96 protein-coding genes and 3 tRNA genes (1 of these 99 only partly in view) are annotated in these 101,401 nt (G+C 49.5%); 21 read left to right on the top strand and 78 right to left on the bottom strand.

What is annotated here, in order from left to right; translation table 11 throughout:
* Nucleotides 1-50: 50 nt before the first annotated feature.
* From DW819_RS02010 to DW819_RS01935, 16 genes are all read right to left on the bottom strand, one after another.
* A tRNA-Leu gene (locus DW819_RS02010) sits at nucleotides 51-136 on the bottom strand.
* Nucleotides 137-153: 17 nt separating this feature from the next.
* Nucleotides 154-235 (bottom strand) — tRNA-Tyr (locus DW819_RS02005).
* Nucleotides 236-394: 159 nt separating this feature from the next.
* Nucleotides 395-2,467, bottom strand: a complete 2,073-nt coding sequence (locus DW819_RS02000) for a glycoside hydrolase family 13 protein (RefSeq protein ID WP_118731839.1) — start codon at nucleotides 2,465-2,467, stop codon at nucleotides 395-397.
* Between the two features lie 400 nt (nucleotides 2,468-2,867).
* A complete protein-coding gene (gene ftsH, locus DW819_RS01995) occupies nucleotides 2,868-4,676 on the bottom strand; it encodes an ATP-dependent zinc metalloprotease FtsH (protein ID WP_118731838.1) in 1,809 nt (602 codons plus the stop codon).
* 12 nt (nucleotides 4,677-4,688) lie between these two features.
* Complete coding sequence (gene hpt / locus DW819_RS01990; RefSeq protein WP_118534080.1) at nucleotides 4,689-5,219, bottom strand: hypoxanthine phosphoribosyltransferase; 531 nt, start codon at nucleotides 5,217-5,219, stop codon at nucleotides 4,689-4,691.
* Nucleotides 5,209-6,618 carry a tRNA lysidine(34) synthetase TilS gene (tilS, locus tag DW819_RS01985; RefSeq protein ID WP_118731837.1) on the bottom strand — a complete coding sequence of 470 codons (1,410 nt, stop codon included), beginning with the start codon at nucleotides 6,616-6,618 and terminating at the stop codon, nucleotides 5,209-5,211. The genes hpt and tilS overlap by 11 nt, the downstream gene beginning before the upstream one ends.
* 138 nt (nucleotides 6,619-6,756) lie before the next feature.
* Nucleotides 6,757-8,163, bottom strand: a complete 1,407-nt coding sequence (locus DW819_RS01980) for a SpoIIE family protein phosphatase (protein WP_347560149.1) — start codon at nucleotides 8,161-8,163, stop codon at nucleotides 6,757-6,759.
* Between the two features lie 76 nt (nucleotides 8,164-8,239).
* On the bottom strand, nucleotides 8,240-8,566 hold the full coding sequence (locus DW819_RS01975; protein ID WP_118731836.1) for a septum formation initiator family protein: 327 nt from the start codon (nucleotides 8,564-8,566) through the stop codon (nucleotides 8,240-8,242).
* Between the two features lie 48 nt (nucleotides 8,567-8,614).
* The gene (gene yabQ, locus DW819_RS01970) at nucleotides 8,615-8,944 is read right to left on the bottom strand and encodes a spore cortex biosynthesis protein YabQ (RefSeq protein WP_118731835.1); all 330 of its coding nucleotides are present in this window, start codon (nucleotides 8,942-8,944) and stop codon (nucleotides 8,615-8,617) included.
* Nucleotides 8,944-9,228 carry a sporulation protein YabP gene (gene yabP / locus DW819_RS01965; RefSeq protein WP_118731834.1) on the bottom strand — a complete coding sequence of 95 codons (285 nt, stop codon included), beginning with the start codon at nucleotides 9,226-9,228 and terminating at the stop codon, nucleotides 8,944-8,946. Before yabP ends, yabQ begins: the two co-directional genes overlap by 1 nt.
* A 66-nt stretch (nucleotides 9,229-9,294) precedes the next feature.
* Complete coding sequence (locus tag DW819_RS01960) at nucleotides 9,295-10,302, bottom strand: oligopeptide/dipeptide ABC transporter ATP-binding protein (protein ID WP_118731833.1); 1,008 nt, start codon at nucleotides 10,300-10,302, stop codon at nucleotides 9,295-9,297.
* A 1-nt stretch (nucleotide 10,303) separates the two neighbouring features.
* Nucleotides 10,304-11,281 (bottom strand): ABC transporter ATP-binding protein, encoded by a 978-nt coding sequence (locus DW819_RS01955; protein ID WP_118731832.1) that lies wholly within the window; start codon nucleotides 11,279-11,281, stop codon nucleotides 10,304-10,306.
* An 11-nt stretch (nucleotides 11,282-11,292) separates the two neighbouring features.
* Nucleotides 11,293-12,150 (bottom strand): ABC transporter permease, encoded by an 858-nt coding sequence (locus DW819_RS01950; RefSeq protein ID WP_118731831.1) that lies wholly within the window; start codon nucleotides 12,148-12,150, stop codon nucleotides 11,293-11,295.
* Nucleotides 12,151-12,167: 17 nt separating this feature from the next.
* Entirely contained in the window at nucleotides 12,168-13,097 is a 930-nt protein-coding gene (locus DW819_RS01945) for an ABC transporter permease (protein WP_118731830.1), read from the bottom strand.
* A 96-nt stretch (nucleotides 13,098-13,193) separates the two neighbouring features.
* Nucleotides 13,194-14,837: an ABC transporter substrate-binding protein gene (locus DW819_RS01940; RefSeq protein ID WP_118731829.1), complete on the bottom strand. Its 1,644-nt coding sequence runs from the start codon at nucleotides 14,835-14,837 to the stop codon at nucleotides 13,194-13,196.
* Between the two features lie 19 nt (nucleotides 14,838-14,856).
* A complete protein-coding gene (locus DW819_RS01935; protein ID WP_177304723.1) occupies nucleotides 14,857-16,002 on the bottom strand; it encodes a C45 family peptidase in 1,146 nt (381 codons plus the stop codon).
* A 169-nt stretch (nucleotides 16,003-16,171) separates the two neighbouring features.
* On the opposite strand from DW819_RS01935, the gene DW819_RS01930 reads away from it, so the two are divergent.
* Nucleotides 16,172-17,083, top strand: coding sequence for a LysR family transcriptional regulator (locus DW819_RS01930; protein WP_182432544.1), 912 nt, complete (start codon nucleotides 16,172-16,174; stop codon nucleotides 17,081-17,083).
* A gap of 53 nt (nucleotides 17,084-17,136) precedes the next feature.
* On the opposite strand, the gene DW819_RS01925 is transcribed toward DW819_RS01930, so the two are convergent.
* From DW819_RS01925 to murC, 10 genes are all read right to left on the bottom strand, one after another.
* On the bottom strand, nucleotides 17,137-17,376 hold the full coding sequence (locus DW819_RS01925) for an RNA-binding S4 domain-containing protein (RefSeq protein WP_118731826.1): 240 nt from the start codon (nucleotides 17,374-17,376) through the stop codon (nucleotides 17,137-17,139).
* Nucleotides 17,377-17,474: 98 nt separating this feature from the next.
* Nucleotides 17,475-17,750 carry an HU family DNA-binding protein gene (locus tag DW819_RS01920; protein WP_118731825.1) on the bottom strand — a complete coding sequence of 92 codons (276 nt, stop codon included), beginning with the start codon at nucleotides 17,748-17,750 and terminating at the stop codon, nucleotides 17,475-17,477.
* An 83-nt stretch (nucleotides 17,751-17,833) separates the two neighbouring features.
* On the bottom strand, nucleotides 17,834-19,723 hold the full coding sequence (locus DW819_RS01915; RefSeq protein ID WP_118731824.1) for an alpha-amylase: 1,890 nt from the start codon (nucleotides 19,721-19,723) through the stop codon (nucleotides 17,834-17,836).
* Between the two features lie 48 nt (nucleotides 19,724-19,771).
* On the bottom strand, nucleotides 19,772-20,530 hold the full coding sequence (locus DW819_RS01910; protein WP_118731823.1) for an exodeoxyribonuclease III: 759 nt from the start codon (nucleotides 20,528-20,530) through the stop codon (nucleotides 19,772-19,774).
* The gene (locus DW819_RS01905) at nucleotides 20,523-21,446 is read right to left on the bottom strand and encodes a sugar phosphate nucleotidyltransferase (protein WP_118731822.1); all 924 of its coding nucleotides are present in this window, start codon (nucleotides 21,444-21,446) and stop codon (nucleotides 20,523-20,525) included. Before DW819_RS01905 ends, DW819_RS01910 begins: the two co-directional genes overlap by 8 nt.
* Before the next feature lie 172 nt (nucleotides 21,447-21,618).
* Nucleotides 21,619-22,194 carry a signal peptidase I gene (lepB, locus tag DW819_RS01900; protein WP_243025507.1) on the bottom strand — a complete coding sequence of 192 codons (576 nt, stop codon included), beginning with the start codon at nucleotides 22,192-22,194 and terminating at the stop codon, nucleotides 21,619-21,621.
* A gap of 255 nt (nucleotides 22,195-22,449) precedes the next feature.
* Complete coding sequence (locus DW819_RS01895) at nucleotides 22,450-23,622, bottom strand: ribose-phosphate pyrophosphokinase (protein ID WP_118731821.1); 1,173 nt, start codon at nucleotides 23,620-23,622, stop codon at nucleotides 22,450-22,452.
* Between the two features lie 108 nt (nucleotides 23,623-23,730).
* Nucleotides 23,731-24,720, bottom strand: a complete 990-nt coding sequence (locus DW819_RS01890; RefSeq protein ID WP_118731820.1) for an ATP-binding protein — start codon at nucleotides 24,718-24,720, stop codon at nucleotides 23,731-23,733.
* A gap of 12 nt (nucleotides 24,721-24,732) precedes the next feature.
* Complete coding sequence (locus tag DW819_RS01885) at nucleotides 24,733-25,785, bottom strand: DnaD domain protein (protein WP_118731819.1); 1,053 nt, start codon at nucleotides 25,783-25,785, stop codon at nucleotides 24,733-24,735.
* A gap of 266 nt (nucleotides 25,786-26,051) precedes the next feature.
* Nucleotides 26,052-27,431 carry a UDP-N-acetylmuramate--L-alanine ligase gene (gene murC / locus DW819_RS01880; RefSeq protein ID WP_118731908.1) on the bottom strand — a complete coding sequence of 460 codons (1,380 nt, stop codon included), beginning with the start codon at nucleotides 27,429-27,431 and terminating at the stop codon, nucleotides 26,052-26,054.
* Nucleotides 27,432-27,613: 182 nt separating this feature from the next.
* Between murC and DW819_RS01875 the strand changes: the two genes are divergently transcribed.
* Together DW819_RS01875 and DW819_RS01870 are read left to right on the top strand one after the other, a co-directional pair.
* On the top strand, nucleotides 27,614-30,475 hold the full coding sequence (locus DW819_RS01875; protein WP_118731818.1) for a transglycosylase domain-containing protein: 2,862 nt from the start codon (nucleotides 27,614-27,616) through the stop codon (nucleotides 30,473-30,475).
* On the top strand, nucleotides 30,476-30,928 hold the full coding sequence (locus DW819_RS01870; protein WP_118731817.1) for a hypothetical protein: 453 nt from the start codon (nucleotides 30,476-30,478) through the stop codon (nucleotides 30,926-30,928).
* 2 nt (nucleotides 30,929-30,930) lie between these two features.
* On the opposite strand, the gene DW819_RS01865 is transcribed toward DW819_RS01870, so the two are convergent.
* From DW819_RS01865 to DW819_RS01855, 3 genes are all read right to left on the bottom strand, one after another.
* Nucleotides 30,931-31,428, bottom strand: a complete 498-nt coding sequence (locus tag DW819_RS01865; RefSeq protein ID WP_118731816.1) for a QueT transporter family protein — start codon at nucleotides 31,426-31,428, stop codon at nucleotides 30,931-30,933.
* Nucleotides 31,429-31,562: 134 nt separating this feature from the next.
* Nucleotides 31,563-32,279 (bottom strand): MgtC/SapB family protein, encoded by a 717-nt coding sequence (locus DW819_RS01860; protein WP_118731815.1) that lies wholly within the window; start codon nucleotides 32,277-32,279, stop codon nucleotides 31,563-31,565.
* A gap of 1 nt (nucleotide 32,280) precedes the next feature.
* Nucleotides 32,281-33,717, bottom strand: a complete 1,437-nt coding sequence (locus DW819_RS01855; RefSeq protein WP_118731814.1) for a cation:proton antiporter — start codon at nucleotides 33,715-33,717, stop codon at nucleotides 32,281-32,283.
* Between the two features lie 115 nt (nucleotides 33,718-33,832).
* Here DW819_RS01855 and DW819_RS01850 point away from each other — a divergent pair, with 115 nt between their 5' ends.
* The gene (locus DW819_RS01850; RefSeq protein ID WP_118731813.1) at nucleotides 33,833-34,732 is read left to right on the top strand and encodes a LysR family transcriptional regulator; all 900 of its coding nucleotides are present in this window, start codon (nucleotides 33,833-33,835) and stop codon (nucleotides 34,730-34,732) included.
* Between the two features lie 24 nt (nucleotides 34,733-34,756).
* Entirely contained in the window at nucleotides 34,757-35,305 is a 549-nt protein-coding gene (locus tag DW819_RS01845; RefSeq protein ID WP_118731812.1) for a DNA-deoxyinosine glycosylase, read from the top strand.
* Here DW819_RS01845 and DW819_RS01840 read toward each other — a convergent pair.
* The 9 genes from DW819_RS01840 to DW819_RS01800 form a co-directional block, all read right to left on the bottom strand.
* The gene (locus DW819_RS01840; RefSeq protein ID WP_118731811.1) at nucleotides 35,265-35,792 is read right to left on the bottom strand and encodes a shikimate kinase; all 528 of its coding nucleotides are present in this window, start codon (nucleotides 35,790-35,792) and stop codon (nucleotides 35,265-35,267) included. The two genes, DW819_RS01845 and DW819_RS01840, sit on opposite strands and share 41 nt — an antisense overlap.
* Nucleotides 35,789-36,475, bottom strand: a complete 687-nt coding sequence (locus tag DW819_RS01835; RefSeq protein WP_118731810.1) for a flavin reductase family protein — start codon at nucleotides 36,473-36,475, stop codon at nucleotides 35,789-35,791. The genes DW819_RS01840 and DW819_RS01835 overlap by 4 nt, the downstream gene beginning before the upstream one ends.
* Nucleotides 36,476-36,487: 12 nt before the next feature.
* Nucleotides 36,488-38,155, bottom strand: coding sequence for a putative manganese-dependent inorganic diphosphatase (locus tag DW819_RS01830; RefSeq protein ID WP_118731809.1), 1,668 nt, complete (start codon nucleotides 38,153-38,155; stop codon nucleotides 36,488-36,490).
* Nucleotides 38,156-38,493: 338 nt separating this feature from the next.
* Nucleotides 38,494-39,447 carry an ROK family glucokinase gene (locus tag DW819_RS01825; protein WP_118731808.1) on the bottom strand — a complete coding sequence of 318 codons (954 nt, stop codon included), beginning with the start codon at nucleotides 39,445-39,447 and terminating at the stop codon, nucleotides 38,494-38,496.
* Nucleotides 39,448-39,529: 82 nt separating this feature from the next.
* Nucleotides 39,530-41,518: a transketolase gene (gene tkt / locus DW819_RS01820; RefSeq protein WP_118731807.1), complete on the bottom strand. Its 1,989-nt coding sequence runs from the start codon at nucleotides 41,516-41,518 to the stop codon at nucleotides 39,530-39,532.
* 44 nt (nucleotides 41,519-41,562) lie between these two features.
* Entirely contained in the window at nucleotides 41,563-42,831 is a 1,269-nt protein-coding gene (locus DW819_RS01815; protein ID WP_118731806.1) for a DUF5711 family protein, read from the bottom strand.
* Between the two features lie 68 nt (nucleotides 42,832-42,899).
* Nucleotides 42,900-44,129 (bottom strand): LysM domain-containing protein, encoded by a 1,230-nt coding sequence (locus DW819_RS01810; RefSeq protein WP_118731907.1) that lies wholly within the window; start codon nucleotides 44,127-44,129, stop codon nucleotides 42,900-42,902.
* A 123-nt stretch (nucleotides 44,130-44,252) separates the two neighbouring features.
* Nucleotides 44,253-44,852, bottom strand: coding sequence for a spore protease YyaC (gene yyaC / locus DW819_RS01805; protein ID WP_118731805.1), 600 nt, complete (start codon nucleotides 44,850-44,852; stop codon nucleotides 44,253-44,255).
* Nucleotides 44,853-44,936: 84 nt separating this feature from the next.
* Nucleotides 44,937-46,034: a hypothetical protein gene (locus DW819_RS01800; RefSeq protein WP_118731804.1), complete on the bottom strand. Its 1,098-nt coding sequence runs from the start codon at nucleotides 46,032-46,034 to the stop codon at nucleotides 44,937-44,939.
* A 255-nt stretch (nucleotides 46,035-46,289) separates the two neighbouring features.
* Between DW819_RS01800 and DW819_RS01795 the strand changes: the two genes are divergently transcribed.
* On the top strand, nucleotides 46,290-46,556 hold the full coding sequence (locus DW819_RS01795; protein WP_118731803.1) for a hypothetical protein: 267 nt from the start codon (nucleotides 46,290-46,292) through the stop codon (nucleotides 46,554-46,556).
* Between the two features lie 115 nt (nucleotides 46,557-46,671).
* Here the strand turns inward: DW819_RS01795 and DW819_RS01790 are convergent, their stop codons facing one another.
* From DW819_RS01790 to DW819_RS01755, 8 genes are all read right to left on the bottom strand, one after another.
* Nucleotides 46,672-47,577: a hypothetical protein gene (locus tag DW819_RS01790; RefSeq protein ID WP_118731802.1), complete on the bottom strand. Its 906-nt coding sequence runs from the start codon at nucleotides 47,575-47,577 to the stop codon at nucleotides 46,672-46,674.
* Nucleotides 47,578-47,774: 197 nt separating this feature from the next.
* Complete coding sequence (locus DW819_RS01785) at nucleotides 47,775-48,467, bottom strand: 5'-methylthioadenosine/adenosylhomocysteine nucleosidase (protein WP_118731801.1); 693 nt, start codon at nucleotides 48,465-48,467, stop codon at nucleotides 47,775-47,777.
* A 91-nt stretch (nucleotides 48,468-48,558) separates the two neighbouring features.
* Nucleotides 48,559-50,043 carry an FGGY family carbohydrate kinase gene (locus tag DW819_RS01780; RefSeq protein ID WP_182432543.1) on the bottom strand — a complete coding sequence of 495 codons (1,485 nt, stop codon included), beginning with the start codon at nucleotides 50,041-50,043 and terminating at the stop codon, nucleotides 48,559-48,561.
* 5 nt (nucleotides 50,044-50,048) lie between these two features.
* Complete coding sequence (locus DW819_RS01775; RefSeq protein ID WP_118731799.1) at nucleotides 50,049-50,729, bottom strand: hypothetical protein; 681 nt, start codon at nucleotides 50,727-50,729, stop codon at nucleotides 50,049-50,051.
* A gap of 69 nt (nucleotides 50,730-50,798) precedes the next feature.
* Complete coding sequence (locus DW819_RS01770) at nucleotides 50,799-51,125, bottom strand: cupin domain-containing protein (RefSeq protein WP_118731798.1); 327 nt, start codon at nucleotides 51,123-51,125, stop codon at nucleotides 50,799-50,801.
* Nucleotides 51,126-51,146: 21 nt separating this feature from the next.
* Complete coding sequence (locus tag DW819_RS01765) at nucleotides 51,147-52,205, bottom strand: proline racemase family protein (protein ID WP_118731797.1); 1,059 nt, start codon at nucleotides 52,203-52,205, stop codon at nucleotides 51,147-51,149.
* A gap of 30 nt (nucleotides 52,206-52,235) precedes the next feature.
* The gene (locus DW819_RS01760; RefSeq protein ID WP_118731796.1) at nucleotides 52,236-53,735 is read right to left on the bottom strand and encodes an alanine/glycine:cation symporter family protein; all 1,500 of its coding nucleotides are present in this window, start codon (nucleotides 53,733-53,735) and stop codon (nucleotides 52,236-52,238) included.
* Between the two features lie 31 nt (nucleotides 53,736-53,766).
* A complete protein-coding gene (locus DW819_RS01755) occupies nucleotides 53,767-54,675 on the bottom strand; it encodes a dihydrodipicolinate synthase family protein (RefSeq protein WP_118731795.1) in 909 nt (302 codons plus the stop codon).
* Between the two features lie 219 nt (nucleotides 54,676-54,894).
* On the opposite strand from DW819_RS01755, the gene DW819_RS01750 reads away from it, so the two are divergent.
* Both DW819_RS01750 and DW819_RS01745 read left to right on the top strand, forming a co-directional pair.
* Nucleotides 54,895-55,794, top strand: coding sequence for a LysR family transcriptional regulator (locus DW819_RS01750; RefSeq protein WP_118731794.1), 900 nt, complete (start codon nucleotides 54,895-54,897; stop codon nucleotides 55,792-55,794).
* Between the two features lie 104 nt (nucleotides 55,795-55,898).
* The gene (locus DW819_RS01745; protein WP_118731793.1) at nucleotides 55,899-56,981 is read left to right on the top strand and encodes an undecaprenyldiphospho-muramoylpentapeptide beta-N-acetylglucosaminyltransferase; all 1,083 of its coding nucleotides are present in this window, start codon (nucleotides 55,899-55,901) and stop codon (nucleotides 56,979-56,981) included.
* Nucleotides 56,982-57,082: 101 nt separating this feature from the next.
* On the opposite strand, the gene DW819_RS01740 is transcribed toward DW819_RS01745, so the two are convergent.
* The 13 genes from DW819_RS01740 to DW819_RS01680 all read right to left on the bottom strand — a co-directional run bounded on the left by DW819_RS01740 (nucleotide 57,083) and on the right by DW819_RS01680 (nucleotide 68,917).
* A complete protein-coding gene (locus tag DW819_RS01740; protein WP_118731792.1) occupies nucleotides 57,083-57,499 on the bottom strand; it encodes an HIT family protein in 417 nt (138 codons plus the stop codon).
* Nucleotides 57,500-57,576: 77 nt separating this feature from the next.
* Nucleotides 57,577-58,224, bottom strand: a complete 648-nt coding sequence (locus DW819_RS01735) for a rhomboid family intramembrane serine protease (protein WP_243025492.1) — start codon at nucleotides 58,222-58,224, stop codon at nucleotides 57,577-57,579.
* A 107-nt stretch (nucleotides 58,225-58,331) separates the two neighbouring features.
* Entirely contained in the window at nucleotides 58,332-59,654 is a 1,323-nt protein-coding gene (locus tag DW819_RS01730) for a DUF6382 domain-containing protein (protein WP_182432541.1), read from the bottom strand.
* Nucleotides 59,651-59,968, bottom strand: a complete 318-nt coding sequence (locus DW819_RS01725; protein ID WP_177304751.1) for a hypothetical protein — start codon at nucleotides 59,966-59,968, stop codon at nucleotides 59,651-59,653. Before DW819_RS01725 ends, DW819_RS01730 begins: the two co-directional genes overlap by 4 nt.
* Before the next feature lie 8 nt (nucleotides 59,969-59,976).
* Entirely contained in the window at nucleotides 59,977-60,555 is a 579-nt protein-coding gene (locus DW819_RS01720; protein ID WP_118731789.1) for a prepilin peptidase, read from the bottom strand.
* Nucleotides 60,556-60,617: 62 nt separating this feature from the next.
* Nucleotides 60,618-61,412 carry a hypothetical protein gene (locus DW819_RS01715; protein WP_147353154.1) on the bottom strand — a complete coding sequence of 265 codons (795 nt, stop codon included), beginning with the start codon at nucleotides 61,410-61,412 and terminating at the stop codon, nucleotides 60,618-60,620.
* A gap of 251 nt (nucleotides 61,413-61,663) precedes the next feature.
* On the bottom strand, nucleotides 61,664-63,607 hold the full coding sequence (locus DW819_RS01710; RefSeq protein ID WP_118731787.1) for a DUF5702 domain-containing protein: 1,944 nt from the start codon (nucleotides 63,605-63,607) through the stop codon (nucleotides 61,664-61,666).
* 3 nt (nucleotides 63,608-63,610) lie between these two features.
* Nucleotides 63,611-63,841 (bottom strand): Flp1 family type IVb pilin, encoded by a 231-nt coding sequence (locus DW819_RS01705; RefSeq protein ID WP_347560148.1) that lies wholly within the window; start codon nucleotides 63,839-63,841, stop codon nucleotides 63,611-63,613.
* A 68-nt stretch (nucleotides 63,842-63,909) separates the two neighbouring features.
* Nucleotides 63,910-65,184, bottom strand: coding sequence for an immunoglobulin-like domain-containing protein (locus DW819_RS01700; RefSeq protein ID WP_118731786.1), 1,275 nt, complete (start codon nucleotides 65,182-65,184; stop codon nucleotides 63,910-63,912).
* 2 nt (nucleotides 65,185-65,186) lie between these two features.
* Entirely contained in the window at nucleotides 65,187-65,957 is a 771-nt protein-coding gene (locus tag DW819_RS01695) for a type II secretion system F family protein (protein WP_118731785.1), read from the bottom strand.
* Nucleotides 65,935-67,209 carry a CpaF family protein gene (locus DW819_RS01690; RefSeq protein WP_118731784.1) on the bottom strand — a complete coding sequence of 425 codons (1,275 nt, stop codon included), beginning with the start codon at nucleotides 67,207-67,209 and terminating at the stop codon, nucleotides 65,935-65,937. Before DW819_RS01690 ends, DW819_RS01695 begins: the two co-directional genes overlap by 23 nt.
* Nucleotides 67,210-67,280: 71 nt before the next feature.
* Nucleotides 67,281-68,264 carry a hypothetical protein gene (locus tag DW819_RS01685; RefSeq protein ID WP_118731783.1) on the bottom strand — a complete coding sequence of 328 codons (984 nt, stop codon included), beginning with the start codon at nucleotides 68,262-68,264 and terminating at the stop codon, nucleotides 67,281-67,283.
* Nucleotides 68,265-68,323: 59 nt separating this feature from the next.
* Nucleotides 68,324-68,917, bottom strand: coding sequence for an A24 family peptidase (locus DW819_RS01680; protein WP_182432538.1), 594 nt, complete (start codon nucleotides 68,915-68,917; stop codon nucleotides 68,324-68,326).
* A gap of 284 nt (nucleotides 68,918-69,201) precedes the next feature.
* Between DW819_RS01680 and DW819_RS01675 the strand changes: the two genes are divergently transcribed.
* The 8 genes from DW819_RS01675 (at nucleotide 69,202) to DW819_RS01640 (ending at nucleotide 77,645) form a co-directional block, all read left to right on the top strand.
* Nucleotides 69,202-69,459 carry a hypothetical protein gene (locus tag DW819_RS01675; protein ID WP_118731781.1) on the top strand — a complete coding sequence of 86 codons (258 nt, stop codon included), beginning with the start codon at nucleotides 69,202-69,204 and terminating at the stop codon, nucleotides 69,457-69,459.
* A 172-nt stretch (nucleotides 69,460-69,631) separates the two neighbouring features.
* Entirely contained in the window at nucleotides 69,632-69,967 is a 336-nt protein-coding gene (locus DW819_RS01670; RefSeq protein WP_118731780.1) for a metalloregulator ArsR/SmtB family transcription factor, read from the top strand.
* 60 nt (nucleotides 69,968-70,027) lie between these two features.
* Entirely contained in the window at nucleotides 70,028-70,264 is a 237-nt protein-coding gene (locus tag DW819_RS01665) for a DUF2508 family protein (RefSeq protein WP_118731779.1), read from the top strand.
* A 36-nt stretch (nucleotides 70,265-70,300) separates the two neighbouring features.
* Nucleotides 70,301-71,635, top strand: a complete 1,335-nt coding sequence (locus tag DW819_RS01660) for an alpha-amylase family glycosyl hydrolase (RefSeq protein ID WP_118731778.1) — start codon at nucleotides 70,301-70,303, stop codon at nucleotides 71,633-71,635.
* Between the two features lie 4 nt (nucleotides 71,636-71,639).
* Entirely contained in the window at nucleotides 71,640-73,559 is a 1,920-nt protein-coding gene (gene glgB, locus DW819_RS01655; protein WP_118731777.1) for a 1,4-alpha-glucan branching protein GlgB, read from the top strand.
* Nucleotides 73,560-73,742: 183 nt separating this feature from the next.
* The gene (locus DW819_RS01650) at nucleotides 73,743-74,495 is read left to right on the top strand and encodes an aminoglycoside phosphotransferase family protein (protein ID WP_118731776.1); all 753 of its coding nucleotides are present in this window, start codon (nucleotides 73,743-73,745) and stop codon (nucleotides 74,493-74,495) included.
* Between the two features lie 135 nt (nucleotides 74,496-74,630).
* Nucleotides 74,631-75,326 (top strand): response regulator transcription factor, encoded by a 696-nt coding sequence (locus tag DW819_RS01645; RefSeq protein WP_118731775.1) that lies wholly within the window; start codon nucleotides 74,631-74,633, stop codon nucleotides 75,324-75,326.
* Between the two features lie 9 nt (nucleotides 75,327-75,335).
* Complete coding sequence (locus DW819_RS01640) at nucleotides 75,336-77,645, top strand: HAMP domain-containing sensor histidine kinase (protein WP_118731774.1); 2,310 nt, start codon at nucleotides 75,336-75,338, stop codon at nucleotides 77,643-77,645.
* A 78-nt stretch (nucleotides 77,646-77,723) separates the two neighbouring features.
* Here the strand turns inward: DW819_RS01640 and DW819_RS01635 are convergent, their stop codons facing one another.
* The 12 genes from DW819_RS01635 to DW819_RS01580 all read right to left on the bottom strand — a co-directional run bounded on the left by DW819_RS01635 (nucleotide 77,724) and on the right by DW819_RS01580 (nucleotide 91,565).
* On the bottom strand, nucleotides 77,724-79,433 hold the full coding sequence (locus DW819_RS01635; RefSeq protein WP_118731904.1) for a carbon starvation CstA family protein: 1,710 nt from the start codon (nucleotides 79,431-79,433) through the stop codon (nucleotides 77,724-77,726).
* A gap of 472 nt (nucleotides 79,434-79,905) precedes the next feature.
* Nucleotides 79,906-81,567, bottom strand: coding sequence for a peptidoglycan-binding protein (locus tag DW819_RS01630; protein ID WP_243025491.1), 1,662 nt, complete (start codon nucleotides 81,565-81,567; stop codon nucleotides 79,906-79,908).
* Nucleotides 81,568-81,664: 97 nt separating this feature from the next.
* The gene (locus tag DW819_RS01625) at nucleotides 81,665-82,282 is read right to left on the bottom strand and encodes a V-type ATP synthase subunit D (RefSeq protein ID WP_118731773.1); all 618 of its coding nucleotides are present in this window, start codon (nucleotides 82,280-82,282) and stop codon (nucleotides 81,665-81,667) included.
* Between the two features lie 12 nt (nucleotides 82,283-82,294).
* On the bottom strand, nucleotides 82,295-83,707 hold the full coding sequence (locus DW819_RS01620) for a V-type ATP synthase subunit B (RefSeq protein WP_118731772.1): 1,413 nt from the start codon (nucleotides 83,705-83,707) through the stop codon (nucleotides 82,295-82,297).
* A gap of 12 nt (nucleotides 83,708-83,719) precedes the next feature.
* Nucleotides 83,720-85,486: a V-type ATP synthase subunit A gene (locus DW819_RS01615; protein WP_118731771.1), complete on the bottom strand. Its 1,767-nt coding sequence runs from the start codon at nucleotides 85,484-85,486 to the stop codon at nucleotides 83,720-83,722.
* The gene (locus DW819_RS01610) at nucleotides 85,479-86,084 is read right to left on the bottom strand and encodes a V-type ATP synthase subunit E (protein WP_118731770.1); all 606 of its coding nucleotides are present in this window, start codon (nucleotides 86,082-86,084) and stop codon (nucleotides 85,479-85,481) included. The genes DW819_RS01615 and DW819_RS01610 overlap by 8 nt, the downstream gene beginning before the upstream one ends.
* A 15-nt stretch (nucleotides 86,085-86,099) precedes the next feature.
* On the bottom strand, nucleotides 86,100-86,408 hold the full coding sequence (locus DW819_RS01605) for a V-type ATP synthase subunit F (protein ID WP_118731769.1): 309 nt from the start codon (nucleotides 86,406-86,408) through the stop codon (nucleotides 86,100-86,102).
* A gap of 3 nt (nucleotides 86,409-86,411) precedes the next feature.
* Nucleotides 86,412-86,843 (bottom strand): ATP synthase subunit C, encoded by a 432-nt coding sequence (locus DW819_RS01600; RefSeq protein ID WP_118731768.1) that lies wholly within the window; start codon nucleotides 86,841-86,843, stop codon nucleotides 86,412-86,414.
* Nucleotides 86,844-86,888: 45 nt separating this feature from the next.
* Nucleotides 86,889-88,886 carry a V-type ATPase 116kDa subunit family protein gene (locus DW819_RS01595; protein ID WP_118731767.1) on the bottom strand — a complete coding sequence of 666 codons (1,998 nt, stop codon included), beginning with the start codon at nucleotides 88,884-88,886 and terminating at the stop codon, nucleotides 86,889-86,891.
* A gap of 90 nt (nucleotides 88,887-88,976) precedes the next feature.
* Entirely contained in the window at nucleotides 88,977-90,020 is a 1,044-nt protein-coding gene (locus DW819_RS01590) for a V-type ATPase subunit (RefSeq protein WP_118731766.1), read from the bottom strand.
* 4 nt (nucleotides 90,021-90,024) lie between these two features.
* A complete protein-coding gene (locus DW819_RS01585; RefSeq protein ID WP_118731765.1) occupies nucleotides 90,025-90,336 on the bottom strand; it encodes an ATPase in 312 nt (103 codons plus the stop codon).
* 299 nt (nucleotides 90,337-90,635) lie between these two features.
* Nucleotides 90,636-91,565 (bottom strand): SH3 domain-containing protein, encoded by a 930-nt coding sequence (locus DW819_RS01580; RefSeq protein WP_118731764.1) that lies wholly within the window; start codon nucleotides 91,563-91,565, stop codon nucleotides 90,636-90,638.
* 158 nt (nucleotides 91,566-91,723) lie between these two features.
* Between DW819_RS01580 and DW819_RS01575 the strand changes: the two genes are divergently transcribed.
* The gene (locus DW819_RS01575; protein ID WP_118731902.1) at nucleotides 91,724-92,752 is read left to right on the top strand and encodes a 3'-5' exonuclease; all 1,029 of its coding nucleotides are present in this window, start codon (nucleotides 91,724-91,726) and stop codon (nucleotides 92,750-92,752) included.
* Between the two features lie 3 nt (nucleotides 92,753-92,755).
* On the opposite strand, the gene DW819_RS01570 is transcribed toward DW819_RS01575, so the two are convergent.
* The 7 genes from DW819_RS01570 to DW819_RS01545 all read right to left on the bottom strand — a co-directional run bounded on the left by DW819_RS01570 (nucleotide 92,756) and on the right by DW819_RS01545 (nucleotide 97,578).
* Nucleotides 92,756-94,405, bottom strand: coding sequence for a D-alanyl-D-alanine carboxypeptidase family protein (locus DW819_RS01570; RefSeq protein ID WP_118731763.1), 1,650 nt, complete (start codon nucleotides 94,403-94,405; stop codon nucleotides 92,756-92,758).
* Nucleotides 94,402-95,103, bottom strand: a complete 702-nt coding sequence (locus DW819_RS01565) for a TIGR01906 family membrane protein (protein ID WP_118731901.1) — start codon at nucleotides 95,101-95,103, stop codon at nucleotides 94,402-94,404. Before DW819_RS01565 ends, DW819_RS01570 begins: the two co-directional genes overlap by 4 nt.
* A 100-nt stretch (nucleotides 95,104-95,203) precedes the next feature.
* A tRNA-Lys gene (locus DW819_RS01560) sits at nucleotides 95,204-95,276 on the bottom strand.
* Between the two features lie 176 nt (nucleotides 95,277-95,452).
* Nucleotides 95,453-95,758 (bottom strand): thioredoxin, encoded by a 306-nt coding sequence (gene trxA / locus DW819_RS01555; protein ID WP_118731762.1) that lies wholly within the window; start codon nucleotides 95,756-95,758, stop codon nucleotides 95,453-95,455.
* Between the two features lie 14 nt (nucleotides 95,759-95,772).
* Nucleotides 95,773-95,907, bottom strand: coding sequence for a hypothetical protein (locus DW819_RS16045; RefSeq protein ID WP_279220928.1), 135 nt, complete (start codon nucleotides 95,905-95,907; stop codon nucleotides 95,773-95,775).
* 70 nt (nucleotides 95,908-95,977) lie between these two features.
* Nucleotides 95,978-96,613, bottom strand: coding sequence for a tRNA (guanosine(46)-N7)-methyltransferase TrmB (gene trmB / locus DW819_RS01550; RefSeq protein WP_118731761.1), 636 nt, complete (start codon nucleotides 96,611-96,613; stop codon nucleotides 95,978-95,980).
* A gap of 197 nt (nucleotides 96,614-96,810) precedes the next feature.
* Nucleotides 96,811-97,578 carry a 4Fe-4S binding protein gene (locus DW819_RS01545; RefSeq protein WP_118731760.1) on the bottom strand — a complete coding sequence of 256 codons (768 nt, stop codon included), beginning with the start codon at nucleotides 97,576-97,578 and terminating at the stop codon, nucleotides 96,811-96,813.
* Between the two features lie 132 nt (nucleotides 97,579-97,710).
* Between DW819_RS01545 and DW819_RS01540 the strand changes: the two genes are divergently transcribed.
* From DW819_RS01540 to DW819_RS01525, 4 genes are all read left to right on the top strand, one after another.
* Nucleotides 97,711-98,373, top strand: coding sequence for a Crp/Fnr family transcriptional regulator (locus DW819_RS01540; protein WP_118731759.1), 663 nt, complete (start codon nucleotides 97,711-97,713; stop codon nucleotides 98,371-98,373).
* 3 nt (nucleotides 98,374-98,376) lie between these two features.
* Nucleotides 98,377-99,534: an alanine--tRNA ligase-related protein gene (locus DW819_RS01535; protein ID WP_118731758.1), complete on the top strand. Its 1,158-nt coding sequence runs from the start codon at nucleotides 98,377-98,379 to the stop codon at nucleotides 99,532-99,534.
* A gap of 27 nt (nucleotides 99,535-99,561) precedes the next feature.
* Nucleotides 99,562-100,464 (top strand): LysR family transcriptional regulator, encoded by a 903-nt coding sequence (locus DW819_RS01530; protein ID WP_118731757.1) that lies wholly within the window; start codon nucleotides 99,562-99,564, stop codon nucleotides 100,462-100,464.
* 158 nt (nucleotides 100,465-100,622) lie between these two features.
* Nucleotides 100,623-101,401, top strand: the 5' portion of a protein-coding gene (locus DW819_RS01525) for an MATE family efflux transporter (RefSeq protein WP_243025488.1). The gene runs 601 nt beyond the window's last position; the window shows 779 of its 1,380 coding nt (coding positions 1-779); it begins with the start codon at nucleotides 100,623-100,625; the stop codon falls past the right edge of the window.

The raw sequence follows: 101,401 nt of genomic DNA, 5'->3' as shown, positions 1-101,401 counted from the left end.
GAGCTACCAAGGCCCGTCTCATCGTAACTGTGAATACCTGAAACTATGAATGCCGCAGGCCGGAATCGAACCGGCACGGGAGATTAGTCCCGCAGGATTTTAAGTCCTGTGCGTCTGCCAGTTCCGCCACTGCGGCATATCCTTTTCAGGAAATGGATGGAGGTGGATTCGAACCACCGAAAGCACAGCTAACAGATTTACAGTCTGCCCCCTTTGGCCACTCGGGAACCCATCCATACTAGCTTCGACAAGCAAAAATTATATTATCATACCAATAATCAAAATGCAAGAAGTTTTTTTATATTCCTGTAATATTCTTGCAATGTCAGGGCTGCCGCAACGCGTCAAAAGACCGGTTGCGACAGCCCTGATTTTTTATTTTCGTCTATGCCATCTACACCAGTGCCCCGCTCGACAACAGCACGCCGCTGTGGGCCGGCACATCCAGCGTCAGCCAGCCATGATCGGCACGATAATCAATGCGTCCGGCATTATAGCCCTTTTCATCAGACAGCATTACCCGGGTGATGACATCCTCATCGGTGATGCCAAGCTCCCACACCGGCACTCTGACACTTCTGCCATCGCCACGGTTGTTGATGATGACTGCGCACTTGTTTGCCCCGCTCATGCGGCCGTAGGCGATGAGCTGGCGGTCTGCCAGAAGCTGCTTTAAGGAACCGCGGCGCAGGGCCGGAAGCTTCTTATGCAGATCGATGAGGTAACGGTGGTACTCGATCAGCTCAAAATCCTCGAAACCCCACGGATAAGTCCGGCGGTTGTCCGGATCAGTCCATCCGCAGACTCCTGCTTCGTCACCATAATATAGGGTCGGTGCCCCCGGCCAGGTCATCTGTACCATAATGGCTTCGCGGAAGATTCCGTAATTGATGCCAAACTCTGCCATCTTGGCCCCGGCTGTTCCGATTCTGCCCACGATCTGGTTGGTACGGGTCAGGAAACGGCTGTGATCATGGTTGGAAAGCTGATTCATGGCCACCAGGACCGACTGGGTCTGCATGCGGCTCATGTGGTAATACATGGAGCGGAAAAAGCTCACACCGTCACCGTAAAGAGCACCGTTGTACTCATCGCTGTGCTTCTCCATACCAGTCAGAAACCAGGTCAGCGGCTCCATGAAAGCATCATAGTTCATGACCGTATCCCACTGATCACCCGCCAGCCAGCTGCTTGGATCTCCGTAATGCTCAGCCAGGATCATTGCCTCCGGGTTTGCCTCCTTGACATGCTTGCGGAATTCCTGCCAGAACTTGTGATTGTACTCGCTGCTGTGGCCCAGGTCTGCCGCTACATCCAGGCGCCAGCCATCTACTCCATACGGGGCAGACACCCATTTCCCGGCAATCTTCATAATGTACTCAAACAGCTTTGGCGAATCCTCATAGTTTAGCTTCGGCAGCGTGTCATGTCCCCACCAGCCGTCATAGGTTCCGTTATCCGGCCATGCGTCCTCATTGTAAAACTTAAAGAAACTGCGGTACGGGCTTTCCTTACTTTCATAAGCGCCTGGCTCATAGCTTCCCTGGTGGCTGTAAATTTTCTCTCGATCCAGCCATTTATTAAAGGAGCCGCAGTGATTGAACACACCGTCGATGATGACCCGCATGCCGCGCCTGTGAACTTCTTCCATGAAACGGGCAAAAAATGCATCGCTGGCTGCCAAGTTCTGCGGGTCAGCACTGCGCACCTGATATCTGGTCGCATGGTCATTGTTCACCGCGTTTGCTGCCACCGGCTCACCGCCATCTTTGACGATCACGCCATAGTGCGGATCGATGTGGTCATAATCCTGACTGTCGTACTTGTGATTGGACGGCGAGACAAACAGCGGATTGAAATAGATCACTTCAACTCCCAGATACTGCAGATAATCCAGCTTGTCCCACACGCCCTGAAGATCACCGCCGTAGAAGCAGCCCACATCCATGGTAGACGGATTGGTGCTCCAGTCGGTTACCTGATGTACCGGACGCCCAATATAGACATACTCACATTCCGTCACATCGTTGCTCTGGTCACCGTTGCAGAAGCGGTCCACAAAGATCTGGTACATGACCGCGCCCTTTGCCCACTCCGGCGTATGAAATCCTGGCGTAATACGAAATGCGTAGCAGCTCTGAATATCCATGGTTGCGCCCAGACGGTTAAAATAGCAGACTGCGCTGCCCTTCACCACCTGGAAATAATAGCGCTGAGGCTGACTGTCCGCCTCCATGCGATACTCGTAATAGTCAAACAGGCTGTCAGAAGATACCTTCCTCATCTCCGCCTGTACATTCTTATCTTCCTCAATATAAAAAACCCGATCGACATCATTTTTTGCTGTGCGAAACCGGAGAGTTACTGTCTCACCTGCGTCCGGTTCCTCCGGGTATCGGTAATCCTGCGTCTCATCCGAAAACAATGCCTGCCGGTTTATTTCATTTTCCTGATGCTCATCAAACATAATAACCCCTGCTCCTTCCTGCCCAGATCCGTCGGCCCCGTTCGCGTGTTAAGCCAACAGTAACTTTTTCTTATACGCTCAGACGAATCTGATGGAATCATATAAATTTATTTTAAATGATTCTCATGTCGATTACAACATGTTTAAGTAATTCAAGTAGGAATTTTTGAACTGAAAATCCGCTGTTTTGGTATAGTATCTCAAAACAGCAAAAGAGCCAGCGGGGTAGCTGGCTCTTTCAGGAGAAGGTATTTCGTTTCTTATGGGGTGTAGCAAAAACTATATAATGTATTGGGGGGTTTACGCCTATTATAATAGCACGGCCCAGCCGATAAGTGTTAACAAACATGAACAAATTTCAAAACTTTTTTTGTGCAGTTTGTATAGTTTTCAGCCCCATTTACTTCTGGAACAGCGCCTCAAACTCTTCCTGACCGATTTTTTCTTTCTCGATCAGCAGTGCCGTACAGCTTTCCAGCACATCCCGGTGCTCCAGGATGATGGCTTTCGCCTTGTCATAGCACTCGTCAATGATACGCTTTACTTCCTCATCAATGGAAGCCGTCACTTCATCGCTATAGGTACGCACATGACCGAAATCACGGCCGATAAAGACCTCATCATCATCACTGCCATAGTCGATCATGCCAACCTTCTCAGACATGCCGTACTGGGTCACCATAGCACGTGCGATCTTGCTGGCATGCTTGATATCCTGGGAAGCACCGGTCGTCACATCGCCGAAGATGATCTCTTCCGCGATACGGCCGCCAAGAGATACCATGATATCCTGCAGCATCCTGCCCTTGGTATTAAACATCTCGTCATCGCCCGGAAGCGGCATGGTGTAGCCTGCCGCACCGACACCGGTCGGGATGATGGATACGGTATGGACCGGGCCAACATCCGGCAGCACATGGAATAAAATTGCATGGCCGGACTCGTGGTATGCGGTGATCTTCTTTTCTTTTTCTGAAATGACACGGCTCTTTTTCTCTGCACCGATACCAACCTTAACAAAAGAGCGGTCGATATCCGACTGGCGGATAAAGCTGCGGTTCTCCCTTGCTGCAAGGATCGCTGCCTCATTCATAAGATTTTCCAGATCTGCTCCGGTGAAGCCGGAGGTTGTTTTAGCCACGCGGGCCAGATCTACATCCTCACCTAACGGCTTCTCTTTGGAATGTACCTGAAGGATTTCCACACGGCCCTTCACATCCGGACGCCCTACTGCTACCTTACGGTCAAAACGGCCCGGACGCAGAATAGCCGGATCCAGGATATCGACACGGTTGGTCGCAGCCATGACGATGATACCCTCATTCACACCAAAGCCATCCATCTCAACGAGAAGCTGGTTTAAAGTCTGCTCACGCTCATCGTGACCGCCGCCCATGCCGGTGCCTCGTCTGCGGGCTACCGCATCGATCTCATCGATAAAAACAATACACGGCGCTGCCTTCTTGGCATCCTCAAATAAATCGCGGACGCGGGACGCTCCCACACCGACAAACATCTCTACGAAATCAGAACCGGAAATGGAGAAAAACGGTACGCCTGCCTCACCGGCTACTGCCTTGGCAAGCAGAGTCTTACCAGTTCCCGGAGGGCCTACTAAAATAACGCCCTTCGGAATTCTCGCTCCCACACTGGTATATTTCTGCGGATTTCTTAAAAAGTCCACCATCTCCTCCAGATCTTCCTTTTCCTCCTGAAGACCTGCCACATTTTTAAAGGTAACATTGCTGGTGTTGGTCATGCGGGCACGGCTCTTGCCAAAGTTCATCATCTTGGCATTGGTTCCGCCGCCGGCACCGGCTCTCATATTCATGATGATCAGCATCAGAACGACCGCGCCTACGGAAACAGCCACCGGAAGAATGATGCTCATCCAGTAGCTGGTCTGCGGAACATCGTTCATACTGTAGTCAATGTCCATATCCTGAAGCATCTGCTGGGTCTGGTTTACATCGGACACATAGGTTACATAAACCTCTCCCGCGTGATTTGCAAGACGCACCTCACCGGTTGGCGTCTGCTCATTCTGGTAAATGATCAGAGAACCCACATCTCCGCTTTCCAGTACCTGTTTGAACTGCTGATAACTCAGTTCGTTCTGTTTTCTGCCCGGCATAAACACCAGAGCCAGTACGATCAGGAGCAGCGGAAAAAGCAGCCAGCCACCCCGAAAACCATTTTGCTGTTTCACTCATCGGCCTCCTTACTGGTCAACCTCAACCACTCCGATGTACGGAAGATTGCGGTATTTCTGGGCATAGTCCAGACCGTAGCCTACTACAAACTCATCCGGAATGGTGAAACAGGTATAATCTACCTTGACCTGCTTCTTCACACGACGTTCCGGCTTGTCAAGCAGGGTACACAGGTGAATGCTCTTCGGCCCACGCTGCTTTAATACCTCGATCAGGTATGCAAGGGTGCGGCCGGAATCGATGATATCTTCCACGATCAGGACCTCCTTGTCCGCCAGGGATTCATCCAGATCCTTAACGATGCGGACCACTCCGCTGGACTTGGTGTCGTCTCCGTAGCTGGAAACAGACATGAAATCCATGGTGACCGGAACTGTGATGCGTTTTGCCAGCTCACAGGTAAAAAATACTCCACCCTTTAAGATACAGATCAGGTGGATCTGTTTTCCCTCATAATCTTTGCTGATCTGCTCTGCTACTTCACTGATTCGCTTGTTTACGTCTTCTTCCGGCAACAATACTCTGATCTTATCTGCCATAATCTTTTCCTCCGTCGCAGGTTACCTGCAATATGTTTTCTGTATGTTCTTCTATCTTATAGTATTCGCTGATCCGAAAGCCCACTACCCACAACACATGACTGCCTTCTGCCAGAAGCAGAATCTGCTCCCTTTTTTCTTTCGGGATTTTCTCATCGATCATGTAACGGGCAATGGTCTTGCTCCCTCCGGACGGCAGGATCAGGTAATCTCCCGTCCGTCTGGTTCTCACAGACAGCGTACCTTTAATTTTATCATAGTCAAACCATTTCGTATACTGGTTTTTGGGAATTTCTTGATCTTTTTGACGAGAAAAAACCGTCATATGAAGCTCCGGAACTGTCTGGCGGCCGTGGATTTCCCCATCTGCTCCGCTTTCTGTCTTCACGGACACTTCCCGTTCCGTCTTTCGCACGATTTCCAGCGTTTCATATCCGGTCCGCGCCATAAGTCCGCCCGGGAGATCCAGACGACTTCCCACCGGTTTGCCTGCCAGTTCCGCGATTGCCGTGAAATGGCGGCTGCCGATGTCCTTCCAGCCCGGATGCAGCTGGTCCAGCATATGACGGATCAGATAGGTTTTCAGAATTTCCGGCTGTCTTGCAAATGCCGTAAGGGGAATGGCCGCAAGATCTTCCTCTCGCCCACAGACTGCTTCCTGCCATATTTCCTCTGCCTGTTGACGCAGATAAGCATCTGCCTGCCCGATAATCTGCCCTGCCTGGAGAATGTGCTCCTCTGCCTGCTCATTTACCGCTGTTTTTAAAAGCGGAAGCACCTGGCTGCGAATCCGGTTCCTGGTATAATCCGGCGACTGGTTGGTACTGTCCTCACACCAGCTGATATGCCCTGCCTCCAGATATGCCCTTATTTCCTCACGCCCCACGCAGAGCAGCGGGCGAATACGGCGCCCCTGCACCGGCCGGATCCCGGCAAGACCGGTAAGGCCGCTTCCACGCAGAAGATGATGCAGGATTGTTTCGGCATTGTCATCCCGGTGATGAGCCAGGGCAATTTTGACCCGGCTGCCCGCCGGTAATTCCTGTTCCCATTTTCCGGCCTCTTTCTCCAGCACCTGATAACGCAGAATCCTTCCTGCTTCCTCTTCCGAAAGACCATGCTCCGCTGCATAGGCCGGGACATGGCAATAAGCCACACACAGCGGTACAGAAAGGCTTTCACACAGTTTTTGCGCAAAATCCTCATCCCGATCTGCCTCTGCCCCGCGGATGCCGTGATGAACATGGACCGCACGAAGCAAGAATTCCGGCGTTGCCAGCTGTTTTAATACCGTCAGCAGGCACACGGAATCCGCCCCGCCGGAAAGCGCCACGATCACTGCATCCCCCGGAGCGGTCATCTCATGTTCCCGCATATAATCTCTTACTTTCTTTAACATGTTATCCTACCCGTAAAAGCAATTCTGTTTTTTCTGTCACCAATTACACTATACCCGCAATTTTACTCCTGCGCAACCTGTGTTTTTCTCGTTACAGCACTCACAGGGCAAAATCATCCATGACTTTTTCGGTCCTCTCTAACGCTTCCAGATCCCGGCCGTCAGCACGGTCATATCATCCTGCATGCCGCCGTTCTGGCATGCAAACCGCAGGATTCGCTCTGCCATATCCTGAGGTGTTTTCACCGGCATGGACTCCAGGTATTCTTTCAGGCTCTGCTCCTTATCCAGACCCGGGCAGGCATCCAGTACCCCATCCGTTATCATAATGATCTGGTCATTATCCCAGAGCTTGCGTGACAGAAGCGCCGGCTCTGCCTGGGAGAGCACACCTGCCGGCAGATTGCCTGCATCCAGTATCTCTGCCTGCCCGTTGCTGAGCACAAAGGTTGCCACAGCTCCCATCTTCATTGCTTCCAGCACACCGCTGCAAAGATCCACACAGCAAAGATCCAACGTAGCCGGATGCTGTTCAGTCCCGGTCAGCATCAGGATGGTATTTACCATCTTCAGGGCGGAACGGGCAGAAAAGCCAGTCTCCAAAAGCTGCTGCAAAAGCTCGATCACCTTCCGGCTCTCCTGGTCTGCGGCCGCTCCGCTTCCCATGCCATCTGAAAGACTCATGATCACCTGTCCCGGCAGACTCCCCGAATATGTATAATTATCTCCGGATATCCCGGTTCCATTCTTTGACATACGCGCAACCCCGTACATCATCCGGTATGCTCCCGGCTCAAGGAAACGCATCACCCCAGGCTGCTTTGTAATAAGAGCCCTTGTGTCCGGTGGTGCATACCACCCTCTGCCACCCACAGCCTGTCCAAACAGCGCTGCGGCATCCTTTGCCGTCATGCAGCGCCCACCTAATGCATGCATAGTCACATAGGCCTCCCGATAGCTCTTCTCATGTTCTAAAAGCAGCATGTTATCTACCGCGATCTGATGCAGGCGGAACAGACGGCGCACCGCGTCCTCTTTCTGATCCGTAATGTCGGCAGCCCTGCTCATCTGCCCTGCAAACTCCTCCAGCATCACCGCCAGCTCCCGGAACTGTACCATGACCGTATCCCGGCTTTCCAGGAATCGGTTCTTCCATTCCAGATTCATGGTGGCACGTCCGAGATTCCGGTTCAGCTGTGCGAGATACTCTTCCTTGTTCCGGCACGCCTCCAGAAACAGCCGGGGCATGTCCTCATATTCCACTCTGCCCTTCTGCTCAAAGGAACGCAGCAGATAATACAGATAATAGCTGTCCTCCTTCTCTGCATCGCAATACAGATTGCAGCGGCTGCACTGCCCGCAGACGACCGCCGCTGCTGTCTGCATGGCCGCCAGGGCATCCGCCCGGGTCAGCCCGCGTTCTTCTTCCATCCGGTCATTGCACGCCCGGGCCAGCTCACCCAGTGATCTGGCCATCTCATTTAATCTCTCTGCCGTATAAATATTAACATCAGCCATATCCCGGCGACGGTTTCGTTTCCACACAAAAAATCCCCTCCTGAACCACAATATATGCGGCAGGAAAGGATCCTATGTCTGTTACTTCCGGTCTCGTATGATTTTAGTGATCTTTCGGTCTTGGTTTGAGCAGAACCTCATCCGGCTTTACCAATCCCAGCTTCTGCTTGGCCACTTCCTCGATGTACTGCTTGGTCTGAACATAGACCCTGCGTTCTTCCAGCTCTGCGGCCCGTTTCTGTTCATTTTCCACCTGGCGGGTCAGTGATTCTTCCTTGGCCTGGTATTCCATCACCTTTTTCTCCATGGAGTGATTCTTAATGTTGACCACCAGTGCCAGGCTGAGCACCACCACGGTAATGCCAATGATGGCCAGGCGGTTACTCCAGCCTTCCCGGCGCTTTCTGCGCCCTGTTCCCCGCGTCTTCATGTTTCTCACCAGCTTCTTGTTACCCTGACTTTCTAAATAAATCTTATGTTACCTGTGTAATTTCATTCTAATGCATCGAAGCATCATTTTCAAGACCTTTCGCAAATTTCTGCTGATGATACGGTCATAAGCCAGCATGGACAGAAAAATACTTCCGATCATATAAAAACGCAGGGCTCCGTCATTCTCCCGGTACAAAAACAGGAAGGTAAAAAAGCCGGACCAGATCCAGTAACAAAAATCTTCAACTCCTACCGCCAGACTTCCATGGGGGATCAGCATCCGCAGAAAGCGCAGAATGTCGTACACCGCCATCAGAATTGCTCCCACGGCGATTCCATGCAGCAGCAGCCGTGCCTCCCGGCACACCGCCGCCATCAGCCAAAGAGCCGGGCCAGGATGGACTGCCCGGTTTTCCGGTATGCTTCGTTGGAAGAATAGGCCAGACTGTCCACCTGCCCCTCCACCTCCAGTTCTCCCTTTTCCACGGTAAGCCGGCTGACATGGAGGTCTTTTCCCTTGATCGTCAGAAGCCCCATATCCGTATCCATCACCACCTGGTTTTCGTCAAAGGACACCACTTCCCGCACTCCGGTCAGACTCGCAGCATTGCGGTTCTCCAGCCGACAGGCATGGTCCTGGATCCCGGTTCTTTCTTCCACAAAAAAACCTCCCCACCTGAACTCATGGTTCAGTATATGGGAAGGTTTTGCTGTTTATTCTTCCTGTCAGTTAAGTCCCGTTTTTTCTGCGCCAATCATCAATTCTCTGGATTTTTCCGCAAAGTGACATTTCACGCAATGTCCTGGAGATACCTCTTTTAATTCCGGTTCCTGTTCAAAACAGATCGGCTGGCTCATCCAGCACCGGTTTGCAAAACGACACACCGGTTTCGGATTGATCGGGCTTGGAACATCACCCTTTAATACAATACGGCTGACTTTGTTTTCTACATCCACTTTTGGAATTGCAGAAAGCAACGCAATAGAATACGGATGTCTTGTATCCGCAAACAAAGTTTCCTTATCTGCGGTTTCCACAATCTGTCCAAGATACATAACCGCAATCCGATCTGAAATATGTTTTACAACACTCAAATCATGGGAAATAAACAAATATGACAAGTTCATTTCTTTCTGCAAATCCATTAGCAAATTAAGCACCTTTGCCTGTACCGACACGTCCAGAGAGGAAACCGGCTCATCACAGACAATAAACTTCGGATTCATACTGAGTGCTCTGGCAATTCCGACAACCTGACGTTTTCCTCCATCCAGTTCATGCGGGTACTGATCCCACATATCCTTTGAGATTCCTGTTTTCTCTGAAAGCAGCGCCAGAACATCATTTAAATCCTTTTTGGATACAGTATGATGAATCAAATATCCTTCAGACAAAATGCTCCTGATTGTCTTCTTCGGATTCAGGGACGAATATGGATCCTGGAATACAATCTGCATTTCTTTGCAATACTGAAGATTTTCTTTCCTGTTTTTACACTTGAAAATATCCTTTCCCTCAAAAAGCAATTCACCGGAAGTCGGATCCTGCAGGCGCATGATTACGGTACCAACGGTACTTTTTCCACATCCGCTCTCTCCAACAAGCCCCAGTGTCTGTCCTTTTTCCAGGGAAAAGCTGACATCATCCACTGCGTGGAGTGTCTTTCCGCTTCCCACCTGAAAATACTTTTTCAGATTTTTCACTTCAATCAGAGGTTTTTTTTCTTCAGCCATATTATTGTCCTACCTCTCCACAATGAAAACATGATACATAATGAGATTCATTGATCTTTATCATTGGCGGAATTTCCTCCGCGCAATCTGCATTTTTGCATTCACATCTTGGATTAAAACTGCATCCTTTCGGCAAATGGTATGGATTGGCAACCTCACCTGGTATTGCCACAAGCCGCTCTTTCTGGTCATCCAGTGTCGGAATCGCTCCCAACAGCCCCTTTGTATACGGGTGCATCGGATTTGTGAACACTTCTTTCACGCTACCATATTCAATAATTGCACCTGCATACATAACTGCCACATTCCTGCACAGTTCACTGATGATGCCCAGGTTATGTGTGATCATCAGCAGAGAAGTATCGTACTGTTTCTGAAGCTTTTTCATGAGTTCCAGAATCTGAGCCTGAATAGTCACATCCAACGCAGTCGTTGGCTCATCTGCTATCAACAGTTCCGGACTGCAGGCAAGCGCCGCAGCAATACCAATCCTTTGACGCATTCCACCGGAAAATTGGTGAGGATAATCATTAATTCTCTCTTTTGCAATCCCCACAGTTTCCATTAATTTTCCGGCTTCTTCCATTGCCTGCTTATTTCCGATATTTTTATGTTTCCGCAATACCATTGCAATCTGTTCCCCTACGGTAAATACAGGATTTAAAGAAGTCAAAGGATTTTGGAAAATCATGGAAATTTTATCTCCGCGAATTTCTCTGAGCCTACGCTCCGAAAATTTTGCCATATCTTCTCCATGAAATTCAATAATACCGCTTTTTATTTTGGCAGAGTGTTTTGGAAGCAGTCTGAGTACACCAAGTGCAGTTGTTGTCTTGCCTGCACCGGCCTCCCCTACCAGGCCAAGAGATTCTCCTTTATGTATTGTCAGATTTAAATGGTTGATGGCCTGTTTTGTTCCATTTTCGGTTTTGAATTCTACCACATAATCCGTTATTCTAAGTAAAACATCTTTCTCCATACCTGCTCCCCCTATCTGGTCTGTTTTGGATCCAAAACATCTCTGAGTCCATCACCAAGAAAATTGAAGCCCAGTACCGTAATCATAAGTGCTACACCTGGAACAATTACCATCCATGGGTATGCAGCCAGATAGGTACGTCCTCCCGCTATCATATTTCCCCAGGAAGGATTTGGAAGCTGAACACCTAAATACAAGTAGCTGAGTCCTGCTTCGGTCAGAATAATTCCACCAAAAGTTCCTGATAACTGAATCAGAAGAGGAGTTGTCACGTTTGGCATAATCTGAGTCATGATAATATGCCATCCGGAGCCGCCTAGCGCTCTGGATGCCTGAACAAATTCCCGGTTCCGCATAATCATAACCTGGTTTCTTGATATTTTAGCGAAATTTTTCCAGGATGTTATGATCATTACAAGAATCAGGTTAGAGATACTCGGTCCGAAAATTGCCATAATAACAATGCCAAGTGTCATAGACGGAATTGCCATGGTAACTTCTGTTGCACGCATAACAATATCATCTACTACGCCTCCAAAGTACCCAGCAAACACGCCCAGGAGTGTTCCAACCACCGTTACACACACAGTTCCAATAAAAGCAATTCTTAAAGAAATCTGACTTCCGATCAGAACTCTTGAAAGAATGTCTCTCCCAAGTTCATCGCTTCCAAGCACATATCCACCGGTTTTATAAGCATCAATTCCCTGCGGCGGAGTAAATCTTGCCACAATGTGGTTCATATTTTCATCCATAGGTGCCAGCTGCCTTGCAAACACACTGACTATTACAATTCCAAATACTATAAAAAACCCGATCATGAACTGGGGACTTCTTAACATACGGCGAACAAGTATCTTTCCTTTCATCTGCATCCCCCTCCTTATCAGTTTAGTTTCATCCGGCGGTCAATGAAAGCATTTACAATATCTACCACCAGGTTCACAATTGCAAACATCGCGGCCGTTACAACCAGCGTAGACTGGGTTAACGGGTAGTCACGATTGGAAACTGCTTTTACGAGCATGCTTCCAATTCCTGGAATCGTAAATGTTGTCTCAATAATGACCGCTCCGGCTAACATTGCTGCAACATCCATGCCAAACAGAGTAATAACCGGAATGATAGAGTTTTTAAATGCATACTTGCAGTTTACTTCAAACCGACTTAAACCTCGTGCATAGGCACAAGTGATATAATCCTCATTTAAAACATCGATCATTCCGGAACGGCCCATTCGTACCATTCCGGCACACATTTTGTACCCCATCGCAATTGCTGGCATAATTAGATACTTAACATCAAACAGTCCATTATATCCCATACTAGGAAGCCAGTTATGTTTAACAGAACACAGCAAAAGAAGCAATACACAGATCCATACTACGGACATAGACTGACCCAGGAGTGCAAATAATACTGCAAAGAAATCTACCGGTCCGCCTTTATTGACGCCTGCAATGATTCCTAACGGAATACTGATGATCAGTACCAGTGCTGAGCACACGATAGTAACACTCAGAGTTGCCGGAAGCCGCTCCATAATTACATCCAGACATGGTTTTTCATATAATACAGAATTTCCCAGATCCCCTTTCAGAAGATTTCCAAGATACATCAGATACTGAGTAATATAAGGTTTATCAAGACCAAGTTTTGCCCGCATTGCCTCAATCTGCGCCTCCGAAGCATAATCCGGAAGTGCCATGACTGCAGCATCGCCCGGTGCCAGACGCATCATGACAAATGCCAGTACCGAAACAATCCACACGACTAATAGCAGACACAGGATTCTTTTTGTAAAAAATTTAACCATAAACGCCTCCTATATATTGCCACTAGGGAGAATGAGCCGCTGCTAAAAGCATACAGCGACTCGTCTCCATTCAGTTATTTGCTATATGGCTTCGTCTTACTTAAGATAATCCTCCTCAACCGTTACATTAGTAAAGATATAGCCAGACAGCGGATTTTCAATAAGACCGGTAAGACCTTTTCTTATACAGGAGCTTCTCATAACCTGCATCAGCGGAACAATCGGTCCCTGTAACTCATAAAGAATGTTATCAACCTCTTCCAGAGTTTTTACTCGCGTCTCCTTATTCATATCACCAAATGCTTCCATAATTTTTGCATTCAGTTCATCATTCTTATAGCCATTGCTGTGCATATCCTGTACAACACGCGGAACCAGGTTCTGAGTCAGTGCGTTTCCATCCCAGGTTGCCAGATTTACCATAAAGATATCATAATCACCATCGGTTCGTCTGGTATTCATGGTTGCTGTATCAACCATATCTACCCTTGTCTTAATGCCAATCTGATTCAGGTAATCTGCCATTGCAGTCATAATGGAATCTGCATAAGAAATATCACTGCGGCTTAATAATACTAATTCCTCACCGTTATAACTGGACTTTGCCAAATACTCTTTTGCCAGTTCCGGATCATATTTCAACGCTTCTAGGCTGTCCTGATGGCCTTCTGCATGGGTGGTAAAGAAATCGTTCATTACAAGTCCGCCACCCATCAGGGAACAGAATGCATCTCTGTCAATTGCATGCATAATTGCATAACGTAAATTCTGGTCTGTGGTCGGAGCCTTACCATCCATCTTAAACTGCAGATAGTACATAACTTCGGAAATAGAATCTGTGATCTCACACTGATCTGCTACCGGATCCAGCATAGACTTCAGATCCACATTTACATTGTTGATATAATCAATATCACCATTGATAAATGCTGCATTCTGTGCAGTCGGGTCGGAAATGAACCACAGGTATAAGGTATCGATGTTGCTGAAATCTCCGCCCTGCCAGTAATCGGTGTTGCGGCTGAATTTCAGATACTGGCCATCAACCCACTCATCTAATTTCCAGCGGCCGGTGCCGTTAAGCGTATCTACAGAAGAGAACAGGCTGGAACCATACTGTTCAATTTCTTCTGCTTTTGCAATATAGGTATACGCCAGAGAAATATCCAGAGAGAAGAACGGCTCACTTAAATACAGTTTTACGGTGTGATCATCCATCTTCTCTGCTTTTTCCAGATACTTCCAGTTTGTTGCAAACAGTGCCATTTCATCTTTATGCTCTGCAATGTACTGCATTTCCGTATAGACATCATCTGCATCACAGTCAGAACCATCGAAGAATTTTACGCCCTCTGCAATATGTAAGGTTACTTCTTTCTGGTCATCGCTTAGATCATAACCGGTACAGATCAGCGGTTCACAATCGCCGCCATGGTTAGAGCTGTACAGCGCATCAAATACCATCTCGGCAAACATATAGTTCGGTCCGGAAGTATAATTCCAGATATTCAGAGACTGGATACCATCTTCACGCTGTAAATTTACCACAACTTTTCCATCTGCATCCACATATGCTGATGCACCGCCTGAACTTCCAGTTTCGGAGTTTTCACTGCCGGCTGCAGCTGTACTGTCTCCCCCTGCCGGCTGAGTCGAAGCTGTTGATCCGCCGCATCCCACTAATCCAAATGCCACAAGCGCTGCCATCATAAGTGCTGTAAATCGTTTTGTTTTCCTCATAAGCTCCTCCTCTGTGAATTTAGTTATCTTTTAATAAATCGAAAGGCCGGATTGTCAGAAATCCTTCACATGGCCGTTTCGGTGCAAAATGCATTTCCAGTGTTGTCAGATTGCATACAAAAGAAAATACCGTCTCTAACTGTTCGTCCTCCGGTTTTAATTTGTCTGCGTGACGGCAAATACACTGCGGTGAATTTCCATGATCACTGAATACCCGCTTAATGTCATCAATGGAAATTTTCCCTTCGATCATACGCAAAAGTTTATCACTCCGGTTATGTCTTACAAATGAGTTTCCCTTTCCCTTATCCAAATACGGATATCTGGGATGACCAATGGATACATAATGATTCGCATGCGTCAAAATCGAATCTGTTGGATAAAGAATTCCGCAACAGTCCGAATCCATTTCCACATCAGCTGCTTCATTATCTCGCTGTGCTATCATGATGTTGTTCACTGCACCATTTTTACCATCATTGATTGCATCAATTGCTGCACCCAGATTATCGGAATCCAGAACCCCCCGAAGTAAAAACTGAAGCGGAACACCCTCAAAATTTACCGGTGCATTCGTTGTCAGTGTGTTTACTCCATCGCCCAATCCTGCAGAATTCATTCCAGATCTGCAGATGATTCCGGCTTCTCCGCAATATGCAATGGATGGTTTTCCATTTTTCTGCTCAATGATATGGTAAATCAGGCACTCTTCTGACCACGGGTAATTGTCCCAGTTCTGGCCCACGTAAGTAGCACCATCAACGGTTCTCTCCCCGGTGACTGCTATCGATGTACAGGCTTCCGGCTCAAGATCCGGATGAAGGGAAATCAGCTTTCCGCTTCTGTTTTTCCGGTTGCAGCCCAGTTTCTGCAACTCTGTCCGTGAATTCAGAACCATGATGTCTTCCAGCTTTAGCCCGGCACCATCAGCAATTCCCTGTACCTCTTCAATGTAATCCTTATTGTACGCTTCTACATTTTTGATATAACCACCTGCAATCCGGTACACTTCTTCCTTTGAAACATAGCCTGATTTCAAACAGGAAACCAGATTATGTTCAAAACTTTTCCGTACCTTGTCCGGATGAGATTTCCCATGGTTATACCCAATCTCGTAGGGTGTTCCTCTTGACAGCACAATAGGGATTCCGCCTACATCCTTCATTCCATTCCTCCCTTGTTGAATTTTCATACAATTCGCGCAATTTGTATCTTTTACATAAATTTTACCGCTAGTTTGTATTCTCGTCCAATATATAAAAATCATGCAAACTATTGATTTTGTTAATAGTTTCGACTATAATTTTTTTAATACATTTATGGGAGGGATTTTTGTGGATTTTAAGCAGCTTACTTATATTATTACGATTGCAGAAGAACATAATTTAACCAAAGCTGCAGAGCGCCTTTTCGTATCCCAGTCCACGCTCAGTCTGTATCTGAACAAATTGGAACGCGAACTCGGCGTTGCACTTTTTACCCGGAATAAGAACCGGCTGACGATTACGCCAGAAGGCGAAGAATATGTAAAAACAGCTCGAAAGATTCTGGAACTGAGAAACGATCTTTACAAAAAACTGAAAATATCCCAGAATCAGTTTTCCCTCAGCATTGGCATCTCATGTCAGACCTTATTTGAACAGTTTGGCCAGATTTACGCAGATTTTCATGAGATATTTCCCAACATTTCTGTCCGAGTCACCGAAGGCTGGTCGAAAACTATTATTGAAAAACTTTATGATGGAAAACTGGATCTGGCATTTGCCGGATTTTCTGAAATTATCAATAATCCGTTTTTCAATACAGAAGTCATCAAGACCGATGAACTTCTTGTACTATTATCTCCACAGCACGCATATGCCCATCTTGCATCCAGAGACTATGACAATCCTCCATCTGTCGATATGAGACTCTTCAGCCGGGAAAGCTTTATTCTTTCCGGGCATGGAGTCTGCGAATACCTGCTTGCCCAGAATATGTTTCATGATTACGACATTGCTCCGCATACCATCTGCGAGATGAACAATCGCCACAATATTTGCCAGATGGTATTAAACAGCAACAGTATTGCCCTTCTTCCCGCTTATGGGATTCCAAGAAACACCGACATTCTGGTATGCCGCCCGGACAAACACTACTATCGCTATATGCAGCTTTTTACTCCCAAAAAGAAAAATGTTTACTCCGCTGAAATGGGGGCCTTAAAAAACATGCTGATAGAGACGTATCTGCACAGTTATGATTGATTATCCGGAAAACACAAAAAGCCCTGCAGCATTCCTGCTGCAAGGCCTTTTCTTTAAATATATTCAAACATGTCCTTCGCCTCTTCTTTGCGAACGGTTTCTTGGACACTGGTCACTTTTACTTTGACAGATTTATTGCCGAATCCAATTTCTATCACATCTCCGACTTTGACCTCTGCGCTGGCTCTGGCTATCTTGTCATTGAGCATCACGCGTCCGCTATCACATGCTTCATTTGCTACAGTTCTCCTTTTGATGATGCGAGATACCTTCAGATATTTATCCAGGCGCATATTGAGTCTCCTTTTATGGCTAAAATTCCCCCTACAACGCAATTTGCATAATAGGAGGAATTTTTTAGTTATTTGAGTATACGATAACTGCTGTAAAATTAAGCGTTTACAAGATCCTTTAATGCCTTACCAGCTTTGAATTTCGGAGTCTTGGAAGCCTCGATGACCATGGTCTCACCGGTTCTCGGGTTGCGGCCCTCTCTTGCTGCTCTCTCGGATACCTCGAAAGTACCAAAGCCTACTAACTGAATTTTATCTCCTGCCTTCAGAGCCTCTGCAACTACATCGGTAAATGCCTTTACTGCTGCCTCTGCATCTTTTTTGGAAAGGCCTGCCTGCTCAGCTACTGCTGCTACTAATTCTGTCTTGTTCATTATTAATTCCTCCTAAATGCGATAGCGACCGGAAAGGCCACTTTTCAGTATTTCATTTTGCCCTTTCATTTATATCTGTTTTGCTAGGCTTTGTCAAGGTTTTTCGCCTTTTTCTTTCCCTGAAACACGAGAACAGAACGGGACGGCACCATATAATTCTTCTGGTTTAAAATCTGGCGTTCCTGTCCCTCCTCATAATAACCTCCCGCCGCGCTGTCACTGGTGTCAAAAGCAAGCGACCACACCAGGTTTTTCGGAAGATTTGGCAGCGCAAAGCTGTGCGGCTCCCAGTGCATGTTGAAAATCACGAAAAAGAAATCATCGTTTTCGCCATTCGGCTTTTTCGCATAAGCACCGCAGTAGAGAATGCCGATCTGACGTCGGAAATTTTCAAATTCCGGCTGCCAGGCATTGACACCATGGTAAGAAATATCCGGATGTCCGCAGGCCAGATAATCCATGACTCTTGGCTCCTGCTCCATATGAAAGACCGGATGTGCCTTGCGGAACGCGATGACATGCTTTACAAAATCCAGAAGGGCCTGATCCCACTTATTAAGATTCCAGTTCAGCCAGGATATCTCATTATCCTGACAGTAAGCGTTATTGTTGCCATTCTGGGAATTTCCGAATTCATCACCTGCCAGAAGCACCGGTGTTCCCTGACTTAAGAAAAGCAGCAGCATGGCATTGCGAAGCTGCCTTGAACGGAGCTCCTGGATCTTTTTCTTGCGGACATGGCCTTCCGCTCCGCAGTTCCAGGAATAATTGTAATCACTGCCATCCCGGTTATTTTCACCATTGGCCTCATTGTGTTTCTGATCATAAGAAACCATATCCATCATGGTAAAGCCATTGGTACCTGCCATAAAGTTCAGCACGCCGGTCTCCGCCGGATTGCGGCGGTTACGGTAGATCAGGCTGCTCATCTGTTCCTCATCACCCTTTAATGCACGGCGCATATCGATCAGAAAACCGTCATTGTATTCGCCCAGATGCTTTTTCTCTCCGGCAGCCGGTTTCTCCGCCTCCCAGGACAACGCCCAGAGCTTGGTGTCTGCCAGATAAGGGTCCTTAGCCAGCAGGACAGTCGGCGCGTAACCAGTCAGATGAATGCCGTCAACATGGTATTCCCTCACCCAGAAACGCACAGTCTCCAGAACAAACTCCGGTACTTCCTTTCCGGAGAAATAAAGCTCCGGCACCACCTCCAGACCGGCCTTGTGAAGCTCACGAACCATATATTTGAATTCTGTCACCGGATTTGTACCCGGATCCGCATAGGACGCCTTTGGCGCAAACATGCCGGCCTTGGCGTAGCCCCAGTAATTCAGACGGCTCGTAGGTTCACTCGTTCCATAGGGATTGCCCTCTACATTCTCCGGCATCATGACTTCCTGAAATTCCACCGGCGGCAAAAGCTCCAGGGTAGTGATTCCCAGCTCTTTGAAGTAAGGAATCTTGTCCACCACTCCCCGGAAGGTTCCCCGGTGTTCTGTCCCAGAAGACGCATGCTTTGTCAGCCCCCGCACATGAGCCCGGTACACAATACAATCCTCATATGGAATATGAAGCGGCCTGTCCCCCTGCCAGTCAAATTCCGGCTCCGCCACCGGTGACAAAAGAAGCCGTTTCGCATGGCTTAACCTGCCCCAGCGTTCCCGGCCCGCAAAGGAACGGCCATAGGGATCGGAAAACCGTTTACCGTCTGCCTCAAAAGCATAATACAGGTCATCAAACGCTCCGTTTAACGTCATAGACCAGACATGGCCGGTCTTTCCTTCTTCCGGAAACGGAATGTTGCGCACCTCGCGAAACCTTGCTTCCTTTCCATTTTTGTCTTCTTTCACAAATAAAAGCAGGCTGCAAGCCTTCGCTGCAGCCACTGCTGATACATGGATCCCCCCATCTGTCCGTGTGAGGCCCATTGGATACACCCTGCTGTCATTTACATCAATCTGATACTGTTCCAATTCTGCCCACCTTTCCCGTTGCGGCCTGCATCCAGTCCGCAGCGCGTTCTATTCTTTCAGACACAGTTCTACCGGGCAATGGTCCGACCCAAGCACTTCCGTGTGGATTTTTGCCGACTCTAGCCGGTCTTTTAAGCAGTCGGATACACAGAAGTAATCAATACGCCATCCTGCGTTTTTCTCCCGGGCCTTAAACCGGTAAGACCACCAGGAATAAACTCCCGCCTGATCCGGATAGAAATACCTCCAGGTATCGGTAAAACCGGCTGCCAGCAGCTCCGTGAACTTTTCTCTCTCCTGATCCGTGAAACCGGCATTATTGCGGTTTGTCTTCGGATTCTTCAGATCAATTTCCTGATGCGCCACATTGAAATCACCACAGAAAATAACCGGTTTTTCTGCATCCAGTTGCTTTAAATACGCGCGCCATGCGTCCTCCCACTCCATGCGGTAGTCAAGCCGTGCCAGCTCATTCTGGGAATTCGGCGTATAACACGTAATTACATAATATGCCGGAAACTCCGCGGTTATAACTCGTCCTTCATGATCGTGCGTTTCCACACCAATCCCGTACGTTACGGAAAGCGGCTCCTTCTTTGTGAACAATGCCGTTCCGGAGTATCCCTTCTTCTCCGCGTAATTCCAGTACTGATGATATCCCGGCAGCTCCAGGTCGATCTGTCCGGCCTGCAGCTTAGTCTCCTGCAGGCAGAAAACATCCGCGTCTGCCTCATGAAAGAAATCCAGAAAATTCTTTCCCACACAGGCACGCAGTCCGTTCACATTCCAGGAAATCAGCTTAGTCATACAAATTCTCCTTATAGATGCCGTCCTCGATCAGCTTGCGGATAGATGCAACCACCGCATCCTTATCTTCTTTGTAGGTCACGCCAAACCATTTGTCCCGGGTTTCCAGAACCCGTACATGTGCTTTTCCGCTCTTGATCTGCTGGTCAATGACCTTCGGAAGCAGGTACTCTGCCTTCACATCTCCCTCTTTGATGCCATCCAGAAATTCTGGAAAGCCTGCCTCCAGGGCATCCAGGAATTTCGGCGGAAGGCCCCACATGTTCATGGAAACATACTGTCGTGCATCCACAACCACCGGATTGCCCTGCTCATCATTCGCAAAGATGCCGTTGCCCTTACGCTCAATATCATAGGTCTCCGTTACATCCCTTAAGGTGCCATCCGGATTCACCTCGCAGACGCCTCGGGTTACAGTACCATTCTCACTTAATGTATTCTCCAGAATGAATCCGCCCATGCACATGTCATACACGTCACCCTCAGTATCCATCTCATTGATCATATAATCATGGATTTTGAAAAATCCCTCTCTTCCGTAATAATCATCTGCATTGATGACCAGAAACGGCTCATGCACCAGATCCTTCACGGTAAGAACTGCCTGACCGGTTCCCCATGGCTTCTTTCTTCCCTCTGTTACATGGTAGCCCTCCGGAAGCGCATTCAGCTCCTGAAATGCATATTCCACATGGGCAATCTTCTCAATGCGGTTTCCAATGATCTCCCTGAAATCTTTCTCAAGATCCTTGCGGATGATAAAAATAATCTTATTAAATCCGGCTGCCAGCGCGTCATGGATAGAATAATCCATAATGATTTCTCCTCCCGGACCTACCGGTTCGAGCTGCTTGATACCTCCGCCAAACCGGCTTCCGATTCCGGCTGCCATAATAACCAGTGTTGTGTCTCTCATTCCCATTCCCTCTCCAAATTATCAGACGTATCCCGGCGCCATATCCCGGCGTCAGACCATAATGTATCTAAAATATATCACACTCCGCGGCAAATAACAATATTCCGCAAACAGTTCAGGCCTGCGAAATACCGCTTTTAGCAGCTTTCGCAGGCCTGTTTTCAGTCTGTATTTATTTCAGCATTCCCGGTTTCGGGAAGTAGCGGAACAGTACCTTCGCAATGATCTTGTCACGCTTAACATAGGTATTCTCCCAGCGGCGGGCATCCATGGAATAGTTCCGGTTGTCTCCCATCATGAAATAGCAGTTCTCCGGCACTTCAAAGTGCATGGGTTCCTCCGGGATCATAGGCTCGCGGATATACGGCTCATCCAGCGGCTCGCCTGAACCGTTGATGTAAACCTTGCCGTCCACAATGTCCACGGTTTCTCCCGGCAGTCCAATGATACGCTTTACATAATAAATCTTTTCATTGTCCGGGAAACGGAAAATAGCAATATCTCCGCGCTTTGGATCCTCAAAATGATAGGAAAGCCTGGAGCCGATGACGCGGTCACCCGTCATGATGGTATTCTCCATAGAACCGCTCGGCACCTCACTGTTAGCAATGATAAAGGTATTCAGTACGAAAGCAATGAGTGCTGCAGACACAACAATCTTAATCCACTCAAAAAGCTCTTTTCCCCAGCCGCCCGGCTGTTCTTCCTTTTTGCGTGACTTTTTCTTTCTACCCTCTGTCGGCTCCACCTGCGGCACTTCCACCTCTTTTTCCGTGTTGCCGGTTCTGACTGCCTCTCTGTGCAATTCCTGCGCGATCTTTCTCGCTTCTTCCTCAGCAGACTGCACCTTCTCCGCAGAGAATGCCTCCTGCGCCTGGTCCGGCTTTTCCGAATGCCTTAAGCTCTCCGGCTCTCCCTCCCAGTGCTGTCCGGCGCGCATGCCGTCAAGTCCGCCCAGAAGCGGGTCTTTCTTTGTTCTGTCTTCACTCATGAAATAACCACCTTATTTATTGCGGTACTTGTCCAGAAGCTTGTTGATGCGCTTGGTCGGGCTCAGCAGCTCGCTTAAAGAATCATCATGATTTAAGTTGTCGATGATCAGGGCAATGTACTTACTCATATCTACATCAATGTAGTACGGTCTGGATAACAGCTCCGGAGTCTGGTATACCACATTGGTAGTCAGGATCCGGTCGATCAGGCCATTCTCATAATACTCGTCAAATTTAGCCAGTCCGTTGGTGAACAGACCGAAGGTTGCGCAGATAAATACCTTTCTTGCTTTTCTGCGCTTTAACTCCTTTGCAACATCCAGCATGCTCTCGCCGGAGGAGATCATATCATCCACAATGATAACATCCTTGCCTTCTACGCTGGAGCCCAAAAACTCGTGAGCCACGATCGGGTTGCGGCCGTTCACGATCTTGGTATAATCGCGGCGCTTGTAGAACATACCCATATCCAGGCCCAGTACGTTTGCAAAGTAAACAGCACGGCCCATGCCGCCCTCATCCGGGCTGATGACCATCATGTGATCACTGTCGATCTGAAGCTCTGTCTCATTCTTTAACAGATGCTTGATAAACTGGTAAATCGGCTGTACAGTCTCAAAGCCCTTTAACGGGATGGCATTCTGCACACGTGGGTCGTGAGCGTCAAAGGTGATAATATTCTCTACACCCATGTTGGTCAGCTCCTGCAGGGCCAGCGCACAGTCTAAGGACTCACGGCCGGAGCGCTTATGCTGACGGCTTTCATAGAGGAACGGCATAATGACGTTGATACGGCGTGCCTTGCCTGCTGCTGCCGCGATCACACGCTTTAAGTCCTGGAAATGGTCATCCGGGGACATATGATTGGTCATGCCGCACAGAGAGTAGGTCAGATTATAGTTACATACATCTACCATGATGTAAAGATCGTCACCACGAACGGAAGACTCAATGGTTCCCTTGCCTTCACCGGAGCCGAAACGCGGGGTTTTAGCCTCAATAATGTAAGAGTCTCTCTGATAGCCTGCAAACGCGATAGTAGATTTGTGCTCACTCTCGCGTTCCTTTCTCCACTCGACCAGCCAGTCGTTTACCTTCGCACCCAGGGTCGAACAGCTTTTTAACGGAATCAGTCCTAATGGTCCTACCGGAATGGTCTCAATGGTCTTCTCTTCGTAAATCATCTTTTCCTCCATGCAATGTATATTATTTGTTATTCGTAACCGGCGAAGCCTCCCGGATCCCGGGATGCCGCCACATCGCTTCTTTTATATCATTATGCCTCAGTTAAGTCAAGCAAATACCCTCTTTTTCATGCGGATATCCGCACCGTAAAGCGGGATGACACGGTAATTGCTCATGATCCGGGACGTAACACGGTCTGAATAGGTGTCCTTCAGCATGCTCATGGACAGGTTCGTGGAAATGATCGTCCCCTTCTTTCTGCCGATGCGCTCATTGATGCAGTAAAAGAGCTGGGAGGACACAAAGGAGTTATTGAGCTCCGTTCCCAGGTCATCGATGATCAGCATGTCACATTCCAGAATATAGCGGTAACTCTCCTCTGCATCCTCCTCGCTTTCCCTGCCAAACTTGTATTTGGAAAAGATTTCAAACAGCTCATTGGAGGATAAATAAATGACCGAAATGCACCGGTCGATCAGTTCTTTCGCAATGCAGTTGGTGAGAAATGTCTTTCCCACACCTGTGCCGCCGGTAAAGAGGATGCTGTTTCCTTTTGCTGGATACTGCTGCGCAAACTCACGGCACTGCCGCACCACCACATCCATGTAGGCCCTCTCTGTCATGCCCAGCTGAGGAACTTTCTCGGTATCATCGTAAAAATCAAAGCGGAGATGGTCAAAGTTCTCCTCTTTTAAGACTGCCTCAATGTTAGACTGGGCATAAAGAATATTCAGCCGCTGCCGTTCAAAGCAGTGACAGCGTTTTCCATTCACATAGCCCGTATCCTGACAGTCCGGGCAGTCATAGCGAGGCTCCATATAGTCTGCCGGGAACCCGGCTGATTTTAAAAGCGTCAGTTTCTGCTCTTTCAGATCCGCCAGTTCTTCCTTCAGATGTTCCCGGGCTCTTGTGTCTCCGCCCAGCACCCGTCTGGCACAGTCTGCGGCCCTTGTACTGAGCTGGCGGTCCAGCTCCTGAATCTGCGGTATTTTGCTGTATACTTCCCGAACCCGTGCTTCCATGGCCCGGCGCTGAAAGCGCTGCCGTTCTTCATACCCGCGCATCACCGCGTTGTACTGGGAATTACTCAGTGCCATAATCTGTTCTCCTTACTGTTCTCCGATCCAGTCCTTCACCTGATTCAGCACCATAGAGTCATAGTCGGTGTTTCTCTGCTCAAAGTTTAAGAACTGGTTGTTTGTCTGACGGCTGTTCTTCCGGGTCTTCTGGCTCTTCTGGCCTTTGTACTGTTCATCCAGCACCGAAATGTCGTTCAGGCTGTGAACGCCGGCCTTTCGCCAGTCGGAAAGGATTTTGTCCGCATAGCGGAAGCTTGGGTTGTGGGTAGCCTCCATGGTACGGTTGCAGGCCTCCAGCACCACCTCTTTCGTAAAACCATATTCCCCGAACCAGCGCTCGATCATTTCCCGCTCCGTTTCCCCGGGATTTCTTCCGGTCAGTCCAAAGGCCCGCATCACGGAAAATGAGTTTTTGGTAAAGCCGCTGGCATAAGCCTTGGCCTGCTCCACGGTAGCGAAGCCCTTTTCATGCCAGCTGATGGCTACGGTCTCTATATAACGGATGCTGGTGTGCCCGCCCTGCACACAGTGCTCCACCACATATTCCAGCAGCTCTGCTGACATGTGGAGCCCGTCGTAAAGATAGGCAAATACCTCCAGCTCCCGCTGGGTAAAAATCTTATTCAGATAACGCTGGGCAATGTACAAAAGCTCCGAGAACTCTCCGTCTCCCTGCAGGCGGTTCACCTGGTCCTGGCTGTACACCGGCCGTGCGCCCTTTGCCGGTTCCGGGGCTACTGCCTCCATAGCTGCTGCGGTGGTCTGCTGTATAACAGTCTCCTGCTTTGCCGCCGGGCCCTGCTTCGTCTGCCCGGTGCCGGCCCCCATGGCCTGCTGCGCGGCAAAAGCTGTGCCTGTGCTCAGAACGCCCAGCTTCTCCCAATAGACAATGGCCCGGCGGATGTCTGCCTCCGTGTGATTCAGGCCCTCCGCAATACGCTCAAGACTCACCGGTTCCCCTCTGTGGCGGAGCAGATACAGATATACCTTCACATATTCCCCGTTGGCTTCTGCCAGGTAACGGTCAATAAATTCGTTGGAAACCAGGGTTGCGTCCACCTGGAAATGATATGTAAAACTCATAAAAACCTCACCTTTCCTGTCTTGTAACAGTGTACCACATCCCCATTCAAAAAGAAATAGCTGAGTTTATCCACAGAATTTGTTGTGGATAATGTGGATAATGTGGATATAGCTCTTTCCTGTCGACAGCAATCGTGCGCAAAACATGTCAAATGGTAGGTAAAATCGCGGTTTTTTAAATTTTTAGACTTCTTCTTATGTAAATTAAAAAATCCACATAGTCCCTTTACATAAAAAGTGGAAAACTATGTGGATAATGTGGATAACTATTTATTCAGGAGCTTTTCCCCAACTTTTACAATATCTCCGGCACCCATAGTTATCAACAGATCACCGGTGGAACAATTTTTTAAAAGAAATGCTTCAATTTCCTCAAAGGTCGGGAAATAATGGACCTCTGTGCCCAGTTTTTCAATGCGGGAAGCGATATCCGCAGAGCTGATGCCCAGAGTATCTGTCTCTCTTGCCGCGTAAATATCAGCAAGAACTACCGCATCCGCTGCGGAAAGTGCCTCAGCGAACTCATCCAGGAATGCCTTGGTACGGGTATAAGTATGTGGCTGGAAGACACACCAGAGCTTTTTATGTGGATAATTATGTGCTGTCTTTAAGGTCGCCGCGATCTCCTGCGGATGGTGTGCGTAATCATCAATAATCGTAATGCCGTTTAACTCACCCTTTTTCTCAAAACGGCGATCTGTTCCGGTAAAATGAAGAAGCCCCTCAGCAATGGCTGTATCCGGAATGCCCAGGGCTTTCGCGGTGGCAATGGCTGCCAGGGCATTGTATACATTATGTTCACCCGGAACTCCCAGCGTAATGGTCCCGGCCTTCTTTCCCTGCTCCATCAGGTTAAAGGTCGGGCGGGCAAATGCGTCATAGGTAATATCCGCAGCACTGTAATCGCTCTCACTGCTGTGTCCAAAGGTAACCACCCTGCATGGCAGACCGCCGCTGATCTCCTCGTAATTCTTAATATCACGGTTGATGATCAGAAGTCCCTTCTCATCCAGTTTCTCCGCAAACAGGCGGAAGGAATGACGGATATCATCCAGATCCTTGAAGAAATCCAAATGGTCTGCTTCTATATTTAAGATGATCTCCATGGTCGGGAAGAAGGAAAGGAAGCTGTTGGTATACTCACAGGCCTCCGTCACAAACAGCTCCGGTCCGCCCACGCGGATGTTTCCACCGATGGAATGCAGGATTCCGCCTACAGAGATGGTCGGATCTTTCTCCGCTGCCAGAAGAATCTCTGTCACCATGGAGGTAGTCGTAGTCTTTCCATGGGTTCCGGAAATGGCGATGGCCTCACCGTAGTTTTTCATGATCTGGCCTAATAGCTCCGCGCGGCTCATCATTGGGATGCCGCGGCGCACCACCTCTGCGTACTCCGGGTTATCCGCATGAACCGCGGCAGTGTAGACCACAAGGTCGATGTCATCGGTAATGTTGGCTGCAGCCTGACCGTACATCACCTTTGCTCCGGCTGCTGCAAGATGGTCGGTCAGCTCGCTCTCATGGGCGTCAGAGCCGCTCACGCGAAATCCCTCCCGCATCAGGATCTCCGCAAGGCCGCTCATGCTGATGCCGCCGATTCCGATAAAATGGATCGCAATGGGTTTCTTAAAATCTATCTGATACATACTGGTTTCCATCCTTTTCTCATGTTCATGTTCTTCTTAATATAATATACTGCTTCATATTCTTTTCCTTTTTACTTCCTTTTGCATGAAAAGTCAATGTTTTTCTAGTCTTTCCAAAGGATTTGTAATATAATTGGAAGGAAAAATGGAATGAAAGGAGTCTGTTTACAGAGGTATATACTATGAAATCTAATCCTACCCCACATTCGCTTATGCGTGCCCTATCCGGCTTTTTTGTCAGCCTGTTCGGAATCCTCGGATGGCTGTTTCAGTCCATCCTGCATATTCTGACCTGCGGTCTGCTTTTGTGCGGCCTCATTGGCCTGCTCATTTATGCGAAGGTACGTCCGGAGCTGGACCACTGCCGGGAAGTTGCCTACGATAAGCTGGCGCAGATGCAGCGCCAGGACTTCAGTATGCTGTCTGACACAGAAATATACGATAAAAACGATCAGCTGATCGGCCTGATCAATGCCGGACATTACGAATATGTCCCCATCAGCCAGATCAGCATGAATCTGCAGAATGCTTATATTGCCCAGGAAGACCGACGCTTCAAATCCCACACCGGTGTTGACTGGATCGCTACCTTCCGTGCAGGTCTCGCCCTCATCAAAAACCGCGGCGAGATCACCCAGGGCGGAAGCACCATCACACAGCAGGTGGTAAAGAACACCTACCTAACCCAGGAACAGAGCTTCACCCGCAAAATCGTGGAAATCCTGCTGGCGCCGGAGATTGAGAAAAAGTATTCCAAAGCAGATATCATGGAATTTTACTGCAACACCAATTTCTACGGCAACCACTGCTATGGCGTGGAAGCTGCCAGCCGCTACTACTTCGGCAAGGACGCCAGCGACCTGGAATCCTACGAAGCAGCTGTACTGGTCGGCATCAGCAACAGCCCCACCGCCTACAACCCCGTCCGCAACCCGGAGGCCTCTTTAAAGAAGCGCAACGATGTGCTGCAAAGCATGCTGGAAGTCGGTTATCTCACGGAAGATGCCTATAACAGCGCCATCAGCCAGCCATTAAGCATCGTGCAGGAAGAGGGCGAGGGCAGTAACGAGAATTACATGAGCAGCTATGCCATCCACTGCGCTGCCCTGGCGCTCATGAAGCTGGACAACTTTCAATTCCAGTATATCTTCAAAGACAAATCCGATTACGACTCTTATATAGAAAATTACCAGGCCACCTACACCGAGAAGGCCGATGACATCCGTGCAGGCGGCTACCGTATCTACACGACCCTCGACCAGGAGCTTCAGAAGACATTGCAGACTCAGCTTGACGATGTCCTGTCCCCGTACACAGAGCTTCAGGATAACGGAAAATATGCCCTTCAGGGTGCCGGCGTCATCGTAGACAATATGACAAACAGCGTGGTAGCCGTGGTCGGCGGACGCGGCGAAAACGATGTCTACAACCGAGCCTACTTAAGCGCAAGACAGCCGGGAAGTACCATCAAACCCCTGATCGACTACGCGCCTGCCTTCGATACCGGCGAATACTATCCGGCCCGCCTGGTCAACGACCATAAATGGGAGAACGGCCCCTCCAACAGCGGCGGCTCCTACTATGGCAATGTTTCTGTCCGTGAGGCTTTAAACCGCAGCTTAAATACTGTGGCATGGCAGATTCTCACCGACATCGGCGTGGACTATGGCTTAAACTATCTGGGCGAAATGGAATTCCAGAAGCTCACCTACATCGACAACGGCGTACCGTCCTTAAGTATCGGCGGCTTCACCAACGGTGTCCGGGTGGTAGATATGGCAAAGGGCTACAGTACCCTGGCAAACGGCGGTGTATACAATGATCAGACCTGCATCCGCAAAATTGATCATGAACATGACGGAGAACTGACCAAAAACCTAAAGACGCATTCCCAGGTTGTCTACCAGCAGGATTCTGCTTACATGCTGACCGACATTCTAAAGGGAACCCTCAACGAAGCCTACGGAACCGGCTATGGCCTGGCTCTGGAAAATGGCATGCCGGCCGCAGGAAAAACCGGCACCACTAACAGCAGCAAGGATACCTGGTTCTGCGGCTACACCCGCTATTACACCACCGCAGTCTGGGTAGGCTACGACACTCCGCGGGCCATGCCGGGCATTTACGGCAAGACCTATGCCGGAAAAATCTGGAAACAGATCATGGATCAGATCCATGAGGGCAAAGAACCCTTAGACTGGCAGCAGCCCGCCACTGTGGAGGTAACCACCGACTCTAAGAGCGGCATCACAGACCTATTCAGCGCCACCTTAAATGACCGGGCACAGCAGACCCTTCATGACAAAGAACAGCGCAAGCTGGAAGAGGACCTGGAAGCCGCAATAACAGCCTTTGAAGACAAAACCATCGAAACGGTTGAGGACACCTACTGGGTAAAAGAACAGTACCAGAGTATCATCTCCAGGCTGAATCTGATGGACGGCAACGACAAACGTACCGAACTGCTGGAGCGCATGACAAAACGCAATGAGGAATTTGCCCCGATTATCCGTGATATGCAGGATACCATCGCCCTGTATGAGGCCCAAAAGGCCAAGGAAAAAGCAGAAGCCCAGAAAAAGGCAGAAGAAGATGCTGTCACGGCAAGAAAAAATCAGGAAATCCAGACTCGCAAAAATACCTTCCTGAGTGCCCTGCGGGATGTGGAAAATCTGGAATACCAGTCCTCCGAGGCTGAAAGCCTTGTGCAGAATGCTATCAGCAAGCTCTCTCTGGTAGAGACTTATGAAGAAGCCGCTTCCTACAAGGAACGTCTTCAGAAAGCCATCGACCGCATTGCCACCCTGCCGACCGAGAGCGAATGGCAGGCCGCACAGCAGCAGAAAGAAGCAGCCAAAGCCGAAGCCCAGGCTGCGGAGCAGGAGCAGATCGGCATCGAGCAGCAATCTCTGAAAAATTATTTAAATCAGGCCAAACGAAGCTGGAATACCTGGAGCAACCAGCCACCGGCAAATCCGGCGGCCGGTCCCGGTTCTTCTTCACAGTCTGTGATCGCAGCACCAACAACAGGAAGGAATGATTAAATGAAGGATCATCATGCTGAATCAGAACATGTCACTCCGGGAAGCACAACAAAACTGCAGAACCCGGACACACAAGAGATTCCGGTAGATACCGCAAAGCTTCAGGCGGCGCTTGAGAAGCGTGCTGACCAGGAGACCACCGTGCTTCCCTCACTTAGCATGCCGGCAAACAAAAAGCGTCTCACCATCCGCCCCTTAAGTGAGCGCTGGTGGACGCCTTCTGTCCGCTCCTGGTTTTTCACATTCATGTGCATGAACATGCCCATTGTGGGCTGGTTTTATCTTTTTCATAAAGCCCGGTATGAAGAAGACCCGGCACGAAAAGAATTCGCCCGGGCCTACCTCTTTTACAAACTCGTATTTTTCATTGCGGGAGCCGTTGTCCTGCTGATCCTGATCTGGATCGGACTGGGACTTTTAGACCAGCTGCTCGCTTATATGGAAATGTTGTAACTTTACTGTGTAAATACCGCTCTGTGATTCCGCTCCAGTGCCAGAAGCAGAAGATTACCCAGTACTCCGATAGCCAGGATCTCTCCGATTCCTACCGTCAGCATCGCATACGGGATCAGGTCTGTAGAGCCATATGCATAACGCAGTACCCATGGAACGATGATGGTATTGGAAAGGATCGGCGGCAGGCATACCAGCCATTTATTCTTCTTCCCAAGATAATAGGAGCCAACTGCTCCGATCAGGGTTGCAATACTGCCGAACACTACATCAAGCGGTGCTGCTCCGCAGAGCAGATTTGCAAGAAAGCAGCCGACGGTCACACCCGGTACCGCGCTCGGTAAAAAATACGGGAGTACGCAGAGTGCCTCGGAAATCCGGAATTGGACCGGACCAAAAGCAATCGGTGCAACGATCATGGTCAGAGCCACATAGACAGCCGCAATGGCTGCTCCCTGGGTAATGCGGCCAGTTGTTGATTGGTTACGCTGTTTGTTCATATTCAATTCTCCTTTAGTTTTGTTTTACGAGTGGAAGGTCACGAACACTCGAATGCAACGGCTAAGAGTATAACACAGAGAAGACAGGAATGCAAGCCGGCATTCCTGTCTTTCCTTCACAAGATAAAATAATCTTACTTGATTTCTTCTATATAGTAAATGTAATCCAGAAAGCGCAGTGCTTCAATGATATCACTGTGCTTTTTGTCCTTTTTCAGCTCCTGGCTGTCCACAGTCAGGGAAACCGTATACACACTGAGTCCTGAGTTTAAGTATGCCGGATTTGCCTCAATATCGTCAATGCGGATGCCCAGCTTACGGATCGTTGCCACAAAATCCTGAAGTTTGAAGCTGCTCTTTAATTCCAGATGTACCTCAAAATGATTGGAGCGATCTTTCAGATAACGCTCTGCAGACGGGAACAGAGAAATACTGCAAAGAAGCGCCAGGAAAATAACAACTGCAGAAATATACATTCCGGCACCGACCATCAGACCCATGAACCCACAGGCCCACAGCGCTGCAGATGTGGTCAGGCCCTTGATCTGGTTCTTGGAACTGAACAAAATGGAATTGCCGCTTATCATAGCAATTCCCACAACAGCTGCCCCTGAAATAACCGGGATCCCGAAAGCAAATCTTCCTGCCAGATACAAATCCGTTACAACAGCTGCTGTAGCAGATGCACTGACCAGCATAAAGGTCCTCATACCTGCGGAATGACGTTTGCTGGAACGCTCACATCCAACGACCGCCGCCAGCACCAGTGACAGCAGGATCCTTAAAATAACTTCTTCTTTTATTCCTTCCATTGTCCATCCGTTTGTCAGTTCTTCCACAATATATCCCATACTAGTACGTTCTCCTTGCTCTTAAATGATTGCGCAGCGCCCCCACTGCTTCATACTGCTCATTGGCAGCTTCTAAAAATGCCTGTTCTTCCGGCGAAATCATTCCTTCTGTCTCCGGTATTTCCTGCTGGATCTCGTGAATCCGCTGGATCAGCATTTCCAGCCTGGTCACCGGATCCTTTTCCTTTGCTTCCTTTGGCAATTCGATATCCCCATAGGAACCCGACAGATATAAGGATACCTTCGCGCAGGCCGGTCCGACCAGTTCATATAACACGCTTGACGCGAGAATCACCGTCTGCAGATCAATTCCCATCTGTCCGCCCAGGGTTCTTGCTCCCAGAGCTGCCAGACCAATGGCCACACCTGCCTGTGGCACCAGTGCCAGACCCAGATAATTGCGCACCTGCTTTTTCTTATGTACGGTCATGCAGCCTAAGTAAGCACCTGCATATTTACCAATGATACGTGTCAGGAAATACGTCACTCCGATCACTAAAAGAGACGCTCCATCTTCGCCTGCCGACGGATTCAGAAGAGCATCCAACCGGAAGGAAAGCCCGGACCGCACAAAAAACAACAGAAGGATCGGCGGACTAAAATAATTTAACTGTTTAAACAGCTTATCATCATCGGATAAGTTAATGTAAATGGTTCCCATAGACATACATCCAAGAAGAGGAGATACGTCCGCCAGCGAGCATATCCCGCAAAAAGCAAACAGCGCGGCCACCGATATGATCAGGCGATTGTCTTTGTATTTTTTCTTTGGCATCATACATTTTAACAGCCAGCCAAACATACCGCCTAACACCAATACAGCTCCATTGATCATGACAGGTTTTAAGATATTTCCCATCTGGAAGCTGCCTCCGGAAAGAGCTGCCAGTGCAATGGAGATCGCTGCGCTGTATTCCACCAGTCCAACCACATCATCTAACGCTACGACCTGCAAAAGAGTATCTACAAAATCTCCCCTTGCCCCGGTCTGTCGAATCGTCATGATCGTTGATGCAGGCGCTGTAGCGGATGCCAGTGCCGCTAACACGATTGAAAAGGCCAGATTCAGGTGCAGCACACCATAAACCACTGCAAATACGCACACCGATGCCAGCATCGCTTCCATGAGTGTGATCACAATGACCTTCCAGCCGTTTTTCTTTAATACGGAAAATCGGAAAAATTCTCCGGTACTAAATGCTATAAAGGCCAGTGCAATATCAGAAAGAAAATCCATTCCGTCTATGATGTTCCCCGACACCATATCCAGGCAATACGGTCCCAGCAGGATTCCTGCCAGAATGTACCCCGTTACATTTGGCAGCTTAAACTTTCTGGTGATCCGTGTCATAAGATACCCTGCAAACAGCATCAGGGCAATGGTAATAATAACCACCGATGCCTGTGATGTTGCATGACAAAATAAAAATGTTTTCATGTTACAACCCCCTTGTATGTCATGTTTCTATATGATATACTGATTTTCAATAAAATCAAATTATTTTATTTTTATGCGTAATAAATATTTATTATAATGACAGAAGGGAGGCTCTATGTTAGGTTCCAAAATCGAAACACTGCTGGCTGTGGCTGAATTCCAGAATTTCACGAAGGCCGCCGCATCTCTGTCTCTCACGCAGCCAGCCGTAAGCCATCACATCAGCCAGCTGGAAGAAGAGCTGGGAGTGACCCTGTTTGTGCGCGGAAAAGGCAGTTTAATGCTGACTCCCGAAGGAGAAATCGTCTTAAAATACGCCCGAAGGATTAAAGCACTGTACGGAAAAATGGGCGCGGAAATCAATAATTTCAGGAAGCAGCTGACGAAAGTCCGCATTGGCATTACACATACCTCGGAGAGTAATCTGACCACAGAGGTGCTTGCTCGCTGCAGCAATGAGAACAATAATTTTTCAATAACAATTATTACTGATACCATAAATAGTCTTTATGATATGTTGGATAATTACGAGATTGATCTGGCCATCGTGGACGGAACTCCGTCCGGTCATGCACTTTGTTCCCTGATGCTGGCCACCGATTATCTGGTATGTGTCATGTCCAATAGACATCCTCTGGCCCAGCGGGCCATGGTCACTTTAGCCGAATTAAAACAGGAGCGCATGATCCTGCGGCTGCCCACCTCCGATACACGTATCCTGTTCGAGTCCACATTAAGGAGTATTGGAGACTCCATCGACAATTTCAATATTACCCTGGAGGTTGACAACATTGCCACCATCAAGGATCTGGTACGGAAAGGTCTGGGCGTTTCCATTCTGCCGCAAAGTGCCTGCGCCAGAGAACAGAAGAAGGGAAAAATGGCAGTTCTTCCCATAGAAAATCTGAGCATGATGCGTGAGACAAAAATTGTATATAAAAAGGACTTCACCCATATGGATATCCTGCAGGAGATCACAAGGGTGTATCACGAAACAGTACGAAGCTATCAATAACGCATCCGCAGAAAGAAGGCTTTTATGAATCCAAATACGGCTCCGCTTCCGCCAGGCTACACTCATGTCCGGCATACCTTTGAACCGGTCTTTGATGAACGCTCCCGCATTCTGATCCTTGGAAGCTTCCCTTCCGTGAAGTCCCGGGAAAACCAGTTCTACTACGGCCATCCGCAGAACCGCTTCTGGAAGCTGATGGCACTGCTCTTAAACGTGCCGGTTCCGCAATCCACAGACGAAAAAAAGACCATGCTTCTCACACATGGTCTTGCACTCTGGGATGTCCTCGCATCCTGTGATATTAAAGGTTCCAGTGACAGCAGCATCAAAAATGCTGTTCCTGCAGACATCAGTCAGATTTTAAAAGCAGCAGATATCCATACCATCATTGCCAACGGCGGTACGGCTTTCCGGCTCTACAGACGCTGCTGCGAACCGCTCACCGGACGTCCGGCTGTGCTTTGCCCATCCACAAGTCCGGCCAATGCGGCCTTTTCTCTGGAACATCTGGCGGAATGCTGGAGCAAATATATTATCTGGCCAGCTCGCCGTTCTCCATCCGATTTTCCATGATCCTGCGAAGCTCATCCACACAGGCTCCCAGCGTCTTTCCGGTCTCATCGATGGTCACATCCGCGTACTTCTCATAAAGCGGCACGCGCTCATTGTAAAGATCCAGAAGAGTCATGCCATCCTTTAAGGCTACGCCCCGGTCTTTCAGGTCGCCGAGACGCTGTTTTACATCCTCATAACTCAGCTTTAAATACACCACAGTGCTGATCTCGTGCAGATGTTCCATAGCCTTCGGGCCATAGATCACGCTGCCGCCCGGGGCGATCACGGAACGCTCCGTCTCCAGTTCTGCATTCACCGATTCCTCGACCTTTAAGAACCCCTCGGTCCCCCGCTCCGCAATGATCTCTTTTAAGAGCTGGCCGGTTTTCTCCTGTATCACGATATCCACATCTACAAATGAATAACCAAGGCGCTTTGCAAGCAGAACGCCGATGGTGCTTTTGCCGGATGCCGGCATGCCTACCAGGGTAATGTTTGATTTCATTTTGCTTTCCTCCGTGTGTGCTTCGCTGTATCGGAACGTTTGCTGCTATCTTTTCGGTTTTCTCTGCCGCTCTTTTTGTCGCTCACCTTTCCGGCAAATTTCCCGTTGCCAGCCTTTTTCGTGTCTTTCCGCACCGAATACCCGAATGTTCCGATCTTCTCTCCCAGTTCAAAATATGTTCCGTGGGAATAGCTTACCAGCTTCGCATCATTTAAATGAAAAGTTCCCTTCTCATCCATGTAGCGGTCATCCACGGTCACTCCAAGGATCTCTGCAATAAACATGTCATGACTTCCAAGCTCCACTACCTGCTTTACCCGGCACTCCAGGTTCAGCGGGCTTTCCGCAATGCCCGGTGCGCTGATATGCTGAGACGGCAGCGGCGTCAGCTTCATCTCTTTGAATTTATCGGTATCGCGGCCGGATTTTACGCCACAGTAATCAGTGGCAAACACCAGATCCTTCGTCACCAGGTTTACTACAAACTCTCCTGTTTCCTTCAGGATATCATAGGAGTAACGCTCCTTCCGCACGGAAATAGAGAGCATAGCCGGGGCAGAACAGACGGTCCCGGCCCAGGCTACCGTTATGATATTTGGCTTTTCACCGGGCCGTGCGCAGCTCACCATCACGGCCGGTACCGGGTACAGCATGTTGCCGCCCCGCCAGCTCTGTTTTCCCATATTTTTCTCCTCTTAGTTCTCGCAGGCAATCATGATGGACGGAATCAGCTGTTTCTTTCTGGATACCACGCCCGGAAGCTCTACCACATTCGCTTCATCGTCAGCACCGGCTTCTTCCATATGGAATGCAGTGCGGATGAGCGCTTCTGCACCCTCGCCCTCGCAAAGCAGGGAGGTAGACTCGGTCAGGATATTGGTCAGCATGAAGAAGATCATATCCACACCGTGCTCCTCGTGGGGCTTCTTTAAGAACGGAAGCAGACGCTCCTTTAACTCTACCAGCTCATCTGCATTTAAGGAGCTGATCTGGCCTACACCATAACTGTTTTTACCGGAATTGAACAGCTTGAAATCCTGATAGAAGATTTCATCATTGCTCTTGCCGCGCAGGTTGCTTCCTGCTGAGAACATGTCGGCTGCATAGCGGTCCATATCGATCTCGGCAATCCTTGCCAGCTCAGTTGCTGCCATTTTGTCGATCGGGGTGCAGGTCGGAGAACGGAATAACAGGGTATCGGAGATGATAGCACTGCACAGCATGCCTGCGGTTGCCTTATCGATCTCTACATTGTTCTCATGGTACATCTGATAAACGATGGTTGCGGTACATCCCACCGGCTGATTGCGGAAGAATACCGGTGAGATAGTCTCTACGGTACCTAATTTATGGTGGTCAATGATCTCCTGGATGTCTGCATTCTCCAGACCATCTACGGCCTGATTCTTCTCATTGTGATCTACCAGGATGATCTGCTTTCCCTTTGCACCAAGCAAATTTCTGCGGGAGATCATGCCCAGGTACTTACCGTCCTTGTCCAGAACCGGGAAATCACGATGACGCTTGCTTGCCATAACCTCTTTCACATCATCGATGCAGTCGCTGTCCTCAAAGGTGATGAGGTCCTCAGTCTTCATGAAATGACCGATCGGCATACTCTGGTTGATGAGGCGGGCAGCAGTATACGCGTCGTACGGAGTGGTCATGACCGTGCAGCCATGCTCCTGCGCAAGCTTGCGGATGGTCATGGAAACTGCGGCGCCCTCGCAGACGATGATGCAGTCTGCCTCCATCTCGATGGCACACAGCTGGGACTCATAACGGTTGCCCAGGATAACCAGATCATGCTCTGAGATATAATACTCCATCATATCCGGGTTTGCCGCTGCGATCAGTACCTTACCCTGATCGAAATAATCATTCTCGTCGCCCACGACCATGGCGCCTTCCAGAGTTTCCAGAATATTCTTGTACTGCGTATGTGCCTTGGACAGGATACTGCTGTCTAACACGTTCATGTAGGATTTTGTAATATCACCAACTGTGATCAGGCCCTCCAGAACCCCTTTCTCGCTGACTGCCGGCAGAGTCACAACATGGGCATCCTGCATCAGGTTCCATGCCTTCTTTAAGGAAATATTGCGGTCTACGCCTTTGGTCGCGCGGATCTCAATATCCTTAACCTGGGTCTTTACACTCTCAATCAGCTGCGGAGCCTCTACATGAAAGTAGTTGAGTACATACTGGGTCTCCTCATTTACATGACCGGCGCGGCCTGCCACATATTCATTTCCGGTGATCTTAGATTTCAATGCTGCGTAGCAGATTGCGGAACAGATAGAATCGGTATCCGGATTCTTATGTCCGATTACGATCGTCCGTCTTTTTCTCTCTTCTGACATAATGTCCTCCTCTTGTTGGTGCTTGCCGAAATCTCTTTTGCTATTTTCACAAAGAATCATTTCTCCGCGAAATATAATTATGGATTTTGCACTATATTTTACATTTTGTTCATGTGCCGTTCATAATTTATTCACAACTATTTTCTATACTGAAAATGTCTTAAGAAAACGGTTGTAACTTGATGAAACAGTCAAATTGCACATAGATTTTTCATAATTGCCCCGGCTGGACGAAAGTCCACCGGGGTCTCCTCATTTTATCTGATTTTGCGCGGTTTTGCAAGAGTTTACCCGGAGCAATCCTGCTCCGGGCATTTCTTTTTTTAATACATGTATCCTTAACCAAGCACCAGACGGGCTGCTCCATAAATTCCCGCATCATTTCCCAGTTTTGCCAGGCCAATCACGCCCTTATTCTGTGAAATAGGAGAATAGTGCTGATAATATTTGTCGATGATATCAATTAAAAACTGACCTGCCTTTGACACACCGCCTCCAATGACAAACATCTGCGGATCTACCGTCATGGCAATGCCTGCCAGAGCCACGCCCAGATAACGGCCCACCGTCTCCACCACGGAGAGCGCCAGCTCATCCCCGGCCTTTGCTGCATCCAGAACATCCTTCGCTGTTACTGCGTCACCATACTGGCGAAGTACAGAAGGAGTCTCCTCTCCTGCCATGCGGCGTCTCGCCTCTCTGGCGATACCGGTTGCACTGGCAATCTGTTCCACACAGCCTACACCACCGCAGTTGCAGTGCTCCCACTCCTCATCGCGTACATGGATATGACCGATTTCACCGCCCAGTCCATGCTTTCCGGCAATGATCTTCTCATCAATAATAATGCCGCCGCCCACGCCGGTTCCCAAGGTTACCATGACAATATCGGTAAAGCCCATACCGCCGCCGCGCCACATTTCACCCAGGGCTGCCACATTGGCATCATTTCCGCTCCGGACCGGAATTCCATCCAGCATGGCACTGAGTTCCTTCTGGGGATTTACATTCCGCCAGCCCAGATTCACGCAGACCTCCACATAGCCATCCGGCATGACCGGTCCCGGAATACCAAGTCCTGCTCCCAGAATGTCAGAAAGGTGGATTTCCTTTTCCATAAGGACTTCCCGGATGGAAGCTGCCACATCCTCTAAAATATAGCGGCCTCCCTCTTCCTTTCTGGTCGGAACCTCCCACTTAAACAGCAGGGTACCATCTGTCTCAAATAAACCAATCTTAACGGAGGTTCCCCCCACGTCAATGCCAATACATTTCTTTTCGCTTTCGTGCATGCCGTTCTCCTTCCCGATACCCACACCGCCCGGCAGAAAAATCTGCCGGGCGGTACGGGCTGCATGTTTCTTTTATAAGATCTTACAGGCTGCGTGCTACATCAGCAACATGCTCTGCAGTAAATCCAAAGTGTTCAAAAAGCTGTGCTGCCGGACCGCTTGCACCGAAACCGGTCATAGTCACGCATGCGCCGTCCAGACCAACGTACTTGCCCCAGCCAAAGTCGCTCAGTGCCTCTACGGCAACACGTTTGCGGACTTCTTTCGGAAGTACGGACTCCTTATATTCTGCGGACTGCTCCTCAAACAGATCCATACACGGCATGGATACAACACGTACCTTTCTGCCCTCTGCTGCCAGGATCTCTTTTGCCTTTACAGAAAGCTCTACCTCGGATCCTGACGCGATCAGGATCAGATCCGGGGTTCCCTCACAGTCATCGATCACATAGCCGCCCTTTAAGGCATCCTTGCAGCTTCCCGGCATCGGAGCCAGGTTCTGTCTGGACAGTACCAGTGCGGTCGGGGTGGTCTTGGAGGTAACTGCGCTGTACCAGGCTGCTGCCGTCTCAGTTGCGTCACACGGACGGAATACATGGAAATTCGGCATTGCGCGGAACATAGCCAGCTGCTCGATCGGCTCGTGGGTCGGTCCATCCTCGCCTACACCAATGCTGTCGTGAGTGAAGACGAAGGTTAACGGCATCTTCATCAGGGCAGACAGACGTGCCATCGGCTTGGTGTAATCGCTGAATACAAAGAAGGTGGATACATAGGTCCGCAGGCCGCCATGCAGCATCATACCGTTTCCGATTGCCGTCATAGCCAGCTCACGAACACCAAAGTGCATATTTCTGCCAGCGTAATCTGCCTTGGAGAAATCTCCTGCATCGCTCATGTTGGTCTTGTTGGACGGAGCCAGGTCAGCAGAGCCGCCGATCAGGTTCGGCATGCGGTCTTTTAACTTGTTGATGATCTTACCGGACAGGTTACGGGTTGCCTCAGCCTTCTCGCTGTTTGCCCAGAAGGAATCGTCCTCCATAAGTGCCTTTGCAAGCTCGTCCGTGTCTCCGTAATACTGGTTCCAGAGTGCTTCCATCTCCGGGTACTCCTGGCAATATGCAGCAAACATCACATTCCATGCAGCCTCAGTCTCAGCCTTTTCCTCTGCTGCCTTTGCATAGTGGTCATACACCTCCTGCGGCACATAGAACGGCTCTTTGGACGGCCATCCCAGGAAATCCTTCATAGCTTCGATATTCTCTTCGCCTAAAGGCTCGCCATGCGCACTTGCCTTGCCCTGTTTTGCCGGGCAGCCATAACCGATCTGGGTATGGATGGTGATGAAGGACGGGCGGGTGGTATCCGCTTTTGCCTCTTCGATGGCTTTGCCGATCTCCTCCAGGTTGTTGCCGTCTGCAACGTCCAGAGTCTGGAAACCAAATGCAGCCATGCGCTCCTGTACATTCTCGGTAAATGCGATATCGGTGCTTCCCTCGATGGAGATGCGGTTGGAATCATATAATACGATAAGCTTGGAAAGGCCCAGGGTTCCTGCCAGGGAGAATGCCTCGGAGGAAATGCCTTCCATCATACAGCCGTCGCCGCCCAGAACATAAGTGTAATGGTCAACGACCGGATAATTCTCTTTGTTGAAGATAGCTGCCAGATGTGCTTCTGCTGCTGCCATACCGACTGCCATACCCATGCCGGCACCTAATGGTCCGGTCGTTGCTTCAACACCAACGGTGTGTCCATACTCCGGATGACCTGCTGTCTTGGAGCCTAACTGACGGAAATTCATCAGATCTTCCTTAGACAGATCACCGTATCCAAATAAATGGAGCAGGGAATATAACAGCATGGAGCCATGACCGCCGGATAAAATAAAGCGGTCGCGGTTTGCCCACTGCGGATCTGCCGGATTGTGGTTCATGTGGTTCATCCAGAGTTCATATGCTGCCGGAGCACTGCCTAACGGAAGACCCGGATGACCGGATTTTGCTTTCTGGATCGCATCTGCGGATAATACGCGGATTGCGTTCACAGACATGGTATCGATAGTGTTCATTGGTGAGACCTCCTGGTATTGTATAATTTTGTATTGCATACTTGCTAACGCAGCTTCAGCTCCTGCATCTGCTGCGGACCGGTTACCACCAGTGTTCCCGGGAACCGTCCTTTTCTGATCTTCGAAACAGGAAAATCAAACGTTGCATCAAATTTTTCTGTTCCGCTCATATTATAAATCCTGCAGGAATCTTCATTGTACAGGATGATCAGATCTCCGTCAAAATCTGCATGGGTATATTCGAAATTGAATTCCTTGCTCAGCACATGGGTACCGTCCTTTTTGTAAACCTCCAGGCGGCTTCCGTATTCTCCGTTGGTATTGCGGACAATGGCTGCCGCATACTCATCGGAGTAGAATACACTGTCGATCCGCTCCTCAATGTTCCTCTGCTCCACCAGCTCCGGTGACGCCAGGTTTCTGGAAGAAAAAAAGGTTAAGGCCTTGCCGGAAAACGCACAGGAATATGGATTTCCCATATAGGTTACCCTTGGTACCATATCCCCCTGGAATTCGTCATCAAAGCCGCCCACCAGACGGTTCGGCACATTCTTTCCGATCTCGGAAAAGTCGTAAAATACCACACGGTTTTTCAGTTCACTGCCCTGCAGATAAACAAAGGAGCTCATCAGCTGGGTGCCGTCATCTGACAATGCGATATCAAGCGGATAGCCGTCTCCCGACATGTTGGTCTTAACGGTGATATCCAGGGAAGTGCCGTCTTTCTGAAAAAATGTGATATAGCTGGAAGCAGAATCTTCCAGCACAGCAGCCGTAACACCGGTCCCGGATACTGCCACCTTACTGATGGGAAGCACCGTTGTTGCCTGCCCCAGTGTTCCGTCTGTATTGCATATGTAAATGCTGTTGCCCTGCATATCCGCAATGGCTGCGTAATCTCCCTTTACGGAAATGATGGGAGATTTCATCTCATAGCTCTCTGTCCAGACTGTGCGTCCCCGGTTGTCCAGGTAAGAAGCACCGTCCTTCGTGTATTTTAAAACATTCGTTCCAAAGCTCTCGTAGCCCACAAGGCTTCCCTCGTTTAAATCCACCTGCCATGCTGTTTCATAACCGGAATAGCGGTAATTGCGCTGATAAAAGAACCAGGCAGCCGCGCCTGCGGCAATCAACAGCAGTACCAGTAATACGAGGATCCACCGGTGACGCAGTACCCGGTTATGAGCCCTGCGCACCACCGCTTCACTGTCTTCTTCCGGTTCAGCGTTCCATGCGGGCTGCTGCGGACTGACGATCTGTCTGCGCAGCTTATCTTTCTTACTTTCTCTGCTCATGGAGCTGAAATCACTCATCTCTTTTGTCTCCTAACATAGCCTTTCCGTTGCCTCCAACAGTGAAGGATATATAAATTCAGTATACATCATTTCGCCGGAAGATACAACTCCTGCCCTACGGAAATGTGATTCTCGTCTGCCAGTCCGTTCCACGCGCAGATCTGTGAAATCTGTGCCATACTATGATACCGTTCCATACAGATGCTGTACAATGTTTCCCCATCCCGGACCACATACTTTACGGCATCGGACGGGATCTGTACTGTTGCTGCCGCAGGCGCTGCATCCGCCGCATCTGCCGAGGCGCCCGCGTTTCCGCCTTGAAATGTGCCGTTTTTCTCTGCACTGCTCCCAGCTGCTTCACCTGCTGCATCCGCACTTTCCTGTGCTTCACTCTCGGCCGCACTGCTGTCTGCCGCTCCGCTCTCACCATTTCCGCCGGCCGGATCGATCACAATGTCTGCCAGTGTCGGATACACCTCACCCGGCACGGACTCCACCTCAAGTTCTCCGCTGTTTTTCTGCCCTGTGTAGGAATACGGCAGAGCAGAAGCGATCACACTCTCCATATCTCTCATTTTCCGGTAATTTCCAAATATGATCATGCCGCCGGCCAGCACCAGAACCGCCAGTACACTGCAGGTACCTCCCAGAAGTCCAATGGTTGAACGGGCATGTCCCACGCTCTGTTTGCGCTCCTCCATCCGGTCACGAAAATCCTGGATCACCACATCCCGCGTCCCGCTTTCCACACGCCGCGCATCCTTCCTAGAAACCATGTAATCCTGCATCATCTGGTTTCTCTCATAATAGATGCTATAGCCCCTCAGCTTATAAAATCCGTCCTCCGAGGCCGTGTAGATTGCCTCATCCCCTTCCAGACCGGAATTTAAATACATCAGCTGATTCCTCCCGGAAAAATACTGGCCGTGCTGCTTCCAGTAATCCAGGGGACTCAACGCACAGCCAGGCGCACCGCACAGAAACCATCCCTGCACACTGCGGTGCGGAAACATCTGCTCCATAACCTGATAGGCTTTCTTCCAGGCCTCCTCGGTAAATTCCACCTTCTCCCCGTCCCGGGTCACCTGCTCCATCTCCATGGCTCCGTCGATAAACAGAAACGGTATCCCGTCCTCTGTCCGGATTTCGCCCAGCAGCAATCCGACCCGCAGATCCTGTCCGCCGGCCGGATACAATCGTTTCAGATATGTATTGACATAATCTTCGATATAAAGCTTAACCACTTGATCCCGTTCCCCGATCTGCCGGATATTCTTTGGCAGTTTCGGATACGGATTGTAAAGTTCACCCATAATTTCACCCCGCTGCATGATGTTTGTAACCGCTTGTTCAGGCAGTTTCCCGCCTGTCCACGGCCATTTGCTGCATCATAACACGGGGGTACCCATATAATTTGTCATTTTCGGTCACTCAGCTCAAAAAACTCTTCGACAAAAAGTATGGAATTCCGGCAACAATGCCTGGCGGATGCTCTCGCAGATGGAATCTGCCATCTGCATCACCACAGAAAGCCGTACGCTCTGCAGCATCAGCGGATCATAATTTCCATATCCTCCCACAATGCCGGTAATAAAGATATCTCCCACTTCCTGTAGTTCCTTGCATACGCCAAGCCCCGGCCGGAGCGCTCCCTTCCCCAGGGTAATGCAGCCCACATGCTCTGTCTGACCGACCGATGCATCCACCGCCACGATCACATGATCCGGATAACAGTGCTGTACCATAAAAATTGCCTGTTCCAGATTCATGGCATGAACCGGGCTGTCCAATGTCCCCACTACTGTTATCCGGCGGTCTTTCAGTCCCGCCCTTTTCAGTTTATGCCCGATCAGTGGTCCCAGACTGTCTCCTGTGGAGCGATCTGTACCAATGCAAAAGAGCAGGACACCTTTCCGATTCTCCCTCCGCATGATCTCCGCGATCATCTGGCGGAGCATGCCGGCACACAGCGCGGTATCTTCCTGCTCACCGGAATCGAAATAATAAATGTCCTGCTCTCTGATCTGTTTTTTCATAATGTCATCCCGCCTGCACCGTTTTGTTATTGCTATTATAGGCAAACGGGACAACTTTTATTCGCGGCATGATCCCGCAAGAAATCAATGTTTCCGCGCATCCTCCTGGTAAACACTGATTGCCTCGCTAATGTTGGCCGCCCTCCCCTGCTGAAGGATATTACTCAGATCCTGCAGCTTAAACGGATCCAGGAACTCTTTTCCAAGATGGCTTCCATACTGGTCTGTCAGAGTCAAACGGCGTGCCTTCACCTCAGCTGAGGTTAGCTGAAGCTGGCGTTTTACATCCTCATACTGATGATCCAGATCCGCGATTTTTTCCCGGTATCCATGCTCAATTTCATCCTGTAAAATGTTTTTCGTCACATTTTCAAAGGTGCCCAGCGCTTCTTTCTTCTTGGCAGCCACCTCGTTGAGTTCCTGAGTCAGCCGCGCAATTTCGTCGTCATACTTTTCCAGATCGTAAAGTGACTCATTGCGGTCCTTGCGGATGGTACCGGTGATCACTTTGATCTTCTTGTCATTGGCATGCATCTGATCCAGGATCTGACGGCCTTTCCTTAAGCACTCTGCGTACTGGAGCTTGGTGTGATTACCGATCCACATATAAATTCCGCCAACGATCAGAATATCTGCCACATAAACAAGAGCCAGATGCCAGGTTTTATGTTGAGGCAGAAGCATGTAAAGCCCAAACGGAAGCGCCGCAAAAAACAGTGCAATAAAGATCAGGAGACCGAAAAACTCCCCAGCCCAGCGCGGCATATAAAGGCTGTAGTAAAGACGGCTTCTGCACCAGGATGGCACATGGTTTTCCCTAAACTTTGCCTTCATATGGGCGAGCAGCTCCTTGTTATACTCATGAAGTTCCGAAGTTTCCTCCGCAATACGCTCCTTCATGCCCTGATTCTTTGCCTTTTCCCGCTTGGCCCGGGCTTTCTTTAACTGATCCTGTGCTTTATTGATCTCCGCGTCATAGCTGGAATTGATATCGTCTCTTCGTTTTTTTACCGTAGAACCAACGGCATCTGTCATCTGCTTCTTCTCTGTGTCCAAAGCCTTTTTCAAACGGCTTTCGTCCTGTTTCAGCTGCTCTTCCCGGTCTGCAGCTAATGACAGTTCCTCGACAGATTCCCTTGCTGCTGCCAGATAGTCCAGGCATTCCTGAATAGTCTGCGCCATATCTGTTTCCTCCTTCGCAAGCTTTTCCCTGGCATAAACGAAATCCCCCTCCGGGCATTTGTTTTTTGCGAAAGCTTTTTTTCGAAATATACTATTTACAGTTTACTACATTCTGATTCGAACTACAAGCAAATGTGTTGGGATCTGTTTTGAACGGCTTTACAGAAAAACAAAAATCACTTATACTTGTAAACTACAACCAACTGTTCCGTATGTTTACGACGTCCAAATGCAATCCGAAAGGAGAGAAGATATATGTTCCGTATGTGGGGAAAAATCTGGAAAGACAACCATCTGATCAGGGATACTGTGATCTGCCAGACCGATTACAGCATGTCCCGCACCAACATGGTCTTCCAGTCACTGGATGATATCTGTTATGAATTTGATCTTGGAAAACCAATCTGGCTCTCCTCCAATATCAATGACTTTAAGCGCCATGCCAAAACACGCTTTACAAAAGATAGCTTTATTGAACAAATTGATTTTGATTATTTGGAAATTGAAGTGATTGAAGAATAATTTAGGAAAAGGGAGGCCTTTCCGTTATCTGGAAACGCTTCCCTTTGTTGTCAGATGGATTTTTTGCTGCTATTCGCACTTTACACAGACAGCAGCCGGATGTTCTCCATGCTTTTCAGGCCAGATACTGCTTTAAAATGTCTCCGATCAGTTCTACCTCTTCCGGCTTCAGGTCCCGGATCCAGTTTTCATCACCGCCTCTGTTTTTCTCACGACTGGCTGCCATCTGCTCCAGTCCCCGCTTAATAAACTCTGCGTCCCGGATACTTTCCTTTGCCGGTGTCTCCGGTTCCGGAGGAGCAGTTTTCGCCGCTGCAGAACTGATGTTATTGTTCCTGCGGCTTTCCCGGCGCCCACCCGAAACCGGCTGCGTTGTCCGGGTAACCGGTTTCTCCGTCTCTTCCGGTTCCACACGGCCCATACGGCCGGCCCGATCCACAAGGCGGCTCACATTGCGCAGCGCTCCGCGGTCTCCCATGCCTTCAGTGCGCCCATTCTCCACAGCCATATTCCGTGCCATCTTTGGCCCCACGACATTGTCGATCTGATCCTGGAGGCTGATCAGAAGCTGTTCCCGCAAATCTCCGGCTATCCCGCCATCAAACAGCATCGTCAGCATGGCCATCAGTACTGCGCCGCCGCCATACAGGACTATATAATAGGTATCCAGGCGGTACCAGTAAGAGAAAAATGCTGCCGCTCCGCCAAGCAGCAGGCAAAGCCACGTCCAGCGAGCCCCCATGCCGCTCCAGCCGGAAAGGCGAATCCCCATCGTATGAAACTCATACAGCTGATGCTCCAGCCAGGCACCGCTATCCACCAGGCCCTGGTTGATGCGGTATGTATTCTCCGCTCTCTGCCGGAGTTCTTTTAAGCTTTTGTTCTTGGTCAGTGAAAGGTCTTTGCTTTCCTTCAGCAATCTTTTGTAGGCATGACGGGTAACCAGACGTGTCAGGATTCCCAGTACACAAAATGCTGCCAGCGCATAGAGCACGCGGCCAGTTTCCAGTAATTGCAGCATAAAAACAGCTCCCCTTTCTTTTCCTTTTTCCAACCATACGCCTGCGTCGTTTCAGGATCCATTCCGCCGCAGGTGTGCAGTTGTCATGGTGTCTCGACAGGTATCATTATAACTGTCCGGCCACCATTTGAAAAGTTCAGGGAGCTCAGAATCGTTCGTCAAATTCTGCTAAAAAACGCACGTTACCTTAAGATAGATTAATATGCCAGGATCAGGGCGCGGGTCAGATTCGTACTGTGGATAATGGCCTGACGTTCAAATTCCGGATAATCCATGGAAGCACTGTCATCTGCCTTATCCGAGATAGCGCGCACGATCAGAAATGGAATCTTGTTTAAATAAGCTGCCTGGGCAATCGCTGCACCCTCCATCTCGGTGCAGGAGCCGTTAAACGTCTTGCTCAACCACTCTTTCTTGTTCTTGTCGCAAATGAACTGGTCACCAGTCAGAATCCTGCCCTCGTAAACGCTGATATCCGGATTTACCTCCTCACAGCACTTCTTTGCAAGACTACGCAGGCGCTCATCTGCTTCAAAGGTCAGCGTCCCAAGCTGTGGGATCTCACCTAACGGGTAGCCAAAATTGGTAGCGTCCACATCATGCTGAATGGCATCAGTAGAAAGCACCAGATCACCAATATTGATTTCTGCCTTTAAAGAACCCGCAATACCGGTGTTAACCACGCCATCCACGCCAAAACGGTCTGCCAGAATCTGCACGCACAGGGCTGCGCTGACTTTGCCGATTCCGGACTGAACCACAACCACCTCTTTTTCTCCGATGGTTCCCCTGTAAAACTCCATACCGGCCACGGTTACAACCTCAGGCTGATTCATTTCCTGCTTTAACTGCGCTACTTCTGCCTTCATGGCACCGATAATTCCTAACATATATGATTTCCTCTGCTTTCTGTTGTCATAACTGTTTATTGTAACAGTCTAACAAGCAGCAGCAAGGAAGTCAAGAGAGCCTGCTGTCTTCTTACAAATTCCTGTCAAACAACGGTTGACAGCCCTTCTGCAGTTCCAGGTATTTCCCATATGCCTCATCATAAGCTGCTTTCTTTGCAGGATCCGGAAGATATAGCTTTCCTTTTTCCAGATATCCGGCAACCGCCTCCTCTGGTGTGGAGAAAACTCCCTCCGCCGCACCGGCAATCACTCCGGCACCGATACCAGTCGCATTTTCAGTCTTCATAACCTGAAATGGAATACCAAGGCAGTCCGCTTTCATCTGATTGCAGAATTCCGACCGTGTTCCCCCGCCAGTTCCAATGATTTCTTCCGGTGTTCCTGTTTCCGCTGCAATTACATCCACACAATCCCGGACAGTAAACACATTGGCCTCATAAACGGCTCTTGACATATGTCCTACCGTATGATTCATAGTCAGACCCCAGAATACGCCTCTGGCACTGCTGTTTGGCCTCGGCGTGATCTGCCCCTGAAGAAATGGCAAAAAGGTAAGTCCGTCTGCACCAATCGGCACACATTCCGCACCATAATCAATTCCAGAATAACCACAGCGAGCAATCATGTCCTTATACCATCTTAAATTGCCGCCCGTGATCAAAGATGCATTTTCCAGTGTCCAGTATCGTCCATCTACAGATAAATGCGTCTGCATGGTTCCTGTCATCTGTTTTACCGGTATCGTTGTATAAGCAGCAATGGATGTGGATGTTCCGCTGATATCCATTACCTGCCCCGGCCGTTCCATACCGGAGCCAAGCATGGCCAGCTGATGATCGCTATCTCCTACTACAACCCTAGTATGCTCACTCAGGCCAAACTCTTCCGCGCGTTTTTTTCTTACAGTTCCCTGCACATCGTATCCGCTCCGGACTTCAAACATTTTCTCTATATCCAACCCGGCCGCATCAAACATTTCCCTGGACCACGTTTTTTCTCGGACATCATAAAGCTGGGTATACGCCGCGCCGCAGTAACCATTTGCCGGTATCCCAGTCAAATAACCGACGAAAAACGAAGTCACTTCGCAAAAATATCTTGCTGACTTATAAATTTCCGGCCTTTCCTCTTTCCACCACATCAGTTTTGTTGCGTCCTGGAACGGCGTGATCGGCGAACCAGAAATTTCAACTGCTCTTTCTTCAGAAATTTTTTGTTGCAGACGTTCGGCCTGCACTCCGGTTCTGGAATCCATCCATATCATACAGTCGTCTAATGGTTCCATATCTGCATTCACAGGAACAACCGATGCATCAATACAGGCAAATGCAATCGTGCCGATCTCATCTGATGTAATTCCCGCTTTTTGCTTAACCTGTGCGATTGTCTGTTTCAGTGCTGCAAGCCATAATCTGGCATCACACTGTGCCCAGCCTGGCTTTGGATAAACAGGAAGATACTCGCAGGATGCATCTGACACAATTTTTCCTTCCGGATCAAACAAATAGGCCCGCATGCTCTGTGTTCCCATATCAATTCCAATAAAATGTTTCATACGCATTACCTGTGTTCATTCAAATATGTAATTACCCACTCCAGATTCTCGCGGAACGTACCACCTTTTACAAATTTTTTCTGAAAAAGAGCACTTCCCATGGTAAATGCACGACAACCCAGGACTGCTACTTCATCTATCCGTTCTTTGCTGCCGACACTACCCGCAATCGTAACCTTATCCAGACCAATTTCCCTACCAACTGCCTTTAACAGTTCCAGCGGATCCCCTTCGGTATAACGATAAGCTGTCAGATCAATTCCATTTGCCCCTGCTTCCATCAGACGCACGCAATCCTTTGCGATTTCCTCAACACTTCCCGTCAGGGCAACCGGACTTCCAGCAACCGTTCCTGCAAACGGATAATATTTCAGATGATATTTATCTAGGATTGCACGCACAGACGGATAATATACAGTTCCTGTCAGATAATCAAATCCACACTGTCCTGCCAGTTCCGCACCTTCCAGACATCCTTCTTCCGTATAAGTAACCACTTCCAAATAGGTAGTCTTGCCTGCTGCCTTCATCTTCTGATTCAGGTCAATCATTGCTTCCTTATCAAGGCCAACATCTTTAAAGCCCCATTTCTGCACCGGCAGGTCCTTGCAGCTCTCAAATACTTCTACTGCATCGATGACAGTTTTATCATTATTGGTAAGCATAACAATCAGTTCTGGTGTCATAATCTAATCCTCCTTATTTCAAGACTGCCCGTACCGGCGATTTGTCAGTACGGGCTTCATGGTTTTTTGTTATTCTCCTGGTGCCAGACTCCAGCTCACAATACATTTGCAGTCACCAATGTTGGTAAGCTGATGCGGCATTGTCGGCGGTATGATCTGGGCCATTCCTTCCTTCAATTCATATAAGCGGTCTCCACAGCGAAGCAGCACGGTTCCCCGCACAACATAAAAAACTTCATGGGATATGGCATGTCCGGGATCAACGGCACCAGTCTGGCCAGGCATAAGTTCTGAAGTTCCAAATACCAGCTTGTCCGTATGGAAATATTCACGGTCTACTTCCTGACCTTCCATAAAAATCCGGGTTTCTTCCGGTTTTACTACTTTTGTTTCCATTCTGTTCCCATCCTTTCTATATTACTGAAATCCCCAGATATCAGTTACACGATAGCCCTCTGGAAACGGATCCGTGTCATCCAGCACAACAGTGTTAAATCCTGTGATCCATGCCTGCCCCGCAACAGTCGGAACCACTGCTTCAATATCATGAATCTTCGTTTTTTCCACCAGTTCCCCAGTATAAACAATTCCAAGTACATTCTCATGCCGAAACGGTTCATTCAATTTCAGCTTGCCTTTTGCGTAAAGAGATGCCATCTTTGCACAGGTGCCGGTTCCGCACGGGCATCGGTCAAGCGCTGTTTTCCAGGTTGCCGGATTGTTCAGATCCACCTCTACGTTCGGCATTCCGACAGTATTTTTCCAGTCTGCATTCGGATTATCCGTCGGACCGGAAATCTGGCCTGCTGTGATTTTAATGTCCGGGAAATCCGGATGGGTAACCTTTAACTGTTCGTTGCCTGCACCGATCAGGAGTGCCGCAATTCTGGAAAGTTCATTTCCCATTTCCGGTTTAATCTCCAATCCCGGGAACTGGCGTACATCTGCAATGATATCAAACATACCACCCCAGGCTACATCTACTGTAACTTTTCCGACGGTAGGCACATCAATTACCGCATCCTCAATCAGAGAAAATGCAGGCATATTCTTAAAACGGACAGAAATACATTTTCCATTGCGGCATTCTGCATGAATACCGATCAGACCGCCTGCCGTCTCCAGGTTAAAATCGGTATACGGCTCTTTCATTTTAATCATTCCTGTTTCCAGAAGCACGGTTGCCACCGCAATGGTATTTCCGCCTGACATCATCGGATATTCCGTATGTTCCAGAATAATATAGCCATACTCTGCCAGTGGATTATTGGATGGCACAACAATGTTAATGCACATCGGCGGATAACCTCGCGGTTCATTCAGCATCAGATGACGAAGCTCATCGTCATTCTGCTTTAAATAAAGCATTTTTTCATATACCGTGTTTCCTCTTAACTGGGCTACACCGCCTACAATAACTGGCATTGGCTCTCCGGAATGACAGTTCACCACCTGAATCACTCTCTTAAATGCCATAGTTTCCTCCTTTTCTTTCTCTGTTATGATTTAATGTGACATTTTTTCTTCTACTTCCCGGAATTTATCTTTATTATGTTCCATCCAGAATCCGGCACCTTTGATACCTAGTTTTTCCGGATTGAATACCGGTGTTTCAATTCCATGCTTCAGCTGATCCTGGTAATCCTTGTAAAGAGTGATGATAGTTCTGCTGAATGTTAACAGTACGATAACGTTAATCCATACAAGTACACCGCACGCCAGATCCTGAAGTGCCCACATATCGCTGGAATCAGAAATTGCCCAGGTGAAATAGCAAACTACCATAACAATTCTCAATCCCCATACTGCAGCACTTCTCACTTTAACATCACAGTTTCTGAACAGATACCGTAAGTTAATCTCCCCCTGATAGTAATGGTTCATGTTGGTTGTAAATGAGAAGAATACCAGGCAAAGTGCAATAATAATAGAGCCAATCGGCAGCAGGGTATTGATAGATGCCTGTACCCAGGAAATATCTGCCTGCGTTGCCGTTGCAAAAAATTCCGCTCCAGTACCAATATGAATCATCTGTCCATCAGTCCCCACTACATTAAAGCAGTCAGTTGCCATAATCAGAAGACCAGTACAAATACAAATTGCAACATCAATAAAAACAGTCATAGAAGAAACCAGTCCGGTTTCTCCAGGATGATCAACCTCTGCTGCAGATGTAGGACCAACAGACTCTGCCATACCTGCGCCGGAGGAACTTACGCTTCGTTTTACGCCCATCATAATAGCACTTCCAATCAAGGCGCCATAAACTGCATTTGCACCAAATGCACTGGTAATCATATCAGAAAACATCTGTGGAAGATGTGGTGCATTTATAACAAGAATTACCACAGTCAAACCCAGATACAACAGCGTCATAAACGGTACAATCATTTCTGCTACTTTTGCAATACGCTTAATACCACCGGAAATAACCAGAAAAAGCAGGCAGCCGATTACTGCGCCACACACCCATCTCGGAATCCCAAGGGACTGGTTGAATGCGATTGCCACGTTGTTTGCATGCGGTGCCGGAGCCAATAACGGTACTGTAGCTGCGGTTAAGAATGCAAACACTGCCGGAAGGATCTTCCACCCTCTTCCCTTATTCATATAATAAGGAGCACCGCCGGTATAAACACCATCCTGTGATTCCTTATAAACCTGTCCAAGAGAGTTCTCTGCATAGGAAAGTGCTGCGTTTAATACAGATGTAATGGCCATCCAGATTACAGATCCGGGACCACCTAAGAATACTGCCGTTGCAACCCCAGCCATGTTGGAAACGCCTACGCGGTATGCAACTGTGTTGCAGAATGCCTGGAACGGAGTAATTCCCGTATCCGAACTGGTTGTCTTTGTCAGAAGCTTTATCTGGCGTTTCATATTCCGGACCTGCACAAAATGCAGGCTTACCGTAAACCAGATCGATGATCCCAAAAGAAGAATGATGATCGGTGTTGCCCATACAATGCCAGATGCTTTTACAAGCAATTGAATAATACTCATATAGTTCTTCCTCCAATACCTTTTAATCCCCTTACGCTTTTGCTAACTCCTCAATATGGCTTGTCTCTAATATGATCCGCTTTTCTTCCTCATTCAGGCCGCAGCGCGGCAGCAGACAAACACCCTCTTCAAACCCGTACACTTTCTCCAGAATGTACTTTACAGCCTGAGTCGGCTTATTGAAGCGCTCTGTCATGTTAACAACCGGATACAGCTTTTTGTAGATTTCCAGTCCCTTCTGATAATCCTTCTCAACGATCATTGCTCTATGGAATTCCGCTGATAATCTCGGAAGAATGTTCGCGGTCATACTGATCCAGCCAATCGCCCCCGTTGCATATGCTGGATACAGCAGATAATCACAGCCGCATAATACCCCAACATCATGCTCTGCTTTTTCTGCATCCAGAATGAAATCTGTCATAATATCAATTTCCATGGAAGCATCTTTTACAATTTTCACATGATCCAGTGTATACAGCTTACGCATAGTCTCTGCACTGATTCCACTTGTCACATTCGGATTATTGTAAACCATAATATCAAGACCGGAATGATCATTGATGTACTGGTAATGTGCAAGAATTTCGTTCTGATCCGGATGATAATAGAATGACGGCAGAACCATTGCTGCATCTGCGCCTGCCAATCTGGCATTCTCCATCAGTTCCACAACATCTGCTACCCGTTCTCTGGAACATCCTACAATAACAGATGCACCAAGTGACTTAATATATGGAATCATCTCATTGCAGTATGCTTTGTGCTGTTCCAACGTAATACTCTGATATTCCCCGGCTGCCATCAGCACGCCAATTCCACCAATTCCCTGGTCAATCATCCATTTTGCATGCTTTTTAGCCACATCATAACGAAAACTGCCGTCTTCTCCAATCGGTGTTACCATTGCTGGAAAAACGTGTGCAAACTTGTCAACCATTTTTATTCTCCTTTCAGCAATACATCATTACTTTATGTGATACTGTAATATTGTGATTCATTTTCTTTTTGTTGATATTGTACGACCGGTCTTTCATATTTCAAAAATCATTGATCACTTTGTAAGCACATTATAGCTTTTTCCCCTATATATCGCCAATTCTTTAAAAATATGATAAAATAAGAAAAACTGATAGTATGACCAAAAAGGAGTTTTCATATGAACACAAACCAGCTGACTTATTTCATTGCTGTGGCTGAAAACCAGAACTTTACAAAAGCTGCCGCACAGTGCTATCTGACCCAGACTGCCATCACCCAGCAAATTCAGATTCTGGAAAAACAGATGGATGTTGTTTTAATCGACCGGACATCCCGCCCCATCAAACTGACCCAGGCAGGGCATATCTTCTATCATGAAGCAAAGGACATCCTAGCCCGGATCAACCTCGCCATCCAGAACACAAAAAATGCCCACAATGCAGCTTCTGGCTTACTTCGGATTGGCTATGCTAAAACATTCGAAAGCAGTAATCTGCCAAATTTAATTGTTTCCTTTCACCGGGAATACGAAAATATCAATCTTCAAATTTTCAGAAATGATGTTGATAACCTTGTTTTTGGTTTGCTAAACAACGAGTACGATATTATTTTCACCTGGGACAGTACCAATATTTTTATCCAGAATGCCGTAAATACTCTCCCCGTTGAAAAAATCACTTCCGTAGTGCTGATGTATGACTCGCATCCGCTCGCCCACAGCGCCTCTCTTTCCAGAGCTGACCTGAAAAATGAAAAGCTTTACTATCTCACTCCGTCCAATACCGGTCATTCTTTTGCCGACATCCACTATATGAACCTTTATCAGGAAGCTGGATATCAGCCTAATATCCTTATGATAAATACGGAATTGGCCAGTATCCTGACCCTTGTTTCCACTGAACAAGGTATTGCGCTTATCCCCTCTTTCTGCGTGTCAAACTGGAAACACTATGACAACCTAATCGGCGTACCCATGACAGACAACGATGAATACATGATCGGCGGCTGGCTCAAAGACAGCAACAATGCCTCCCTTGACCTCTTTATCCAGTATCTGAAAGAGCACACGAAATTATAAAAAAGAGCTACTGATTCAGGGTTGACATTTTGCCCCTGACAGTTACTATAGTAATACAGATGTTTTTACAAGCATGACTTTCATCCAATCGGAGGTGTTTTTATATGAAAAAAATCGTTTTAACCGGCGGCGGCACTGCCGGACACGTCACACCAAACCTGGCTTTGCTTCCATCTTTACAGGAGCGTGGCTACGAGATCCACTACATCGGGTCCTACAACGGCATCGAAAAAAAGCTCATCGAGAACGCCGGAATTCCTTATGACGGCATTTCATCCGGCAAACTGCGCCGCTACTTTGATATCAAAAACTTTTCAGATCCGTTCCGTGTCATCAAAGGCTATGCCGAGGCACGCGCACTCTTAAAGAAATACCGCCCGGATGTGGTCTTCTCAAAGGGCGGTTTTGTATCCGTTCCGGTGGTTCTGGCGGCAAAGCATTTCAAGATCCCGACCATCATCCATGAGTCTGACATGACCCCTGGCCTGGCTAACAAAATCTGCATTCCATCCGCTGCCAAAGTCTGCTGCAACTTCCCGGAGACTTTACAATATCTGCCGGAGGACAAAGCTGTTCTCACCGGATCTCCGATCCGCCGCGAGCTGCTGCAGGGTGACCGTCTGACCGGACTCAACTATACCGGACTTTCCGCAGCCAAGCCCATCATTATGGTCATCGGCGGAAGCCTGGGTGCTGTTGCCGTCAACAACGCCGTCCGCGCACTGCTTCCGAAACTTCTGACGAAATATCAGGTAATACATATCTGCGGAAAAGGCCATCTGGATGACAGTCTCATCGGCCGCCCCGGATATGTACAGTACGAATATGTAGACGCGCCGCTGCGACATCTGTTTGCAGCAGCCGACATCGTCCTGTCCCGCGCAGGCGCAAATTCCATCTGTGAGATTCTGGCACTCAGAAAGCCGAATGTCCTGATCCCGCTCTCCGCAGCAGCCAGCCGCGGAGACCAGATCTTAAACGCACGCTCCTTTGAGAAACAGGGCTTCTCCACCGTTCTGGAAGAAGAACAGGTTACCAGCGATACCCTGTATGATGCCATCGAAAACACCTACGAAAATCGCCGGAAATTTATCGATGCCATGGATAAAAGTGATCTGTCCGATGCAGTAAGCATTGTTATGGAGCTGATCGCATCCTATGCCGAAAAAGAAGACACAAACAAATAGCTCTGACAAAAACGGGCGGTGAAAATGGTTTCCATTTTTCACCGCCCGTTTTATGTTATGTTTTCGTAACTGTTTAGTATCCTCACAGTCACATGTTTTCTCTACAGCCCTGCCTTCAGAGCGTCTGCTGTCTGTGCCAGTTCATCCTGTTCCGGCTTGCCCGGTACCCAGTTTACCATATCCGGTCCGCCCTCATAACGCGGGATCACATGCACATGCAGGTGAAATACCGTCTGCCCTGCACTGGTTCCGTTGTTCTGAACTACATTGAAGCCGCTTGCGCCAAGCTGGCTTTTCATGGATTTCCCCAGCTTTGCAGCCAGCGGCAAAATCTTTGCCATGACCGTCTCATCTGCCTCACACAGGTCTTTATAATGATTCTTTGGCAGGATCAGGGTATGGCCGTTTGATGCCGGTCCCAAATCCAGGATCGCGCGAAAATCATCATTCTCATATACGGTTGCAGATGGAATCTCGCCGTTTGCGATCTTGCAGAAAATACAGTTGTCGTCTCTCATTGTCGTTTCCTCCATTCGGTTTCTTGCAGTGCCAGTTCAAAAACAAATGAAAAGCACTGCTCCTTGCTTATCGCACATTATAACTCCCAAATGTCCGCTCTGCAAGTACGCTTTGGTTTGCGGTACAGGATGGCTGCCAGGATCATTCCGATCACCAGACCGGCTACATGTGCGGTGTTATCTACTCCGGTACTGGTAAAACCAAGATACAGGGAAAACACTGCCATTACCACCAGCTGTCTTGTGCTCAGATCCTCCAGGCGTCCCTTATTTACAGCTACCACATAGATCAGCCCGCCGACCACACCGAAAATCGCACCGGAAGCTCCGGCTCCCACTGACCAGTCACCCACCGGCATCTCAAACAGCAGGGAAACCACATTGGCCAAAACGCCGCAGCTCAGGTAAAAAATCAGATACTTCACTTTTCCCAGCGCCCGTTCCAAATTATCCCCAAGCACAAACAAAACCAGCATGTTATTCACAATATGATCGATGCCAAAGTGCATAAAAATGGAGGTCAGCAGCCGGTAATACTCATGATTCTCCAGAATAAACGGCCCGTACATAGCGCCGTGATCCAGCATAAAGTACGCGTCTTCCGTGGAACCTGTCAGCTCCAGATACAAAAAGTAAAGGATATTTAAGACGATCAGGGTGCCGTTCATCCAGGCACGGGGGCGGCGCTGCGGCACCATATAATAAGGATTCTGATACTGGTCCATGTAAACTCCGTTCTTTATATAACATTTTCATAACGTATCTCATCCATTATCTTACCGTATCTTCCCTGAAAAATCCATGTACAAAATCGATTGATTGTACAGCCCGGCTACCGGAACTGATACCTGATTCCTGCTATGCTCAGATCTGTTCCTTCCCGGATTTCGATCGTCTCGTTATTTTCCAGCATACGGCCATCCACCATGGTTCCGTTTGTAGAATTCAGATCCTGAACATAATAATGCCCGTCTTTCTGGTCAATACGAAGATGCAGGCGGCTGACGGTTTCACGATTCAGCACATGATCTACCAAATTTTCCTGTTTGCCGATGATAAACGGATAATATGCTATCCTGATGTCCGGTTCGCCGACATCCAGTGCCCGGAGAAGCCGAAGCCCGATTTCACTTTCATCCTTTCCCGGATTTAAAAGTACAGTACCGCTGCCCTGCTGCAAAAATGGCACCGATGATGTGCTGCCGCCTGAAAACGGTGTCATTCCACCGGTTCTGTCGTCTTCATCCAGATGCCCGGCAGACGCTCCATATCCTGACTGTGTCTCACCCACAAACATCAGATCCCACGGCATCTGCATTTCCCGCTCCTGTTCGCGCTGTTTTTCCTCTTTGCGTGCTTTCCTGCGCTGCTTCCATCTGCCAAACAGCCCAAAGGATTCCTTCACGGTATCTGTCTGGATCTGCCTCGCACGCACCATTCCCGGTTTCCATTCTGTCTCTGCACGGTCTGCATGGATATCCCGGCCGGTCTGCCGCTGTTCTGGCTTCTTCCTGTTTTCAGCCATTCCGGTATTTCTCCGGTCCGCCTCGCCCTGACGTATTTCAAAATCCTGAAGCGGCTCTGCATCCCTTTCACAGTCCGTGTAGTTAATATCCAGTTTCTGCTGCGCAAGCCGGAGAATATCTTCCATTCCATAATTTTCTTTTCTGGTTTCCTGATATAGTCCATAAGCCAGCACAACCGATTCTTTATCCTTGTGATCCACCTTGCCCAGCAGATACTCGAGCAGGCGGCTGTAATCCTCCGGGAAATCACGCTCCAGCCCCGGGACCAGACACAACCAGACTTTCAGGCTTTCCGGCTCGACATATAAATACTCCGGAGTAAGCAGTACACAGTTTTCACTCAGCAGATACTGCTCCATATGCTCCAGCGCATACGCAATTCCCCTCACCAGCGTCCGGATCTGCCCGGCCTGTACCGACTGTCCTTCCAAAAGACGGAAAAGCGGCTGTTTTGATGTGATCTCATAAAAAAAGCGGATATCCGTATCTTTTTTCCGCACCTGAAAATGAAGAACTCCATCAATCTGGTTCTGTTCCAGCATATTCTGCTCAAATGGAATCTCATCCCGTTTTTCTGTCTCCACGATCAGATAATTTCGTTTCATTTCTCTCTGATAACTGATATTCATTCTGTTATATCCTCCACCAACCCCCACATTCTCAATGCTGTTTCCGGACGGAATACAGGTGCTGAAATTTCCAGATTCCATTCGTTTCCTTCTGCCTGCCGTTTTATCCTTCTTTCCTCTGCATGTTCAATCTGGTGTCGCTCCCGCTCTACCGTCTCATGCAGAGCAAACATCCCGCCTGCCCGGGCACTCCAGCTCATAGCCTGTCCCATCAGCACCATGATCGTAAACAGTACAACTGCCATGACTCCCGCTGCCTCTACAGTAATGCTGGCACACAGGCTTTTTTCTCTTCCGGCAGTAAATGTATGCAAAAATACGTTCATAGGCAAAAACGGCGTAGCATTGCTGTCATCCGGATGATATCTCTGAGGCGGACAGCCGCAATCCATATCCCCGGTACTGCTGCAAACGGCAAAAACGGCCACTGCATCTTTCTCCGCATCCGGCCCGTCTGGCTTCCCTGTATGCATCCGCTCACATAATATCCAAGTCCGGCAAGTCCGCATATCAGCACTGCTCCTCCAAGAACAAAGATCGTATCCCATAATCCCAAATACCAGCCACATATCAGAAAAAACCAGCAGTCTCCTTTACCAATTTCTTCTCCGTATTTGAAAAAAAGAAACAGCGCCAGCCCTGGCAGCTGCCCTAACAGAAACGATTGAAATACATTCTCCCAGAGCTCCGGCAGCAGCCTTTGGCTCTGCGCCGATGCCAGTACATCTGCTGCCGTTTCCACTCCCGATAAACAGCAAAAGCCCAGACCTGCCGCGCCAAATATCAAAAAAAGTCTCACATGTATCTCTTTTGTTTTGAAATCCTGCCAGGCTGCCATAAGCAGAAAAAGCATAAATATACCAAGCCGCACTGCCTGCACTGCAAAATTTAAAATTCCCATATCAGATCACATACCCTCTTTCCTGTATTTCGCATTCCAGGCCAACGTGCTCCTCGTTTTGTTCACCCACCGCAGTATGAACACGCACCCAGATGCTTTACATCCTTTCGTCTTACCGCCCGCACATACGCCGTGATCGACTTACAGTCCTGTCTGCTGTGATAACGGCTGCCGCTCGACATGATATAAACCGTACTGCCCTTTGCGGCCTCCTTCCCACAGGAAACGCACGGATAATATTTTCCTCCATTTATATTACGCTTCTCTGCCATATGCTCCCACGACACAGCTGTCAGACGATTTGAAAGATAATGGCAGTTCCGGTCCGGGTGATACCGCGTACTGTTCTTTCCGATATAGACAATCTGCTCATCTTCTCCGCCGTCCGAATCACGCTCCCCATATCGGCCCTCACGCCCGGTCCAGCATCTGCGCCTGCAGCGTATCGTACGGTGCAGGGAGGAAAGGCCCAACACCGGAAATGGCATGGATATCTCATAGTCCATCACCAGATCCAGAATCTCATCCTCCTTCCGCACTGAAGATTTCCGCATACTGATATGTGATATCCGTTCTGTATCGCAGTAAGACATCACTTTTGCACGGGCATAAAGCGGAGCTGCTGCCTGCTCCGCATTGAGACAGAAGGTCTTATCTGATTCTCCGGCACCTGAACTATTTTCCTGTTTTTCTTCGTTCAGGCTATCCAGAAGATAGGCAAACTGACTGAGTTCTTCTCCGGCGCTCTCCAGTCCCGCCTGCATTTTCCGCTCAGTTATCATGATTTTTGCAGGAAGCATCAGGCTGACGGACGCAAAAATCAGAAGCGACAGGGTAAACGCCGCTTCCAGTGTCATGGAAGCCTTCATTTTCCTCTGATTTTCAGATTTTCTCTGTTTCCGGGAGATGAAAGGGAATGCTCTGCTGACCGGACCACATTCTGCCTTACGGAGCATACTTCGTTTTCTTACATAAAAGGGGCTTCGTACTTGGAGAGGTACATTTGTTTTATTATTTTGCTCTGTCTGCTCCTCACTGCTGTGTTTCTTCCAGCAAAGCATTCCTTTTCACCTCCCTTCCCAAAAGAATTTATCACAGCAAATTTCTATCAGTACCGGCGTTCGGCCTTTACTGTCATCATCATACTGTAATCACGATTTCCGGTCAGGTTTCCCACAAAAGCCGGAGAGAAAAAAAGATGCTTCCCACAGACATTCCCCGACATCTGAACCTGATATACCGCATTGCGCATGCAAAAGCCGCTTTTCCCCTGTGCCAGATTCAACTCGATCACATCCATGATCCGGTAATCCTGACGGACCATCGGTGTTACGAACAGCAGGATTTTCAGCCAGGAAAGATATGAAAGACCGCTGTCACCGCCGCCCGCATCCAGGTTTCTGTTTTTTGCCATGCTTATGAGGTTTTCTATCGTAAGCGTCCAGTCATCCTTTTTCTTGACCAGTTTCACTTTTTTCCCTGCCAGCAGTCCCTTCACATCCATCAGTGCTTCCCCAAGAGACCATACCGACATGACAAAAAAGGTTGTTACCAGAACCAGCGGAGTTATGGCTGCTGCTCCCGTAATCACAGTTGCCAGCGTTCTTGCCTGTTTCCTCATTCCTTTATCCCGAAGAATATGAATCAGGTTCAGACCAGCCCTCACAGCCAGAAGCCGGTGCACCACACCACTCAGATTGTCCGAATCATTTGGGTTTCCACAGATCAGATACTCCAGCTCATAATCAAGTGCATGTCCGGATGCGGTTTCTTCTGTACAAAACTGTCTGAAAAATTTTCCACAGTATTCATTCACCAGGATGTGTTCCGCCATGCTGCCGCTTCCGCTTTCTTCATCGTAGCTTTCTGCCTCAGATGGCAGCAGCGAAGTCTCAACAGTTTTTTTCGAGACTGTCTGCCCTTCCGGCACCAGAAGTTCCAGTAGTCCTTCCTGATAAAGCTGCTCTACCTGTTTTAACAAATTTTCGGTTTCTTTATCCTTGACTCCATGCGCAAATGACAGCGCAGGGATTTTGATACTCTGCAAACCATTTCGCACCGGCCTCCACAGGCTTTCATAATCCGGTTCACTGTCACTATCCTCATCGTCATCATCGTCCTCCCACTCCTCGATCTCGCGTTCCACCTCATAAGACTCTTCAATCAGATTCTCCAGTCTCCGGATCGTTTCTGCCGACCATGGATCAAGATCGCGCACCTCCTGACGGCGCTTGCCATCCTCCGCGACATATGCTTCATACTCACTGATTTCCTCATCCAGGGCATCTGCCGTTTCCGCGCTCAGCCGATCCTCCCGTTCCTCCTGGTTCTGCCGGTCAGCTGCAAGCGTTTCTGCCAGCTTATCTGCTTCTTTTTCATATTTTTTCACCAGTCCCGGCATCTTTTTTAACTCCCGGATCATCTGGTTTGCTTCATGCCGGAATCCGTCTCCATCATAAGAAGAAAGTGCTCTTAAGCCCTCATTCTGGCTGATTCGCTCACTCTCCAGATTTTCACTGATGGATTCCAGGATCTTTTCCAGCTTCCACATGTCCTTAGTCCGCTTCCGATAAGTCTCTGCCATCTCGGTCACAGCTTCCGCCTCCTGGTCCTGGTCCCATAGCTGCTCTGCTTCATCTCCCCTGAAATCCGGATTCCAGATGCCGTACTTCATATAATCCAGAATCTCTTTTTCCAGATATTTTCCATGTCCGTCCGTAACCCGCACAATCTCCTCGGCCTGCGTCTCTTGCAATGCCATGGGATACCAGTTATCCGTTTCCAGATAAGGAGTCAGAAAACCGGCAAAATCTGCTTCGATTTCCTCCCCGCTCTCGTATTCCGCAAACAGCAGACAGTAGTTATCCCAAAGCCCTCTGTGATACTGGCTGAATACCGAATCCATTGCAGAAGATGCCGCCATCTGCAGATACCATCTTGCGCCGGCTGTGCGCGCTGATTCCAGGAGCACGCACAGAAACGCAAAGAGGATCATCATGATCATGCTGACAAACACGGTAACCTGCCCGCCCAGCTCCCGCTTCCCGGTCATACGCTAATACACTTCTTTTGACTGAGTTTCAATCTGTTTGAAAATGGTCTCCAGCAATTTCCGGATCTGGGTCTTGAAAATAATCACAAGACCAATGAGCACAACCAGGATCAGGACCACCTCGATCACACCGACTCCATCCTCGTCTGCCCAGAAGGCCCTAAACTCATCAGCAAGACCATTGGCAAATTTCTCTGTTGCTTCATGTTCTTTCCGGTTTTTCATCTGTTCCATATACTTTCCTCCCTTGTCTTTCGCCGTCATTTGCCGGCAATCTCATTGTTTCTGCATCTGTTTTGTACTTACCCCATTGTCATCATAGCCGGAACCATAATAAAGATCATGACGATCAATAAAAGCAGAAACAGCGGCAGCAGAAGCTTCGTCCCGGCTTCCTCCCCCATTCTCCTGGCAAGATTTTTCCGCATTTCAAAAGCATCCTCCACCTCTGTACGCAAAAGCTCCCGCAGGTTTTTCGTTCCTGTTTTCCGGTTTTGTTCCAGAATACTGCTCAGCTTTAAATAAGGCTGCAGACGGCATCTTCGGCCAAATTCCCGGTATGCCGCACCCTCTGATGTTCCGTTTTCCATCTGGTAATAGGTCTGCCGCATTTCTTCATAGACCGGACGTTCCTTTCTGAAATCTGTGTTCTCATAATCATGTACCATACGGCCCCATGCATTGCGCACCGTCATGCCGGCACCTACAAGCACCTGCAGCTTGGAAACCATCTCTGCATAATCCAGAAGCAGCAGCTGTTCCCGCTTTTTCTCCCGTTCCTTCCGCTCTGAATCTTCGCGCAGAACGAAAAGCGCGGCCATCAGGATTCCCAGAAACGGAATCACTCCATAATTTTGTTTTTCCGCCGGCCGGTAAGAAAGCGTTTTTCCCTGATATTCCACAGGGAGTTTCAGGTATGCTTCGTTTTTCTGCTGTTCATCCAGCCGGACAAGCTCTTCAGAAAATGTCCGCAGCAACCGTTCTTCCTGGCTCCGGGATTTAGGCAGCAATGTGACCGGTATTTCAAAATCCGCCTGAAAATCACCGGTACGAAGCTCTGCCTGCAGCAAAACCTCCTGACGTTTCAGCACCTCGCCTTCAATTATACCTGAGGAAGATAATAGTTCCGGCTCCGAAGAATGCCAGCGGATCTGCACACCGCTTTCTCTCAGATAGGAAGGGAGTACCAGATTTTCTGTCACTGCGTCGAGACTTTCATTCTCTCCCAGTATCTGTTCCCCAAGCTGTTCCATAGCTCCATAAAAGACATCGTCCGCCTCTTCTTTTGTATACACTCGCGGGCTTATTTTTACGGTTACGGTCTGCTCTTCTTCTCCAAGACCGCTCACAATCAGCTCCTGCTCCTTCTGTGTTCCTCCGTAACCCTCCCGCTCCACCAGGCCACCTGCCAGCTGCATGTCCTGCCCCGGCCCAAACCACCTCAGATATCCCCACAGGATCAGACTTACTCCCACGCATGCTGCAGCCGACAGCCGACTTTTTTTCTGTGATCCTCCCGCTTCAGATGATACTCTCTTCTTGTCCATTTCAGAATTTACATGTTTTCTCAATTTCATGCTCACACCTCTATATCCAGAATCCGCTCTGAGAGCCAGAACGCAGTCAGATACAAAATCAGGCACATCGTCATCAGCACCCGTCCCATTCCCGTGCAATACATCTGATCAAAAAATCCCGGTGAGCTTCCTTCCACATAAACAATGATAAAAAACGGAATCATATTCATGATCTTCTGCTCAAACTGACGTGACGTGGTCAGCGTGATGATTTCTTCCTTTACCTGCATCTTATCCCGGATCACTTCTGCCGTATGGCGCATGATACTTCCCAGATCACCTCCTGTCCGCTTTCCAATGCCGAGGACTTCAGCCAGGTTCTGCACATCTTCCAGGCCACTGCGCCCGGCAAACTCCGCAAGCACCTGCTCTACATTCCGGTTTGTGCGGATCTGCTGCACCATGCCGGAAAACTCCCGGACGATCAGTCCCTGCTCCCCATAGAGGAGCCGCAATTCCTCCAGGCTTACCGCCATGGCATTTTCCACGGCATAGCCTGCACTTAAAGAAGCCGCCAGAATGACCATTGCTTCCTTAAACTGCTGTGCCAGCATGCGTTTGCGCCGTTTTAAACGCTGTCTGCGTTCCCGCCATATGAGGATTCCGCAGCACAGCGGAAGCATAAATCCGAATGCCAGCATGCTTCGATAGAAAATATAGGCAAACAATGCACTCACTGCCGCGCCTTTTCCCAATGCCAGCAGTACTTCCTGAAATGATAAATGATAGGTACCATAGTCAATTTGCTGCTTACAGGCTGTAACCGGCTGCATGAAGCTTTTCCTGCCTTGCAAGCGTTCCGACTGCTGTGAGGCTGCCGCGGACGCCCTGCTTTGCGCCGCCCGGGCTCCTGTCCTCATCCTCATCTCCCCTTTCCTCAAACCGGTAAAGCGGATTTAACTGAATCTCGCCCTCCGCGTATCCGGTTACTTCCGTAATTTCCAGCACCCGCCGGCTTCTGTCCCTCAGCCTGCCGAGATGCACCAGAATATCGATTGCAGAGGCAATCTGCCCCCGCACCGCAGTCAGAGGAATATCTGCTGCCATGAGCGTCATGGTTTCCAGGCGCGACAGCATATCCCTAGCACTGTTTCCATGTCCGGTGGACAGGCCAAAATGTCCGGTATTCAGTGCCTGCAGCATATCCAGGCATTCCTTTCCGCGCACCTCCCCGACAATCAGATAATTAGGTCTCATACGAAGTGATGCACGGATCAGGTCACTGATCTCTACAGCGCCTTCTCCCTCTGCATTGGCTCTGCGGGTCTCCAGACGAACCAGATTGGGAATCTGGGTAATCTGCAATTCTGCGGAATCCTCTATGGTAATAACCCGCTCAGTTTCCGGAATATAGGCAGATAAGGCATTCAAAAATGTAGTCTTGCCGGATCCGGTCCCACCGCTGATAAAAATGTTATACCCGGACCGGACCAGCTTTTCCAGAAAATCAGCGGCTTCACGGGTCAGGGATCCATAACGGATCAGCCGGTCTATGGTAATTGGCTCCGGAAATTTTCGAATCGTCACAACCGGTCCATCCAAGGCAATTGGCGGAAGCACAATGTGCACACGCGAACCATCCTCCACCAGACGTGCATCCGCGATCGGCCTGCTCACATTTACAACACGGTTAATTTTGCTGACGATCTGCTGGATCATATCCTCCAGCTGCTCCACCTGTTCAAAGCTGCGATCCCAGCGTTCCAGCCTGCCGCTCCGTTCCACGAAAATATGATCCTTTCCGTTTACCATAATCTCCGTCACCTCCGGATCATCCACCAGTTCCTGCAGGATATCCAGTCGCCGGAAGCTGTCAAAAAGCCTGTTTTTCAAATCAATCCTCTGTCCCAGGGGCAGATACTGCCGCTCTGCCACTCCGGCAACGGCCTGTTCAATGCAGTCATACAGTTCGTCATCCCCAATCTGCTCAAAACCGCTCAGCGCCTCCCGCACCTCGCTGCGCAGCTCGTCCAGCAGTTTCTTTGCATGGACCGTTTCCTCCGTATTCTCCACCAGCTTCACCATCCCCTTCTTCCCATTTTTCGCTGCTGCACCTGTTTTGCAGCGCAGGCTTCGTTTTGGCCCAGGTACCGGCGCTATCTTAATTCCCGGACAAAATCTCCCAGATCACTCCATAAAAGCTGTTCCAGATAGCTTTCCCTGGCTGGAAGCGGCCCCGGTTCCGGGAGCTTTAAAAACCGCAGCTTTTCCCAGACTGCACTGCGTCCTGACCGGTTCAGATATGTTTTCCATTCTTCCAGCTTTGCCGTAGATACTACATCATCTTTTACCGGTACATAGACCACATCACAAATGCCAAGAAGTTCTTCTGAACCTCCGCAAAATCCTCCCACATCCAGGATCAGCTCTTCGTAAGTTCCATCCGCTGCGATCCGCTGCACTAGTCCGGAAAACACCTCCTGGCGGATTCCATTCTTATCCTCTGCATAAGTCACCGGAGGAATATAGTCCAGCTCCCCCCAGTTGTAGGTAACACTTCCCAGGCGTACTGAACTGTACTCGCGCTGGGTATAATAATAAAGCAGATCGGAAAGACCGCCTGTATACACGGTCCCTGTCAATGCAGAAAGACCGGAAAATTCTTCCAGTGTGATATAAAGCACCTTTTCCTCCCGGGCCAGTACCTGCCCCAGCGTCAGCGCAAAACTGGTTTTTCCGCACCGTCCGATTGGTGAATATACTCCTGTGATCCTGCTGCGTCTGCCTGCGGCTGTCATGAGTACCGGAATCTCCTGTGGCCGATACCAGGACATTACTTCCCTCAGAAGATCGTCCGATGCCTGATATTTATAAACCACGGCCTCGCCCTCTTCAGCCACCCCATTCTCACTAAGCCACACAACCTGCGCTGCCGGGATCCCGTCAAGCTGCTCCTTCTCTACTCCGCTGCCAGCCAGCAGCAGATCAATTTTCTCGCGCGCTGCAAACTCTTTTAGTTTTTCCAGACTGGTAAAAGCGACCACCTGGAACGGAACCTGACTTCTCTGATTCACGAACTCTGCCAGACGGTCTGCATACCGGGAGTCTGCATCGTAGACTGCCATAATCTTTTTCATCATCTTCCCCCTTTTCATCATTCCCATGTGTTCTCACGGTCAGCGCAAACAAGTGCGCAGACCTACTGAACAGTTACCCCAAAACCACACCAGGAAAGGAACAAATACCCCAGCACACCGGCCGCCAGGCAAACTGCAAACGGGATATGATGAACCGCCTGCGGCTGATCCAGGGAATCATATGGCTGAATGTTCCGGCTGGCAGTCACCATTTCTACATAGCGTTTCATATAATTAAACCGCTCTGCTGCCACACCGTAGCGTTTCATTCTCCACAGGCTCCATACGGCTCCTGTCAAAAACCCCAGCGCTATCGCGTAAAATCCCGGCAAAGGACCAAGATAACCGCCAATCACAGCCATCAGCTTACCATCCCCTGCGCCCATAACACGAAAACGGAACAGGCACATTCCTGCTACCAGAAATAATACTGCACCGAAAAAAAATGCAGAGCCTCTATGCAGCACACCGGCAACAGTCAGCAGCCAAAGCCAGTAATTCCTTACCTTTCCATATTTCAGATCCGTCCACGCACACACCATTACACCTGCGCATAATATCAGATGTTCTGTCCCATATTCTACGAGATACCACCACCTTTTCCGGCACATACCTGTCTCAAATACCAGGCTGCTGCCTGCTGTAAAATCCATCATGAAAATTCTGCCGAAACGGCTGAGATCATACATTGATATCCGGCAGGCGCTGCCATAACTTAAGCGGCGCTGCCAGACTTCGCATCAGACCGATGCGTTGATTGTGGACTTATCATACCGGAGATCAGGATTTCCGTCAATATACACATCCTGCATAAAACGACAAAGTTCGACTGTATGATCCGGCTTCTAAGCCGGCACCTGCTCTCTCCAAATAATTGGACATCATCCTGTGAAGATGTTATACTGAAGCTATCGGAATCAAGAAAAGGAGTACCATCACCATGAATGAATTATATGAAGCCATTGAAGCAAAGATCAAAGCATCCGGATACCCGCGTGAAATCTCCGGTGAAGCCGTCTACAACGACATCTGCGATCAGATCGAAGGAAAAGAAAACGGAGATTATGTTGTTCTCTCCAAATTTGAAGAGGATGTGGTATTTGAATATCACATCACCATTTCCGACGAAGCATTTAATCTGGGTATCCTCACCATGCGCACCCCGGAAGGTATATTTGAAACCGACTTCGATGAGTAACTGCCGCTCTGCGTTCCACACCGTCTGGCCAAAGACCAGGCGGTATTTTTTTGCGCATCTTAGGACATTTTGACGAAAAACTTTGTTTTTGATCCATTTATTTTGGTTGACGTGAACAATCTGTCGTGATAGAATGAACTTAGTTCAATTTTTTAAACCAAAGGAGGTTTGTATGGCGGACTCCAAAGAACTACAGGAACTGTTTCACAGCTGTATGCCGCTGTTTATCGCCCTCGGAGATGAGGTCCGCTTAAACATCATCGAAGCATTGTGCATTGCCTCCCAGAACGGTCACACGGAAGGGCTGAACGTCAACGAGATCACCCGGCAGACCAATCTGTCCAGACCGGCTATCTCACATCATTTAAAGATCATGAAAAGCTGCGGACTGGTAGAAGTTACCCAGTCCGGTACTTCCAATTACTACCGTCTCACCTTTATGGACTGCACAAGGCAGCTGATGAAACTTGGCTACCTGGTCGAAGAAATCTTCAGCCAGAAACCGTAATAAACGCGTATATTTTTTCCATGTATTCCAGATACTACATTCCAAAAGGAGTGTAAAGCTATGAAAAACAACAGACCATTCTTCCCTGGCCGCCACCAGGCATCAGCCGGGGAAAACCTGAAACTGAAGGCAGAAATCCATCAGACCCAGCAAAAAATGGAATCCCTGTTAAACCAGTTCGATCAGGTGACAGAGCCACCACTGATCGACTGCTGTATCTACGAGCTGAATGCAGTCTGGCTCCGCTATCAGTTTCTGCTCCGGCGCTTCAAGCTTCTGGAACGGCTGGATTTTTAAAAAACGAAACTATGTAATCAGGAGGACTTGATATTTATGGCATCATGGTATGACAAAGCAGTTTTTTATCACATTTACCCGCTGGGTATGCTGGGGGCGCCATTCGTCAACACCGAAGACGCCGCAGCCGACCGCTTTCCGGAACTGAACCAATGGGTTGCCCACATGGAAGCCACAGGCTGCACCGCCCTTTACATCGGACCGCTCTTTGAGTCCTCCTCCCATGGCTACGACACCCGGGATTACAGGCTTGCAGACCGCAGGCTTGGCACAAACGAAGGCTTCCGCCATTTCACGAGACTCTGCCATGAGGCAGGCATCAGGGTAGTCGTAGACGGAGTATTTAACCACACCGGCCGCGAGTTTTTCGCATTCCGGGATATTCAGAAGAACCGCGAAGGTTCCCGCTACTGCGGCTGGTACAAGGGCGTGAACTTTGGCTGGAACAGCCCTTACAACGATGGTTTCGGCTATGAAGCATGGCAGGGACATTTCGAGCTGCCCTGTCTGAATCTGCAGAATCCGGAGGTAAAGCAGTATCTGTTCGATGTCATCCGCTTCTGGATTTCCGAATTTGACATTGACGGCATCCGTTTAGACTGCGCCAATGTCATGGATTTCGGATTCATGCAGGAGATGCGCACCCAGACCGCTTCCATGAAGCCGGATTTCTGGCTCATGGGCGAGGTGATCCACGGGGAATACAGCCGATGGGTGAACGATGGCATGCTGCATTCCGTCACCAACTACGAATTACATAAGAGCCTGTACTCCGGGCTCAATGACCACAACTTCTTTGAGATTGCCCACAATGTGCGGAGACTGGAAGCCATTGGCACCAGGCTTTACACCTTCCTGGACAATCACGATGAAAACCGCATTGCCAGCAAGCTAAACAAAAAAGCACATCTGCCGCTGGCATGGACACTGCTCTTCACCCTTCCGGGCATTCCTTCCATCTATTATGGAGGCGAGTGGGGGCTGGAAGGCATGAGGACCCGCGAAAGCGATGCAGCCCTGCGTCCCTGCATCACCCTGAAAGAGGGCGAAGCAAAGCACAGTGATCTTACGGACCTGATCGCAAAGCTGGCCCGCATCCACACGAAAAATCCGGAGTTTCACGGCGGACGCTATCAGGAACTGCTGCTCACCAACCGGCAGTACGCCTTCGCCAGACATGCCCAGGGAAGTATCTGCATCACCGCAGCCAACAGTGATGACCAGGAAAGCCGCCTTTCTATCCCAGTCCCGCTGCATGCTTCCCAGGCAGAAAATCTGATGGACGGCTCCATCATTCCAGTTGAGAACGGAACATTAAATCTTACATTACCGGGCAACAGCAGTGTTGTCTTAAAGATCAGGGAGGATTGACCTTATGGCAGTCAGAGATAAGAAAAAGCAGACCGAGACCGGCTTTATCACCGCCGGTGACCGTTACCTGTTCGGAGAAGGTACCCACTATGAGATCTACAACAAACTCGGCGCCCACCCGAAAACCTTCGATGGCAAAGACGGCTATTATTTTGCGGTATGGGCTCCACACGCTGCATCTGTCAGCGTAGTAGGTGACTTTAATAACTGGGATCCCGATGCCTGCCCTATGCAGGTGTTGGAAACCTCCGGCATTTACGAGCGCTTTATTCCCGGCATCAAACCGGGCGAGCTTTATAAATTTGCCATCACTACCCAGACCGGCAAGGTCATTTTTAAGGCTGACCCGTTTGCCCAGTACGCCGAATACCGGCCTGGCACGGCATCCATTACTGCCTTCAACGACACGTTCCGCTGGACGGATGGCACCTGGGTACAGAAACGTGAAAACACCAACCCGCGCGAGGCGGCCATGAGCATCTATGAGGTACACCTGGGCTCCTGGAAAAAGAAAAACCGCCCGGAAAAGGACGGCTATTATACCTATAAGGAAGCTGCCGCCGAGCTGGCCGCCTACGTGAAGGAGATGGGCTACACCCATGTAGAACTGATGGGGATTGCAGAGCATCCGTACGATGGCTCCTGGGGTTATCAGGTAACCGGCTATTATGCTCCCACCTCCCGCTATGGCACCCCGGAGGAATTCAAATATTTTGTAAACTATATGCACAAAAAAGGCATCGGCGTCATCCTGGACTGGGTTCCGGCCCACTTCCCGCGGGATGCCCACGGCCTTGCTGATTTTGACGGACAGGCGCTCTTTGAGTACGCAGACCCGCGCAAGGGCGAACACCCGGACTGGGGTACCAAAGTCTTCGACTATGAGAAGCATGAGGTTTCCAACTTCCTCATTGCCAACGCCCTCTACTGGATCGAGCAGTTTCATGTAGATGGCCTGCGCGTGGATGCGGTAGCTTCCATGCTCTATCTCGACTACGGACGCAAGGATGGCGAGTGGGTGCCAAACCGGTACGGCGGCAACCAGAATCTGGAAGCCATTGAATTTTTCCGTCACTTAAACACGGTTGTGGTCCAGCGCGGCCACGGCGCCATGGTCATTGCCGAGGAATCCACTGCATGGCCGTTAGTCACACACGACCCGAAGGAGGGCGGGCTGGGCTTCACCTTTAAATGGAACATGGGCTGGATGCACGATTTCCTGGAGTATATGAAGCTGGACCCATACTTCCGCAAATTTAATCATCATAAGATGACCTTCGGTCTCACCTACTTTAACAGCGAGAACTTTATTCTGGTACTTTCCCATGATGAAGTGGTCCACTTAAAATGCTCCATGATCAACAAAATGCCCGGCCTCTTTGGTGATAAATTTGCCAATCTGAAAGCCGGCTACACCTTCATGCTGGGACATCCGGGCAAGAAGCTTCTGTTCATGGGACAGGATTTCGGCCAGCTTCACGAGTGGGATGAAAAGGTTAGTCTGGACTGGCACCTGACTGAGGAAGACCTGCATAAGGACCTGCAGAATTATGTGCGCGACCTGTTACATATTTATCAGAAATACCCGGCACTTTATGAATCCGATGATGACTGGGACGGTTTTTCCTGGATCAATGCCAACGACGGAGACCGCAGCATTTACAGCTTCGTGCGCTACGCGAAGAACCACAAAAAGAGTCTCCTGTTCGTATGTAACTTCACACCGGTAGCACGGCCGGATTACCGGGTCGGCGTTCCGAAACGCGGCAATTATACCGTAATCCTTGATAACGAGCACGGTTCTTACAAAACCGGAGAGAAGGCTCCGGTCTTAAAAGCAGTCAAATCCGAGTGCGACGGCCAGCCATATTCCGTATCCCTGCCGCTGCCAGCATACGGAACTGCAATCCTTCGCTTCTCATAACACCCAACAACCGGATACCGTCAGCAGCGGATACAAACAGGCCTCGCATTTCGTTAAAATATTATCACAAAGTTGGTGACATTCTTCCAGCTTTGTAGTAAAATAGGAACCGACCTATTGATGATCCGATTAGCAAACCTGACGGCAAGCATCAGTAACACAATTAAGGAAGGAGAGTTTCGTATGGCAAGAGCATTAATTTCCAAAAACGCGACCAAAAGTGTCTATCGCGATGGCGATAAAGCAGTAAAAGTTTTCTGCAAGGGTTTCCCGAAAGCAGAGGTTTTAAACGAAGCTTTGATTAGCGCACGAGTTGAGGCCATTGGCGGCATCAACATTCCGTCCGTTCAGGCAGTCTCTGTCGAAGAAGACGGCTGCTGGTCCATTACCAGAGACTACATCGAAGGAAAGACACTCACAGAGCTTATGAAGGAAAATCCGGATAAGCGCGATGAATATCTGAATCAGATGGTTGAACTGCAGCTGATGATTCATTCCAAGACCTGTCCATTACTGAACAAGTTAAAAGACAAAATGGCGCGGCAGATCTCTGAGATGGAAGAATTAGATCCTGTCAACCGTTACGATCTTCTTACCCGCCTTGACAGCACCCCGAAGCACATCAAACTGTGCCATGGAGATTTCCAGCCAGACAACATCATCGTGAAGGAAGACGGCACCATGTATGTAGTTGACTGGGTTCACGCAACCCAGGGCAATGCCAGCGCAGATGTAGCCAGAACCTATCTTCTGTTCTGTCTGTCCGATCAGGCAGCAGCAGACAAGTACATGGATCTGTTCTGCGAGAAAACCGGTACCGCCAAACGCTATGTACAGCAGTGGCTGCCTCTGGTAGCCGCAGCACAGCTCACGAAGAAACGTCCGGAAGAACAGGAACTGCTTCAAAGCTGGCTGAACGTATGTGATTATCAGTAGGTCAAAAGATAAGGGTCTTGCCGATTGCGGTAAGGCCCTTTTTGATATATACTAAGAGATGTGACGCTGCCGTACCGCACGTATGCGGCAGTCCGACGCAAGTACCATACGCATACCCGCCAAAGGAGGACAATCATGCAGACTATTTTAGTATGCGACGACGATAAAGAAATCGTTGATGCGATAGATATTTACCTGACCGGCGAAGGCTTTCACATCTTGAAAGCCTATGACGGTTACGATGCTTTGAAAATTTTAGAAACAGAACATGCTGACCTTATGATCATCGATGTCATGATGCCGGGCCTGGATGGCATACGCACCACGTTAAAGGTACGTGAGACCAGCAGTATCCCCATCATTATCCTCTCCGCGAAATCCGAAGATTCCGACAAGATCCTTGGCTTAAACATCGGTGCAGATGATTACCTGTCCAAACCATTTAACCCGCTGGAGCTGGTTGCCCGCGTCAAATCCCAGCTTCGCCGTTATACACAGCTCGGCAACTTAAACCAAAGCAGCAATGAAAACGTATACAAATGCGGCGGCCTTACCATCAACGATGATACCAAGGAAGTATTTGTGGATGACGAACCAATTAAACTGACTCCCATCGAATACAACATTCTGCTACTGCTCACAAAAAATGCCGGCAAGGTTTTCTCCATCGATGAGATCTACAAGCAGATCTGGAACGAGGAGGCCATTGGTGCCGACAACACGGTTGCCGTACATATCCGCCACATCCGCGAAAAAATTGAGATCAATCCGCGGGAGCCGCGCTACTTAAAGGTAGTCTGGGGCGTTGGCTACAAAATCGAAAAACAGTAGGAGCTGCCCATGAGACTGAAAGATTATTCCATGCGGATCAAAAAGAACATTGCTGTGTTTCTGCACATCCTGTTTTTGTTCATGGCTATTCTCTCCATCAGCGTTATGTACTTAAACACGAATATTGGTTCCGGCATGTCCTGGATCCTAGACCGCAAATATGATGATTCCGCAGCCTTTCGCCAGCAGTTCCAAGCGGATCTGGATCACGTTTTCAAATATGTTGCCTACCGCGACGTCTTTGAGACAGACGGCAATCTGGATCTCTCCAAAGAAATGTTTGCCGTCAGCCGCGACAACGGCCCGGAGATCACCTACACTCTGGAAGAGGTCCTGCGTTACGCCAAAAGCCAGGGATTTTACTTAAATGACCAGTTTGAGGTCGTCAATGATCTCTTTATCTATGATGATGCCTCCACAACAAAAGACCAGCTGGTATACTGGCGCGCCTACGATCCCAACGCCACCTTAAAGGAACCGGGCGATGCGTTCTCTTCCCTGCTGGATCTGTCCCGGGAGGTATTAAACTGCTTAAGTGAATATTACATTGTAAACTACCGTCTGCTGTCGAATCCGTCCAACTTCCGATTCCGGATCGATTATCTGGATGATGAGACTGTAGTCTCAGAGTATTCCAACGCAGGAGATTTGACCGATGCCCAGTTAAAGTCCCTGGGCCGTTATTGCTCTGTGGACAGCAGTTCCATTCTCATTGACAGCAATCTGGATGAACTTCCCAAAAATGTCATGGCCCAGCTGGAGCAGCTGAACGCAAATGACGCAGACCGGTACCACATGACGGTTGCCGTAGATACCCAATATGATGCAGACGATGTATACGCCCGGCAGGCCGCCGATTACCGCCATCTGCGCAGCCGCTTCGTTGAGGCCATGTTTAGCCTGACTATCGGCATCATTGGCTGCCTGGTGACACTGTACTACCTGATCCTGGTATCCGGTTACCGCACAGAAGACCGTACTAGTCCGTACCTGCATGGCTTTGACATGATCACCACCGAAAGCGGGATCCTGCTGACAGCAGTCAGCACCATGTTCATGCTATTTCTGGGAGAGAAGATTGGTTATCCGCTGATCCATCTTGTTGCCCGGACTGAAGACTGGGGCTTTGCCGAGCGGATGATGCGGGCCATGATCATCTACGGCTGCTGTATGACCGGCGCATTCAGCATGCTGCGGCGCTACAAGAGCCGCCAGCTGGGGACAAACAGTATGCTTCACCATTTCCTCAAAAATCTGAACCTGTATTTTGCAGACCATACCTACTCCCGGCGGCTCTTCTGCCTGTTTACTGCCTTTCTTGCAGCACAGGCCATCGGCATCAGCCTGATCGCTGTATGTGTCTGCTTACGGTCCCATATGTCCGCAAAGATTATCGGCATCATCACGCTCCTCCTGTTGGTCGGTCTGGATTACAAGACCTTTCACCGACTGTTCCTGCAGTCCCAGCAGGAAGACCAGATTGCAGATGCCATCACAAAAATTGCGGGCGGTGACACCAGCTATCAGATGAATCTGGCCGGTCTGGAGGGAAAGGAACTGAGAGTCGGCAACATGATCAACAGCATCGGAACCGGACTGGAGCGTGCCCTTCAGGAGCAGGTCAGGAGCGAACGCCTAAAAGCCGACCTGATCACAAACGTATCCCACGATATCAAGACCCCGCTCACTTCTATTATTAACTATGTAGACCTGCTGAAGAGGGAACAGATTCCGGGGGAACGCGCCCGGGAATACTTAAAAGTCCTGGATCAGAAATCCCAGCGTTTAAAAAATCTGACCGAAGACCTGGTGGAAGCCTCCAAGGCAAGCTCCGGAAATGTCAAGCTGGAGATGACCACTCTGGACATTGTAGAAATGATCTGGCAGACCAACGGCGAATTTGAAGAGAAATTTGCTACCCGAAGCCTGGAGTTGGTGTCCACACTGCCGGAAAGCAGCATTCTCATCGAGGCAGATGGGCGCCACCTCTGGCGTGTCCTCGAAAATGTCTACAACAACGCGTTCAAATACGCCATGGAACACACCCGGGTCTACACTGACCTGAAACTGAAAGACGACAAAGTTTACTTTACGATTAAAAACATATCCGCAAACCCGTTAAACGTACAGGGTGATGAACTTACTGAGCGATTTGTCCGCGGAGATGTCTCCCGCACCACCGAAGGAAGCGGCCTCGGCCTCTCCATTGCCCAGAGCCTCACAAAGCTCCAGGGTGGAACCTTCGAGATCTTAATTGATGGAGATCTGTTCAAGGTGCGCGTGGGATTTGGGATTAAAAAACCAGATCAGACGGCATGAGCTATCTGAGTTCAAAAAAGACGCAGGCCACATATTTTGTGACTTGCGTCTTTCTTATATTTACGATTCTATATACTCTTACGCATTCTTTACCTGCGCGTTCTTCACACCCTTCTTCTGAAACAGTTCCTTCCCGGATGTGTACACAATGATGATACCCAGTACCATTAACAGGATCGCAATGATCAGCTGTAAGCCTTCTACCATGAAGACTGCGGTACCTGCACCGAAAGCATGTACCAGGGCGATGGTTCTCTCAACCAGTGCGGTAAAGGTAACGCACAGCATGATGATGAGCGGTGGGAACAGGGTTTTGTTCTCTCTTCCGGTTACCTTTAAGAATACACACAGGGTGATGAGTACCAGAGCACTTAACAGCTGGTTTGCACTGCCGAACAGCGGCCAGATGTTGGAATAACCAATCTTGGTTAAGATAAAGCCACAGGCCAGGGTTACCACAGTGGAAAAGTACTTATTGCAAAGAAGCTTTCTCCAGCCCTCTGCATGCTCCATATCATCAGCAGAGAACAGTTCCTGGAAGGACATACGTCCGATACGTGCCACGGAATCCAGGCTGGTTAAAGCCAGGGCAGATACACACATGGTCATAAAGCACTGTGCTACATAAACCGGGATACCAAACATCTCCAGGAAGCCTGCAACACCTGCAGAGAAGATCTGGAACGGAGTTCCGGTTGCTGCGGTACCATCTGCTGCAGCTGCCGCACCGGCTACACATAATGCCAGAACAGCCAGCAGGCTCTCTAATACCATGGCGCCATAACCAACCTTCAGCATATCCTTCTCATTGGAAACCGTCTTGGAAGAGGTTCCGGAAGATACCAGGCTGTGGAATCCGGAAACCGCTCCGCACGCTACGGTTACAAACAGGATCGGGAACATATCGCCCATCTTGGCATTCTTAAATCCGGTGTAAGCCGGAAGGTTCATGGTCGGATGCGCAACCACCAGGCCAACAACAGCACCGATGATCATGCCTGCAAACATGAAGGTAGTCATGAAATCACGCGGCTGCATTAAGAGCCACATCGGCATAACAGCTGCCAGGAAGATGTAAGCAAAGGTCAGATAAGACCAGGTGTCTTTACCAGCTACAACCGGGAATGCCATACCGATTGCAAATGCTGCAACGGTGCATGCCAGTCCGGCCAGAGTCTCTTTCCAGCCGGTCAGATGAAGATGCTTCTGAATGACACCAAATACCATGGCAAATACAATGAACATCAGGGAGATGGAACCTGCCGCGCCGTTGGTCTGTGCCGCCGGGGAAAGGGAGGTCACACCATCTGCTACAGTGTAAGCATTGAACGTACCTGCAACCATATCAGCGAATGCTGCGATAACAATTAAAGTAAACAGCCAGCAGAACAGAAGGAACAGCTTCCGTCCGGTCCTGCCGATGTATTTCTCGATCAGAAGTCCCATGGACTTACCTTCATTCTTGACACTGGCATACAGTGCGCCGAAGTCGGTTACCGCACCGAAGAAGATGCCGCCAAGGATAACCCACAGAAGCACCGGAACCCATCCGAATGCAGCTGCCTGAATGGCACCGGTGACAGGGCCTGCGCCTGCGATGGAGGAAAACTGATGTGCGAAAACAGTCCAGCCGTCGGTCGGCACATAATCCTGTCCATCCTCTAAAGCAACTGCCGGGGTCTTGGCCTTCGGGTCGATCCCCCATTTCTTTGCCAGCCAGCGGCCGTAAAACGTGTATCCGCAGAACAGACACACAGCTGCGATTAATACTATAACAAGTGTATTCATAATGATCTCTCCTCTCAAAACCATAACGCGGAAAAAAGAAAAACCTCCGTCCTCCCGCAGAATTTTCCGCAGGAAGACGAAGGCATATATGCTAATCATAAAATACGCGCTCCGCGTTACCACTTCCCTTGCTGACATTCCATCAGCCTCTCTGACCATATCCTCCGTCTCTCAGTCCGGATGAATACGAGCCCTGTTAACGGTGGGTTTCCGTACTGTCTTACTGTCTGCTTTCACCTGGTATCACCAGCGTTACTTTTCGCATTTCAGACAATCTGCTTGCAGGGGATAACTCCTTTGCCGCGCTGCTTCCTCACACCGGCCGGAAGCTCTCTGAAAACGCATCTGACAAAAAAGCCTTGTCCTGTTCAACGCATTTGGATGTGAATCTTTGAATATCTGCCATTATAGTACCATTATTTCATTTGTCAATTATTTTTTTGAAAAGTTTTTGATTTGGTACAATGCATTTTTAGAAAATTCTCCATCCGCAGATAAAGTTATTTGCCCACCAGGAGCTTAAGGATCGATGAACGACTTTACCGTTACCGGAGGAGGCATCAATAACCGTTCCGCCGCCTGCCACGATTCCTACATGGCCGCTTACAACGATGATATCACCGGCACGCAGATTAGAGAAGCTGCTGATCCTGGTGTATCTTCCCGCGTTTCTCCATCCGGAAGAAGTCATGTAGCTCTGACGCACGCCAACCTGGTTTAAGCACCAGTACACGAAACCGGAACAGTCAAAGGAGTTCGGTCCCTTGGAGCCCCATACATACGGACAGCCAAGCTTGGAGCTTGCCACCGCCAGAAGCGCACTCGCGCCGCCGCTGGCACCACCGGTATTCGGAACAGCAGTGCTGCCGGAATTGCCCTTGCTTCCGCCATTTGAATTATTTTTTCTGTTGTTTTTGCTGTTGTTTTTACTGGTATTCGTCTTCGGCTGGGCCGGTGCTTTCTTCGCATCTCCGCCGGTCAGCTTTGCCATGGTCATGACACCGACCGCACCATCCGCACTCAGTCCATTCGTGCGCTGGAACAGCTTGACCGCATCCTCGGTCACCTCACCATAGTAACCGGTCACATTGGCAGATTTCAGATATCCCAGCTTACTGAGCAGGTTCTGTACCCGCTGGATGTTATCACCGCTGTCTCCAAGGGCCAGACCGTTCGGAACCGCGTCAGAACTGTTTAACGCCACACGGGTAGCCGGTCCCAGATAACCATCTACAATCTGGTCATTGCGGGACTGGAACTGTTTGACTGCAATGATCGTATCATTTCCGTAGCTGCCATCCGGCTCGGTGGTCATATATCCCAGCTCCTTCAAACGCTTCTGGGCTGCCAGAACCAGATCGCTCTTCTCTCCGTAAGCCAGCATATTTGCCTTCACATCCTCACTGTAGAGGAGGTTCATGGTTTTTCTTCCGACCTTACCATCCTGCTCCAGGCCGTTCACGCTCTGCATCTTCATAACCGCCGTTTCGGTATCATCTCCAAAGCTGCCTGTCACCTCGCTGTCGCTGGCCAGATAGCCAAGCTCATACAGACGGCTCTGGATACGGGTAATATCGGTACCCTCATCGCCCTTCTGGGCTGCATAATACTTGGCATCCGGGGAAAGAATCGCCTCCAGGGTATCCGGACCGATGATACCGTCCTGTGCCAGCTTGTTCTGGCGCTGATAGATCTTGACTGCACTCTGGGTCACTTCCCCGTAATAATCCGTCGGTTCATCGTTATCCATAAAGCCCAGATCCATCAGGCGCTGCTGCAGCTTTAAGACGATCGGGTGTTTTTCACCGATACGCAGATAATCCGGGATCGGCTCACTGTACTCTGCGTCCACGCCCTCAACAGACGGAAGCAGCGGACCGTCCGGCGACAGCGCCATAACGGTCTCATCTGCCGCGGTCTGCGGCAGAGTCTCCTCCATCAGGACCAGATTCTCCTCGGTGCTCTCACTCTCTGCCTGTTTTGCGGTCTGGGATGTACCGCAGCCCGCCAGCATGCTCATAGCCAGAAGCGCTGCACCAAAGCACTGTACTCTTCTTTTCCAGCTTCTATGTATATTTACAGTTGTCAAAATTCTGACCTCACTTCCTGTGTAAATGACAAAGGGGTTCCTCATTCCGAACCCCCCTGTTGACCTTATTTTCGCGACCGGCACCACTCAATTTCCTCGCCGTTCGCTATATTTTATCACAGTTCACAATTTCTGTGAAGCCTTAACCTGTTTTTGACCTTTTGATTACTTTCAGCCGCGTAAACTCCTCGCGGTCCTTCTCCTCCAGCGCATTCCCGATCGTTGTTACCAGATTCTGGTATGTCGGAATGGTAATGTTCTTCAATGCATTGGCCCGCTTCTGGGTCTTTCTGATGCTGGAGGCCAGACGGTAGGCCGAGTTTTCCACCATGGAAAGCTTTACCGTCAGCTCCTTCACCTTTTCAAAATGCATCCGGGCCTCATCCAGCGCCGGACTGGTGCTAAGAAAAGCGTAACCCGGTGTCAGAGGCACCGGCTCATGCTGCACCAGCGGAATCTCCGTTCCCATGATGCTGCGGGTCTTGATGCGGATCGTATCGTCCACCGGAATCGTCCCGGCAATATCCTGGATAAAACCGATTCCCAGCTCGATATTGGCTTTCTGTAAAGCCTTATAGGCCTCAGTAAAGGTCGTGTCGATCTCTGCCTGGATGTCCTTTGCCTGATCGATCAGCCCCATCAGCTCCCGCAGGAGGATGTTCCGCTTCTTGTCCATCAGCTCATAGCCCTGGCTGGCCAGCGCAAGGGAATTCTTCGCCAAAATAAGGTTTCCCTTTGTCGGGAAAGTATTCAGATTCATACGGATCCCTCCTTACTCTGCATCCACCAGCTCCCCGTTCTCATCCAGCTTTGTTGCCTTATAGTACTGCGCAAGAAGCTTCGTATCGATCCGGTCCAGTTCCTCCTTCGGAAGCAGGCCCAGAAGCTGCCAGCCAATATCCAGCGTGGTAATGATGTTCCGGTTATCATGCGGATCCTGGCCCACAAAACGATGCTCAAACTCCCGGCCAAATACCAGATATTTTTTATCCAGCGGTGACAGCTCATCCTCACCGATGACCGATGCCAGCGCTCTTGCATCTCCCACCTTTGCATAGCAGGAGAACAGCTGGTTTGCCACTGCCTGATGATCAGCCCGGGTGTAGCCTTCACCGATGCCGTCCTTCATCAGACGGGACAGGCTCGGCAGTACGTTGATCGGCGGGTAGACTGACTGGCCGTTTAACTCCCGGTCCAGAACAATCTGCCCCTCGGTAATGTAACCGGTCAGGTCCGGGATCGGATGGGTGATATCATCGTTCGGCATCGTCAGGATCGGAATCTGGGTTACGGAGCCATTCACACCTCTTACAATGCCTGCGCGCTCATAAAGCGCTGCCAGCTCACTGTACAGGTATCCCGGGAAGCCCTTTCGGGACGGGATCTCACCCTTGGAAGAGGATACCTCACGCATAGCCTCCGCAAAGGATGTCATATCCGTTAAAATGACCAGAATGTGCATGTTTTTCTCAAAGGCCAGATACTCAGCCAGCGTCAGCGCGCATTTCGGCGTGATCAGACGCTCCACCACCGGGTCATTGGCCAGATTCATGAACATGGCCACATGAGAGGAAACGCCGCTTTCCTCAAAGGTCCGGCGGAAAAACTCTGCCACATCGTGCTTCACGCCCATGGCAGCAAAGACAATTGCAAACTGCTCGTCAGAGTCATCCCCCAGAGATGCCTGCTGCACGATCTGCGCCGCCAGCTGATCATGCGGAAGTCCGTTTCCGGAAAAGATCGGCAGCTTCTGTCCCCTGATCAGGGTCATCAGACCGTCAATGGCAGAAATTCCGGTACGGATATAATTTCGCGGATATTCACGGGTCACCGGGTTTAAGGGCTTGCCATTTACATCCAGCATCCTCTCCGGCAGAATCTCTCCCAGTCCGTCGATCGGCTCACCGATTCCGTTCATGGTGCGGCCCAGCATCTCCGTTGACACGCCAAGCTCCATCGGATGACCCGTCAGGCGGGTGTGTACATTTTTTAAGCCCATACCCTCGGTACCCTCAAATACCTGGATCACAGCCTTGTCCTCATACACCTCAATAATGCGGCCCAGCTTGCGTTTATTTCCATCCACGGTCATTTCCACGATCTCATCGTAAGCTGCGCCGGAAACGCCCTCCAACACCACCATAGGGCCGTTGATCGCACTTAAACCCAAATATTCAATTGCCATTTCACAGCCCTCCTATGCGTTCCGCTCAATGACGCCCTCATAGAACGTATCAATCTTTGTTTTATATTCGTCCAGCAATGCCAGGTTATCGTTTGGCACATCATACTTGATGGCGATAACCTGGTCAAAAATCGGATCCACCTTCAGCACCGACATCGGCATACCCATGGAAATCAGAGAGCGGGACTTGCGGTACAGATACAGAATGATCTCCATCATCTTAAACTGCTTCTCCATGGGAACGCAGGTATCATCCTTGTGGAACGCGTTCTGCTGCAGAAATCCAACACGGATCACCTTGGCAATCTCCAGAATCAACTTCTGGTCATCCGGCAGCACATCACCGCCGATCAGCTTGACGATCTCCATCAGGCTGCTCTCCTGGGACAACAGATAAACAATCTGGTTTCGGTAATCCACGAACTTTTTATCTACATTTTCCGTATACCAGGAACCCAGGTCATTCAAATATTCCGAGTAGCTTGTCAGCCAGGAAATGGCCGGAAAATGTCTCGCATAAGCCAGATTCTTATCCAGTCCCCAGAAACAGCGAACAAAACGCTTCGTATTCTGTGTCACCGGTTCAGAGAAGTCGCCGCCCTGGGGCGATACCGCGCCGATGATGGTAACACTTCCCTCGGTACCGTTTAAGTTTTGCATCATGCCGGCCCGCTCATAAAAGGCCGACAGCTTGGAGGCCAGATAAGCCGGGAAGCCTTCCTCCGCCGGCATCTCCTCCAGACGTCCGGACAGCTCACGCAGCGCCTCCGCCCACCGGGAGGTGGAATCCGCCATGATAGCAACATGATAGCCCATGTCCCGGTAATACTCCGCCAGTGTCAGACCGGAATACAGGCTCGCCTCACGGGCTGCCACCGGCATATTGGAGGTATTGGCGATCAGCGTGGTGCGGTCCATCAGCGGATTGCCTGTTTTCGGATCGATCAGCTCGGAAAACTCCTCCAGAACCTGCGTCATCTCGTTTCCACGCTCGCCGCAGCCGATATAAATGATGATGTTCGCGTCAGACCATTTTGCGATCTGGTGCTGAGTCATGGTCTTCCCGGTACCGAAACCGCCCGGGATTGCCGCCGTGCCGCCCTTGGCTAGCGGGAACAGTGTATCCAGAATGCGCTGACCGGTTATTAACGGCCTGGTAGCCGGGAAGCGCTTTGCCGTCGGTCTTGCCACACGGATGGGCCATTTCTGGGTCATGGTCAGTGTTTCTTCACTTCCATCCAGATGCTGGATCGTTACCAGCGGATCGCTGATCGTATACTCGCCATCCTCCACAACATCCAGCACATACCCCTCCTTGTCCGGCGGAACCATCACCTTATGCAGGATAGCCGGAGTCTCCGGCACCTCCGCAATGATAGTGCCCCCGTAAACCCGGTCACCCTTCTTTACGGTCATGTGGGTCTGCCATTTCTTTTCCGTATCCAGGGCACTGACATTCACACCGCGGCTGATGTAGGCACCGCCGGTCTTTGCGATCTCGCTCAACGGCCGCTCGATACCATCAAAAATATTGGTCAGAATGCCAGGGGCCAGGGTAACGGATACCGGTGCTCCGGTTCCCGTCACAAGCTCGCCCGGCCGGATTCCGGCCGTCTCCTCATATACCTGGATGATGGTGTCCCCGGCCTTTAAGCCAATGACCTCACCCACCAGATTATCATGGCCTACATAGACCATCTCATTCATGGTAAAGCCCGGATCGCCTTTTACATGGACGATAGGGCCGTTAATCCCACGGATCACCCCCGTCTTAGACATGGCCGTTTCCTCCTTCTGTCAGGCTCAGGTCGAAGTGGAACTTCTCCCTGGCTTCCTCCAGCTTGGTCTGGAACGAATTATCAATAAGGATGTGGCGCGCAGGAATCACCGCGCGCGTGCCCCCGGTAAACGAATATTCACTGATGCGAAGCTCCGCATTCCCGTTGTGAAGGGCAAGACGGTTACATTTATCCTCATCCACTGGATCCAGGTAAATGATCACCTGGTCCGTTCCGGCAAATTCAACGGCATGCTGCACCTGACGCTCTAAAAGCTTCTGGTAATCCTGAGTTTCCAGGTAATTTGCCAGCATATCGCGAAGCTCCACAAACAGCTTATCCTTTAACTCTTCCTGTTTTCTGCCCAGAGTCCGGCGGATGTCGATCTGGCCCACTGCCAGCTGCTTGTTGATCTCGCGCTCGATCTTCTCTGTTTCCTGCGAAAGCTGCAGCTTCTCCCGTCTCCGGGTATCTGCCTTATGTTCCTCAAATGTCTTTTCCAGTGCCGTCATATATTCATCCAGCATCCGCCCGCTGCGGACTCTGGCATCCTCCATGCAGGTATCCAGAAAATGCTGTAATTTTTCCTCGGTGGTCAAGTTGGTCACCTTCCTTTACAATTTCAATCCGATTGCTTCATTTACATAGGCCGTGATAAAGTCCGGCTTGCGGCCGGTTCCATGACGATCCGGAATCTCCACAAAAAGCGGCTGCCGGTGATTTAACCTTACCTCATTCACCAGCTCCGGGAACTCCCGCCCGAATTTTTCCGTCAGCAGAACGATTCCGATGGTCTTGTCGGCCAGAACCTTATCAAGCTCCGCCTTCAGTTCCTCTTTCCCGTGCACCACCGCGCCTTCCACACCGGCCAGACGCATGCCGGTCCAGGTGTCGATGTTGTCACTGATGAGATACATCTTCATCGTTTACAGAGAACCAAGGATCATAAAGGAAATGATCAGTCCGTACAGGCAGACACCTTCGGCAAGACCTACGAAGATGAGGGATTTACCAAGGATGGAGCCGTCCTCACTGATGGCTCCTAGCGCTGCGGATGCTGCTGCGGATACGGCAATACCGCCGCCCAGGCAGCTCATTCCGGTGGAAAGTGCTGCTGCCAGATAACCCCATCCGGCCGCACTGTTCACAGCCTTGGCGGTCTCCTCTGCCGCAAACGCATGACCGGTAAACATGAGTCCTGCTGCCACGCCGATGGTTGCCATAAACAGGAATACGTTTACGCCAATGGCTGTTTTATAACGTCCCTTTGTCTTCTCGCCTGCCGCAAATGCGCCAAACGGAACTGCAATGCTTAAAAGTAAGGCTGCTGCCAGTGTGATTTTTGCTAATACTGTCATGATCGGATTCTCCTTTTTATTTTAAAATCTGTCTTTTGCTGTCTATCATCCATTCTGCTTTCCATATGGCTTAAATTCCCGTCCGGTACCCCGGTAGAAACGGCTGAACAGCTCATAATACTCCAGACGGAGTACCTGAATACCCACGATCAGCCCTTCCATGCCGCACACAAACAGGTTGCCAAGCACTACTACCAGCCAGTTGGGCGTTCCCGCCTCAGCACCGGCCAGCATCAGTACCACTTCCATCATGGCCGCGTGGCTTACTGCGAAAGCTCCCACACGGACAAAGGAAAGCGTGTTGGAAAAATAGCTCAGGCATACTTCAAACAATTCAAACACACCCTGCACAAAGAACATGCCCTTTTCCTCCGGCATGATCTTCGCATGCTTCTCAGCCAGTGCCGTAAGCGGCTCCTTAAAGAAGATCACCAGAAGCGGGATTACAAACATAACCACTAAAACTGCGGTGGCCGGAAGCACATGACCGCTCATATACAAGATAATGGTCACAGCCAGCGCACCGTAAAATACGATGCCTGCAATGCCGTTGGTATCAAAAAATGCTTTTTCCGTGTCATGGCTTCTCAGACTGTTGATGACATTGAGCACCATAGTCATCAGAACGATTCCCATGCCCATGGCGATCGCCACGATAAATACCGTATTCAGGTTTCCTACAAAAGGAAGATTTGTCATGGCAGTCTTCGGACGCAGCCACAGCGGCTTGATGATATTCTCAAAACCGAATACGCTGCCGAAGAGGAAGCCAAATATCGTGGAAAAGAAGCCGCAGCAGGAAATAATGGCTGCCAGGTTCATCTTCTTTGCCCGGTATAGCAGGTAGCCGCCAAGCATCAGACACAGGCCCTGTCCCGCGTCACCAAACATGAAGCCGAACAAAAACGAGTATGTCAGGCCCAGAATGACGGTCGGATCGATCTCCTCATAGGATGGAAGCCCATACATGCGGATAAACATTTCAAAGGGCCTGAACAGCCCCGGATTCCTCAGCTTGGTCGGTGGTCTGCTGATAATATTGTCATGATCCTCCTCCACAAAGCAGAAGGTATCATGGTCTTCCTCCAGCTCCTTACGGAAGGCCTTTGCGTCTGTCTCACTCATCCAGCCGCAGAGAATGTAGAAGGTGTGATCCTTATCCTTTGTGCAGGCCGCAAGCTTTCGCACATCAAAGTTTCCGGAGTAGGTCTCCAGCTTCCGGTATGCCGCTCGCAATTCCTCTGCGTGAGACTCCAGCGCGCTGCCGATTTTTTCATCCACATCCCGGATCTTTTCATAAAGCTCCGCAAGCTGGTGTTCCAGCTCATGGGTGGCCTCCACCGGTGTTCCTTCATATTCATCCGGAAGGAAAAACCGTTCAAAATGCAGGGACGCGTAGATTGCGTCAATCTTGTCGCTAAGCGGCTCCGGCACAAAGTACACCAGCCAGACGTAATCCGCATCCTCCTGACACTTATGAACCACCGTATCAATGGTATCATACACATAATCCATAAACTTGTTGTAGTATTCATGGGTCATGCGGCCAAACCGGAATTTGATATACCTAAAATGCATGATATCCTTCAGGTCATAGTTCAGATCTGTGAAAGGAATCACCCGGTCCATGGATTCCTCAATGCCTTGCACCTGCGTTTCCAGCGCTTCCTTTTGGGTCCGGAGAGATTGGAGCTGCTCATCCAGGCTGTGGACGGTGTTCACAGCATTCTCCACGGAAAGTCCGGTGAGTCCGGAATCCTGCGCCTGTATCACCTGACCAGGTTCACGTCTTACCGTCCCCGTATCCCTGCCATGGCCATCCACTGCTTTGTTTCCTTTGATCTCCTCCATCAGTGCCGCTGCCGTCTGCAGCTCCGCCTTATATGGATTGATTTCCAGATACGGTCGCAGATTTGCCACCGTTTTCAGCTCCGACAGAGCGTTTTCCAGCTGGATCTCATACTTTGAGAGATACTGGTCCACCACCCGGTCAATATCATCCTTCGGACCTGTGATACTTAAAAACTTCATTTTCTCTATCACGGGTAACTCCTCCTGTCTGCAGAGGTTCGCGCTTTCTCTGCGCAGCCTCTGCCTTGGTTGCAATGCTCCCGCACTGCACAAACCTCCTGCTTACTGCTTTGCCAGCAGTCCCATAATCTCCGCCGCCGGAAGTCCGTACCGGATTCCCTCCAGCGCCGTGATGATCTTTCGCATCTCCAGTTCTTTCCGGTACAGATACGAATCCAGCACCGCCGGAGAATGCGGATAGCGGTGTCCTGTCTTTCCGTAAATCCGGTTTAACATCTGATTCGACAAAAGCTGGATGTCCGGCGTTCTTCCCGTCTGAAGCTCTTCCTGCCTGCCGTATGGTGTTTCCTTTAACACCTCATAGAACTTTGCTTCGTCCTCTGCCTCCACCAGCTGCCTCACCTTGTCCGCCCGCAGCCGGTAATGAACCGATATCAGCAGTGCATAGATTTCAGCCGGAGACAGCCGGTAAAAGTTTCGCGCCCGGCAGATCCACTGGATATTCAGCAGATCCAGACGGCTTCCAAAGCAGACATCCAGGATTTTCCGTTCTTCTTTGCTTAAAATCTTGCTCCGCAATTTCCAGAGTGACCGAAAATAGAACAGATCCAGCTTCAGCTCACAGTCAAACAGGCCAGGCTGGCCGTTCTCCTGCATCTGCTTCAGCAGTTCTCCATATACCGTCCCCTCCAGTGCTTCGGTAAACTCCGAAAAATTCTTTGCCCTGCAAAGCAGCTCCAAATTCAGATCGGAATGCTTCTCAAAAAAATCCTGGAACATGGACAAGTCCGGCTGGCCTTCCCGGCCTCCCAGCACATGCCGCAGGAGCTTTTTTATTACTTCCACTTCATAATGCTTAAAATAGAGATCCAGGAACCGTCTCTGTTTCACGCCGGAAAAACGGTAAAGCCTGGTAAAATCACGGTATTCCGACTGCGTCAGGATCTGTTCCATGTACCCGCGGTGCAGCTTCGTATCATCCAGACCCTCAAAAACTTCTGCGTATGCCGGCTGCGCTTTCAGATAATCTGCCGCGCTCCGCACATCTTCCTGCTCCGCCAGCTCCTGAAACTGCTCCGGCTTCAGCAGGCGGCTCTCCATCGCCCGCACCTTTGTCGTAATCCCGCTGTAAGCCAAAAGCCCCATACGATCACTCCTTTATCAGTTCCTGAAACAGCTTTTTTACATAAGCTTCATGGTGAAGCTCATAATTTTTTTCCATCTGCGCAAGCTGCTTTTCTGCTTCCGCCTTCTGCCCGGACAATTCCAGGTTCATCCTGGTTTCCATCTCCCGTCGGAGACTCTGCAGCTTTTTTTCTGTCTCCTCATCTGCTGTCTGGTCAAACCGCCGGGTCTTTTCTTCCATCTCGGCAGCAAAGGCTTTCTTGCGCGCAGCGGCATCATCCATGACCGCTACCGCAGATTGTTCAATCTCCGATATCCTCTTGATAACGGTATCCATCCTGACCCTCCTATAAGAATAAAATTATACGTAACTGTTCAGTCCCTTCACAGTCACAATTATACAAAATATAGGCTTTCTGCTAACATCATACTCCTTTGTTAAAAAAATACCATAGTCAAAATGAAACAATAACAATTTTATAGCGATAGTTTTTAGGCATAATGACGAAATAACTTTTCACACATATAGAAATTTTAAAAGCTTACTTTCAGACGCAAAAACGGATGGGGCAGAATTTTGCGCCTTTACGCATATTCTGTCCCATCCGTTCTCGAAATTTTCTGCATCAGGTAATTTTATTCGGCAGTCAGATACTGGCTGGCCACATAGGCTTCCTGACCATTATAAAGAATAACCGCCCAGTCACTGTCGTAGGCACGTACATACTCTACGGTAACACCTGCATTCAACTGACCGATACGCTCAGAAGATGTACTCGGTTCCGGCCGCACATTCAGTACATCTGTGGTGCGGTAAACCGGACCGCTGCTTTCTGTCTCTTCCTGCGATGCCTCCGTAGCTTCCATAGTCTCCACAGCAGTAGGACCTTCCGTCTCTTTTGTTCTGCTTTCCGGCTTTGCAAGCTTCACCACCAGAAGCAGGAGCACAATACACAGCACCGGAACCAGCAGCTTCAACAGGGTATATAAGGAAAAGGAGGAACTCTGGCTTCCGGAACGTTTCCGGCTTCGCGCCGCCTGGGAGCTGCCGGCGCGGCCCGGTCCGTAGCTTTTACCGGCACGTTTTGTGCTGCTGTCCACGCGGTTTGTGCGTATTGCTTCGCTGCTTCCCCGTCCGACACCGGTACGGTTCTGGCTGCTGCCCTGTACTGCAGGCCTTGTAAGCGGCTTTCTTCCCTTTTTGGCATTGCGGTAATCATCCGCAAAGGTGTAAACCTCCTGAGAAAGCATATGATATGCCTGGTTCGCGCTGTAGGCGTTGGAATCCCCCTCATGGGCCGCCTTGTTGCCGATCATGCGGATCTTATGGTAATGCTCACAGGTGGTTTTGGATATCCACCGGTTTTCATAAAGCACATCGATCATGCCCTTTAGATCGCTTTCATCCATGATACCCGCCTGATCTGCCAGGTTCTTCACCATAAACTCCAGCGTCTGACGTGCTTTGACCATAGACGCATTATATTCTCTCTGAACAATCAGTCGTTCTGTATCCTTTACTCCCTGCTGGATCTTATCCCAGCTGCTGTTTCCATTCATTGCCATAAAGATCCTCCTTTGTACCCGGTTTTCTCCTACAATTATACTATATTCTCACGAATTGCGCACTCAAAAAAGCATCATTTTTTCTATTGTAAGGAAACTGTAAGGTGATATCTGTTACTCTAGGCAAAATGGTATCCTTATGCTATAATATCTCCATTATGAAAAACTACATTGTATTTGACTTAGAATGGAATCAGAGCGCAAACGGAAAAGAGCGGTCCATTCCGCATTTTCCTTTCGAAATTATTGAAATCGGCGCGGTAAAGCTGAATGAAGCCTTTCAGATGGTGGATGAATTTCATCGCCTGATCCGGCCTCAGGTGTACACCCAGATGCATCATGCTATCTCCGAAGTCACCCACATGGATATGAAGGAACTGCGAAACAGCGGAGAGCTTTTCCCGGATGCCGCAGCCGACTTCCTTTCCTGGTGCGGCGGGGATGCTGTATTTTGTACCTGGGGCAACATGGATCTCCTGGAATTACAGCGGAACATGGATTACTATCACATGGACAATCCCTTTCCAAAGCCGCTTTTTTATTATGATGTACAAAAGCTCTACGGCCTTTTCTGCCGTGAGAACGCAAGAATTTCCCTGGACTCTGCCGTGGAAGAGCAAAGTCTTCTGGAAAACCGGCCGTTTCACCGCGCCCTGGATGACGCTTACTACACCGGAAAGCTTCTCACCATGCTTGGCCACGAGCCCGGCCCGGATACCATCCTGCCATTTCTGTCCGTAGACTACTACCGGCTTCCTGCCGATAAAAAAGAAGAAATCCGCATGACATTTCCCGGATATTCCAAATATGTTTCCCGGATCTTTGACACCAAGGAAGATGCCATGGAGGACAAAGGCGTTACCGAGATGATGTGCTACCGCTGCGGCCGTATGCTCCGCAAAAAGGTCCGCTGGTTCACGCCAAACCAGAAAACCTACTTTGCCCTGGCGTGCTGCCCGGAACATGGCTACCTGAAAGGAAAAATCCGCATGAAAAAAGTGGAAGAGGAATCCGTCTTCGTAGTCAAAACCCTGAAGCTGACCGATGAAGAAGGTGCTCAGAACATCATCCAGCGAAAAGAGGATGTCCGCAAAAAGCGCGCGGAACGCAACCGTATGAAGCGCAGACAGAAGCAGGCGCAGAAAAAAACAGCCAGCACCTCCATATGCACAAAAAAACTTCCGTGACCATTACTCATGATCACGGAAGTTTTTTTCGTCTAAAAATGATTTATGTCTCTTTGGCCGTTTACGCTTGTTTGTCTGCTTCAATGCCGAATCCGAACGCTTCTGCTGAAGCATCATGTCAAACTCAGACGTTGTCATACCAATGTCCTGCAGCCGCTGTCTGCGCCGCTCATACCGTTCTGAACGTTCTTCCTCTTCCCTCTTCTCAATCCGGTATTTCGCCGTAAGAAGTCCCGAACCAATGATAGCCGCCACCGCAGCAGCGCCCACAATGATCCAGAAAGCAGGCGGGATGTTTAAATGAATGCCTGGTCCGCGGGCTCCGGAAACCGGCTTCTTTTCCTCACTCCCGGAAGAAGCCAGCGGATCTGTCTCAGCCAGAGCCAGAGGATCCTGACTGAACGAAGATTCTTCCTCGATTCCTGCCTGAGAAACATCAGCTCCGTAATCCGTACTGCCTCCCTGCACAGAAGCATCAGCTCCAGATTCATTTAAAGCTGCGCCGCTTCTCGCAGCAGCCGCAGCTGTTTCCTCGTCTGCCACTTTATGAAGCAGATAGCTTGCGCCAATCTGACGATCATTGTACTGATAGAAAATACGGGCCACTGCCTCCGACGGTGCTGACTCAGGCAGCTCGTAGCTGATGGCAGACTGGGCATCCGAGATGTCCGCTGTTTTCGGCAGTGTCACATAGCAGTCCTTTTGCATATGCAGTACCGAAAGATCTGCTGCCGGAAGTCCGGCTATGGTCATGTCATTGGAAACCGACGAATAGGTACTATCCGCATCTGCAATGTTTACAGACTGAAAATTCGCAAAACCAAAATCCAGAAGTGCTTTCGTATCGGTATAATGTGTCTGATGGCCATTTAGGATCACAGTGATCAGCTTCATGCCGTTTTTCTCCGCACAGGTCACCAGAGTATTGCCTGCCAGCATGGTATAACCGGTCTTTCCGCCAATCACCCCCGCATAATACTGGGACGTATTCTTCTTTAACATCCGGTGCCCCGGATACACCCGAAAGCCATCCGGGTTGTGCCGTGTTGGCGGCAGATCATAGTAGAGGCTGGAATCAATGGTGACAAAGGTCTCATTCTGAAAAGCTGCCTGAGCGATCAGGGCCATATCGTAAGCGGAAGTATAGTGCTGCGGATCATTCAGGCCGCTGGGATTGTTAAAATGACTCTCCTGACACCCAAGCTCCCTGGCCTTGGCATTCATCAGCACCGCAAAGTTCTGAATGGATCCTGCCGTGTGCTCCGCCAATGCATTGGCCACCTCATTTGCAGATTTTAACAGCATCGCATACAGGCAATCCCGGACCGTCATTTGATCCCCTACATCCATACCTGCGCTGCTGCTTCCCTGCTCTACGCTGTAAATGGCATCGTGGGAAAAGGTCACCACATCATCCAGATTGCAGTGTTCAATGACGATCAGCGCCGTCAGGATCTTGGTGATGCTTGCCGGATAGTAAACCGCATGCAGATTCTTCCCATAAATCACAGCGCCGGAACGGGCATCCATCAAAACGGCGCCTTCTGCCTCCACCGACACATTAGACGGCCATTCCAGTGCCGCAAATGCCGGTGTGACCTGCATGCCTGTGATCAGTATCATACATAAAAGCAGGCTCAGAATTCGTTTCATATCTGTTTCTCCTGTTTTTTTCTATAATAATACAGGATAATGAAACAAATTGCAAATACTGTGAGAACCGATACACCGTAGGTCATGGCAATACGCGCAGCCGTATCCATAAAAAACGGCTCCGGAACAATGTTGATCAGAAGATCCGTGTCCGGATTCAGCATCCATAAGTCGTTGTTAAAGAAGATATGATGGAACATGATAAAATATTGATTGAAATCCGTGGAAATAATGCCCGCCAGCACTGCCAGCACCGCAAAAAACAAAGCGGATCCGATGCAGATCATCTTCGGCAGCACGCGTCGGATATCTGCTTTCAGAAGCAGAAGCAAGATCACACAGGCCACGATCAGTCCAAGGCTGATCCGGCGCAGAGCAAGTCCGCCCAAAAACAGTCCACGCACATCTTCCATATGGGCTATTTCCCGGTCATTGAAGAATTCTCTCGGCTGTCCATCCACAATTGTCGGTACATGAAGGTCTTCCCGGCTGCCCCGCAGATATGCCATCATCTCGTCGGTCACATCAAGCAGGTCATCCATTTCCATATGAACATCATTTAAAACACCGTATTTCGCATATTCTTTTTCATAGTAACCGGGTGTCCAATAGGTTACAGCTTCGATGGAAGTGATGAGCAGAATGATCATCAGTGCGAAGCCGCACAGGATGCCCAGAACGTTGTGCAGAAGCTTCATAAGCAAAAGATCCTTTCTGGAATTTACATGGCGCAAAGATTTATATAGCAAAAAACACCGACCCCACAGCTCTCCGTCTGCAAAATCAGTGCTTTTATAGTGCGCCTTCAGGGACTCGAACCCTGGACAAATAGATTAAGAGTCTACTGCTCTACCAACTGAGCTAAAGGCGCTTATTTAATTATTTCCGTTCCGCTTTTGTGTTGCTGTATCAGCGGCACGTTCATTATTCTATCCTATGTCCCATCAAAAGTCAACACTTTTTTGATTTTTTTTGAAAAATTTTTTTGATTGACTTTTGATGGGCCGCAAAGCCTTATTTTATGCGGTTTTGCGTGAATTTCAGCTGCTACCTGATCAGTGCTTCCAGCTCTGCCTTACTCTGAACACCGATCCGTTTTTCCACTGCTTCTCCGTTCTTAAACAGAATCAGGGTCGGAATAGACATAACCTTGTATGCGCGGGCAAGCTCCGGTGCAAAGTCTACATTCAGCTTTCCAACGGTCACTTCGTCCTGCTCATTTGCCAGCGCCTCAACAGCCGGAGCCATCATCTTGCACGGACCGCACCAGTCTGCGTAGAAATCTACCAGTACCGGCTTTTCGGATTTTAATACTTCAGCTTCAAAATTCTCAGATGTAAATTTCTTTTCCATAGTTATGATCTCCTTTACTTCTTGCAGCGGTTCAGCTCCTTTTCCACTTCCTTAAAACACTTGTGCCACTTCAACAGCCGTCGGTTTAAGGCCTCCTTGTCACAGGTAGCACAGCGCAGGCACCGGACAATTTTTTCTTTCAGCATCATATACATCACCGTTTTGATTCCTTACGGCTAGTATATGCAGATACACCTGTTCTACTCAACGGAAGCGGACCTAACGGCTCGCAACCAGCTTGCAGATCGGATTGCCCATAGCAGAAAACTTGGTTTCATACTCAGTCATGACATTGCCCTCAGCCATATCACTGTGATGCAGGTCACGGGTGCTGGCTTCGATTGTCCACCCCGCCTCCGGAATAGCCTCCAGAGAGTAGGTAAACAGATCCTGATTATCCGTCTTAAATTCCACACGGCCGTCTTTTGCCAGTACCTGATCATACACCTTCATAAAATCCGGCGAGGTCAGACGGCGCTTTGCATGACGGTCCTTCGGCCACGGATCTGAGAAATTTAAGTAGATCTTCTCTACCTCACCTGGTGCAAAGATCTCTCCCAGCTCCTTCGCATCCACACACATGAAATATATATTGGGGATTTCAAGCTCTTCCCGCTTCTGAAGTGCCCGCAGCAGCACGCTGGAGTAACGCTCAATGCCGATGAAATTCGTCTCCGGATGTTTCAGGGCCAGCTCCATAATGAACTTTCCCTTTCCCATTCCGACCTCAATCTGGATCGGGTTTGTATTGCCAAACAGCTCGCAGAAATGACCGCGGTGCTCTTTCGGCTCCTGAATGACGAAAGGACTGGTCTCAATGGCTTCCTCTGCGCCCCGGATATGGCGTAATCTCATAGTTTTTTCCTCCGTTTGTCTGTTACTGATATACGACTGCTCCGTAGCTGTAACGGGACTGAACAGCTGCACTGCTCCCGGATTGTACAGGCAGTCATTTGCAGGTACCGCATCCCCGCGGCACCTGCATCCATTCTATCATCGTGCCAGACAGTTTGCAAGAAGAAGCCGCCAGCCGGACTGAGCAAAAAGTTTCGTTAGAACGCCTGATCCAGGAGCTTTCCGTCAACCGAGATGGTCACAACCTGCCACGGAATAAATTTTCCACTGTTCTGGAGCGCACGAATGGCAGCGTTCTGCAGTCCGCCGCAGCACGGAACCTCCATGCGGACGATGGTCACACTCTGGATCTCGTTGCTCTTAATAATCTCGGTAAGCTTTTCGCTGTAATCCACATCGTCCAGCTTCGGGCAGCCGATCAGGGCCACCTTGCCCTTCAGAAATTCCTGATGGAAGTTTGCGTAAGCGTAAGCGGTACAGTCTGCGGCAATGAGCAGGCGTGCATTGTTAAAGTACGGCGCGCGGACCGGAGCCAGCTTGATCTGTACCGGCCAGTTCGTGAGCTGAGATTGTAGGTGGAACGGAGCTGCCGGCGTCTCGTTCTGTACTGCGTCAGTCTCTCCTTCATGAACGATCTGGCGGGCACGGCTTCCCGGACAGCCGGTGAAGGCCGGAGCGGCCTCTGCCTGATGAGCGTTGCCGTGACCTACGGCCTGCTCCTGCTTTCTGCGCTCCATATGCGCCCTTACAGCCTCCTCATCATAAGCCGCAGCCTCACGCTCCACAAAGGTGATGGCTCCGGTCGGGCAGGTCGGCAGACAATCGCCCAGTCCGTCGCAGTAATCATCCCGCAGAAGCTGCGCTTTTCCATCCACAATACCGATAGCTCCCTCGTGGCAGGCATTGGCGCAGATGCCGCAGCCGTTGCATTTCTCCTGATCAATATGAATCACTCTTCGAACCATAAAACTCTTCCTCCTGATAAAAACGAAATATGTGAATGTTCTTTTTGTTGTTTCTTGATTGTACAGGCAGATTATACTATAATGACTTTGATAAATATGTTGTTTTGACAACGTTTTAAGAAAGGCAGAGCTATGGATTATCAGTTTCTCTCCCGGACAGCGCTGTTTCAGGGCAGTGAACCGGAACAGGTAAAAGAAATGATGAAGTGCTTTTACGCAAGGGAAAGGCATTACCGCAAGGGCGAGATTGTTTTATATATGGGAGATCTGGTAAAGGATCTGGGGCTTGTGCTGTCAGGCGGCGTGACCATTGAGCGGGATGACCTGCTGGGAAACCGCAGCATTTTCGGCCATGCCGGTCCGGGACAGATATTCGCGGAAACCTACGCCTGTGTCCCCGAGGAACCGCTTATGGTAAATGTGGTGGCAGACGAGGATACTGACATTCTGTTTCTGGATATCGGGCGGGTACTGACTACCTGCCGAAGCACCTGTACCCACCACAGCATGCTGATCCGGAACCTGCTGCTGGCATCGGCCCGTAAAAACCTCGGTCTCTCCGAGCGTATCATGCACACATCGCCAAAATCCATCCGCGGACGGCTGATTTCCTTCTTTTCGGCCCAGGCGGCCAGACAGGGGAGCCGGAGCTTTTCTATCCCCTTTAACCGGCAGCAGCTGGCAGACTATCTGGAAGTAGACCGAAGCGCATTGTCAGCGGAGCTTGGAAAAATGAAAAAAGAGGGATTGCTGGATTTCTGGAAAAACCAGTTTGTATTGAAAACGAAGGAGTAGAAAATGACAAAGAAATTATATTATGAAGACAGCCATCAGGACAGCTGTCACGCAACGGTCCTGTCCTGTACATGGAATGAGAAAAAACAGTGCTATGAAGTAGTTCTGAACCAGACCGTATTCTTCCCGGAGGGCGGCGGCCAGTACGCTGATACCGGAAGCCTGGGCGGCGTAAACGTGTTGGATGTGCAGGAGAGGGACGATATCATCATCCATTACACCGACGCAGAACTTCCGCCGGGCACAGAGGTGGACGGTACCATCAACTATAAGGAGCGTTTCTCCAAAATGCAGCAGCACACGGGAGAGCACATCGTTTCCGGTATCGTACACCGCACCTTCGGATATGACAATGTAGGCTTTCATCTGGGGCAGGAACTGGTGACCATGGATTTTAACGGCACCTTCACACCTGAGCAGCTTCAGCAGGTAGAATATGAAGCCAATGAAGCAGTGGTCAGAAATCTTCCGATCGTAGTCATCTACCCGTCCAGGGAAGAGCTGGATCAGCTGGACTACCGCAGCAAAAAAGAACTGACCGGCCAGGTGCGTATCGTGGAAATTCCCGGATACGATGTCTGCGCCTGCTGTGCACCGCACGTAAAGCTGACCGGCGAGGTGGGCATCATCCGCCTGATCGATGCCGTGAAATACAAAGGCGGTACCCGCGTGACCATGGTATGCGGCTTCCGCGCCCTGAAGGACTACCGCATGAAAGAAGACAATGTACGTGAAATCTCCCGCCTGCTCTCCGCCAGGCCGGAGGAAAGCGCCCAGGCCGTACACCGTCTTCAGGAGGAAGCCCATATGTGGAAAGACAAACTGGTCCGCTCCCAGACCCGGGCCATGGAGCAGATTCTGGATAACCTGCCGGATGATGTGGAAAACTATTTTATTTTTGAAGAAGATGTGGATAAAAACGTGGCCCGCCGCTTCGCAGATGAGGGAAAAGGCAAATGCCATGGCATCTGTGGAATCTTCCTGGGAAATGATACCGATGGATACCGTTACATTCTCGGCAGTGAATCCATAGATTTAAAGGCATTTTCAAAGACCTTCCACGAGGCTCTGGGCGGAAAAGGCGGCGGCAAGCCGGAGATGATCCAGGGAACCGTAAGTGGGTCGGAAGAAATGATCCGAAGCTATATGGAATCTGTCTGAGTCAGTAAAATTAACCCGGAGGACTTTATGAACAGTCTGGAAATACAGTATTTTCTCACCATTGTTAAATACGGCAGCTTTACGGAGGCTGCTCAGGCTCTTTCTGTCAGCCAGCCCGCCATCAGCAAGCAGATCCGCCAGCTGGAGGCAGAGCTTGGCGGCAGCCTCTTCGCGCGCTCCGGCCGTACGCTCTCTCTGACTGAGGCAGGACAGGCTTATTATGCCTACTTTCAGCAGTGCTGTTTTCAGCTCGATCTCCTGAAAAACAAGCTGGAAGATCAGAAAAAAGACGGAAAATCTACCATCCGGATTGCATATCCGGAGGATGTGGATCCAGCGTATTTTCGTGATAAGATCCAGTCTGCAGCTGCCGCCCTAGAAACACCGGTCCGGCTGGAATTTTCCTGTTACCCGGAAGCGGAACTGGCCAATCTGCTGACCGATGGAAAAGCCGACCTGATTCTGACCGGCACTCCACCGGATACAACAGCCAGGAGATTTTCCGGCGATTCCAGCTCACAAGCTGTCTCTTTCCAGCCGCAGTCCGTGCTCCCATTTGCCGAAGTTCCCCAAGTTCTTCTCTACGCAGCTTCCCACCCCGAAGCTTCCGACATTTCCGACTTCCGAAACGATGCCTTCCTCTTTTCGGAAGCCGATGCTGCCCTGCAAAGCAGCCGGAACCTTTACCGATATTTCCAGAGCTTCGGTTTTGCACCAAAAATCCGTTTTGCAGCCAATTTATCCACAATTCTGGACCTGGCCGCACAGGATGAAGGGGTATATCTTACCCATGCCTGGTGCCGCGGATGTAAGAACCCGGATTACCGGATGCTGAAGCTGCCGTCCGAAAAGAAATTTTTTCTGTTTTATACACAAAACTCACTAAAACAAATGCCTGCGGAATTGCTCCACAAGCTCCGGGCTCTGTAAGTGTTTGTTGACAAACTCTCCTCTTTTCAGTATAATCCCAGAGGGTGAGTACCTACCGGCAGTTAGGCTAAATGTCTAGCTGCTTTTTTTATACCCCAAAAACAAAAACAGAAGATAGGACTCAACCAGAATGTAAATAAGAACAAACGGAGAAGAACATGGGAGGATTATTCAACAAAACAAGGGAAATGCTGCAGGATGGGCCTTTCCTGAAAAAAGCACTTATGATTGCATGCCCTGTAGCATTGCAGGGAATGTTAAACACCATTGTAAATATGGTGGACACCCTTATGATCGGAGGCTTGGGATCTACAGCGATCGCTGCTGTCGGTCTCGCAAACAAGGTATTTTTCGTATTTTCTCTGCTGGTATTCGGAATTGTCAGTGGCGGCGGCATTTTAGCTGCCCAATTCTGGGGGAACGGTGATGTCAAACATATCCGAAAAGTCCTCGGGCTTTCTATACTGCTGGCACTGACCGGTGCTCTGTTTTTTGTAATTCCGAGCCTGATTAATCCGAAAATGGTCATGAGGATTTTTACGACCAGCGAAAGCAGCATCGCACTGGGAGCACAATATCTGCGGATCGCAGCCATTGCCTATCCATTCCTTGCTCTTACTAATGTATATGTGGCAATGCTTCGTGCCACCAATATCGTCTTGTTTCCGCTGATCTGCAGCTGTATCGCCATCGGTCTTAATATCTGCTTAAACTATGTGCTGATCTTTGGAAAACTCGGAGCCCCAGCTATGGGTGTTGCCGGTGCGGCCTGCGCAACTCTGATTGCAAGATGCATTGAACTGATTCTGGTTCTTGGTTATGTATATGGAAAGAAGCTTGCTCTGGCCTGCGGTCCAAGGGGCATGTTTGGCTGGTCCAAATCCTTTGTCTTTCATTTCGTGGAGACCTCTGCCCCGGTCATTGCCAATGAATTTAT

This window comes from Clostridium sp. AM33-3, assembly GCF_003480315.1.
Classification (GTDB): domain Bacteria; phylum Bacillota; class Clostridia; order Lachnospirales; family Lachnospiraceae; genus Brotaphodocola.
The sequence above is the reverse complement of the archived record's forward strand: the minus strand, read 5'-3'. Positions and strand labels throughout refer to the sequence as shown.

Bases quoted from the DNA above. Each gene is read 5' to 3' on its own strand.
- DW819_RS01845 (WP_118731812.1), top strand. From the start codon at position 34,757: ATGAATCCAAATACGGCTCCGCTTCCGCCAGGCTACACTCATGTCCGG.
- DW819_RS01790 (WP_118731802.1), bottom strand. From the start codon at position 47,577: ATGCTGCAATTACTGGAAACTGGCCGCGTGCTCTATGCGCTGGCAGCA.
- DW819_RS01975 (WP_118731836.1), bottom strand. From the start codon at position 8,566: ATGAAGACGCGGGGAACAGGGCGCAGAAAGCGCCGGGAAGGCTGGAGT.
- DW819_RS01710 (WP_118731787.1), bottom strand. From the start codon at position 63,607: ATGACCGGGAAGCGGGAGCTGGGCGGGCAGGTTACCGTGTTTGTCAGC.
- DW819_RS01535 (WP_118731758.1), top strand. From the start codon at position 98,377: ATGACAAAGAAATTATATTATGAAGACAGCCATCAGGACAGCTGTCAC.
- DW819_RS01750 (WP_118731794.1), top strand. From the start codon at position 54,895: ATGAACACAAACCAGCTGACTTATTTCATTGCTGTGGCTGAAAACCAG.
- DW819_RS02000 (WP_118731839.1), bottom strand. From the start codon at position 2,467: ATGTTTGATGAGCATCAGGAAAATGAAATAAACCGGCAGGCATTGTTT.
- DW819_RS01885 (WP_118731819.1), bottom strand. From the start codon at position 25,785: ATGAGTTTTACATATCATTTCCAGGTGGACGCAACCCTGGTTTCCAAC.
- DW819_RS01615 (WP_118731771.1), bottom strand. From the start codon at position 85,486: ATGTCTAAGACGGGGGTGATCCGTGGGATTAACGGCCCTATCGTCCAT.
- tkt (WP_118731807.1), bottom strand. From the start codon at position 41,518: ATGAACACTATCGATACCATGTCTGTGAACGCAATCCGCGTATTATCC.
- DW819_RS01540 (WP_118731759.1), top strand. From the start codon at position 97,711: ATGGATTATCAGTTTCTCTCCCGGACAGCGCTGTTTCAGGGCAGTGAA.
- DW819_RS01905 (WP_118731822.1), bottom strand. From the start codon at position 21,446: ATGAGAGACACAACACTGGTTATTATGGCAGCCGGAATCGGAAGCCGG.
- trxA (WP_118731762.1), bottom strand. From the start codon at position 95,758: ATGGAAAAGAAATTTACATCTGAGAATTTTGAAGCTGAAGTATTAAAA.
- DW819_RS01705 (WP_347560148.1), bottom strand. From the start codon at position 63,841: ATGGAACAGATGAAAAACCGGAAAGAACATGAAGCAACAGAGAAATTT.
- DW819_RS01580 (WP_118731764.1), bottom strand. From the start codon at position 91,565: ATGGCAATGAATGGAAACAGCAGCTGGGATAAGATCCAGCAGGGAGTA.
- DW819_RS01945 (WP_118731830.1), bottom strand. From the start codon at position 13,097: ATGGTTAAATTTTTTACAAAAAGAATCCTGTGTCTGCTATTAGTCGTG.
- DW819_RS01850 (WP_118731813.1), top strand. From the start codon at position 33,833: ATGTTAGGTTCCAAAATCGAAACACTGCTGGCTGTGGCTGAATTCCAG.
- DW819_RS01640 (WP_118731774.1), top strand. From the start codon at position 75,336: ATGAGACTGAAAGATTATTCCATGCGGATCAAAAAGAACATTGCTGTG.
- DW819_RS01815 (WP_118731806.1), bottom strand. From the start codon at position 42,831: ATGAGTGATTTCAGCTCCATGAGCAGAGAAAGTAAGAAAGATAAGCTG.
- DW819_RS01695 (WP_118731785.1), bottom strand. From the start codon at position 65,957: ATGCAGCCGGTTACAGCCTGTAAGCAGCAAATTGACTATGGTACCTAT.
- DW819_RS01785 (WP_118731801.1), bottom strand. From the start codon at position 48,467: ATGTTAGGAATTATCGGTGCCATGAAGGCAGAAGTAGCGCAGTTAAAG.
- DW819_RS01825 (WP_118731808.1), bottom strand. From the start codon at position 39,447: ATGCACGAAAGCGAAAAGAAATGTATTGGCATTGACGTGGGGGGAACC.
- DW819_RS01720 (WP_118731789.1), bottom strand. From the start codon at position 60,555: ATGGGAATTTTAAATTTTGCAGTGCAGGCAGTGCGGCTTGGTATATTT.
- DW819_RS01700 (WP_118731786.1), bottom strand. From the start codon at position 65,184: ATGAAATTGAGAAAACATGTAAATTCTGAAATGGACAAGAAGAGAGTA.
- DW819_RS01840 (WP_118731811.1), bottom strand. From the start codon at position 35,792: ATGAAATCAAACATTACCCTGGTAGGCATGCCGGCATCCGGCAAAAGC.
- DW819_RS01795 (WP_118731803.1), top strand. From the start codon at position 46,290: ATGTTCCGTATGTGGGGAAAAATCTGGAAAGACAACCATCTGATCAGG.
- DW819_RS01770 (WP_118731798.1), bottom strand. From the start codon at position 51,125: ATGGAAACAAAAGTAGTAAAACCGGAAGAAACCCGGATTTTTATGGAA.
- DW819_RS01740 (WP_118731792.1), bottom strand. From the start codon at position 57,499: ATGAGAGACGACAACTGTATTTTCTGCAAGATCGCAAACGGCGAGATT.
- DW819_RS01575 (WP_118731902.1), top strand. From the start codon at position 91,724: ATGAAAAACTACATTGTATTTGACTTAGAATGGAATCAGAGCGCAAAC.
- DW819_RS01940 (WP_118731829.1), bottom strand. From the start codon at position 14,837: ATGAGGAAAACAAAACGATTTACAGCACTTATGATGGCAGCGCTTGTG.
- DW819_RS01955 (WP_118731832.1), bottom strand. From the start codon at position 11,281: ATGGAGAAAGATGTTTTACTTAGAATAACGGATTATGTGGTAGAATTC.
- murC (WP_118731908.1), bottom strand. From the start codon at position 27,431: ATGTATCAGATAGATTTTAAGAAACCCATTGCGATCCATTTTATCGGA.
- DW819_RS01570 (WP_118731763.1), bottom strand. From the start codon at position 94,405: ATGAAACGAATTCTGAGCCTGCTTTTATGTATGATACTGATCACAGGC.
- tilS (WP_118731837.1), bottom strand. From the start codon at position 6,618: ATGTTAAAGAAAGTAAGAGATTATATGCGGGAACATGAGATGACCGCT.
- DW819_RS01875 (WP_118731818.1), top strand. From the start codon at position 27,614: ATGAAATCTAATCCTACCCCACATTCGCTTATGCGTGCCCTATCCGGC.
- DW819_RS01745 (WP_118731793.1), top strand. From the start codon at position 55,899: ATGAAAAAAATCGTTTTAACCGGCGGCGGCACTGCCGGACACGTCACA.
- hpt (WP_118534080.1), bottom strand. From the start codon at position 5,219: ATGGCAGATAAGATCAGAGTATTGTTGCCGGAAGAAGACGTAAACAAG.
- glgB (WP_118731777.1), top strand. From the start codon at position 71,640: ATGGCAGTCAGAGATAAGAAAAAGCAGACCGAGACCGGCTTTATCACC.
- DW819_RS01895 (WP_118731821.1), bottom strand. From the start codon at position 23,622: ATGATTTACGAAGAGAAGACCATTGAGACCATTCCGGTAGGACCATTA.
- DW819_RS01780 (WP_182432543.1), bottom strand. From the start codon at position 50,043: ATGAAACATTTTATTGGAATTGATATGGGAACACAGAGCATGCGGGCC.
- DW819_RS01680 (WP_182432538.1), bottom strand. From the start codon at position 68,917: ATGATGGATTTTACAGCAGGCAGCAGCCTGGTATTTGAGACAGGTATG.
- DW819_RS01630 (WP_243025491.1), bottom strand. From the start codon at position 81,567: ATGAGGAACCCCTTTGTCATTTACACAGGAAGTGAGGTCAGAATTTTG.
- DW819_RS01950 (WP_118731831.1), bottom strand. From the start codon at position 12,150: ATGAAAGGAAAGATACTTGTTCGCCGTATGTTAAGAAGTCCCCAGTTC.
- DW819_RS01730 (WP_182432541.1), bottom strand. From the start codon at position 59,654: ATGAATATCAGTTATCAGAGAGAAATGAAACGAAATTATCTGATCGTG.
- DW819_RS01670 (WP_118731780.1), top strand. From the start codon at position 69,632: ATGGCGGACTCCAAAGAACTACAGGAACTGTTTCACAGCTGTATGCCG.
- DW819_RS01530 (WP_118731757.1), top strand. From the start codon at position 99,562: ATGAACAGTCTGGAAATACAGTATTTTCTCACCATTGTTAAATACGGC.
- yabQ (WP_118731835.1), bottom strand. From the start codon at position 8,944: ATGGCGGCGGTGTGCCGGGAGGCACGGCTGCTGCTGCATGGAATCGCC.
- DW819_RS01650 (WP_118731776.1), top strand. From the start codon at position 73,743: ATGGCAAGAGCATTAATTTCCAAAAACGCGACCAAAAGTGTCTATCGC.
- yyaC (WP_118731805.1), bottom strand. From the start codon at position 44,852: ATGAAAAAACAGATCAGAGAGCAGGACATTTATTATTTCGATTCCGGT.
- DW819_RS01660 (WP_118731778.1), top strand. From the start codon at position 70,301: ATGGCATCATGGTATGACAAAGCAGTTTTTTATCACATTTACCCGCTG.
- DW819_RS01600 (WP_118731768.1), bottom strand. From the start codon at position 86,843: ATGACAGTATTAGCAAAAATCACACTGGCAGCAGCCTTACTTTTAAGC.
- DW819_RS01960 (WP_118731833.1), bottom strand. From the start codon at position 10,302: ATGGCTGAAGAAAAAAAACCTCTGATTGAAGTGAAAAATCTGAAAAAG.
- DW819_RS01860 (WP_118731815.1), bottom strand. From the start codon at position 32,279: ATGGGATATATTGTGGAAGAACTGACAAACGGATGGACAATGGAAGGA.
- DW819_RS01810 (WP_118731907.1), bottom strand. From the start codon at position 44,129: ATGGGTGAACTTTACAATCCGTATCCGAAACTGCCAAAGAATATCCGG.
- DW819_RS01870 (WP_118731817.1), top strand. From the start codon at position 30,476: ATGAAGGATCATCATGCTGAATCAGAACATGTCACTCCGGGAAGCACA.
- DW819_RS01590 (WP_118731766.1), bottom strand. From the start codon at position 90,020: ATGGGGCTTTTGGCTTACAGCGGGATTACGACAAAGGTGCGGGCGATG.
- DW819_RS01775 (WP_118731799.1), bottom strand. From the start codon at position 50,729: ATGACACCAGAACTGATTGTTATGCTTACCAATAATGATAAAACTGTC.
- DW819_RS01565 (WP_118731901.1), bottom strand. From the start codon at position 95,103: ATGAAGCTTCTGCACAACGTTCTGGGCATCCTGTGCGGCTTCGCACTG.
- DW819_RS01925 (WP_118731826.1), bottom strand. From the start codon at position 17,376: ATGCGCCTGGATAAATATCTGAAGGTATCTCGCATCATCAAAAGGAGA.
- DW819_RS01675 (WP_118731781.1), top strand. From the start codon at position 69,202: ATGAATGAATTATATGAAGCCATTGAAGCAAAGATCAAAGCATCCGGA.
- DW819_RS01890 (WP_118731820.1), bottom strand. From the start codon at position 24,720: ATGGCACTGAGTAATTCCCAGTACAACGCGGTGATGCGCGGGTATGAA.
- DW819_RS01635 (WP_118731904.1), bottom strand. From the start codon at position 79,433: ATGAATACACTTGTTATAGTATTAATCGCAGCTGTGTGTCTGTTCTGC.
- DW819_RS01865 (WP_118731816.1), bottom strand. From the start codon at position 31,428: ATGAACAAACAGCGTAACCAATCAACAACTGGCCGCATTACCCAGGGA.
- trmB (WP_118731761.1), bottom strand. From the start codon at position 96,613: ATGAGATTACGCCATATCCGGGGCGCAGAGGAAGCCATTGAGACCAGT.
- DW819_RS01605 (WP_118731769.1), bottom strand. From the start codon at position 86,408: ATGAAGATGTATCTCATCAGTGACAACATCGACACCTGGACCGGCATG.
- DW819_RS01835 (WP_118731810.1), bottom strand. From the start codon at position 36,475: ATGGGAAAACAGAGCTGGCGGGGCGGCAACATGCTGTACCCGGTACCG.
- DW819_RS01620 (WP_118731772.1), bottom strand. From the start codon at position 83,707: ATGGCAATTGAATATTTGGGTTTAAGTGCGATCAACGGCCCTATGGTG.
- DW819_RS01665 (WP_118731779.1), top strand. From the start codon at position 70,028: ATGAAAAACAACAGACCATTCTTCCCTGGCCGCCACCAGGCATCAGCC.
- DW819_RS01685 (WP_118731783.1), bottom strand. From the start codon at position 68,264: ATGATGAAAAAGATTATGGCAGTCTACGATGCAGACTCCCGGTATGCA.
- DW819_RS01910 (WP_118731823.1), bottom strand. From the start codon at position 20,530: ATGACTAAGCTGATTTCCTGGAATGTGAACGGACTGCGTGCCTGTGTG.
- DW819_RS01855 (WP_118731814.1), bottom strand. From the start codon at position 33,717: ATGAAAACATTTTTATTTTGTCATGCAACATCACAGGCATCGGTGGTT.
- DW819_RS01755 (WP_118731795.1), bottom strand. From the start codon at position 54,675: ATGGTTGACAAGTTTGCACACGTTTTTCCAGCAATGGTAACACCGATT.
- DW819_RS01920 (WP_118731825.1), bottom strand. From the start codon at position 17,750: ATGAACAAGACAGAATTAGTAGCAGCAGTAGCTGAGCAGGCAGGCCTT.
- DW819_RS01830 (WP_118731809.1), bottom strand. From the start codon at position 38,155: ATGTCAGAAGAGAGAAAAAGACGGACGATCGTAATCGGACATAAGAAT.
- DW819_RS01715 (WP_147353154.1), bottom strand. From the start codon at position 61,412: ATGACACTGGAAGCGGCGTTTACCCTGTCGCTTCTGATTTTTGCGTCC.
- DW819_RS01545 (WP_118731760.1), bottom strand. From the start codon at position 97,578: ATGGTTCGAAGAGTGATTCATATTGATCAGGAGAAATGCAACGGCTGC.
- DW819_RS01800 (WP_118731804.1), bottom strand. From the start codon at position 46,034: ATGGCGCAGACTATTCAGGAATGCCTGGACTATCTGGCAGCAGCAAGG.
- DW819_RS01935 (WP_177304723.1), bottom strand. From the start codon at position 16,002: ATGAAGGATGTAGGCGGAATCCCTATTGTGCTGTCAAGAGGAACACCC.
- DW819_RS01765 (WP_118731797.1), bottom strand. From the start codon at position 52,205: ATGGCATTTAAGAGAGTGATTCAGGTGGTGAACTGTCATTCCGGAGAG.
- DW819_RS01645 (WP_118731775.1), top strand. From the start codon at position 74,631: ATGCAGACTATTTTAGTATGCGACGACGATAAAGAAATCGTTGATGCG.
- DW819_RS01625 (WP_118731773.1), bottom strand. From the start codon at position 82,282: ATGAATCTGAATACTTTCCCGACAAAGGGAAACCTTATTTTGGCGAAG.
- DW819_RS01760 (WP_118731796.1), bottom strand. From the start codon at position 53,735: ATGAGTATTATTCAATTGCTTGTAAAAGCATCTGGCATTGTATGGGCA.
- DW819_RS01735 (WP_243025492.1), bottom strand. From the start codon at position 58,224: ATGGACCAGTATCAGAATCCTTATTATATGGTGCCGCAGCGCCGCCCC.
- DW819_RS01585 (WP_118731765.1), bottom strand. From the start codon at position 90,336: ATGGATACCGTTATCAAGAGGATATCGGAGATTGAACAATCTGCGGTA.
- DW819_RS01690 (WP_118731784.1), bottom strand. From the start codon at position 67,209: ATGGTGAAGCTGGTGGAGAATACGGAGGAAACGGTCCATGCAAAGAAA.
- DW819_RS16045 (WP_279220928.1), bottom strand. From the start codon at position 95,907: ATGATGCTGAAAGAAAAAATTGTCCGGTGCCTGCGCTGTGCTACCTGT.